Annotated in this window: 79 protein-coding genes and 2 tRNA genes (2 of these 81 only partly in view); 60 read left to right on the top strand and 21 right to left on the bottom strand. The window is 58.7% G+C overall.

What is annotated here, in order from left to right:
* Positions 1-471, top strand: partial view of a hypothetical protein gene (locus BGO89_07615; GenBank protein ID OJX57828.1) — the 3' portion only. The gene continues 27 nt to the left of window position 1, outside the view; 471 of the gene's 498 nt are visible here — the last part of the coding sequence; its start codon lies beyond the left edge, outside the window; the stop codon is at positions 469-471.
* Positions 472-513: 42 nt separating this feature from the next.
* On the opposite strand, the gene BGO89_07610 is transcribed toward BGO89_07615, so the two are convergent.
* Complete coding sequence (locus BGO89_07610) at positions 514-1,059, bottom strand: deaminase (GenBank protein ID OJX57827.1); 546 nt, start codon at positions 1,057-1,059, stop codon at positions 514-516.
* A gap of 909 nt (positions 1,060-1,968) precedes the next feature.
* Here BGO89_07610 and BGO89_07605 point away from each other — a divergent pair.
* From BGO89_07605 to BGO89_07530, 16 genes are read left to right on the top strand one after another with little or no spacing between them, the layout of a single operon-like run.
* The gene (locus BGO89_07605; protein ID OJX57826.1) at positions 1,969-2,610 is read left to right on the top strand and encodes a hypothetical protein; all 642 of its coding nucleotides are present in this window, start codon (positions 1,969-1,971) and stop codon (positions 2,608-2,610) included.
* Entirely contained in the window at positions 2,610-3,620 is a 1,011-nt protein-coding gene (locus BGO89_07600) for a hypothetical protein (protein ID OJX57825.1), read from the top strand. The genes BGO89_07605 and BGO89_07600 overlap by 1 nt, the downstream gene beginning before the upstream one ends.
* 35 nt (positions 3,621-3,655) lie before the next feature.
* A complete protein-coding gene (locus BGO89_07595) occupies positions 3,656-5,095 on the top strand; it encodes a phage tail protein (protein ID OJX57824.1) in 1,440 nt (479 codons plus the stop codon).
* Between the two features lie 54 nt (positions 5,096-5,149).
* Entirely contained in the window at positions 5,150-5,584 is a 435-nt protein-coding gene (locus tag BGO89_07590) for a phage tail protein (GenBank protein OJX57823.1), read from the top strand.
* A 2-nt stretch (positions 5,585-5,586) separates the two neighbouring features.
* Entirely contained in the window at positions 5,587-6,033 is a 447-nt protein-coding gene (locus BGO89_07585) for a glycerol acyltransferase (protein OJX57822.1), read from the top strand.
* A gap of 4 nt (positions 6,034-6,037) precedes the next feature.
* Entirely contained in the window at positions 6,038-6,229 is a 192-nt protein-coding gene (locus tag BGO89_07580) for a hypothetical protein (GenBank protein OJX57821.1), read from the top strand.
* Positions 6,229-6,939, top strand: coding sequence for a hypothetical protein (locus tag BGO89_07575; GenBank protein OJX57820.1), 711 nt, complete (start codon positions 6,229-6,231; stop codon positions 6,937-6,939). Before BGO89_07580 ends, BGO89_07575 begins: the two co-directional genes overlap by 1 nt.
* Positions 6,936-8,702: a type IV secretion protein Rhs gene (locus BGO89_07570; protein ID OJX57819.1), complete on the top strand. Its 1,767-nt coding sequence runs from the start codon at positions 6,936-6,938 to the stop codon at positions 8,700-8,702. Before BGO89_07575 ends, BGO89_07570 begins: the two co-directional genes overlap by 4 nt.
* A gap of 14 nt (positions 8,703-8,716) precedes the next feature.
* On the top strand, positions 8,717-8,986 hold the full coding sequence (locus BGO89_07565) for a hypothetical protein (GenBank protein OJX57818.1): 270 nt from the start codon (positions 8,717-8,719) through the stop codon (positions 8,984-8,986).
* Between the two features lie 7 nt (positions 8,987-8,993).
* Complete coding sequence (locus BGO89_07560; protein OJX57817.1) at positions 8,994-9,437, top strand: hypothetical protein; 444 nt, start codon at positions 8,994-8,996, stop codon at positions 9,435-9,437.
* Between the two features lie 5 nt (positions 9,438-9,442).
* A complete protein-coding gene (locus BGO89_07555) occupies positions 9,443-13,153 on the top strand; it encodes a hypothetical protein (protein OJX57816.1) in 3,711 nt (1,236 codons plus the stop codon).
* Positions 13,150-16,851, top strand: a complete 3,702-nt coding sequence (locus BGO89_07550) for a hypothetical protein (protein ID OJX57815.1) — start codon at positions 13,150-13,152, stop codon at positions 16,849-16,851. Before BGO89_07555 ends, BGO89_07550 begins: the two co-directional genes overlap by 4 nt.
* A 25-nt stretch (positions 16,852-16,876) precedes the next feature.
* Positions 16,877-20,701 (top strand): hypothetical protein, encoded by a 3,825-nt coding sequence (locus BGO89_07545; GenBank protein ID OJX57814.1) that lies wholly within the window; start codon positions 16,877-16,879, stop codon positions 20,699-20,701.
* A 2-nt stretch (positions 20,702-20,703) separates the two neighbouring features.
* Positions 20,704-22,143 (top strand): hypothetical protein, encoded by a 1,440-nt coding sequence (locus tag BGO89_07540; GenBank protein OJX57813.1) that lies wholly within the window; start codon positions 20,704-20,706, stop codon positions 22,141-22,143.
* Positions 22,131-25,595 (top strand): hypothetical protein, encoded by a 3,465-nt coding sequence (locus tag BGO89_07535; protein ID OJX57812.1) that lies wholly within the window; start codon positions 22,131-22,133, stop codon positions 25,593-25,595. Before BGO89_07540 ends, BGO89_07535 begins: the two co-directional genes overlap by 13 nt.
* Positions 25,592-26,917, top strand: coding sequence for an AAA family ATPase (locus BGO89_07530; GenBank protein OJX57811.1), 1,326 nt, complete (start codon positions 25,592-25,594; stop codon positions 26,915-26,917). The genes BGO89_07535 and BGO89_07530 overlap by 4 nt, the downstream gene beginning before the upstream one ends.
* A gap of 21 nt (positions 26,918-26,938) precedes the next feature.
* On the opposite strand, the gene BGO89_07525 is transcribed toward BGO89_07530, so the two are convergent.
* Positions 26,939-28,300 (bottom strand): hypothetical protein, encoded by a 1,362-nt coding sequence (locus BGO89_07525; protein ID OJX57862.1) that lies wholly within the window; start codon positions 28,298-28,300, stop codon positions 26,939-26,941.
* A gap of 416 nt (positions 28,301-28,716) precedes the next feature.
* Here BGO89_07525 and BGO89_07520 point away from each other — a divergent pair, with 416 nt between their 5' ends.
* Positions 28,717-29,388, top strand: a complete 672-nt coding sequence (locus tag BGO89_07520; protein ID OJX57810.1) for a DNA alkylation repair protein — start codon at positions 28,717-28,719, stop codon at positions 29,386-29,388.
* Between the two features lie 86 nt (positions 29,389-29,474).
* Here the strand turns inward: BGO89_07520 and BGO89_07515 are convergent, their stop codons facing one another.
* From BGO89_07515 to BGO89_07505, 3 genes are all read right to left on the bottom strand, one after another.
* Complete coding sequence (locus BGO89_07515; GenBank protein OJX57809.1) at positions 29,475-29,807, bottom strand: protein tyrosine phosphatase; 333 nt, start codon at positions 29,805-29,807, stop codon at positions 29,475-29,477.
* A gap of 36 nt (positions 29,808-29,843) precedes the next feature.
* Positions 29,844-30,320: a DUF1572 domain-containing protein gene (locus BGO89_07510; protein ID OJX57808.1), complete on the bottom strand. Its 477-nt coding sequence runs from the start codon at positions 30,318-30,320 to the stop codon at positions 29,844-29,846.
* A gap of 126 nt (positions 30,321-30,446) precedes the next feature.
* The gene (locus tag BGO89_07505) at positions 30,447-30,980 is read right to left on the bottom strand and encodes a hypothetical protein (protein OJX57807.1); all 534 of its coding nucleotides are present in this window, start codon (positions 30,978-30,980) and stop codon (positions 30,447-30,449) included.
* A gap of 181 nt (positions 30,981-31,161) precedes the next feature.
* On the opposite strand from BGO89_07505, the gene BGO89_07500 reads away from it, so the two are divergent.
* Positions 31,162-31,500 (top strand): hypothetical protein, encoded by a 339-nt coding sequence (locus tag BGO89_07500; protein OJX57806.1) that lies wholly within the window; start codon positions 31,162-31,164, stop codon positions 31,498-31,500.
* Positions 31,501-32,041: 541 nt separating this feature from the next.
* On the opposite strand, the gene BGO89_07495 is transcribed toward BGO89_07500, so the two are convergent.
* Both BGO89_07495 and BGO89_07490 read right to left on the bottom strand, forming a co-directional pair.
* Positions 32,042-32,587, bottom strand: a complete 546-nt coding sequence (locus BGO89_07495; protein OJX57805.1) for a hypothetical protein — start codon at positions 32,585-32,587, stop codon at positions 32,042-32,044.
* On the bottom strand, positions 32,560-33,558 hold the full coding sequence (locus tag BGO89_07490; GenBank protein ID OJX57804.1) for a hypothetical protein: 999 nt from the start codon (positions 33,556-33,558) through the stop codon (positions 32,560-32,562). The genes BGO89_07495 and BGO89_07490 overlap by 28 nt, the downstream gene beginning before the upstream one ends.
* A 290-nt stretch (positions 33,559-33,848) precedes the next feature.
* Here BGO89_07490 and BGO89_07485 point away from each other — a divergent pair, with 290 nt between their 5' ends.
* Both BGO89_07485 and BGO89_07480 read left to right on the top strand, forming a co-directional pair.
* The gene (locus BGO89_07485) at positions 33,849-34,109 is read left to right on the top strand and encodes a hypothetical protein (protein OJX57803.1); all 261 of its coding nucleotides are present in this window, start codon (positions 33,849-33,851) and stop codon (positions 34,107-34,109) included.
* Between the two features lie 18 nt (positions 34,110-34,127).
* A complete protein-coding gene (locus tag BGO89_07480) occupies positions 34,128-35,162 on the top strand; it encodes a hypothetical protein (protein OJX57802.1) in 1,035 nt (344 codons plus the stop codon).
* Positions 35,163-35,344: 182 nt separating this feature from the next.
* Here BGO89_07480 and BGO89_07475 read toward each other — a convergent pair.
* Positions 35,345-35,418 (bottom strand) — tRNA-Arg (locus BGO89_07475).
* Positions 35,419-35,480: 62 nt separating this feature from the next.
* The gene (locus BGO89_07470) at positions 35,481-35,744 is read right to left on the bottom strand and encodes a 30S ribosomal protein S20 (protein ID OJX57801.1); all 264 of its coding nucleotides are present in this window, start codon (positions 35,742-35,744) and stop codon (positions 35,481-35,483) included.
* A gap of 300 nt (positions 35,745-36,044) precedes the next feature.
* Between BGO89_07470 and BGO89_07465 the strand changes: the two genes are divergently transcribed.
* The 23 genes from BGO89_07465 to BGO89_07355 all read left to right on the top strand — a co-directional run bounded on the left by BGO89_07465 (position 36,045) and on the right by BGO89_07355 (position 76,868).
* On the top strand, positions 36,045-36,956 hold the full coding sequence (locus tag BGO89_07465) for an N-acetylmuramic acid 6-phosphate etherase (GenBank protein ID OJX57800.1): 912 nt from the start codon (positions 36,045-36,047) through the stop codon (positions 36,954-36,956).
* Positions 36,957-37,022: 66 nt separating this feature from the next.
* Positions 37,023-37,667 (top strand): hypothetical protein, encoded by a 645-nt coding sequence (locus BGO89_07460; GenBank protein ID OJX57799.1) that lies wholly within the window; start codon positions 37,023-37,025, stop codon positions 37,665-37,667.
* A 56-nt stretch (positions 37,668-37,723) separates the two neighbouring features.
* Positions 37,724-37,807, top strand: a tRNA-Leu gene (locus tag BGO89_07455).
* Between the two features lie 131 nt (positions 37,808-37,938).
* Positions 37,939-41,466: a hypothetical protein gene (locus BGO89_07450; protein OJX57798.1), complete on the top strand. Its 3,528-nt coding sequence runs from the start codon at positions 37,939-37,941 to the stop codon at positions 41,464-41,466.
* 138 nt (positions 41,467-41,604) lie between these two features.
* Positions 41,605-47,031 (top strand): hypothetical protein, encoded by a 5,427-nt coding sequence (locus BGO89_07445; protein ID OJX57797.1) that lies wholly within the window; start codon positions 41,605-41,607, stop codon positions 47,029-47,031.
* Between the two features lie 73 nt (positions 47,032-47,104).
* Positions 47,105-48,757, top strand: a complete 1,653-nt coding sequence (locus tag BGO89_07440) for an apolipoprotein N-acyltransferase (protein ID OJX57796.1) — start codon at positions 47,105-47,107, stop codon at positions 48,755-48,757.
* A 6-nt stretch (positions 48,758-48,763) separates the two neighbouring features.
* Entirely contained in the window at positions 48,764-50,104 is a 1,341-nt protein-coding gene (locus tag BGO89_07435) for a hypothetical protein (GenBank protein ID OJX57795.1), read from the top strand.
* A gap of 1 nt (position 50,105) precedes the next feature.
* Positions 50,106-52,295, top strand: a complete 2,190-nt coding sequence (locus tag BGO89_07430) for a hypothetical protein (protein ID OJX57794.1) — start codon at positions 50,106-50,108, stop codon at positions 52,293-52,295.
* Between the two features lie 6 nt (positions 52,296-52,301).
* Positions 52,302-52,955: a hypothetical protein gene (locus BGO89_07425; protein OJX57793.1), complete on the top strand. Its 654-nt coding sequence runs from the start codon at positions 52,302-52,304 to the stop codon at positions 52,953-52,955.
* Between the two features lie 33 nt (positions 52,956-52,988).
* On the top strand, positions 52,989-53,555 hold the full coding sequence (locus tag BGO89_07420; GenBank protein ID OJX57792.1) for a hypothetical protein: 567 nt from the start codon (positions 52,989-52,991) through the stop codon (positions 53,553-53,555).
* Positions 53,552-54,880 carry a hypothetical protein gene (locus BGO89_07415; GenBank protein ID OJX57791.1) on the top strand — a complete coding sequence of 443 codons (1,329 nt, stop codon included), beginning with the start codon at positions 53,552-53,554 and terminating at the stop codon, positions 54,878-54,880. The genes BGO89_07420 and BGO89_07415 overlap by 4 nt, the downstream gene beginning before the upstream one ends.
* Before the next feature lie 139 nt (positions 54,881-55,019).
* Entirely contained in the window at positions 55,020-56,999 is a 1,980-nt protein-coding gene (locus tag BGO89_07410) for a hypothetical protein (GenBank protein OJX57790.1), read from the top strand.
* Positions 57,000-57,065: 66 nt separating this feature from the next.
* A complete protein-coding gene (locus BGO89_07405) occupies positions 57,066-60,200 on the top strand; it encodes a hypothetical protein (GenBank protein OJX57789.1) in 3,135 nt (1,044 codons plus the stop codon).
* Between the two features lie 119 nt (positions 60,201-60,319).
* A complete protein-coding gene (locus tag BGO89_07400; protein OJX57788.1) occupies positions 60,320-64,495 on the top strand; it encodes a hypothetical protein in 4,176 nt (1,391 codons plus the stop codon).
* 20 nt (positions 64,496-64,515) lie between these two features.
* A complete protein-coding gene (locus tag BGO89_07395) occupies positions 64,516-65,598 on the top strand; it encodes a hypothetical protein (GenBank protein ID OJX57787.1) in 1,083 nt (360 codons plus the stop codon).
* A 78-nt stretch (positions 65,599-65,676) separates the two neighbouring features.
* The gene (locus BGO89_07390) at positions 65,677-67,107 is read left to right on the top strand and encodes a hypothetical protein (protein ID OJX57786.1); all 1,431 of its coding nucleotides are present in this window, start codon (positions 65,677-65,679) and stop codon (positions 67,105-67,107) included.
* Positions 67,107-67,994 (top strand): hypothetical protein, encoded by an 888-nt coding sequence (locus BGO89_07385; protein ID OJX57785.1) that lies wholly within the window; start codon positions 67,107-67,109, stop codon positions 67,992-67,994. Before BGO89_07390 ends, BGO89_07385 begins: the two co-directional genes overlap by 1 nt.
* The gene (locus BGO89_07380) at positions 67,991-69,001 is read left to right on the top strand and encodes a hypothetical protein (protein OJX57784.1); all 1,011 of its coding nucleotides are present in this window, start codon (positions 67,991-67,993) and stop codon (positions 68,999-69,001) included. The genes BGO89_07385 and BGO89_07380 overlap by 4 nt, the downstream gene beginning before the upstream one ends.
* A gap of 50 nt (positions 69,002-69,051) precedes the next feature.
* Positions 69,052-69,837: a hypothetical protein gene (locus BGO89_07375; protein ID OJX57783.1), complete on the top strand. Its 786-nt coding sequence runs from the start codon at positions 69,052-69,054 to the stop codon at positions 69,835-69,837.
* Positions 69,834-71,933, top strand: coding sequence for a hypothetical protein (locus BGO89_07370; GenBank protein OJX57782.1), 2,100 nt, complete (start codon positions 69,834-69,836; stop codon positions 71,931-71,933). Before BGO89_07375 ends, BGO89_07370 begins: the two co-directional genes overlap by 4 nt.
* A 22-nt stretch (positions 71,934-71,955) precedes the next feature.
* Positions 71,956-72,873, top strand: a complete 918-nt coding sequence (locus BGO89_07365; protein OJX57781.1) for a hypothetical protein — start codon at positions 71,956-71,958, stop codon at positions 72,871-72,873.
* Between the two features lie 11 nt (positions 72,874-72,884).
* Positions 72,885-74,726, top strand: a complete 1,842-nt coding sequence (locus BGO89_07360; protein OJX57780.1) for a hypothetical protein — start codon at positions 72,885-72,887, stop codon at positions 74,724-74,726.
* A gap of 3 nt (positions 74,727-74,729) precedes the next feature.
* Positions 74,730-76,868 carry a hypothetical protein gene (locus BGO89_07355; protein ID OJX57779.1) on the top strand — a complete coding sequence of 713 codons (2,139 nt, stop codon included), beginning with the start codon at positions 74,730-74,732 and terminating at the stop codon, positions 76,866-76,868.
* A gap of 6 nt (positions 76,869-76,874) precedes the next feature.
* On the opposite strand, the gene BGO89_07350 is transcribed toward BGO89_07355, so the two are convergent.
* Positions 76,875-77,171 carry a Clp protease ClpS gene (locus tag BGO89_07350; protein OJX57778.1) on the bottom strand — a complete coding sequence of 99 codons (297 nt, stop codon included), beginning with the start codon at positions 77,169-77,171 and terminating at the stop codon, positions 76,875-76,877.
* A 108-nt stretch (positions 77,172-77,279) separates the two neighbouring features.
* On the opposite strand from BGO89_07350, the gene BGO89_07345 reads away from it, so the two are divergent.
* The 7 genes from BGO89_07345 (at position 77,280) to BGO89_07315 (ending at position 87,663) form a co-directional block, all read left to right on the top strand.
* On the top strand, positions 77,280-77,972 hold the full coding sequence (locus BGO89_07345) for a TenA family transcriptional regulator (GenBank protein ID OJX57777.1): 693 nt from the start codon (positions 77,280-77,282) through the stop codon (positions 77,970-77,972).
* 92 nt (positions 77,973-78,064) lie between these two features.
* The gene (locus BGO89_07340; GenBank protein ID OJX57776.1) at positions 78,065-78,973 is read left to right on the top strand and encodes a hypothetical protein; all 909 of its coding nucleotides are present in this window, start codon (positions 78,065-78,067) and stop codon (positions 78,971-78,973) included.
* Between the two features lie 3 nt (positions 78,974-78,976).
* A complete protein-coding gene (locus tag BGO89_07335; GenBank protein ID OJX57775.1) occupies positions 78,977-80,926 on the top strand; it encodes an NADH-quinone oxidoreductase subunit L in 1,950 nt (649 codons plus the stop codon).
* A gap of 40 nt (positions 80,927-80,966) precedes the next feature.
* A complete protein-coding gene (locus tag BGO89_07330) occupies positions 80,967-81,488 on the top strand; it encodes a hypothetical protein (GenBank protein OJX57774.1) in 522 nt (173 codons plus the stop codon).
* Between the two features lie 262 nt (positions 81,489-81,750).
* On the top strand, positions 81,751-83,043 hold the full coding sequence (locus BGO89_07325) for a hypothetical protein (protein OJX57773.1): 1,293 nt from the start codon (positions 81,751-81,753) through the stop codon (positions 83,041-83,043).
* Positions 83,044-84,515: 1,472 nt separating this feature from the next.
* Complete coding sequence (locus BGO89_07320) at positions 84,516-86,435, top strand: hypothetical protein (protein ID OJX57772.1); 1,920 nt, start codon at positions 84,516-84,518, stop codon at positions 86,433-86,435.
* 676 nt (positions 86,436-87,111) lie between these two features.
* A complete protein-coding gene (locus BGO89_07315; protein ID OJX57771.1) occupies positions 87,112-87,663 on the top strand; it encodes a hypothetical protein in 552 nt (183 codons plus the stop codon).
* 1,165 nt (positions 87,664-88,828) lie between these two features.
* On the opposite strand, the gene BGO89_07310 is transcribed toward BGO89_07315, so the two are convergent.
* From BGO89_07310 to BGO89_07300, 3 genes are all read right to left on the bottom strand, one after another.
* A complete protein-coding gene (locus BGO89_07310) occupies positions 88,829-89,800 on the bottom strand; it encodes a hypothetical protein (protein ID OJX57770.1) in 972 nt (323 codons plus the stop codon).
* Positions 89,801-90,024: 224 nt separating this feature from the next.
* Positions 90,025-95,826 (bottom strand): hypothetical protein, encoded by a 5,802-nt coding sequence (locus tag BGO89_07305; GenBank protein OJX57769.1) that lies wholly within the window; start codon positions 95,824-95,826, stop codon positions 90,025-90,027.
* A 14-nt stretch (positions 95,827-95,840) separates the two neighbouring features.
* On the bottom strand, positions 95,841-97,322 hold the full coding sequence (locus BGO89_07300; GenBank protein OJX57768.1) for a hypothetical protein: 1,482 nt from the start codon (positions 97,320-97,322) through the stop codon (positions 95,841-95,843).
* 623 nt (positions 97,323-97,945) lie between these two features.
* Between BGO89_07300 and BGO89_07295 the strand changes: the two genes are divergently transcribed.
* From BGO89_07295 to BGO89_07280, 4 genes are all read left to right on the top strand, one after another.
* Positions 97,946-98,284 carry a hypothetical protein gene (locus tag BGO89_07295; GenBank protein OJX57767.1) on the top strand — a complete coding sequence of 113 codons (339 nt, stop codon included), beginning with the start codon at positions 97,946-97,948 and terminating at the stop codon, positions 98,282-98,284.
* Between the two features lie 332 nt (positions 98,285-98,616).
* A complete protein-coding gene (locus BGO89_07290; GenBank protein ID OJX57766.1) occupies positions 98,617-99,117 on the top strand; it encodes a hypothetical protein in 501 nt (166 codons plus the stop codon).
* Positions 99,114-99,740, top strand: a complete 627-nt coding sequence (locus BGO89_07285; protein OJX57765.1) for a thioredoxin family protein — start codon at positions 99,114-99,116, stop codon at positions 99,738-99,740. The genes BGO89_07290 and BGO89_07285 overlap by 4 nt, the downstream gene beginning before the upstream one ends.
* Before the next feature lie 256 nt (positions 99,741-99,996).
* Positions 99,997-101,751, top strand: a complete 1,755-nt coding sequence (locus BGO89_07280; GenBank protein OJX57764.1) for a 16S rRNA (cytidine(1402)-2'-O)-methyltransferase — start codon at positions 99,997-99,999, stop codon at positions 101,749-101,751.
* Between the two features lie 120 nt (positions 101,752-101,871).
* Here the strand turns inward: BGO89_07280 and BGO89_07275 are convergent, their stop codons facing one another.
* From BGO89_07275 to BGO89_07245, 7 genes are all read right to left on the bottom strand, one after another.
* Positions 101,872-103,104: a diaminopimelate decarboxylase gene (locus BGO89_07275; GenBank protein OJX57763.1), complete on the bottom strand. Its 1,233-nt coding sequence runs from the start codon at positions 103,102-103,104 to the stop codon at positions 101,872-101,874.
* A gap of 49 nt (positions 103,105-103,153) precedes the next feature.
* Positions 103,154-104,713: a hypothetical protein gene (locus BGO89_07270; GenBank protein OJX57762.1), complete on the bottom strand. Its 1,560-nt coding sequence runs from the start codon at positions 104,711-104,713 to the stop codon at positions 103,154-103,156.
* Between the two features lie 15 nt (positions 104,714-104,728).
* Positions 104,729-106,258 carry a hypothetical protein gene (locus tag BGO89_07265; GenBank protein ID OJX57761.1) on the bottom strand — a complete coding sequence of 510 codons (1,530 nt, stop codon included), beginning with the start codon at positions 106,256-106,258 and terminating at the stop codon, positions 104,729-104,731.
* Positions 106,259-106,783: 525 nt separating this feature from the next.
* Positions 106,784-107,149, bottom strand: a complete 366-nt coding sequence (locus BGO89_07260) for a hypothetical protein (protein OJX57760.1) — start codon at positions 107,147-107,149, stop codon at positions 106,784-106,786.
* A complete protein-coding gene (locus BGO89_07255) occupies positions 107,142-107,396 on the bottom strand; it encodes a hypothetical protein (GenBank protein OJX57759.1) in 255 nt (84 codons plus the stop codon). Before BGO89_07255 ends, BGO89_07260 begins: the two co-directional genes overlap by 8 nt.
* 68 nt (positions 107,397-107,464) lie before the next feature.
* Positions 107,465-107,905, bottom strand: coding sequence for a hypothetical protein (locus tag BGO89_07250; protein ID OJX57758.1), 441 nt, complete (start codon positions 107,903-107,905; stop codon positions 107,465-107,467).
* Between the two features lie 58 nt (positions 107,906-107,963).
* Positions 107,964-108,671, bottom strand: coding sequence for a hypothetical protein (locus tag BGO89_07245; GenBank protein OJX57757.1), 708 nt, complete (start codon positions 108,669-108,671; stop codon positions 107,964-107,966).
* A 99-nt stretch (positions 108,672-108,770) separates the two neighbouring features.
* Between BGO89_07245 and BGO89_07240 the strand changes: the two genes are divergently transcribed.
* Positions 108,771-109,421 (top strand): hypothetical protein, encoded by a 651-nt coding sequence (locus tag BGO89_07240; GenBank protein OJX57756.1) that lies wholly within the window; start codon positions 108,771-108,773, stop codon positions 109,419-109,421.
* Here BGO89_07240 and BGO89_07235 read toward each other — a convergent pair.
* Positions 109,418-110,326, bottom strand: coding sequence for a hypothetical protein (locus BGO89_07235; GenBank protein ID OJX57755.1), 909 nt, complete (start codon positions 110,324-110,326; stop codon positions 109,418-109,420). The genes BGO89_07240 and BGO89_07235 overlap by 4 nt on opposite strands.
* 172 nt (positions 110,327-110,498) lie before the next feature.
* On the opposite strand from BGO89_07235, the gene BGO89_07230 reads away from it, so the two are divergent.
* The 4 genes from BGO89_07230 to BGO89_07215 form a co-directional block, all read left to right on the top strand.
* A complete protein-coding gene (locus BGO89_07230) occupies positions 110,499-113,177 on the top strand; it encodes a hypothetical protein (GenBank protein OJX57754.1) in 2,679 nt (892 codons plus the stop codon).
* Positions 113,178-113,251: 74 nt separating this feature from the next.
* Positions 113,252-114,271, top strand: coding sequence for a hypothetical protein (locus tag BGO89_07225; GenBank protein ID OJX57753.1), 1,020 nt, complete (start codon positions 113,252-113,254; stop codon positions 114,269-114,271).
* A gap of 90 nt (positions 114,272-114,361) precedes the next feature.
* Positions 114,362-115,021, top strand: a complete 660-nt coding sequence (locus BGO89_07220) for a hypothetical protein (protein ID OJX57752.1) — start codon at positions 114,362-114,364, stop codon at positions 115,019-115,021.
* A gap of 146 nt (positions 115,022-115,167) precedes the next feature.
* Positions 115,168-115,343, top strand: the 5' end (the start) of a protein-coding gene (locus BGO89_07215) for a carbohydrate porin (GenBank protein OJX57861.1). It continues 1,120 nt past the right edge of the window; the window shows 176 of its 1,296 coding nt (coding positions 1-176); it begins with the start codon at positions 115,168-115,170; its stop codon lies beyond the right edge, outside the window.

Raw genomic sequence — 115,343 nt, 5'->3', positions numbered from 1 at the left:
GCACTCTGCATCGTGCTCGGCACGGTGCAGAGTGCCGACATGCCGTCCGTGCAGCGTCCGGACGGTTCTTCCGTCGACGTCATGCAGCTTTCACGCACGCATCCGGTCGTCGTCGTACGCTACCTCGGATACCGTTGCGAGCATTGTGTCCGCCAGATCCTCCTGCTCAACAAGAACGCGGCGCGGCTGAAGGAGAAAGGCGCCATCGTCGTCGGTATCAGCAACGATCCTCCCTTCCGCAACGTCGAAGCCGAACAGGAACTGAAACTGGATACCGCAACGATACGGCTGGCCAGCGATACGGCCGGTGCGTTCGCCCATTCCATCGGTGCACGTATCGACGAACGGGACGGTACGACGACCGATCTCCATGCGACGATCGTGCTCAGGCAAGGCAGGATCGTCTTCGAGAAGCTCGGTACCACACCGTACATGGACGTCGAGCGTATCCTCAAGGCGCTGGAAGAGTGAAGATCTCCCGACTATCGGAACCGTCGATCCTACGACGGTCGATCAGTCATGGTACCGAACCGAATACCTGAGCTCGGCGAATTCCTGATCGAGCCTCCGTACACTTTCGAGCTTCAGAGGTTTCTCCATGGTTCTGGGGAACAAGGGAGCCCCTTCACCGAGAGTCACCGAAACGAACTGGATGATGAGCTCATCCAGAAGCCGGGCGTCGTAGAACGTTCCCGCAAGTTCTCCTCCGCCGACGATCCAGATGTTCCGCCCCTTCGCTTCGAGGACCATCTGCCGGTGCACAGGGCGAACATCACCACGTACGAACCGTATGTCCGCGTCGGGATAGACAGGAAGATCCCGGTTCGAGAAAACGAATGCGGGGACCTTGTATGGCCACGCGCCGTCGCCGAAACCTTGCATGTTGTCGTACATCCATCGGTAGGTCGTCGATCCCATCGCAAGGGCGCCCACGGTGTCGACGAAGCTCCCGATGTAGTTTCCTCCGGGTTCGCCGAACTGGAACAGCCATTCCAGCGAGTCTTCCTTGTCGGAGATGAAGCCGTCCAGGCTCGATGCAGCGAAGTAGATGGTTTTCATTCCTGCCTTCTATCGACGAGTGATCGTCAGTTGAACATATGACGCATGCATGAGCAAGAAGCTACATGCGTTCCGAGTCCATTCCGTTCGGGGAATGCAATGATACGTCGACGATGACGAAGCCCGGATACGGTCATGCCCGACGGATTCGCGTCCATCGATCGTGACGATGTAGCCATCGTGTCGTGGAACACGGAATTCCGGTCGTGGTACGGCAAAACCTTCTGCGAACATCCCACTGTACATTATGTTCCAGGAAGAAATCCGCGAGTACCATCCAACATATTAGTGGAGTTGATGTTAGCGATGTTTCGCGACAAACCGGGAATTGTGCGGGTCGAATGAAGCCACGAAAAAAGTTTCGATCATGTGAAAAAACCCTTGACGAAACGATGGCGCATTTACGTATAATCGCCCCGTTGTCGAAGGAGTTGACATGTCGAAAGGGTACCTGAGCAATCACCGTCGAAGAAGGTACTTTCTGGACCACGACCTGACATCCAGTGTTATGCCGAGTCGCATTCAGGGGATGAGGACCTGAAATCATCGTACAGTAGCAGTGGTATCGCCGATCGGTGTCGACCGCACGATCGCGACCACGTTCGGGAGCGAATCCTGAAATCATCGTACAGTAGCAGTGGTATCGCCGATCAGTGTTGACCGCCTGATCGTGACCACGTTCGGGAGCGTATCCCGAAGTCATCCTGCGCAGAAGCAATATTCACGATGGATCATCTCACGACAATGATCGCGTTCGCGACCCTTGCCTGAGTATCCGAGCCATTCGATCGAGCCCGACGGATCACCGTAGCGGGAAAGACTCCTTGCGGTCGTTTCACGACCGACGGCGGAGCTGTCCCCGATCGGTATCCGGAATGGATATCCGGCCCACGATCACGGTATGGAATCATGATTTCACACGCATTGACCATAGTGCTGAACGAGATGCGTCGTCACTTCGCATCCGCCTACGGCGTCGCCGAGTCGCCGAGCCCCGTCGCGATGGGTAACCTCGCGGAAGGCTTCGCATCCGGTGGTGGAGGTGCTGGTGTCGCGCGCGACGTCCTGTTGCTATCAATCGTGAATATCAAGGAAGAGAAGACTCTCAAGAACCTACCGAACTATGTACGCAACGATGTCACGTTGAAGGCCGTCTACGAGAACCCGCCCGTCTTCCTGAACTTCATCGTCCTGATGACGGCCACGCACACGACCTATGCGAATGCGCTGCTCGTGCTGTCAAGGGCGCTCCGGTTCTTCCAGGCACGGAACGTCTTCACCCAGGACACGGTGGCTCCTGCCTCCATCACGGCGAACGCCCCGAGCAACGTGCTCGATCAGCTCGCAGAGTTCAAGCTGATCTTCGATCTTTACTCGCCCACGATGGAAGAAGTGAATCACCTGTGGGGAACGCTCGGAGGGAAGCAGTATCCGTTCGCCCTGTACAACCTGCGCATGGTCGACCTGAAGTTCCGTGCCGTCGAAGAAGAACGCGGTCTGATCACGGAAGTGGTCAATGACTTCCACCACAAGAACGGGGGAGTATCCTGATGGCTTCCGAGCGGATCGTCAACGGCTATGTGCGCCTGTTCGAACTTCATCTCCTTCATCACTACTGGCTCGATGAGGGAGCGACGGTCTTCGATGCCATGACGGAGGCAGGACGTCAACGCCTGCTGCTCGGATACGACGTACGGAGGATGCTCGAGCTTCGGCCGACACCCACGACCGTGAAGGTCCTGGACGGAATTCGTGCCGTGTTCAGGGCTAGCGCTCTGGGTGGAGTCGTCGCCGTACCGAAGGATACGATCATTCCCGATGACATGACGTTCGAGTTCACGCTCGTCGTCCGTGGGGCCGACTTCTTCAACTACACGTCATTGACCACGGTCACACAGGCCGTGTACGGTCTCTTCCATCCACCGTCGAAGAGCACCATCCGCTTCAAGGAGAACGTCGCGGTATTCTCGAATCTCACGGGAGTGTCGCGTGGAGCCGGACCGAACAGGAAGCTCTATCTCTCGCGTGAGATACCTGTGCTCGGAGCCCAGGACAAGGTCGAGGCCATCGTCAACATCGGCGGTGCACTCGTCCAGCTCACCGGCGACCAACCGGGAGCCGGCCAGCAGCAGATCGCCGCAATCGCGACCAATGCTCCCGTCTATGCGCATCAGGGTGACGTGCCGTCCATCGCTCCTCCGGCAGGCATCGTCGGTACACCGCCTGCGAAGGGAATCACGTTGTCGGACGATATCGGTGCCGATACGTATGCCGTCGTGCGCATCACTGCCGTGCGTGCAGGCGATGCCGACTACAGTTGCACCAGTGGCGGTCTGCCGAAGGCAGCACATCCCGTCTTCCAGATCCGCTTCAAGAACAGGTCCACCACGTGGCGGACCTTCAGCAGAACAGATCCCGCCGTCCTGATACAGGAAGCAGGGCCGTTCCCGCTGACGCATACGGGTAATGCCACGACGACGCAGAAGCCGTCCACGGGAATCGTGACGTTCGAGAAGAGCGGTAACGCCATCAGCAAGATCGTCTCAAATGTCTATGTCTAATCAACCGTTGCGTTAACCATTCAAGCCAGGGACCTATGGCAACTGCATATAAAACCCCCGGGGTGTACATCGAGGAGATCCCCAAGTTTCCGCCGTCCATCGCACCCGTGGAAACGGCGATTCCGGCCTTCATCGGCTATACACAGAAGGCGATGGAACTCACGACCGGCGATCTCACGCTGAAGCCCACGAGGATCAGCTCGCTCGTCGAATACGAAGCGTTCTTCGGGGGACCGCAGCCCGAGCGGAATATCGACGTCACCGTGACGGAAACGCAGGATGCAGACGGCAACACGACGTCGATGAAGTCCGTGGCTACCATCGCAGAGGCCGATCGCTCGAAGCACATCATGTACTATGCACTGCAGTTGTTCTACGCCAACGGTGGCGGCCCGTGCTACATCGTCTCCGTCGGTGATTACAAGGCGACGTTCGGTGGATCGCTCGTGGAAACCGAACTGCACGATGGTCTCGATGCACTCGAACTGGCCGACGAACCCACGCTGATCGTCTTCCCTGAGGCGCAGAGCCTTGGGATCTCGGACTTCAAGACGCTGCAGGATGCGGCGCTCGCCCAATGTGACGACCTCAAGGATCGCTTCGTCATCATGGATGTACATGGCGACGACGAAGTGCTGTCGGATCCGACGGCCAACCTGATCGATGCCGTCTCCAACTTCCGTACGTCCGGTATCGGTATGAACAACCTCAAGTACGGTGCAGCCTACGCACCCAATATCGAAACGACGCTGGACTTCAGCGTCGACGAAACGGAAATCGACATCACGCATGTGGTGAACGGTTCCGCGAGCGCGTCCGTGAAGCTGGATACGCTCGCCACCACGGCGAACGCCGTCTACGAAAGCGCGCGTGCGGCCATCCGTGACCTGCCGTGCAAGATGCCTCCGAGTTCTGCGATGGCCGGTATCTATGCCGACGTCGACAACGACCGCGGCGTATGGAAGGCTCCCGCCAACGTCAGCGTCAATGCCGTGATCAGGCCTGCGATCCAGTTCTCGAATACGCAGCAGGATCAGATGAACGTCGATTCCACCGCCGGAAAGTCCGTCAACGCCATCCGTGCCTTTACGGGTAAGGGAACCCTGGTATGGGGAGCGAGGACTCTTGCGGGGAACGACAACGAATGGCGCTACGTGAGCGTACGACGGTTCTTCAACTTCGTCGAGGAATCCGTGAAGAAGGCCACGGAGCAGTTCGTGTTCGAACCGAACGATGCCAACACGTGGGTACGCGTACAGGCCATGATCGAGAACTTTCTCACCACGCTGTGGCGCCAGGGCGCACTGCAGGGCGTGAAGCCCGAGCATGCCTTCTACGTCGCAGTCGGCCTCGGCAAGACGATGACCGCCCTGGACATTCTCGAAGGACGGATGATCATCGAGATCGGCATGGCCGCCGTGCGTCCCGCCGAATTCATCATCCTCAAGTTCTCGCACAAGATGGCCGAATCCTGAGAGTCGACGTCCGGTACCTGACACAGAACATACACCATTCCCGATGGAGCAGTCATGGCACAAGAATATCCGTTGCCCCGGTTTCAGTATCAGATCGACTGGGGCGGAGCGAAGCTGAACTTCACCGAAGTGACCGGTATGGATCAGCAGGTGGAAGTGATCGAATATCGTCATAGCGACAGCAAGGACTTCAGCAAGATCAAGATGCCCGGTATGCGGAAGTTCAGCAACATCACGATGAAGCGCGGAAAGTTCGAAGGCGACTTCGATTACAATAACTGGATCGACGAAATCTCGAACGAGCGCGTGAACGGTCGTCGCGACGTCGTGATCCGCCTTCTCAACGAGAAGCACGAGCCCGTGGCCGTATGGAAGGCAGTCCGCTGCTTCCCCACGAAGATCACCGTGCCTGATCTCAAGTCGGATGCCAACGAAGTCGCCATCGAAACCATCGAGATCGCTCACGAAGGTCTGAGTCTCGTTCGCTGATCATGGCATCATCCATCGACTACTATCCGCCGCTGAGCTTCTACTACCGTGTGGAGTTCAGCATCAGCAAGGACAAGAACGACGTCCGGTTCCAGACCGTGTCCGGCCTGTCGGTGGAGTACGACTACGAGAGCTTCAAGGAGGGCGGGGAGAATCGCTTCGAGCACAAGCTCCCCGTCCGTACGAAGTATGCCGACATGGTGCTGAAGCGCGGTATGCTCACCGACTCCGACGTGATCAAGTGGATGCTCGATGCCTTCAGGAACAGGGAGTTCAAGCCTGCAGATCTCACCGTCATTCTCCTCAACGAGAAGGGTGAGCCATTGAAGACGTGGAAGGTAGCCCAGGCCATTCCCAAGAAATGGATCGTCAGCGACCTGAACGCCAACGAGAACTCCGTGGTGATCGAAACGCTCGAGTTGACCTATCGATACTTCACGATCGAGTAACGACATGCCAATCGAAATCCGTGAGCTGCACATCAAGGTTGCCGTGAACGCACCGCAGCAAGGGCAGCAGGCGCCGCAGACGCAGTCTCCTTCCCAGTCTTCGGGACAGGGAGGTCAGGGCGGTGGTCAGGCCGATCTCGTCGCCGAATGCGTCGAACAGGTATTGCAGATCCTACAGAACAAGGCTGAACGCTGATGGCCGCTTCCGGTAAACTGGAGAAGATGCTCATCCTCGCCTTTTCCGATTCGGAGAAGGCGGAGAATGGAGGGCTTGCCGATGCGGACGATTCGTTCGAGGTATTGATCAATCCCGAATCGTATACGCTCGACTACAAGCTCAAGTTCTCCGAAGGAGGGCAGGGACAGGGTACGAGCGGACAGCAGCTCAAGTACGAATACACGGAGCCCGAAGAGATATCGTTCGAATTTCTCTTCGACAACACCGGGATCATCGACGGCAAACCGCGCGATAGCATCGCCGACGATATCAGGAAGTTCAAGCAGGTGCTCATCGAGTATCAGGGCGATGCCCACGAGCCGCGCCACTTCAAGCTCGTATGGGGCGAGAACTCCATCTTCAAGGGCAGGGTCACGGAAGTGAGCCTCACCTACAAGATGTTCAGCCCCGACGGTACGCCGATCCGTGCCACGGCCAAGGTGACGTTCAAGAGCAGTATCGAGGAGCAGAAGCGTGCCGCGCAGGAGAACAGGAGCTCTCCCGACCTGACGCACGTACGCACGGTGAAGGAAGGCGATACGCTTCCCCTGATGTGTCATCGGATCTATGGCGACAGCAGATACTACATGCAGGTCGCCGCAGTGAACGGTATCGACAACTTCCGGGATCTCGTTCCGGGCACGACGGTCTTCTTCCCACCAATCGACAAGACTGCGACGAAGAAGTGAGTGAAGTATCGACCATACCGACTCCGGCAACTCCCGACGTCTGCACCGTGGCCATCCTCGTCGAAGGCCAGGAGATTCCCGGCGAATATCAGGTACAGGCAGTGTCCGTCTCGCTCGAGCTGAACAGGATCCCTTCGGCCACGATCCATCTCAAGGATGGCGAGGCGTCGCAGGGGAAGTTCAAGGCCAGCGATACCGATCTCTTCGTCCCGGGAAAGAAGATCGAGATCCAGCTCGGATACCGGTCGCAGAACGAGTCCGTCTTCAAGGGCATCGTGGTCAAGCACGCCATCAAGATCCGCAAGACGGGAAGTATGCTCATCGTGGAATGCCGTGACGAAAGCATGAAGCTTACGCGTGGAAGGAACAGCCGGTACTTCGTCGACAAGAAGGACTCCGACATCATGCAGGAGATCATCGACCTCCACGGCCTGCAGCATGACGTCGTGACGACCGACGCCGCACTGAAGGAAGTGGTGCAGTACGATGCGACGGACTGGGACTTCATCCTGTGCCGTGCCGAAGCGAACGGCTGCGTCGTGATCACGGAAGGTGGCAAGATCAGGATCGTCCGCCCCGACGTCGCAGGATCGTCCATCGTCACGGTCGGCTTCGGTACCACGGTTCTCGAACTCGACGCCGAGATCGATGCACGCCTGCAGAGCAAAGGCGTGAAGGCCAAGGCGTGGAATGCCACGGATCAGGAAGTCATCGAGACCGAGGCGGCCGAACCGTCGACGACGGAGAACGGCAACCTCGATCCCGATACCCTGGCCGACGTCGTCGGCGGTGATGCGCATGAACTGCGGCACGGAGGGAAGGTCTCCGAGCCCGAGCTCCAGGCATGGGCCGACGGCTATCTGTTGAAGGAGCGTCTTGCCAAGGTCCGCGGCCGTGTGAAGTTCCAGGGACTCGCCACCGTCCTTCCCGGAACGGTGATCGAGGTCACCGGTATCGGCGAACGCTTCGAGGGCAAGATGTACGTGTCGGGTGTCCGCCATTCGGTATCCGACGGCAACTGGGAGACGGACGCGCAGATCGGCTTGAGTACCGCGACGTTCGCGGAGACGTTTCCCGTGAGCGCATTGCCGGCCGCTGGTCTGCTGCCATCCGTACATGGACTGCAGATGGGTGTGGTGACGGCGCTGGAGAACGATCCAGACGGTGAGGACAGGATCAAGGTGCGCATTCCGATGATCAGCGCCTCCGATGAAGGGATATGGGCCCGGCTCTCCACGCTCGATGCAGGGAAGGAACGAGGAACATATTACCGCCCCGAGATCGGCGACGAAGTCGTCGTCGGATTTCTCGACAACGATCCTCGATATCCCGTCGTGCTCGGTATGTGCCACAGCAGTGCGAAGCCGTCACCCGAGCCTGCGAAGGACGACAATCATCTCAAGGGATACGTCAGCCGCGAGAAGATGAAGATGACGTTCGACGACGAGAAGAAGATCGTACGCATCGAAACACCCGCAGGCAACAGGATCGCCTTGACGGAAGAAGACAGCGGCATCGTGATCGAAGACCAGAACGGGAACAGGATCACGATGGACGCGGACGGCATCGTCGTGGAGAGCGTCAAGGACCTCAAGCTCAAGGCCGCGAAGAATGTCGTCGTGGAAGGACTCGACATGGAACTGAAGGCACAGACCGGCTTCAAGGCGTCGGGCAGTGCCAGTGCCGAGATCAGCGGAGCAAGCACGACCATCCAGGGTTCGGCGACGACGGTGATCAAGGGTGGCCTCGTGCAGATCAATTAACGTGAAGGTGAATCATGCCTCCGGCAGCACGTATTACGGACCTGATCGTAAGTCCGGCGACATCCGGCATCCCGACGCCGATCCTGCCACCGGGATGTCCGACGGTATTCATCGCGGGCCTGCCGGCAGCACGCCTCGGTGATACGTGCGGTCCGGATGCCATCATCCTCGGATCGATGACCGTACTGATCGGCGGCATGCCGGCTGCGCGGATGGCAGATCTCACGGCATCGGGTGGAATGATCCTTCCACCATGTGCACCAACCGTCATCATCGGAGGATGAGCCCATCATGAAGCGTCCGTTTCTCGGAAGGGGCTGGACCTTTCCTCCAACGTTCGACAACGCCCTCGCGAGGGTCGAAATGCTCGAGGAAGAAGCCGACGTGACGTCGAGCCTCGAAATACTGCTCGGTACGATGCGCGGTGAACGCATCATGCTGCCGCTCTACGGATGCGGAATGGAAGAGCTCGTCTTCGAAAGTCTCGACACGCGGATCAAGACGTTGATGATCGACAAGATCGAGTCCGCGATCCTCTACCATGAACCCAGAGTACTGGTGGAACGTGTCCAGCTCGACGACAGCAACGAACTGGAAGGCGTCGTTCTGATCTCCGTCACCTACAAGGTGAAGACGACGAACTCGCGCTTCAACTTCGTCTATCCGTTCTACAGACAAGAGGGGACGGACATCAATCTCACGTCCTCCGTCACGCTGTTACCAGACAATCCCTGAATCCCATGCCTCCAGTAGATTCCTGCAACGAGAACATCGATCCGCTCAAGCTCGTACGGAGCGGTACCAATCAGGATCAGCGGCTGATTCCGGCCCTCGATCCTGCCCATGCGCCGGTGAACGAACGTTCCGTCGCACACGGTATGCTGTTCGCGAAGGCGTATGCGGACTACCTGAAGTACTACGATACGATGAACGTTCATGACGGCAACTGGGCTCCGTTCTTCGCCGGCGATCCATCCGTGCTGCTGGCCACGTGTGCCGTTCAGGATACCGAGCACTACAAGGCTGTCGTGCAGGCCGCCTTCGACTATCTGAACGACCTCACCCACGCATCGAACGCCACTGCGATTCGCGAGAACCTGAGCTGGCTGTTCGCCTGCGTAGCGACGCTCGCACGACAGATCGATACGATCCGCGATGGTCTTCCCGCGGACATCGGTCTGAAGGCGAGCCTGCAGAATCTCATCGATGTGCGGCTGGCCCCCGCATTCGCCCGCATGATGGCCTACTACAAGGCGGACGTGGCGCTTCCCGCAGCACAACGGATCATCCTCGATCCGCTGCCCGCTGCGGATGCTGACCATACCATCGCATTACTCGGAGCAACACCGGTAGCGTTCGCCACCGTCTTTGACGAAGGTCTGTCGTCGTACTGGATCACCGACGGATCCGCCGACTGGGCCACCTATCGTACGGCCATCGTGGCCGATGCAAGCGTCTACGGCGATCCGCTCGGATCCGAGTTCGAACGCGCCAATCATGTATCGACGCACAACCTCTTCACGGGAATATTCGACCAGTTCCTGAAGGCCTTGGCGCGGATCGTCGCGGATGCGAAGGATGCGCTGCAGACGACGCTGACGTCCTACGACAAGCACGAACCGCACTATGCCCTGTTCCTGTCCTTCCTGCAATTGCTCGAGCATGCACGGGAATCGGGGAATACGCTGACGGCACGCCATCTCGACTTCTACTATCGCGATATCCTCCAGCTGGCGGAGCATCCTGCACGACCGAGTCATGCCCACGTCCTTCTCGAACCCGCGAAGAACGTCATCCAGCATGAAGTCGAAGCAGGGGTGCGCTTCCGTGCGGGAAAGGATGCGAACGGCAAGGAACTGTTCTTCGCAGGCGACCGGACCCTCGTCGTCAACCAGGCCGTCATCGGCTCGATGAAGAAAATCTATCGCCATGAAGGAGAGCTGTTCGCCGCACCGCTGGCGAATTCCGACGACGGGGTGAAGTCCGAGCTGAAGAGTGCGGACAAGTCATGGCACCCGTTCTTCAACAAGACGTTCACCGATGGCGCGCTCTCGTCCATCGATATGCCGCCCGCTTCCATCTCGTTCGCCGTCGTATCTCATTACCTTCGTCTGGCGGAAGGGCAGCGTACCATCACGGTGACGTTCGACATCGATGGCTTCGGGGGAACGCTCGGCGCCGACTATGCATCGGTGATAGACTGCTCGCTGACGGGTGAGAAGGGATGGTTCGAAGGAAGTCCCGTCAGCTTCATCGCCACGTCGGCGACCACACTCGAGCTCGTGGTTGCCGTTACCGGAGATCAGCCCGCAGTCGTCGATGCCGACGCGAAGGTCCATGCCTTCGACATCGGTTCCGTCTCGCCGGTTCTCATGGTGACGCTCCGGCACACGTTACCGTATCCCTATGGACTGTTCGAGAACGTCAGGATCGGGGCCGTCACAGTGCAGGTCGACGTGGACAGGGTGCGTGCTCTCGCACTGTCCAACGACTTCGGTCCGATCGATGCGACCAAGCCATTCCTGCCGTTCGGGGCCCAGCCCGAAGCTGGCAGTGCATGCATCGTCGGCAGCCCCGAGATATTCTGCAAGCGCGATCTCGTCGCATGCGATCTGCATATCGTATGGAAGAACATTCCTGCCATCAGGTCCGTTGCTTACCGTCCTTCGGAGCAATACTATCCGCAGGCCCAGTACGACTGGTATACGAAGTGGGTACCCGGCGTCAGGGTCCAGGCACTCGTTCAGGGAGCATGGGGCGTGGCAGGTAATCAGACGCTGTTCGACGCCGACAACCTGGTGACGCTCGACATCCTGCCTCCCGTGAACACGTTCAACCCTCTCGACAGTCCGGGTTTCCTGATCGATCCCACGTATGGGGTCGCCACGAGAACCGGCTTCATGAAGCTGTCCTTGCCATGGGGTCTCGGACACGCGGCATTCCGGGATGCCCTGGCCGACTACGTCCTTGCCATCGCGAACGGCGACACGGCGACGAAGCCCGTGCCACCGTATACTCCGGAAGTGGAATCCATGTACGTCTCGTACACGGCCGCACAGACGTTCCGGTGCGATACCGGTGATGCCGATGCCTTCACCGGCCGGACGGGTCGTGTCTATCATCGCACGGACTTCGGCTTCGCCGAACAGCATTCGTATCTGAAGGCGGGCAGTCCCGATCATGACGTCTACCTCTTTCCGCAGTTCCGACATGTCGATGGTGATCAACCGTCGACACACGAAGCGGAGTTCTACATCGGTCTCGACGGCCTGGTACCACCACAGACGGTGGCCATGCTCTTCCAGATCGTGGAGGGAACGGCCAATCCGCGTGCGACCAAACCCCGGCCGCATGTCCACTGGAGCTATCTCTCGAACGATGAATGGTTGCCGCTGCGCGACAACGACGTGGAGGACGGGACGAACGATCTCCTCACGACGGGAATCGTGACGATCGACGTGCCACGTGAAGCGACGTCGGACAACACGGCACTTCCCGCAGGAAAGCACTGGCTGCGTCTTGCCGTCGACGATAACAGCGATGCGGTATGCAAGCTCGTCCTCGTCGCGACGCAGGCGCTGGAAGTGACGTTGACAGACGAGAATACCGACGACGTCTCCGTAACGACCTTGCCGTCGTCTACCATCACGAAGCTCGAGAAACCCGATGCGGCCATCAAGAAGGTGGTGCAACCATCACCGACGTTCGGTGGTGCACCGGCCGAAGCATCGAATGCCTTCTACATGCGTATCAGCGAGCGACTGCGGCACAAGGACAGGGCCATCACGATCTGGGACATCGAGCATCTCGTGCTCCAGGCCTTCCCCGGCATCCACGACGTGAAGTGCCTGAACCACACGCAGTTCGAACCGACGGAGGATGCTACCGGGATATACAGGGAACTCGCACCCGGACACGTCACCGTCATCACGATACCGGATCAGCGCGGCCTCGACGTCGCCAATCCGCTGCAACCGTTCACCAGCCTCGGTGTGATCGACGATGTGAAAGCATACCTCGAGGAGCGCATGACGTGTCATGCGGCGCTCCACGTCTGCAACCCGCAGTTCGAGGAAGTCCGCGTCTCGTTCAAGGTCCGTCTCCACGACGGCTACGATGAAACGTTCTACGTGAACAAGCTCAAGGAGGCCATCACGCGATTCCTGTCGCCGTGGGCCTATTCATCGGTCGTGCATCCGACCTTCGGTGGGCGCATTTACCAGTCCGTTCTCGTCAACTTCGTCGAAGAGCAGGAATACGTCGACTACGTCACCGACTTCCATGTCTTCCACGACATCGGAGGGGTGCAGGGAACGGTCAGCAAGCAGTACGTGGAAGGATCGCGTGCCGTATCCATCCTCGTTTCCGTTCCGGCGAGCAAGCATCAGATCACCGTCATCGATCCCGTGGAAGAAGAATCCCTCCACGAACAATGCGAATGCGAAGAATGAGCCAGAATCCCGTTCTCATACCGAAACAGCCCGAGATGACGGCGGCCGAAGATTACTTCCGACTCCGGAAGGAAGGCATCGGCTACATCGAAGGGATGGCGAGCGAACAATGGACGGACTACAACACGCACGATCCGGGCATCACGACGCTGGAGGCGCTGTGTTATGCCATCACCGATCTCGCCTATCGTACGGGATGGAACATCGAAGACCTGCTCGCAGGATCCGCGGATCAGCCGTTCTTCACGGCACGTGATATCCTGACGATCAATCCTCTGACACCCGACGACTATCGCCGTCTTCTCATCGACATCGAATCCGTGCGCAACGCATGGATCGTCTGCAAGGAATGTTCGTGCGGACAGAAGATCGACGACGTCGCCCCGAAAGGCCTGTACGACGTTCTTCTCGAGCTGGAATCGCATGAGCTCTACGGCGACCTGAACGATCGCAAGATCACCCGCACCTACAACATCGAACTCGACGGCAGATACCAGACACTTACCGTCGAGCTCCGTTTTCCCGAATGGAGCCTGGTAGATCAGGCGGGCTACGATGCCTTCGTCGACGGTGCCGGCGATCCGGCGAACATCACGCTGACGAAGTTCTCGCGGAGCAGTGTGGACAACAACGTCATCGGGAACGAGGAGCTGCGGAAGAACTGGCGGAACGTCTTCTTCATCTCGTATGCGATGGACGTGGACGGTAGTTCCGTCGAGATACGGAATGTCTCCGTCCGCCTCTTCAGCGGGAACGGCGTCAAGAACGCCACGACCGTCTCGGATCTTGCGGATCTGTTCATCGATGCGTCGACGAACGGCTTCGTCGGAACGTACAGGAACAAGCGTCGTGAAGTGAAGGCCAGTGTCGCAGCGGCGGTGTCGAGTCTGCACGGACACCGGAATCTCGACGAGGACTATTGCAGTGTCTCCGTCATCGGCGTGGAGGACATCGCCGCCTGTGCCGACGTCGAGGTAGCGTCCGATGCCGACATCGAGCGCGTGCAGGCCGAGATATGGTTCAGAATCGAACGCTACCTCAATCCCGGCGTTCCATTCCACTCGTTGCAGGAGCTGAGGGATCAGGGCGTCGCCGTCGAGGACATCTTCAACGGCCCCGTTCTCGATAACGGCTTCATACGCGACGAAGACCTGGCCGCATCGGGTCTGAAGACCGTCATCCGTATATCCGACATCATCAATCTTCTGATGGACATCGACGGCGTCGTGGCCATCAGCAACATGCAGCTCACGAAGTACGACGCCCAGGGCAACGTGGTCAAGGGCTCCGCCGATCCTGCATGGAGCGGTGGAATGCCGATCTTCGATCCCAACCGCGTCAGCGCGTCGTGGTTGATGTACGTCACCGAACGTCATCTGCCGAGGCTCTACCATAACCTCTCCAATGTCCATTTCATCAAGAACGGTCTGCCGTTCGATGCACGTCAGGACGAAGCGTACGATACGCTGATGGAGTTGCGTGGCGTAGCCGAACGCTCGAAGATCAGGAATGCGGCGAAGGACCTTCCCATTCCCGAGGGTACGAAGCGGAGTATGGACGACGTCTCACCTGTCCAGTACTCTTTCCCGCTCGTCTATGGTATCGGCCGTCATGGTCTGCCCACGCATGCCTCGACGTTGCGTCGTGCACAGGCGCGGCAGCTCAAGGCCTATCTCATGGTCTTCGAGCAGATTCTCGGAAACTGCTTCGCGCAGATCGCTCACGTGGCGGATCTGTTCGCGTTGAGACCGGATGTCGACAGGACGTATTTCCATCGTCTCCTGAGCGAGTCCGTCATAGCCGGCTACGATGACCTCGTCGACAATCTCACGGACGCCGCCCTGGCCACGATGGTGGAAACGGTACCCGAATTCCATGAGAGGAGGAACAGGTTCCTCGATCATGTCATGGCCAGATTCGGCGAACAGTTCGGAGAATACGCCCTGCTGATGACGAACTGGAAGGGAGAGAGGATAGGGAATCAGCGTCTCATCGAAGACAAGGTCTCCTTCCTCAAGGCCTATCCGGCCATCAGCGGTAAACGGGCCAAGGCCTTCGACTACCGCAAGGAGCCCGCTCTTGCGAGCAACTATCCCGGTATCAGGAAACGTGTGAGTCTGCTGCTCGGCTTTCCGAATCTGAGATTCGAGTGGACGATCGCAGGCACGGATCCAGGACCGTTCATCATCGGTCCCTATCAGCTCGTAGACGGTAATGATGCCGTATGGTTCGAAGGCGACGTGAACGTTTCCGCACCGACGGCGTACGAGGCACAGAAGGCGGCCTACGATGCCCTGCTCGTGCGGATGACCTTGCCCACCGCTTACCAGATACAGGCCGGTGGTGGACAGTATGCGGTCGTGCTCCTGCGTGCCGATGCATCGCAACTCGGAGCGTATCCCGTGGCCTTCGACACGCTCGAGGGGGCACGTGGTCTGGTCGATGAACTGATCGCCTGGGCGAGCAACGAACGCGCCATCGTCGTCGAACATCTCCTCCTGCGTCCGAAGTTTCCGGGCGACGCCCTCTATCCGGACTGCGGCTCGGACGATGCACAGGCGGACTGCGGCTGCGACACATGCAGTGGGCACGATCCGTACTCCTTCCGTCTCACCTTCGTGATGCCCGGCTGGTCGGCCCCATACAACGGGAACATGGATCTCCGTGGCTTCGCCAACAGGACCATCCAGTACGAGACGCCGTCGCATCTGCTTCCCAAGGTATGCTGGGTAGGGAACGACGGCTTCGTCGAGAACGTATGCGATCCGATCGTAGGGCAGCTCGCCGATCTTCTCGAAGAGAAAGGCGTCACGATATCCGGTTCTCGTCCGACCTGCACCGAAGCGAGAGACTGTGCGACCGTCATCTATCTGGCATTCACGAAGACCTTCTCCGAATGGTACGAAGGGAAGACGCTCGACTACATCGATACCGACGTACTCACCACCGCTCTCACGACGATCTTCGATGCCATCGAACCTGAAGAGCTGACGTGCACGACGGATATCGCGCTGATATGGAATCAGATCGAAGCCCTGTTGCTGCCGCACTTCCATTTCATCGCACTCTACGGATGGCAGTTCGAGCGTTTCGAGAATGCATGGGAACTCTGGCTCGATGCCAACGCGCGTATCGACTGGATGGAAGAGCGCCTGCATGACCGTACCGAAGCCATCCTTCTGAACGGTCTGCTCCAGGGGCCACCGTCGGCACTGTGCGAATGCGCCGCTTCCATCGTGGAAGCGTACGGACAGAATTTCCGTGCATGGATGGAGACCAACATCGCGGCAGGACGGGCCTTCACGGACTTCCAGCCCTTCGTCCCTCAACCCGTGGTCCTTTGCTCGGGTATGACCTTCCGTCCGGGCACGGCCACGGCGATAGGGAACATGCTCGCCGAGCGCTACGCCTCGTATGCGGAAGCATCGTACAGACTGTGGGTCGTCCTGCATCTCCTGCACAATCTGCGCAACGTCTATCCGGGTGCGACGCTGCACGACTGCGATGACGGCAGCGATCTCAACCCGGTACGCCTCGGCAGTACCGCCCTCGGAAACTACGTCTCGGGATCGGCGCCCGTCACTCCCGTCGTGAACGCGCCGGTCGTGGAGACTCCCGTCGTGGAGGCCATGAGATCGGCTTCACCTGCGAAGAAGAAGAAACCTCGATCGAAGAACAGAACGCCCAACACGAAGTAGTCGCGTCATGAAACCAACCATCGACATGTATCCGGTCTTCGAGGCCAATCAGGTGTTGACCAACAATCACCTGAATCAGGTATTCAACTATCTCGATGAACAGGAACGTCTCAGCCGCGCGAACCTGATCGGTATCGGCATCGTCTGCGGCCTCGAGATAACGAGGAACGGCAACACGTCCATCCTTCTTTCCAGAGGATGCGGAGTGACCTCCCAGGGATATCTCATCGTCGAACCGGAAGACGTCGAACTGGTATCGTATCGGGCCGACTATACCATACCGCTCGAGTTGAGCTATCCGCCATTCAGGAACAACGGCACGCAGTATCCGCTGTGGGAACTCTTCCCCGTCGGCGAACCGGGCACGCTGACGCTCGCCGGCACGCCCGGCTTCCTGAACGACAAGGTCGTCGTGCTCTTCCTCGAACTGAAGAAGGACGATCTGGGCAATTGCAGTCCGAACAACTGCGACGACAAGGGAGCGGAAGTCACCGCCACGGTGCGCAGGCTGCTGATGCGCAAGCAGGATGCGGCAGCGATGGTGGCCGCGGCGAACGGTCTCGGCGAGGGCCTTACGCAATCCGATCTGACGGCCACGATGCAGGCTCGTCTGAATCTTCCCGACCTGCGGCTGCCGCGGTATGACGTGCCTGCGACCAAGCCGGCGACGTCGCTCGACGTGCTTTCGGCATTCTATCACGTTTTCCAGCAAAGCGGCTTCGTCAGCGATACGCGCTCCGCGTTGTATGCGGCATACCAGGCCTTCCGCCCCCTTCTCGAGGATGAGCATCCGTCCAATCCGTTCACGGGTTTCCAGGCGCGCTACGACTTCCTCGAAAAGGGTCCGACGACCGAAGCGCAGGTGCGCTTCCTCCAGTACTACTACGACCTGTTCGACGATATCGTGAAGGCCTACGACGAATTCCGCTGGAAGGGTGTGGACGTGATGTGCGCATGCTGTCCACCGGAAGGACTCTTCCCGCGACACCTGATCCTCGGCCCGGACTACCGTCATACCTTCCTCGCCTCCGCTGCACTCGGACGGTGCGAGGAGCGCATCGCGGAGCTGAAGGTGCTGTTCGACAAGCTGGTACTGATGGTGTCGAGGTTCACCAATTCACCGACCCTTCCGCAGCAACCGCCGAAGGCGAAGATCGACGGCCAGATCAGGATCACGCCGAGCAAGCTCGCCGACGTACCGTTGTCGGCGAAGGCGATACCGTACTACTACGACTACGATGGACAGCCTCCCATACGCGAGGTATGGAATCCGGATCTGACGAGGTGGAATCGCGCTAACAGGAATCTCGGCTACTGGTCGAGCAACTACACGCCCGTTCCACCATCCTTCGTCCGCAATCCCCTCGGCTTCGACCTCGAACCGTACAACTTCCTCCGCATCGAAGGTCATCTCGGCAAGGACTACAACCAGGTCCTCACGACGCTGCTCTCGCTGAAGGCGAAGAACCGGCTGCCGATCGACGTCATCGCATTGCGTACGGGGCAGTTCGACGAGAACCTGACGGTCGATCTCCGCAAGGAGGAATGCCGGTTCCGTGACCTGGAGACGCTCTACGACGCCTTGCGCGACGAACTGCTGTGTTCGCTCCGGAAGACGATCCGCGGTCTGGCGACTCGCCCGTTCCAGCCGGCCACGACCTTCGTATCGAGACGTGCGAGTACGGCACCACCAGTCACGGAGAAGGTCGACGAAGCTCCGGCCGACGAGTTCAAGCGTCTCTTCGTCACCGAGTCGAACACCTATGGCTCCTTCATCGAGAGACTGATCCGCGAGCAGGGCATCGATCACATCAACGCAGCTGCCGAACGGCCGATGGTGAATGCCGTCGTGAATTCCGTCGGACTTCTCTACAGGTTCGCCCTCCTTCTTCGCCGCGATCTGTTCGACGTGGACTGGGTGAAGTTCGACGAGTTGTACGAGGTCCTCAAGCGATGGAGCGAAGACGTCACGGCCCGTCGCAATCAGACGGATGGAGATACCGACCTGTCATGGCGGGATCTCGATACGGAACTGGCCAACGTCATCTTCGCATGCAGACTCGAAGCGTTCAAGTCGTTGCGTGAAGAGTATGCCGCCCGTGTACGCGAGGTGAAGCAGAAACAGTACTTCAGTCATTTCATCGACAAGAATCCCGGTATCCAGCACAAGGCCGGTGTACCCATCGGTGGCACGTTCATCATCGTCTATCATCAGGCCGACGAGGAAACGGATGGCGGCGGACGCCTCGTTCTCGGCGCCGACAGATTCACCGCCGAAGAAGCCGACCGCACCGTGGAATCCCTTCGCAGGAAGAAGAAGGTCGCCGAGGATCCCGACGTCAGGAAGTTGATGGACGAGATGGCGAGGATGCGCCGCGCCAATCCCGGGGTCTTCGACCGTGGGGATACGAACGTTCGCGACAACAGGATCTTCGAAACGTTCGTCGGCGATCTCGCCGATGGTACGGTCATCGCCGACTTCTTCGTACCCTATCTCTGTTGTTCGGATTGTACGCCGGTCCAGTACGTCCTGCCTTCGACGAAGCCGGAAGAGCCGACGGAACCGCTGGCCTTCACGATCGCACGGACGTGCACTGACGAGAAGAATACCGCCGAGGTCACGATCACGGCGACGGGTGGCGTACCTCCATATCAGGTCATCGTCAATTCCCAGGCTCCCGTACCGCTCACCGGACCCATTCCCATGCCTGCCGGAGTCAACAACGTCGTCGTCGTCGATTCGACGGGCAACCGCACGGCTCCCGCTGCCGAAACCATTCCGGCCCAGTTGACGACAGGACAGTTGCAGTTCGTGGACGATCCGGCGAAAGGTGTCTACGACGTCACCTTCCGCATCACCGGCGGCACGGCGCCCTATACGTCGACGAAGGGCACGGTCACGGGCGACACCTGTACGATCACGACCATCAAGAGCGATGAGGTCGTACCCGTCGATATCACGGATGCACGCGGTTGCAGGACGTCGTTGACGATACAGCATACGGTGGGCAAGGGATGCGACAAGCCCTGCGATGGGCTCGCCGAACGCTGGCGTTATCTCCTCTGGCTGCCCAGACCCGTCGGTAAGGAAACGTTCATCCTGCGAGGTGTGAAGTCCGACGATCTCATCGTCAGGGATGAAACGGGCAAGCAGCAGCCGATTCCGGGAATCCAGGGTATCGTCGACAATCTGTTCAACCCGCAGACGCCGATCGACGAGAACAACTACGACGAGATCATGTCGAAGCTCGCGGGAGAATTCAACGAGGCCATCGCCCGGGTACTCGGCCCGGACGTCTTCATCGTCGGCTACGATCCGAAGGAGGCCGGCATCATCACGTTCGAAAGCTACGTATGCCACGGATTCATGTACCAACTGTCGATGTCCATTCTTTCCAACGACGTCGTGCGCGATGAAGTATGGACCTACAACGACAAGGGAACGTTCATCAGGCATTCTGACGGTGAGATCCAGGAGATACTCCGCTTCGGCAGGGTGGTGATCGACAAGTGCGCCGGCAGGATCGTATCCGAAGCTCCACGCAGCGCCGTCGAGATCGGTATCGAGGAGAGTACGGCCGATCGTATCCTCGTTCCGAAGTACTCGCCTGCCATCGCCGAAGCCAACGCCCGCTTCTCGTGGAGAATGGACGGCAACCTGATGATCGTCTCCAAGGATCCGAAGGCGAAGGTATCGATGAAGATGCAGACCCCGTTCCGTGTACGCCACGTCGCCAACGTGAAGAACGCAGGCTGGGCCTATGTCGAGCAGATCGTCGGTGGAAGGCGACTGGATACGCGTCCCGTCTCGCCGACACGTCCCGTTTCACCGACGCGCAGACCGCGATAACCATGAGCGGTACACATATCATCCAGCGGCAGATACTGCAGATCGACCTGCACGGGACGGAAGCGGATGGTATCGCTCTGCAGCGTCGCCTGTCCTCCAGGTTCCAGGATGATATCGTACGGACGCTTCAGAGTGTATTCGACAGGCATGCACCGGTGGGCGGACATCTCACGATCGATCGTCTCGAACTCGATCTCGGATCGGTAAGCATGGAGACCGTCGAGGCCGAGATCGCCGACGCGTTGACGAAGGAGCTCGACGATGCGTTGCGCCGGCAGACCTTCGACGTCATCGTCGATGCAGGGCATGCCGATCGTCGTGGCGGTACGATGGACACTGGCTTCCATGGAAGGAAGGAGCGTCTGTTCGATGCCTTCCTTCACGTCCTCGAAACGGGAAGGCTGCCCTGGTCCATGCTCCTGCCGGGCGGAGCGACTCTCGAAGGACTCCTCCTGGAAGAACTTGGATCCGGCCCCGACACCACGTCGAACGTATTGCGCCGGGCCATGTTGCTGGTCGCCACATCGCCGATCGCGCGGCGACGCCTGATATGGCAGTTCAGCGAATCCTTCAGATTCATGATGATCGCCGCTACCATGCCGTCGATCCTGATGGACGTCGATACGGTGCTGTCGGTATGGAAACGCAGTGGAGTGGCCGAGCACCTCGTGACTCCGTTCAGGGAAGCCGTCTGGGATACCGTGTTCGTATTCGGTGGTAATCCTCCATCCAGTGGGATCGCGTCCACGCTCGTCACCGGCGCGCTCTCGGTGGTCCGATCGACGGCGCCTTCCGACATCACGCGGGAGATCGTGATCGCAGCCCGTCGTATCTGGCCTTCGATTTCCGACGACGTCGCATCGGCCATCGTTACCGGTGATACGACCTCTCATGACGAGCCGAAGGACATTACCGCATCGATGCCGGAGAGTATCATGATGGCGGATGGCATCTTCGTCGAGAATGCCGGTATCATTCTCCTGCATCCGTTCCTCGCGACGTTCTTCGGAGTCGTCGGCGTTGCCGATGGCGATACGATCGTGCAGCCGTACAAGGCTATCGTCCTTCTGAACCATCTCGCGACGGGTGAGACATTCACGGCAGAACACGATGCCACATTGTTCAAGATCCTGTGCGGTGTTGACGTCGACGCACCCATTCCGTCCGTGGTATCGACCTCGGTGGACGATCTGGCCGAGGCCGACAATCTTCTCCGGGCCGTCATTGGACATTGGGACGCGCTGGGGTCGACGTCCATCGACGGTCTGCGCGAGAGCTTCCTGAAACGCAGTGGTAAACTCGGTATCAGCGACGATGGAGAGTGGCGACTGCAGGTCGAGTGGAAGACCTACGACGTCCTGCTCGACCGGCTGCCCTGGGGTATTGCCCATGTACGGTTACCGTGGATGCAGGCCATGTGCGGAGTGGAGTGGAAGCCATGAAAGCTACCGCGGACAAGGCCCACAGACCGACTACTTCCTCGGCACAACGGGGTGAATCTCCGAAGCCCTTCTTCGCGAAGAAGGAAGGCGGCGATTTCTTCAAGTCCCACGTGCAGACGAAGATGACGGTGAATTCACCGGGCGACAAGTTCGAGAAGGAAGCCGATTCCACGGCCGGTAAGGTCATGAAGATGTCGGACAAGGACGTGCAGAAGGTACAGCGCGCTCCGGCCATGGACGAGAAGGTACAGAAGAAGGAAGAGGACAAGCTCCAGAAGAAGGAGGAAGACAAGCTGCAGCGCGCTCCTGCCGTCGAGGAAAAGGTACAGCGTGCTCCTGCCGTGGATGAGAAGGTACAGAAGAAGGACGAGGACAGGCTCCAGAAGAAAGAGGAAGACAAGCTGCAGCGCGCTCCTGCCATGGATGAGAAGGTGCAGAAGAAGGACGAGGACAGGCTTCAGAAGAAAGAGGAAGAGAAACTCCAGAAAAAGGAAGAAGAGAAGATACAGAAGAAGGAAGGCGGAACTCCATCGGTCGGCAATGCCACGCAGACGTCGATCCGGAACAAGACGACAGGAGGACAGCCGATGTCTTCCGACGTCAGGAGCTTCATGGAGCCGCGCTTCGGTGCGGACTTCGGCAACGTCCGTATCCATGCGGATGCGGAAGCCGCGAGCCTGAGCAATCAGCTCAGTGCACGTGCCTTCACGTATCAGAACCACATCTTCTTCTCACGTGACCAGTATCAACCCGGATCGAGCGACGGCAAGGAGCTTCTCGCTCACGAACTGACGCATACCATCCAGCAGGGGCATGCGATCCAGCGTAGCCCGCAGATAACGACCACGACGACCCCTCCTCCGATTCAACGTCTCGGTATCAGCGACGCACTCGACTACTTCGCCGACGCGGCGTACAACATTCCGGGATACCGGATGCTGACCATCGTCATCGGCTTCAATCCGATCAACATGTCGGCGACGGACAGGAGTGCCGCGAACATCCTGCGTGCGTTGATCGAATTCATGCCCGGTGGACATCTCATCACGCAGGCCCTCGACAATCACGGTGTCTTCAACAAGGCCGGTGAATGGGTCGAACAGCAGATGGCCGCGCTCGGTGATATCGGCAGCAGCATCGGCAATGCCCTCGATGCCTTCCTCGACTCGCTGAGCTGGACGGATATCTTCGATCTCGGGGGTGTGTGGGATCGTGCGAAGCGCATCTTCACCACTCCCGTCGATCAGATCATCGACTTCGCGGGCAACATCGTCTCCGGCATCCTGGCCCTGGTCCGCGAGGCCGTGCTGCGCCCACTCGCCGCTCTCGCAGAAGGAACGGCCGGCTACGATCTGCTCAAGGCCGTGCTCGGACAGGATCCGATCACGGGTGACCCGGTACCGAGGAATGCCGATACCCTGATCGGTGGCTTCATGAAGCTGATCGGCAGGGACGATATCTGGGAGAACATCAAGAAGGGCAATGCCATCGAACGGGCATGGGCCTGGTTCCAGGGGGCGTTGTCGGGACTCATGGGACTCGTGACGTCCATTCCCGGGCGGATCATGGACCTCATCGCATCGCTGACGTGGCAGGACGTCATCACCATCGTCGGCGTCTTCTCCAAGGTCGGCGAGGCCTTCCTGAACATCGCGTCGGACTTCATGAGCTGGGCCGCCCAGCAGGTCCTCGGATTGCTCGAAATCATCTTCACCGTCGTGGCACCCGGCGCCGTACCCTACATCAAGAGAGCGGCAGGGGCATTCAACGCCATCATCGAGAATCCGATCGGCTTCGTGGGCAACCTCGTACGTGCCGGAAAGCTCGGCTTCCAGAGATTCGCTTCGAACATCGGCAATCACCTCAAGACCGCACTCATCAAGTGGCTGACGGGGCCGCTCGGCGACGCCGGTGTCTACATTCCGAAGTCGTTCGATCTGATGGAGATCCTCAAGCTCGTGCTTTCGGTGCTCGGCCTCACGTGGCAGAACATCCGCACGAAGCTGGTCCGGATCATTCCCGAACCGGTCCTCGTCCTGCTCGAGAAGAGTGCGACCATCCTCGTCACGCTCATCAAGGATGGTCCTCTCGCCGCATGGGAGCAGATCAAGGCCGAACTCAACGAACTCAAGGGTATGCTCATCGCCCAGGTCACGCAGATGGTCACGGAAGAGATCGTCAAGGCTGCCGTCACCAAGCTCGTGATGATGCTGAACCCTGCTGGAGCGGTCATCCAGGCCATCATCGCCATCTACAATACCATCACGTTCTTCATCGAGAAGATCAATCAGATCGCTGCCGTCGTAGGTTCCTTCATCGACTCCGTCGCTGCCATCGCCAGTGGTCAGGTCGATGCGGCAGCGGCAAAGGTGGAGCAGACGATGGCGAATACTCTCGTCGTCGTGATCGGCTTCCTCGCCAAGTTCGCCGGCCTCGGTAACATTCCCAACAAGCTCGTCGGCATCGTCCGCAGGATCCGCAAGCCGATCGACAAGGGGCTGGACAGGATCGTGGCATGGCTCGGTACCATCCTGAAGAAGATCGGTGGCGCCATCAAGGCCGGTGCGAAGAAGCTTCTGCAATGGTGGAAGAAGCGGGTGCCCGTGAGTGGCGATGACAAGCCGCATACGCTGACGTTCGAAGGCAACGACAAGAACGCGAAACTCGTCATCCGATCCGCACCGCAGTTACCGTCCGTCTTCCTCGCCGAAGTGGCCGAACGAAGGAAGGTGAAGGCCGCCGATCGTACGGGACCGATAGGAACGGCACAGACGCAGGAGGCGGCGATCGCGGGGGTACAGGGACAGTTGAAGGCATACGACGAGAAGACCACGCCTTCCGATCAGGATGCCAACAAGGCCGATAATCTTGCGAAGGACCTCGACGGCAAACTCGGAACGCTGGCCACGCATCTCGGCACGACGCTGACCGGATGGGGAGCGAAGGACGAGCCCATCAAGGCCTTCTCCGTACCGCGCGGCAGGTTCACCTACGAGATGAAGGCGAGGATCGCGGCGCAGCACAAGGACAAGAGCGATCTCAAGAAGGACTCGAAGGGACGCCTCGTCAACCTGCAGCCCGAGCTGGCACGGCGCCACGTGGTATCGTCGGACGACATGTCGAAACACTACGAGGCCGCACTGGTCAACAAGAAATGGTCGGAAGGAAAGCTGTTGCTCGAACAGCGCGGTTCCACCGGTGAATCGCATACTCCCGTACCGGAGCCGCTCAATCAGGCGAACATCGCTCTCGCGGCGAATACGCGGTATCAGAAGTTCTTCGGCTACACACGCAATCTCTTCATCGGCGACAGCAGGGAGAACAGTTCCATCCAGCAGCACCTCGACGACGGGCATCCCGATATGGCCTCGAATCAGTTGCAGGAACATGTCCGCTTCATCAAACGTGCCTGGGCCATCGATGGCAGCTTCGTGGAGACACCGGTGAGATGATCATGCACTCGACCAATCTCGACATTTCCATCCAGTGGTTGACGGACGTCGTCGGCGTCTGCCTCCGTTCGCAACTGCGGGACGAAGCCGCTGCCGACGTACCGACACCCGACTATACGAACGACGGTTCGGCGTTCGCCCGATTCATCGAGAAGCACAACCCGACCTACGAGGAGATGATCGTCCTCCTCATGGCTCTCGTCCCTCACATCCAGCCGCAGTTCTTCGACAAGCTCATCGCCGAGGTACTGCCCGGTGGCGGGGATTTTCCGGACTTCGGTGGAGTACGTGGAACGAATCATCGCGGCCTGTTGCCTACCGGCGAGACCGTGCTCTACGTTCTCGGAGGCCACGACATCGCGCGCAGGCTGCAGATACAGAGGATGATGAGCGCGGATCACTGGTTCGCGCACAGGCGCCTGCTCTGGCTCGAAACCGTACGCGACGGTGAGCCCGCGATGAGCGGAAGGCTCATTCTCGATGACGAACTCGTCGAACAACTGACGACCGGCATCGTGTCGAAGCCGAGGTTCACCATCGACTTCCCGGCCGAACACATCGAGACGACCATGGAATGGACGGATCTCGTCCTTCATCCCACCACGCTGGTCCATATCCGGGAGATCCAGCACTGGATCGATTACAACGCCACCGTCATGCAGGGATGGGGAATGCGGAAGAAGGTCAAACCCGGCTATCGTGCGTTGTTCTATGGTCCGCCCGGCACGGGGAAGACGCTGACGGCGACGTTGCTCGGCAAGCATACGGGACGGGACGTCTTCAGGATCGATCTGTCGCGCGTGGTCTCGAAGTATATCGGCGAGACGGAGAAGAACCTGTCGAAGCTCTTCGACAAGGCGGAGCACAAGGACTGGATCCTGTTCTTCGACGAAGCCGACGCCCTGTTCGGAAAACGTACCGACATACGTGACGCTCACGACAAGTACGCCAATCAGGAAGTCGCCTATCTGCTGCAACGTATCGAAGGTTACAATGGACTGGTGATCCTCGCCACCAATCAGCGTGCGAACATCGACGACGCCTTCGTACGGAGATTCCAGTCGATCGTCCATTTCCCGATTCCGCGCGCCGAAGAACGATACACGATATGGACGCATACCATGCCGTCGCAGATGGAAATCGCCGCCGACGTGGATTGGCATCACATCGCCCAGCGATACGAGATCAGCGGTGCGTCCATCGTCAACGTGGCACACTATTGCGCACTGGAGGCGCTCGCCGACGATACGCTCAGACTCGACATGCAGCGTCTCGAAACGGCGATCCGACGCGAATTCGTCAAGGAAGGGAAGGTCGTCTGACGATCTTCCCCGCTCGTTCGATCACGTCAGCGGGATGCTCTGGGCGAAGTGGAAGACGTTCCTCGGATCGTACTTCTTCTTGACGGTCTTGAGCCGATCGAGATTCGCGCCGTAGTAGGCATGCTGCCAGTTCGTCTCCGATGGATCGATGAAGTTCTGATAGCACTGGTCGGACGTGAACGGCTGCATGGCGATATGGAAGTCGTCGAGCCAGGCTTCGTTGCGTGCGAGCGTCTGCTGCGAATCCGATGCCAGCCACTCCAGTTCGATGCTCGTGATCATCGCCGCATCGCGATGTACGAAGGCCATCGCGTCGGGCGTCTTTCGCGTGATGGCTCCACCCGTCAGGAAGTATTTCCACGTCGCTGCAACGCCGGTTCCGGGCCATGCGCGAAGATTGTCGAAGATCGTCTGGATACCCGCTGAGGAGATCGCGGCAGGGGCATAGCGCGAGCGTTCGTGAGAGTACTCGGGCGTACCGTCTTCGGACAGGAATTCCTGTCCATCCCAGTAGGAGCGTAGTTCGATCGTCTCGGCGGAAGGAGCGGCGATGGCGTAGACCGATGCGAGCATGGTGCGGACGTCGTCGACAGAACCGATGTATTGTCCGAGCAACGTCACCGCCAGATCGTTGGCCGCACCGTTCCGCTTGGCCGTTACCGCAACCTTGCATCCCATCGATTCCGGTGCCGACATCAGGATGGTCTGCAATGCGGCGAAGATGTCTTCATGCTTCGCCGCCCATGTGATCTGGTAGACGGTGACGGACGTGACGGGGAAGGTCTGGAACGTGAAGGACGTGTGGATGCCGAAGTTGCCGCCGCCGGCGCCGCGGCAGGCCCAGAAAAGATCCTGATTCGTCGTCTCGTTGCATGTGAGGATGCTGCCGTCGGCAGTCACGACCTGCGTCTCCACGAGCTGGTCGCACGTCAATCCCTGGGCGCGCATGTTGAATCCGATGCCCCCGCCGAGTACGAGTCCGGCGACGCCCACTCCCTTGCAGCGGCCGTGGGTTATCGCCACGCTCGGTGCGCGCAGGGCGCTGTAGACGTTCATATTGCGTGCACCGCCCTGCAGCAGGGCTTTGCCCGTCGAACCATCGAACGAGACCTGATTCATCTGCGACACGTCGATCATCAGTCCCGTCGTCGTCGAGAATCCTGCATAGGAATGTCCGCCGGATCGGACGATGAGAGGAACGTCGTTCTTCTGCGACCAGGCCAGACTCGCCTGGACATCGGCGACGCTGGCACATCTCGCGATGCCACCGGGGAGAATGTTCGCATACTGCAATGCCCAGGGAGCGGCAGCTCCGGAATAGCCTGCATTGCCAGGCAACAGCAATGTTCCCTGAAGCTTCGACGCGAGGTCCGACCATGGAATAGCAGGATTGACGGGAGAATCGGAACATCCCGTGAGCCATCCGAACTGTACGAGACCCGCGCCGATGGCCAGGCCTGCACTGCTCTTCAGGAATCTGCGTCGTGACGGAACCATGGTCGCGTCCATATTACCCCGCGAGTCGTTACTTGGTATGATCGTAGCTCAAGATCGTTGGCTGCAAAGGTAATCGTTATCGTGGCCCGTCGGAATAGCCGGTACCCGGTATACGGAGTCGTAGCCTCCGCCGAACCCTTCATCCAGATGGTAGGATCACGACGGTGTACCTGGTTTGACGTGTCGGGGAGAGTTGACTAACTTGATCGGCACTCGATCATCCGTGAGCGGATGTACGCGATCCATCGGATGAGAGAGCATGCGGCTATCGACGAAGATTCCGATGCGAGGAGGACACGATCATGGCGACGACACTCGATGACGTTCTTGCGCAACTGGAAGCGCTCGGTAACGAGAAGGTCCGCGCACGCAACAGGAAGAATGGTGCCGACGACAATCAGTTCGGCGTCGCCATGGGCGACATCCGGAAGGTCGCGGCGAAGATCAGGACCGATCATCGCCTGGCCCTCGATCTCTGGAGAACCGGAAACCTGGATGCACGACTCGTCGCCATCCTTCTGCTCGAACCCGGAACACTGTCCCGCGACGAAATGGACGGTATGGTCCGATCGGCCGATCATCCGCAGATCGCCGACTGGCTGAACTCCTACATCGTCAAGAACCATCCCGACAAGGAAGTCCTTCGCGAGAAGTGGATGCACGATGACGATCCCTGGGCCGCCCGCGCAGGATGGAATCTGACGGCATCGCGTGTGGCGAGAGAACCGGACGGCCTCGATCTGCCGGGGCTGCTGGACCGCATCGAAGCGGAAATGGGGACCGCTCCGTCTCCCACGCAATGGACGATGAATTCCTGTCTCGCCGGAATCGGCATTCATTTCCCGAAGTACCGCAAGCGTGCTCTCGCCATCGGCGAGCGGTTGGGGATCTATCGCGACTATCCCGTCTCGAAAGGCTGCACATCGCCCTTCGCTCCGATCTGGATCAACGAGATGGTGAAGCGGCAGGAATGAGGGCTACGCCAACGTCGCCGATCGCTCCTGTTCCTGGATGCTATCGGGGAAGCGATGGGCCAGAAGATGTTCCGAGGTATCGACTCTTATCGTATCCCGATCAACCGGCTCACCTTCGTATGCAGTAACCGGATCAGCCTCGGGTCCATGTAGTCGTAGTCATCGGGAATATCGAGACAGATCAGCTTCCTGTCTTTCAGATGTGCGCGGAATCTCCTGCGGATGGTGGTGACGTGGTACCGTTCCATCGCGAAGATCATGTCCGCCCACTCGATCAGATCCGGCTCGATCGGCCAGGGAGCATCGCCGTTCGTACCGGCCGATCGTGCCACGATGCCATCATGACCGTCGAACACGGCCTCAGCCGTAGGGCTGCGGAGTCTGTTGGCGCTGCAGACGAAGAGAATGTTCATGACCATCCACGATAGTATAGACGAGATGGAACGATCGTAGTATCAATGGGCATCGATGTTGGGCAGCAACTTCTTGATCAGTGCGATCTGTCCGAGATGATAGTGCGTATGCTCGATGATACCGTGGATGTTCCTGAAGTAGATGCCGTACTTCTCGTCCGCGATGTTCTCCCACAGCATATGCTCGGGCATCGTTTCGATCCACGCTGCGAGGTTCTCGGCATCGCGCCACGACTTGTCCAGGAGCCGTTGCCAGTCTTCCTGTGACGTGATAGGGGGATGGTCGAAGCTGTAGTTGTCGTCGGCATCGAGTGGACCTCCTCGGACCACCTTCAGTACCGCGTCCACGTAGTAGTTCGCATGGTAGGCCAGCGTGGCGATGGTATTGAAGGTGTGGACCTTTGTGATGGCCTGCTCCCATGTCACGTCGGCCAGTTGATCCTTCATGTTCGAGCAGGTCCAGTTCCCTCCGAAATGGATTTCCCTGAAGTGCTTGGCGATGTGTCGGGTCAGCGTCATGACTACCTTTCACTCTTGCAGAAATCGACACGTATCCGACATCCTATCCACTGCCGTGCCGGAATAGGGTGGCCATCGTAGATCATTTCCGGTATCCTTCGCCGATGCCGATGTTGTAGGTCAGACTCAGGTGTACGGATGATGGGAGGCCGCCGCCGGTATGGACGACCGGGATACTGGCACCCAACGTGAAGTCACCATTCCCAGCCACCCGAATCCGGCCTCGGGGAGAATGGATATCATACCGTTACCGTTGAAGTCCGTATAGGCACCGGCGCTGGCCCGGAAGGAGAATATCAGGGCGCTGAGTTCGCAACCTGCCTTCAGCCCGACGATCCAGCCGGGCCGACCATAACCCGCTTCGACGGTAAGACGTGGTCCTATCACCTGCGGACCGACGCTGGAGAGGGGATCGGTATATATCAGGCCACCTTCGATCGTACCGACACCCGAGCTCCCCCATCCCGTTCCTCCAATAGCTACCGTCGGAAAGATCTTCGCTCGCGACGTTCCGTCGTTCGCCCTGAGTACGACGATGGCGACGGACGACAAGAGGAGCGCCATCAGGGCGGATCGAATGTACGTCGTGCGCGTTCCGCCACGATTGTTCGATGGAAGTATCTTTTTCCCATTCCGTACGGATGCGTCCGATCCCTCCATACCCGTGTTTCCTCTGGATGACATGTACTGCTCCACGGTGTGCAATGTAGGATCGTGCCGGGGATTGTTGTCCGGGCTTCCGGTATCCACCGTCTGCCTTCGGCCATGCACGACCGTTCGATCGTGCTATATGGTAGCTTGGGCATGTGTTTCCGGTCCCTGTCGTGAGCCTGACCATCCTATGAAGGATGCATTGTGCATCGCAGCCATCGTCATGATCGCATTGTCCATCGTAGTGGCCACGATCTGGAATTCAGCGCAGGGAACATGCACGGTGGTCAAGGAAGCACGGAATACGGAGGTGGGCAGGAAGGCCGTCCTGTTTCTGGTCCAGGCGCAGGCGACCGTCGCCGATTCGTACCAGGTGCCGGTCATGGACGCGACGGCGTCCATACGGGACGGCGATCGTGGTAATGCATTCGTCGTCGATGGCGACCATGGCCGTACGGTTCTCGATTCGACGGCCATCGATCTTCGGTGGCATGGTGCGGATACGTTGCGGATCGTTTATGACCGGTGATTGATGACGTTCGCGATGAACACGACCGTCGATGGGGTGGCGGTCGTCTACGAGAGGAAGTAGATGGGGAAGGGTACTGCCGTGCTGCCGGGAGGAAGGAAGTATCACTGACACGGAAGTGTCATGATGTTTTATTCGTTCAGATACTTAGTCTTACAACTAAGATAATTGACAATGAACACGATCGCTCGAATCCGAAATGAAGAAGACCGCTTTGACTCCCGAGCAGTTCATGAAGGCCAGCCGGGAGTATTCCTATGCTTCCACCTTCATGCATGAAGCCATCGCCCGCAGGGCGGGGCTGTCGGGTGCCGATCACAAATACCTGGGAATTATTCTTCAGCATGGGCAATTGACGGCCGGCGAGCTATCGAAGTCCGCGGAACAATCGTTGCGGTACGTGCATGTGACCTGCTCACTGGCCTCCTGTTCGGTCTACATGCCTAGGCTCGAGACGATGCAAGTCCGGTATCGTGATTCGCATGTGCCGGCCAGCCCTGTTCGTGGACGCATACGAATGCCACCACGGTATCGATACGGATCATGGCCCGAACAATTCGAAGGATGTGTATACTCCATACTTTGGCATCACTCCGCCAGCCCAGTTCGGAATGTCACGTTGCGGGTCCTCTTCGTACTTGAACTTCTGACATGGCCCACCGCCGGAATTCGTGCAGCTCGTATCGAACGCACAGTCGTCCACTGCGGGAATGTTCGGCGCCTGTGGTGGATAGTACACCGGCGTGCATCGGCAGAATGTCGTGCCGATCGTGATGGTGCCGAATTGCGTGATGAAGTCGCCGCATTGGCAACGCCCTATTTCCGCCGGAGGATTGGTACGCGCTTGCGGGATCGAGCATTTCCGCTGGTTGCGCGGTTGCTTCGGTAGTGCCGAGGCGACCGATGGGATGATGATGGAGAGGAGGACGACGAAGGAAATACGATACTTCACGACCAGGCCCTTTGGATGATATGTCGAATGTTTCGGATACGCTACACGATGGGACCGGATACGCTCTGCGATCGGTCCGCCGCCGATGCCGGCCGGATAGCCCTTCGTCAGTACACCAGGATGTTCCGGGTGCACTGCACGCTCGAGCCGGTGCGCGCGATGACGTAGTAGAGGCCCGGATTCACGGGAACGTCGTAGGTGGTCGTGCCGGATACTACGTTTACCGTGGCGATGAACTGGCCGCCGGACGAGTAGAGATCGAAGTTCGTTATTCCCGACCCTGTAGCGAGAACCGCCCGTATTCGCTTCGGCCCCGATAGCGTCGCTACCGTGAACGTGCATGACGTTGATGTCGGAGAACACTGGTTTGCCTCATCGACGACAGTACAGTAATTGCGCGTTCCCTCGTAGTTCAGGATGATGTTCGAACCTGCATGCACGATGTTGTCCCATCGCGTCCACCGCTTGTTCACCGCACCGGCGGATGATACGTTCACCTGAATGTATACGTCGGTAGGCGGGAATCCCGCAGGCGCTATGAAAACGCAACGGGCCGTCAGCGGAAGCATGGCGTAGAGACAGGGCCGGGTACTGACCGTTGTCGATGAGAAGTGTGCGGAATCGAGCAGTGAGATGCGTGCTCCGGTCGATGCATTCACGAGCTCGACCCACATGGATACTGCATCCGGATTGACCAGCTTCTCGAACGCGAACGTATCGCCGCTGCGATCCTCCCAGTAGATCCGTTTGAACACCGAGAACGTGTCGCCGGCAACGATGCTGATCGTTTTCGATCTGGACAATGCGCTGAGGGCGGTATTGGCGACTTCTGCGGTATCGGTATCAAGATAGTCGGACCAGTTCCAGACCTTGTCCATGCACCAGTTGTCGGCGAACACCCACCGCGAATTCTTGCGGAATTCGCTGACCTTGAAGAAGAAGCGCGTCGAGTCCGTCTGATGCTCGAAATCGAACGATGGCACGAATTCACCTGCCTGACGAATTCCATTACTGGCCACGATACGCAGGGCAGTATCCGCGAGGAACAGTTGCTCGAGAGAATCGCACTGGGCGAATGCGGATAAGGACGTCGAACACAGAATCATCAGACCGATGATTCCTCGAACCATAGTAGGCATATAACCCTCATTCAGTATCTATCTGTAACCCTTGTGACAATCCGAACGTACGAATATCCGAGTGCAGATGCAAGGCGGCTATATGGCGGAGTATTCGTATTTCCGCAGGGCACATTCACAATGACATCATACGACCGAGATGGGCAGAACAGCCAATGGCGCGGGAAAACCGAAGCCGAAGAAGACCGCCTCCAGGAGCAAGTCCGCTTCGAAGAAAAGCGGTAGAGAAGAAGAACATCAAGGAGTATCCTGGCTCCGTGTACAAGCCGGCTGCCTGCAACAGGTTGTATATCGAATTCAAGGGCAGCGCGCCGATCGCAACAGGGCTACCAGCGACGGAAGAGAACAAGGCGATTGCGATCGAAATGCTCTGGATCCTGTGGCGACGAGCCAATGGTCTGGAGCAGGTAGTACAGCCTGTGGCGCATCCAACGCATGTTGCCGCACCCGACGATGTCCTGGCGGAAGAACCACGCAGGACGAAGAAGCCCAAGCGGGTTACCCCTAACGAAGCATAGAAGGAGTACGAGCGGTACTTGAAGGTGCGGAAGCTCGCTTCTACGACGGTAACGGCATATCTCGATGCCTATCTGAAGCTCCGGCCGGTAGAACTGACGCCGGAGGTGATCGAGGAGGCCGTCATGGTGTTCGTCGAGAACTGGACCGGGAAGCGGGGATCGATCAACTCCTACCTCACGAACTACACGACGTATCTGCAGTGGTGCTATGAAAAGAAGTACCTCGATCGTATTCCGAAGCTCTCCCCATACCGGCAAAAGGTTGGGGCGAAGAAAGTTCCTGTCGTCCTCACAGGGCCGGAATGGGTTGCATTGTATGTCGACCTGGCTGAGAAAGCGGAACCCGTAGGTGCCGACGGCAAGGTGAGGACGGAAACGCAGCGCAAAAGCGCGCGGATATTCCTGTTGCTCGTCGAGACGATCTATCACAGCGGGATGAGAATCGGAGAATCCCTACGGTTCGACGACAAATGGATCTATGATCTGGACGGAGTCCGGGCCGTCTGTATTGAGAACAAGGTGGATGCCCAGGCTGAATGGCTACCGATAAGCCGTCGTCTGGACGAGCTGTTCCGCGAGGTCAGGGCCGAGCGTGGATTCCGCTGGCATCCGAAGAGTCTTATAGATTCGTCGCCACTCAAGGACAAGGACGGGAATATCATCGTTGATGCCCTGACGACGAAGCTCTTTCCGTGGAGCGACAAGTCAAAGTCCAACCTGACGAAGCGCCTGAATGCTGCAATGGAGCGCGTCGGGATCAAGGGTAAGAATGGATGGCATACGCTCCGGCGCACGTTCCGGCACAATCTGAAGATGGGAGGCGTGACCCTGGATGACAGCGCGAAGATCCTGCGGCACCGGGATGCGAATCTGACCCGTGAGGTCTACACGGTGTATGAGCAGGCCGCGATGTCGTCTCTCATGGACCAGGCTGACCGGGAAGCTGCCAACCGGAACGAGGCGCTGCTGAGAGAAGCCCTGCGGAACCGGGGAATGGGCGTCCTTCGTGGGGATACTGTTGAGGATGAAGGTGACGGCGACGAGGATGAATAATCGCATCTTCGAGCAGAGCACTTTTCGTCATTTCCTTGAGGGAAATTCAAGGGGAATGCGAGGAAAAAACCGAAAATCGGCGTGAAAAAGTGGCCGTATTCGTGATGTTCCGTGAAGAAGTTAGACGCACCTCAAAAAAGAAAAAACCCTGCAAGTCATTGAGACTAACAGGGTTACTTCTGCGGACCCGTAGGGATTCGAACCCCAAACCTTCTGATCCGTAGTCAGATGCTCTATCCAGTTGAGCTACGGGTCCCTATGAAGCTGTCGATGACATCGTGTGCCGTGTGGTGTGCGGCACACATATCGGGCTTGCCCTTAGCCCTTGGCTTCCATTTTGCGGACGAATGCCGAGAGCGAACTCTTGCGATTGGCAGCGGCATTCTTGTGCAGAACGCCGTGTGCGGTTACGCGATCGAGAACGCTGAAGGCCTTATTGAGAGCGGTCTTGGCTGCATCGAGCGTGGTTGCCGAGCGCACGGCCTTTACCGCTTCGCGCAACATCTTGTTGTTGGCGCGATTGTAGATGCGGCGGCGGCGCGACTGGCGGATCCGCTTGATTGCTGACTTATGATGTGCCATGTTGAGTCAGTGTCGAATTCGTTTTTACAAGGACCGCAAATATACGGGATGGAAAACAAAATCCAAACATCCATTGTCGTTTTCCACGAATTGCGGTGCCGCGCAGGGGGAACCACGGACGGGAGGACGATCGTCGTGTGGCCGTCCGGAAACGGGATTCCACTACCTGCGAGCGGGCCCAATATACCGGTATGGCGGATAACGGAGATCATCCGGTTTCCGTCGTCGGCCTGGAACGGGCGCTGCCACGATCGTTGGCGTCCAGCCGATACTTCATGGAGGGTTCGTACCTTTGTCGTCATGTCCCTGTTCGATCAGCTAGCAGCCCTTTCCACCGAGGGGATACATCCGACCACGCGGGAGATAGACCTTGCATCGTCGCGGGAGATCGTGGAAATGATCAACCGTGAGGATGCCACAGTGGCCGCCGCCGTGGCACTCGAGCTCGATCACGTAGCCGCTGCCGTGGACCATGTAGCCGCTGCCTTCCGGCGCGGGGGACGTCTCATATACGTCGGGGCAGGCACCAGCGGCCGTCTCGGCATCGTCGATGCATCCGAATGTCCACCGACGTATGGAGTATCGCCCGACATGGTGCAGGGAATCATCGCGGGCGGCCCGGGGGCGGTATTCAGGAGCGTGGAAGGCGCCGAGGATTCGGAAGAGGAGGGCGCAGGGGCCTTGCGGGCCATAGACTTGCAGCCGTCCGACGTCGTATGCGGCATCGCCGCCAGCGGCCGCACGCCCTTCGTCGTCGGAGCCGTACGTGCAGCGCACGAGGCCGGATGCAGGACGGTCTTCGTGAGCACGAACGACCGGTCGACGGTGGGGCAATTCGTTCCGTTCGTCGACGTCCTTATATGCCCGCACGTCGGTCCGGAAGTGGTTGCCGGTTCGACGCGTATGAAGAGCGGGACGGCGCAGAAGATGGTGCTGAACATGATCACGACGGCAGCCATGATCCGGATTGGAAAGACCTACGGCAACGTCATGGTCGACCTGCAATTGACGAATCGCAAACTCCAGGAACGTGCCCGACGTATCGTGATGACGATCGCCGGTGTTACCTATGAAGAAGCGGAATCGTTGATCCGCGAGGCCGACGGACACGTGAAGACGGCGCTGATCATGGGACTTCTGCACTGCTCGAAAGACGAGGCCCGGGAGCGTCTTGAGCGGGCCGACGGCTTCGTACGGCGCAGCCTGGAGTAACCCTATAACGACATAGCGACGTAATCGTGTCGCGGCGGTCCGATCAATCAATCCATAAGGGACGAAATGACCTGGTTTTCGGCAGGGATCGACTTCATTCTTCATATCGACAGCTCGTTGCAGTCATTGACGGCAGAGTACGGGCTCTGGACGTATGCCATTCTCTTCCTGATCGTGTTCTGCGAGACGGGCCTCGTCGTTACCCCCTTCCTGCCGGGCGATTCACTCCTGTTCGCCGCAGGTGCGATCTGTGCACTGGGATCGCTCGACGTGACCGCACTGATGGCACTGCTGGTCGTGGCCGCCATCCTGGGCGATTCCGTGAACTATGCCATAGGGGCGCGTATCGGACAGAAGCTCTTCGGGAGTTCGACGTCGAGATGGTTCAACAAGGCCCACCTGGAGCGGACTCATGCCTTCTATGAGAAGCATGGAGGGAAGACGATCATCCTGGCCCGGTTCATGCCGATCATCAGGACGTTCGCCCCGTTCGTGGCCGGTGTAGGGGCCATGACGTACGGCAAGTTCTTTCTCTACAACGTCGTGGGTGCCGTCCTCTGGGTTGTCGGATTCACCCTTCTCGGCTACGGATTCGCATCGGATCCTTTCGTCAAGAAGAACTTCACACTCGTGATCCTGGCCATCATCGTATTGAGCTTCATTCCGGCCGTGGTGGAGGTCATCAGGGCACGGAGAACCAGGACGACATAACGGCGATTCCATTCGTGAACGATATCTGGTGTTCATTTTTCATAATTTCCCGCTTGGCTTGGATGGCGGAACTGGCAGACGCACGGGACTTAAAATCTCGTGTCCTTCGGGACGTGCGGGTTCAAGCCCCGCTCCAAGCACATGTCATCGTATCGCATCTTGCAGTGCGTACACAGGGGAAAAAGGGATGGGGATGTTACTACAGCTTTTCACCAGCTTCGTAGTTCTGATCATGTTTGGGGTATCGGTATCGATACAGGCCCAGCCATTGATGGAACGTGTATCCTTGGATCGGCATGGCATTCGGTTCAATGCCAATCCGAACAGATTGCCGTTCCCGCTAGCGGTACTGAAGCACACGAACACGATGGTGCCCGGGAACGGGGTTGCCGCCGGAGACCTCGATGGTGACGGTCTGGCGGATCTCGTCTTCTCCGGCTTCCGTGGTCTCGGTATCTTCAAGAACAACGGCAACATGTCCTTCCAGGACATCACGAAGCAGGCCGGCATCATCGTCGACAGCAATATCTTCTCCGTCGGCGTCACGCTCGTCGATATCGAAGGAGATGGCGATCTCGATATCTACGTCTGCCGGAACGAACGGCCGAACAGGCTCTACATCAACAACGGCAAAGGGAAGTTCGTCGAACGTGCCCATGCCTACAAACTCGACCTCGTCGCGGAGTGTATCAACAGCGTTTTCTTCGACTACGACCGCGACGGCTATCTCGACTGCTACGTGGTAACGTACTCCAACCATGGTGTCAACAGCAGGATGCTCGAGGGGAAGGGTGATCAGATCGCCAGGGCATCCGAACAGATGCAGCGGGAAATGGCCGTACCTCGCTATGGCACGACGCAGCAGGAACAGCAGGAGCTCGCGGACAGCAAGAGAAAACCGCTGAACCCCATCGAACTGCGACACAAGGGTGCCGCTGACGTCCTCCTGAAGAACAACGGTAACGGAACGTTCCGAGACGTTACCTATCAGGCATGGATATCGGACGAGGCCATGGGCCTGAGTGCCACCGTCGGCGACATCAACCTCGACGGCTGGCCCGACATCTACGTCGCCAACGACTTCAACGTCACCGACCTTATCTACATCAACAACGGTGACGGATCGTTCGCTACCCAACACAGGAAGATGGTGCGCCGCGCTTCCGTCTTCAGCATGGGAAGCGACATCGCCGACTTCAACAACGACGGTCTGCCCGATATCGTCACGACGGACATGCTGCCCAAGAACCATGTACGAAGGATCACGAATTCCGGATCGTCCGGTGATATGTCGATTTACAATCCGACCTATGACTCGTTGCAGATCATGCGCAACATGCTGCAGTTGAACAGGGGCAACAACCAGTTCAGCGATATCGGATACATGACGGGTATCGCCGCTACGGACTGGAGCTGGGCCTGCCTCATGGTGGACCTAGACCTCGACGGACGGAAGGATATCTTCATCGCGAACGGATACACGTCCGATCTCAGTAACCAGGACTACGTCTACAACATCGGCCGTATGTCCGCCGATCAGGATTCGAACGGGCGCTTCCTGACGGAGCCGAACTTCGTGTTCCGGAACAAGGGAGGCATCGCCTTCGAAGACGTCAGCGCTGCCTGGGGCCTTGCAGATACCAGTGCATCCCTCGGTGCGGCATACGTGGACCTGGACAACGACGGCGATCTCGACCTCGTCGTCGGTAACATCGACGACAATCCGTACATCTATCGGAATACCGCCGTCGAACGCAAGCTCGGCCATTATCTGCGCGTCAAACTCGTGGGGACGGGCGGGAACAGCCGTGGCCTCGGCGCCAAGGTGCGTATTACGTACGGGGGCGAGTCGCAGTACCTTGAACAGTATCCGGTACGCGGTTTCCTGTCGACCATGGACGACGTGATGCACTTCGGTACCGGAACGGCAACCGTTCTGGATTCGGTGATCATCCAGTGGCCCGATGGTCGTACGGAGATCCGGCTGCAGGTACCTGCGGACCAGATGCTGACGCTGAATCATCGCGATGCCTCGATTCCGACGCGGGGCATGTTCGCCTTGTCGAAACCCGAAGCTCCGCTCTTCACCGACGTCTCCGGTACGACCGGGCTGGATTATCGCCAGACCGAGAACAAGTTCGACGACTACAAGAAGTACCGGATGATGCCGGTACGCGCCTCGTGGGGCGGCCCCCCGGTCGCCGTCGCCGACGTGAACGGTGACGGTCTGGACGACGTCGTCTTCGGCGGTGCGCGTGGAATCACGACGCAGATATATCTCCAGACCAGGCCGGGCACGTTCACCCAGGCTTCGAAGGCAGGACTGGCCAATGAATTCGGCTCCGAGGACCAGGCCATCGTACTGGTCGACATCGATGGCGACGGCGACCGTGATCTCATCGTGGCGGCCGGTGGCGTCGAGTTCGATCATGAAGACAATGAGATGCTCTCCTTCGTCTACATCAACGACGGAAAGGGGCAGTTCGTGCAGGATCAGTCGGGTCGGCTGCCGAACGTCCGCACGACGGCCGCGACCATCGTGGCGGCGGACTATGACCACGATGGTGCCGTGGACCTGTTCATCGGTGGAGGAGTTGGGGCACAGTATCCATTACCCAGCCGCAGCTACGTGCTCCGTAACAATGGCAAGGGATATTTCCGGGACATCACCGATTCCGTCGCACCCGGGCTGTCGGACGTGGGGATCGTCCGTGCGGCCTTGTGGACCGATGTCGACAACGACAATCACCTCGATCTGCTCGTCGCAGGGGAATGGATGCCCATCACACTCTTCCATAACGACGGTACCGGAACGTTCGTCAACATTACGGGTCAGGCGGGGCTGGACAAGACCATCGGATGGTGGTACAGCGTCAACGGAGCGGACGTCGACAACGACGGCGATATCGACTATGTCCTTGGGAACATTGGCCTGAATAACAGGTACCAAGCTTCGGACGAGCGGCCCATCGAAATATGGGCGGCCGACTTCGACGATAACGGCAGTATCGACCCCTTGATAACCTATTATCCTTTCCCGGAAGACAATAAGCCGTATCTTATGCGCGACCGGGGAAAGATTCTCAGCCAGATGCCGACTCTGAACCGGAGGTTCAATCATTACTACCAGTTCGCGTCGGCACCGCTGGACAAGGTTATCGACAGGGAGGCCCTGGATACGGCATGGCACCGGGCTGCTACCCTGATGAAATCGGCTGTTTTGTTGAACAACGGTAACAAAACATTTACGATCAAGCCATTACCGGACATGGCCCAGATCTCTCCGTTATTGGGAACGGAATTTCTGGACCTCAACGATGACGATAACATCGACCTGGTGACCGTCGGCAACATGTACGGAGCAGAGGAAGATGTCGTTCGCTACGATGCCGGTAAAGGACTCGTGCTGTTGGGTGATGGGAACGGGGAGTTCAGACCGCTTCCGATTCCGGAGGCAGGTTTCGTAAGCCCCTTCGATACGCGGGGTGTCGTTCTGGCGAAGAATGTCGGTGCGTCCGACGTTCCGCTGGTGTTGATCACCGCTGTCAATCAGGGAAAGGCCGAGAGTTTCAAATTGAACAATACGGCCGGTATTCGGGTCATGTCCTTGAATCCCGCTCGCGTGACGCATGCGATGACGGTATTCGAGGATGGCCGGAAAAGAAAGACGGAGGCCTACTGCGGAAGCGGATACAGGGCCCAGTCGTCATGCAATCTGGTCGTTTCGAGTCGGGCACGGCAAGTCATCCTTTACGACAGGGAGAAAATTGTCGAGGACGGAACTGTAACGAAACCGTGACTGCTCTGTTCTTGTAGATCCGCAATACCCGTATATTGCGTGTCTGCACTGGGCACCCCGTGAACTGGGGTTGTGCATGAGCATTCCGGCCTGCTGGTCAACAATGGCAAATTTCATGTTCATTTATCTGGTGGTTGTATGAATCGGCTCTACTCTTGCCTCATGGGAGTGGTGGCGCTGATGGTGTTTGCGGTCGGCACCGCGGACCTGTCGGCCCAATACTGTCGCCCACGCTTGCAGGACGGTTGGTGGGGGAACGGGATCACTCTCTTCCAGTTCAATACGTTCCAGAACTTCAGTGGAACGAGTGACTACAACAGTCAGGATGGATACTTCATCTTTCCTGATCGGAGAATCGACATTCCCCGGAACGTCGAGAACACCTTCCGTATCGAGACCAACGCATGGGGTCCGGGTACCGCAGCCATCTGGCTGGACATGAACCAGGACGGTATTTTCGGACCCGAGGAACGCGTATTCTCGGGCACGTCCTTCAACCAGCTTCTGTGGACCGGCACGATCGTCGTTCCGTGTTCCGCCAACGTCGGTCTGACCCGTCTGCGGGTCATCATGTATACGAATTCGGTCACGGAACCTTCCGATCCCTGCGTATTCCCGCAGCAGGTCGGTGGTGAGTGCGAAGACTATATCGTGGACATCGTCGGTGACTACACGGGCAGCTTCCCGAGCGAGGTCAGCGACGCACAGTCGATTCTCGCCAAGGGTAACCTGTACGACGGATCGTCCCCCGCACTTCCGAAGCCGTCGGTCACGCTTCGCGTAGGCCAACCCAATCAGTCGTTCAACATCCAGTACCGCCTCATCGGTCCGCTACCCCTGACGGATACCGTCTATCGTGCCGATTTCTCGGCCGTCGGTCCGTCCGGTGGTTCGTTCCCGCAGTTCGTGACGTTCGAAGTTCCGGGTGCTACGGGCCCGCTCGCGTCCGTCGGCGGTATCCTCAATACGATTCCTGCCGTCGGTGGTGAGTACACGATGTACTCCCGTCTGGTGGGAACGAACAGCGCCTGCGTCGCCGAGTATCGCCAGGCCTTCACCATCGCCGCCGATCGCGATCTTTCGGTACGTCAGATCCGATCGCCGCAGGACAATTCGGCTCCGAAGAACTTCCGCTATCCCAATACGACGCCCATTCCGGTGGAAGCCATCTTCCAGAACGTCGGTCTCACGCGGATCGAATCGTTCCGTGGTATCGCCAAGCTCTGGAATCCGAACGGTACGCTCGTATATACGGATACGGTCGTCGTCAACGAGCCCCTCAATGCGCGTGCCCGTCTGACGCAGATGTTCAAGAACTTCACGGCGACGGGTGCCGTCGGCCACACGGTCGGTGTCTATACGGCACAGGTCTGCGGTGAGCTGATCGACCCCACGCCGGACATGACGCCGTTCAACGACTGCGCTCCTCGCCCTGGCTTCCCGACCTGGAAGTTCGAAGTCGCCTATAACGACGAACCGGGTGTCAACAGCGTCAGCGTTCCGACGTCGACGCAGCGCCTCATCGCCAACCGCCCGTTCCGTCCCGAAGCCATCTTCGAGAACAACGGTATCCAGGATCTCTCGAACGTTCCCGTTCGTCTGATCATCACGAAGATGCCCGGTGGCGTTCCGGTCTACAATCAGCAAGGTATCATCCAGGACATCGCTTCCGGACAGTTCAACAAGTCGATCTATACCTTCCCGGCATTCACACCGACCGAAGGTGGCGACTATCGCTTCTGCTTCCGTGTCGAGTATCCTGGCGATCCGGTCGAAACGAACAACGAGATCTGCGTTACGCGTACGGTCATCGGCAACCTGAGCGGTATCTATACCATCGGCGTTTCGAAGCCCGGCCCGCGCAACTACACCACGATCGATGCCGCACTCGACGATCTCTACCTCAAGGGCGTCAGCGGTCCGGTAACGTTCGAATTCACGGATGCAACGTATAACGTCACGCGCGTCGGCATCTCGATTCCGGCCATCGATCTTTCGTCGAGGATCGTCGGTGTCAGCGCCGTCAACACGCTTACCTTCAAGCCCAGCCTGGATCGTTCGCTCACGCGTGGCGCCGTCACGATCAACATGACGACGGAAAGCGGCGTCGGTATCCTGCTCGGTCAGAACGTCGCTCCTGCCAATCCCAACGCCCTCCAGCGTCAGCTCTACTTCTCGAACCAGGTCAACGCCAACTCGGCGGGATACATCACGATCGACGGTGGTTCGCAGCGCTCCATCCGCCTTGCGGTTCGCAAGACGACGGTCAGCGCCTTCCCGTCGCCGTTCATGTCGGCCGTCTATCTGTCCTCTGGTTCGTCGAACATCCAGATCCGCAATCTGCTGATCGAGCACCAGACGGGTGTCGTTCCGTCCTACGCCTCGTCGCTGCCGGTCGTGCAGTACAACGGCGGCTCGCAGCAGTTCCGTTTCGATCCCAACACGCGTAACAATACCATCAGCTACACGGCCGGTATCACGCAACGTGACACGATCAACCCGGATAACCTCGGCAACCTGGATACGCTCATCAACCAGAACAACAAGTTCATCGGAAACGAAATCAACGGCTTCGGCTACGGTATCGCTTCGATGGGTATGGGCGCCCTCATCAAGGCCGGTGTGAACGAATTCCGCCCGTACTACAACTCGGGCACGGAAATCACCGGCAACCTGATCTACAACGTCCGTCGTGCCGGTATCTTCGTCGGATACGAAGACGGCGTGAAGATCACGAACAACCGCATCTATAATGTAGGTGTCGCCGCTACGGGTGGCACGGAAGCCGACGTCGCCGGTATCATCGCCGGTGGTGAGACGCGCTACAACAACATTGATCTCTGGATCTCCGGTAACGAGATCAGCGGCGTGCGCGGCACGAATTCGAGCCGTGGTATCGTCGTCGAGCAGGCCGTCAACGACTTCCAGTCCATCCTCCAGGCCGGTGGTACGGTCGTCTTCCCGAACCGCCCCGAGCACACCATGGTCGTCAGTAATGCGATCTGGGGCATCTCGCGCAGCACGACGGGTGGCGACATGGCCGGTGTTCACCTCCTGACGCGTCGCGCCACGGCGGGTGATCGGGTGACGCCATTCAGCACGGTCTACTTCACGCGCCAGGACACGGTTGCCAACAACACGATCGTCATCCCCAACGATAACATCGTAGGTACGGGCGCCATCGCCGGTGTCGCATCGCAGCACGGTAACGGTACGGCCATCCTCAACAACGCCATCGCACTGCAAGGGGCTTCGAACGCCGCTTCCTATTCGCACGCCGTCATCTTCTACGAAGGCACGCTCTTCCGTGGTGGCAGCATGAATACGGACTATCTCCCGGCATCGGCTCCGGCAGCCCTGGTCTCGAACCGCAATGCCTTCAACGCTCCGAATGCAAGCGTCGCACGCTTCATCGAGATCTCGCATACCAGCGAACTCATCTCGTCCGGATCGCAGGATGAATTCAAGAACATCAGGCAGTGGCGTTCGTGGACGAAGCAGGATATCAACTCCGTTCTCGGAGACTTCCTCGCCGAACACGAATACCAGGGCGTAGCTCCGAACCAGAAGCTCCGCGTGAAGATCACGCCGCAGCCGCCGCTCGGTTCGATCCTGAACAATCGTGGCGAACGCATCGCCAGCATCACGACGGATATCGACGGTACGCCTCGCGGTGAAGCCGGCCTCGGCTACGACATCGGCGCCGATGAATTCAACGGTCGCCTCTACGTGAGCGATATCGAAGTGGTGGACATCCTGAGCCCGACGGCTTACCGCCGTACGACGGGTGCCACGAGCGATGCCGAATACATCATGACGAAGGCTCCGATCGACGTCACGGCACGCCTCCGCAACAACGGTGCTCTCGCCCAGACGAACGTGAGCGTCCGCGTCCGCGTCTTCCTCGAAACGGTCGCCTCGAACAACGCCCAGCTCGCAACGCCGGCCTTCGGCACGACGCCGGTCGTGGAACGCACGATCAAGGTCGACCTGAATTCGAACGAATTCAAGAACCTGAGCTTCGGCATTCCGAACTGGACTCCGCAGACGTACTTCGGTCTCACGGGATATACCGTTCCCACGCGCTTCAGCACGATGTCCGCGAACGTGACGCCGCGCTACATGGTCGAAGTCACGACGCAGTCGGACGAGTTCAACCCCAACAACACGCAAACGAAGACGCTCCGCTTCTACCTGCGCAAGTCGCAGATGGAAATCATCGTCTCCTCGCGCGGAACCACGTCCGATATCCTTGCGGGTACGCCGGCACAGAACGACATCGCCGGTCACCTCAACTCGGACAGTCTCGTGAAGGCCCTCGGTGATCTCGGCTTCGTGAACAACCCCGCTGCCAACCTGTATGCATACGACGTCTTCGAACGTAATGCATGGGAAGACCGCGCAGTCGACTACACGCTCTACCGCACGATGTTCTGGTCGCATGACCTTGCACCGCTGACGCGTACGGAACGTGACGACATCCGCAACTTCGTCAACGCCGGTCGCCCCGGTCAGAAGAAGAACCTCGCCATGGGTTCGCAAGTGCCGCCGCGTGCGCACATCGGACTTACGGTGAACAACGATGAAGTCTTCGTACGCCGCGTTCTGCGTGCCCAGTACCAGGCTCCTGGTGCACCGGCATCGCCGAACTACAACCTCAAGCGCATCATCGGCCAGGCCAATGCCCGCAACACCGAGGAAACGATCGTTCGTACCGGCTTCACCAACGATGCCGAGCCGAATCCGGCCCTCATCAGGATCTACTCCGATGCCCAGACGTCGGGTCTTGCCAACATGGCATACTCGTACAAGAAGGGTGATCGCACGACGGTGGACTCGATCATGGGTTCGTCGGTCGCAGGCCTGAACCTGAACAGCGTCTATCTCGGCGTCGACTGGCGTCACTATGCACGCCCGGCCGTCCGCACGGGTCTCGAGCGTGTCCTCCGTGGCATCATCGACTTCTTCGAGAGCAACGGTGGTACGGTTGTACCGGTCGAACTGGTGGCCTTCGATGCCAAGGCTCGTGGTCATAACGTCGACGTCTTCTGGGCTACGGCTTCGGAAGAGAACAGCGCCTACTTCGTCGTCGAGCGTGCTTCGGTATCGCCCGCAGGCAACAGCGCCTACAGCGTCGTCAGCACGAACCCCGCCGCCGGTAACTCGACGGGTCGCCGCGATTACCGCGTCGTCGACGAAAACGTCGCCGCAGGTACGTATGCGTACCGTCTGACGAGCGTCGACAAGGATGGCTCGCGCATGCAGACGTCGGACGTACAGGTGACGATCGCCGACGAAGCCAATGCACTGTGGCTGGGTGACGTCACGCCGAACCCGGTCGCATCCACGGCTACGGTATCGTACAACCTCGTCTCCGAAGGAAACGTCGAACTCGTGCTCTACGATGCAAGTGGTGCACAAGTCATGACGATGGCGAACGTGCCCACGGGCGCAGGTCGTCATGAGGTCAATCTGTCGGTCGAGAACCTGCCTGCAGGTTCCTACCGCCTGGTGCTTCGCTCCAACGGTGTCATGGCAACGAAGAACGTAACGGTCGTCAAGTAACAGATCGTCACACGACACATGCGGAACCGCTCCTGTGCCTCCGGCGCAGGAGCGGTTCCTATTTTTGCACAGCATGAACCGTCCCCTGATTCTCGCCTTGCTCACCGGAGCGCTGCTCGGTGCGGCCTTCCCGCCCTCGCCGTTCGGTGCGCTCGCCTTCGTCGCCTTCGTTCCGCTCCTGCTGCTATGGCGTGATCATGCGGAGCGGCTCTCACGCCCGAAGCTCTTCGGCCTGCTCTATCTCACGTTCTTCATCTACCACGGCATCGCCAACTGGTGGGTGAGCTCGTGGCAGGACGCGGCGGATCCCTACCTGTTCGCCAGCGGAATCGCCCTGTGGATAGCCCATCCGGTCTTCCTTTCGCTACCATGGTATATCCTCGCGTCCGTGCAGCGATTGTGGGGACGTGGTGCGATGCTCACCCTGGCGCCGCTGCTCGTGGCTGGGTGCGAATGGATACATGGCCAGACGGATGCTTCGTATCCATGGCTCTCGATCGGCTACGACATGATCATGTCCGGCCCCTACGCCCAGCTTGCAGACATCGTCGGAGTGTACGGACTGGGCTTCCTGATCCTCGTCACGAACGTCCTCATCGTCGCCGTGATCTCGGTGTGGCAGAATCCTGCGAAGCGCTGGCAGTTCATGTCGGCCCTGGCTGCACTGCACGTTCTCTGGGCCGGATACGGCCTGGTGGCACTGGGCGGCTCGGAAGACGTCGTCGTGGAATCCGATCCTGAGCGGCTGACGGTTGCCCTGGTGCAGCCCAACATCGATCCATGGGACAAGTGGTCGTCGGCGGGCGACCAGATCACGATCCACCGCCGTCTCGTGGACTCGGCCAGGGCAGGGAAGAAGGGCTGGGCGGACGTCGTGATATGGAGCGAGACGGCCATACCGTCCACGATCCGTACTCCTGCGAACAGGGCTGACTACGACGAACTTCGCAGATGGATCGATACGTCCGGAGTGGCTCTGGTGACCGGTTTCGCCGATCTCGTCACCTACGAGCCCGGGCAGGCCCCGCCATCGGCCCGGAAATCGGCGCTCGACCCTACGCTCCGGTACGATGCCTTCAACGCCGCCATGGTCCTGCAGAAGGGACAGACAGTGGTGCCCGTCCATCACAAGACCATGCTGACCCCGTTCGCGGAGCGGCTACCCTTCGCGGACCAGCTCACCTTCGCCATGTCGTGGGTGGAATGGGGCGTCGGAATCTCGGCCTGGGGGAAGGGGAGGACGCGGATACCGCTTCCCATCACCATCAGGCACGGCAGTACCGTGTCGAACATCAGGCTCGGCATGATCGTCTGCATCGAGTCGATCTATCCGGAAGTGGCCCGGGATCTCGTCAACGAGGGGGCCGACGTCCTCTGCGTGATCACCAACGACGCCTGGTTCAACGGAACGCCGGGTCCGGAGCAGCACTTCGTCATCAGCCGTATGCGGGCCATCGAACAGCGGCGGTGGCTGCTGCGGTGCGCCAACTCGGGGATGACGGGCATCATAGCCCCCAGCGGGCGTCCGAGCGTGCGTATCCCCGCCCAGGCGCGGGCCATCGCCGTCGGTAGTGCCGAGCCTCTGTCGTCACGGACGGTCTATGCCGTCGTCGGCGACGTCGTTCCCATCATCGGGGCCGTCTCGGCGCTCCTGGCATTTCTCCTCACAAGATTTCCGCGCCTTCTTCGTAAACTGCCTATTCATTCCAATTCGAATCAAGGATAACCCTTCATGACCACATCGTTCCGTGCGGTGCGTGGGCTTGCCCTGGCGTTCGTGACAGCCGTTTCGGCCGTTGCCGCCCAGGCGCAGTACAAGCCGCTGCAATTCAAGGAATACGACCTGGCCAACGGACTCCACGTGATCCTTCACGAGGACCATTCGGCACCGGTCGTTTCGACCGTCCTGCACTATCGTGTCGGTTCCCGCGACGAAGATCCCAGGCGTACGGGCTTCGCCCATTTCTTCGAACACCTCATGTTCGAAGCTACCGACAAGATCGAGCGCGGCTCCATCGACAAGATGATCAATGGTGCGGGTGGCGAACTGAATGCCTTCACGTCGCAGGATCAGACGGTCTATCATTTCGACGTTCCGTCGAATCAGGTCCGTCTCGCACTCTGGATCGAAGCCCAGCGCATGCGCAAGCTCCACGTGAACGACATCGGTGTGGAAACGCAGCGCGGCGTGGTCAAGGAAGAGCGGAAGAACCGCTACGACAATGCACCCTACGGTGGCTGGATGGAGAAGATGTTCGCGACGCTGTTCGCAGGAACGTCCTATTCCTGGGCCCCCATCGGTGCTCCCGAGCACATCAACAATGCCACCATCGCCGAATTCAAGGCCTTCTACGATCAGTATTATCAGCCGAACAATGCGGTACTCGTCGTGAGCGGCGATTTCGACGAAGCTACGGTCCGTGAAACCATCCAGTCCTACTTCGGCGGCTATCCCAAGGCACCGGAACCGAAGCGTCCTGCCGTGTCCGGACTCCAGTCGATGAACGGTGAAGTGCGTGAGACGATCAACGATGCCAAGGCCCAGTTGCCCGCCATCTTCATCGGCTATCGCGGTGTAGGTATGAAGGAAGACGACGCCTATGCCACGGAACTCCTCAGCACGATCATGTCCCAGGGCGAAAGCTCGCGACTCTACCGCGCGGTCGTCGACAGCGAGCAGGTCGCCGTGCAGGTGAGCCTCGGCAATCTCGCACGCGACAACGGCGGTATGGCCTACATCGTCGGTATCGCCGGTCCGGGCAAGGATATCGGCGCCGTCGAGAAGAGCATCGACCGTGAACTCCAGCGTGTGATCGCCAACGGTGTATCGGATGAAGACCTGTCCAAGGCGAAGAACATCACCGAAGCCCAGTTCATCGGTCAGCGCGTGGGTGTCCACGACAAGGCACTGGCCCTTGCCGACTACTACCGCTTCTACGGCGACACCAAGCTCATCAACGAAGAACTGGCCAAGTACCTCAAGGTCACCAAGGCCGACATCCAGCGCGTCGCGAAGCGCATTTTCGACACGAAGAATCGTACCGTCATCACGTATCTCCCGGTGAAAGGATAACATGACCATGATCACACGTCTGCTCCTGTTGGTCGTGTGCGTGGCCATGGCCGCCGCACAACCAGGACTGGCCCAGAAGGGCAAGAAGCCTGCAAAGAAGTCCACGACGTCCGCCAAGGCGAAGCCCGCGGCAACGTCTGCCCAGGACGCCCAGGCACAACCCGGTAACGATCGTCCGAATCTGGACAACCAGCCGTCTCCGCTCGAAGCGACGGCGTTCACGTTCCCGCACTACGAAGAATTCACGCTGCCCAACGGTCTGCACGTCTTCGTCGTCGAAAATCACGAGCAACCCATCCTCACCGTCAATCTCGCCATGCGTGGCGGCGATGCCTACGATCCCGCTTCGAAGGAAGGCGTGGCGGCAGTCATGGGGGACCTTCTCAGCAAGGGCACGAAGAGCCGCAGTGCGGCCCAGATCGCCACGGCCCTCGATGGCGTCGGTGCTTCGCTCCGTATCCAGTCCGCCGGCGAGTCGATGACGATGTCCGGCTCGGCGCTGAAGAAGCATGCGAATCTTCTGCTGTCCATCCTCAGCGAGGAACTTCGCGAGCCTACGTTCCCCGAAGAGGAACTTGAGAAGCTGCGTCAGCAGATGATCGCCAACATCGCCTACGAGCGCTCCAAGCCACTCGAAGTGGCCCAGGCCCTCGCACGCAAGGTCGTCTACGGATCCGAGAATCCGCTGGCCCGGAAGCAGTCCGAGGAAAGCGTCAAGAACATCACGCGTGCCGACGTGGTAGCCTTCCACAGCAACTTCGTGCGCCCGAACAACGCGTCCGTCGCCTTCGTCGGTGACGTCTCCGTCAAGGAAGTCCGCGAGTGGCTGTCGAAGCATTTCGGTGCATGGGAGAAGGGTACCATTCCGACGGTGAACATGCCCGACATCAAGCCTCTTCCGGCAGGTGTCTACTTCATTCCGCGCAAGGGTTCCGTCCAGAGCTCCGTGATCCTGAGCGCGCCGGCTCCTGCCGTGCGCGATCCCAAATTCGACGCTCTCAACGTCACGTGCAGCTACATCGGTTCGGGCTTCGGCAGCCTGTTCTTCAATACTCTCCGTGAAACGTACTCCTACACGTACTCTCCCTTCGGGTTCGTATCGCGTGGCCGTCGTTACAACCGTATCGCCCTCGGTGCGGAAGTGCGGACGTCGGTGACGGACAGCGCCATCATCGTCATGATGCGCGAGATCCGCCGTCTCGTGAGCGAAGGACCGGATCACGAGGCACTCCAGCGCCGCGTGACCTTCGAAGCCGGGCAGTATCGCATGAGCCTCGAAAGCGCCGGTACGGTAGCGGCCCTGCTGCAGAACGCATGGCTGAACGAAGTGCCGCTGTCGGCCGTGAGCAACTATGCCGAACGCCTCGAGAACGTATCGGTGGCCGACGTACAGAATGCGGCCTCGCGCTATCTCAACATGCTCGACCTTCGTGTCGTCGTCGTCGGCGATCCGTCGGTGCGCGAGAAGCTCGAACAGTTCGGTCAGATCTCCGACTATACCGTCGACGTGGTGCCCGCGAAGCAGGGCGCAGCCATGGAACCCGTATCGATGTCGGTTGACGAACTCGTCGGCAAGTACACGGAAGCCATCGGTGGCGAACGCGTCAAGACCGTGCAGTCGCTGACCGTCAAGAGCGAGTCCGAAATGATGATGCAGGGCAACAAGATGGCGGGTATCATCCTCCGCACGCTCAAGGCACCGGGCAAGGAATACTCGAAGATCGACATGAAGGTGATGACGCAGGAGCAATGGGTGGACGGCAAGAGTGCATGGATCGCGCTCATGAACGGTCCTGCAGCCCAGGCCGACGAAGCGGAAGTTCGCCAGCTGTTGCTCGATGCCTACATCTTCCCCGTGCTCGAGTGGAAGAATCTCAAGTACAAGGTAACGGTCGTCGGCAAGCAGGATGGCCAGATCGTCGTCGAAGCCACGGCTCCGACCGATCGCGCAGAAAAGTATTTCTTCGATGCATCGACGTTCCTGCTTTCGCGTGTGGAGAAGGACATGCCGACGGAGCAGGGCCCCATCACGATCGTCGAACGCTACGAGAACTACGAAGCCGTCGATGGCGTGAAGTTCCCGGCCCTGACGAAGATCTCCAATCCCGTCTACAGCATCACGATGAAGAACGTCTATGGCGTCAACGTTCCTGTGGACGACGCGACGTTCGTACCATCGACGGGCAAGTAGCGGACGATGCAGATCACGATAGCATTACGCGCCATGTGGCATGCCCTTGTGGCCCCATGGCGCGTTTCCGAAGCGAATGAAGCACGGCCGGTGGCACTCTTTGCCGTGGCCGTGCTTTTCGTTGCCGTACTTGCCACGACGATGACGCTGGCCGAGATGGGCAACGTGCCCCAGCAGCACGTCGAAGGGAACGTCGACCTGTCGAGTCCGCAGCGCCACGTCACCGCAGCGCTGGGCTTCCTGCTCATGATCACGACCGTACAGATCCTGTCGCTGTCCGGACTCTTTCTCGTCCTGTGCCGTTTCCTCACGGACGAGAGCTATACCTTCGGACGGACGCTCATCGCCGTATCGGCGGCCTCCGTCATCAAGGTCATCGGTATCGGAGTGGATACCATCCTTCACGTCGTATTCCACACGACGCGGGCGGGCATGAATGCCGGCGTCCTCGTCGATCCGGCCAGCCATCCCATCCTCTATCCCGTACTCGTCCAGGTCGATCTATTCGACTGCTGGCGTTACATTGTCATCGGAATAGCCCTTACCACGGGGGCGGGTCTGCACCACAGGTTCGGATATGTGGTGGGCCTCATCGTATGGATCGTCGCAGTCCTGCTACTCGCAGGCGCGGCTCTGGTCAACGGTATCCTGACATTGTAACCTTTTTCGGGTGGGGATTGTCATCCGAGCGTCGTGCTACCCAGCAATCATCATAGCGCCCGGTCGATCAGCGACGAAGAGCTCGCCCTGATCCTCGCTGCCTTCCGAAGCGGGGATCGTGATGCCTTCCGTTCGCTCTACGATCAGTTCCACAGCAAGATCTACCGGTTCTGCAGGCGCATGACGAATGACGACGCGTTGGCCAAGGACGCTTTTCAGGAAACCTTCATCCGTATGTACGAACATCGCAGGGAACTGCGTGGCGACAACGTGCGCTCGTGGCTGTTCTCCATAGCCCGACGCACCTGCCTCAATCTGCTGCGCACGCGCAGGGCGAGCCACGAACCCTTCGATGAGACGTTCCATGCCCATCCCGACGTCGTGGATCACGATGTCATCCTCAAGGAACGTATCGAGCAGGCGCTGACGCATCTGCCCATCGCCCTGAGAGAGGCGCTCGTACTTCGTGAATATGAAGGCCATTCCTACCAGGAAATCGCCGATATCGTCGGTATCGATCTTTCACTGGCCAAGGTCCGCGTCTATCGCGCACGACTGATGATGCGCAAACTACTGGCTCCGGTACTCAACGAACGATGATCCTGGATCACCTCATATCGAAATATCTCGACGGCGAGCTCAGTCCCGAGGAAGACTCGGAACTCCGCAGGCTCATTGCCGCCGATCCACTGGCCAAGGAAGCGTTCGACGCCGCTGTGCTCGTCCATATCGCCATGCGATGCGAGGACGACGCCATTGCCGATACTCCCGGTGACGTAGCCGAGGAAGTGTACGACAACATTCTGGCTCATATCGACGATGACGAGGACCGTCATAAGGCCCTGCCCGTCGCCATCGATCCCGCCGCACGTGCATCCCGCCGCCGGGTTCTGTCGCTCGTCGCCGCCGTACTCATGCTCGTCGTTCCCGTCGGCCACGACTGGTTCACGACGGGTGGAGATCAGGCCGTCCTCCTTCCCGAACTTCCTGCCCTGAACGCGTTCGATGAAGCCGGTCATGCAGCGACGACCGTTTCCCGCATCCGGACGGTACGCACGAGGATGGATGTGCAGAACGACGAGTCGACGGACGATGCCTTCGTCATGTCCGTCGTGAACGGTGACTCCGATATGGATGGCGCCGCCGCGGAACGACGCATGGCGGAAGCCGATGCCGATGATTCCGGCAGGGCCATACCCCTGAGCGTATGGTTCGGCGGACGTACTCCGGACGTATCGTCGACGGATCGTGACGACGCGTCGGTGGTCGATCCACGTGCCGCCTGTGCGACGTGCGGTCCGGCCAAGGTTGCCGTGGCCGAAGCCGACTATCCCATGGAAGTGCTGCTTGCGACGTTGTACACGCAGGGCATGACGACGTCGCTGCCATCGGCCTCGAACGTTCGATCGATCTCGCAAAGTCTCGGATATGCCGTCGCGCCGTCGAGCGTGTTCGGTCTCGAAGTCGGTTCCACGTCCTATGACGTGGAGCGCTCCCATGAGGGAAGCGTACGTATCGGCGGGACGCCCGAAGGTCCTGCCCGTGCTGCTGCGCCTCCTCGTGAGGATGGCGGAATCATGAAGCTCCTGCCTGGTGACTCACCTGTCGGAACGTATTTTCGTCAGACGTCGGTTTCGATGAATTCGGAACAGATGGTATGGGGTGCTGCCTTCCTGCAGCAATCGATCATGAATGCCGGTGGCCTTGCCGTACAGGGACGTGCGGCTCTCGGTGCCGGTGAAGATGGCATGCTGGCTTACGGCCGGATACAGGGCGAATACAAGTTGTATCGTTCGGTATCATTGACGGTGGGTGCGGAAGCGCGCTACGTTCCGTTCCGTACCAATGCCATCGGCGGCGTCAGTACATCAAGTTCGTATGGTGCGATCTACTCGCTGTTGTACGGTGTGCAGATACGTCTGTAAGCCGTTCCGAAGCCATTGTGAAGAACTTGTTATATTGCGCGGCTTAAGACGGGGACATCTCTGGAATCTATACATAGGGACAACTATGGGACGTTTCTCTACGCTGTTTGTACATATCGGTATCGCGTCGGGCCTCGTAATGGGTGCGACGGATGCCGGTGCACAGCAACCCCTTTCCGTGCAAGCAAAAACCTTGCCGGTTCCGCGCCAATCCGTTGGCACGAACGGTACGGTCGTGCTCAAGACGGTGCCATTCCAGCAATCCGTCGAACGCCTTCCGGGTACGACGTCGCAGATCACGTCTCCGATGTCGATGCCGAAGGTTCTCGCACCTGTTGCACAGGCCAACGTGCCTGGTGTCCAGGTAGGCTATACGTTCTACGACTTCCAGACCAACGGCGCGATGCCCAACCGGATTTCCTTCTATCGTGAAGGCGCCGAGTCCTACGCTCAGATGCTCTGGATGGCTTCCAAGGATCCGTCGCGCGATGCCACGAGCCGCGCACCCGGCTACAACAACGGCCGTGGGGGACACTACATCTTCATGGAAGTCTCCGATCCCGACAATCCGACGCTTGGACTCCCCGAATTCAAGAAGATCGACCAGGACCGTACGGGCTGGCCTTCCCTGATCCAGTTCAAGGATGGTTCCGCAGCGACGCCGTCCCACGCCCCCATCAAGTTCTGGCGCAACGGCGCCGTGGGCGACGACAACTTCTTCCCCCTCGACGTGACGGTCGATGCCGACTCGGCATTCTGGCCGCGTGCCGCCATCGATGGACAGGAGAATGTCCATCTCATCTACAACCGCCGGTTCACGGGCAGCAACGCCAATCAGGTCGCGTACCGCCGTTCGACCGATGCCGGTGATTCGTGGGATCAGGAAATGCTGCTCACCGGTGCCAACGCGGTAAATCCTCCTTCCGGTGGAACGCTGCGTGACGGCAGTGGCGGTGACACGTATGCCATCGCCGCCCGTGACAATACGGTCGTCGTGGCCTACATCGATGCAGGTCTCAACATCATCTCGCGCAAGTCCACGGACAATGGCCAGACGTGGAACGACAACCGTCTGGTCTTCACCGGACAGCATACGTTCATCGACTCGGTCGAGACGGGCAACAACGAGATCCGCGTATGGTCCGACACCGTCGTCGGACCGACCTCCCACCTCGACGTCATGATCGACTCGGAAGGCCGCGCGCACTACATCATCGGCGAGACGCTGACGTACGTCATCCAGACGGGACCGAAGGAACCGTCGACGTCCAATCCCCGCAGCGGAACCATCTACGAAGTCGACGATGCGCGACTGATGGCCGGTCTCGGTCTGCTCTACTACCGTGAAGGTGATTCCACCCTCACACGCATGGGTGCCGCAGGTGGTGCCGAGCCGTGGAACGGTCAGGGCGTCATCATCAGCCGTCGTCCGTATACCGGCCCCAGCCGCTATGCGCAGATGGGCATGGATGCAGAGGACAACATCTACGTGACGTATGCCGCTCCCAAGAACGGCGACGTCGTCAGCATGGAAGTCGACACGACGACGCGCACGACGGTCGACGTCGACACGCTGACGACCGTCGATGGTCTCTATGGCCACGTCTACGTCACGCACAAGCTGAAGAACTACGATACGTGGTCGACGCCGGTGAACATCACGCCCGACGGCGTCAATGCGAACTTCCCCACGATGTGCGATGTCGTCAACGACCGCATGTATATCGGTTACTCGGTCAACACCCTGCCGGGCGATCGCGTGACGAACGTCGAACTTGCGGTGGACACCGCCAAGGTCTACTTCTATCCGATGAAGACGTCGGATCTGAACGTCATCAGCAGTGTGCAGAACGAACGCACGTTCGATGCGGCGATCACGCTCAGCCCCAATCCGGCGAACGAAGTCGCACATCTTTCCATCAGGAACGTAACCAACGGCGCGATTACCGTGTCCGTCGTTACAGCGCTGGGTGAGACGATCATGCAGTCGATGAATCCAGCAGGAACGGGAGATTGGACGGTCTCCATTCCGACGAGCACACTGGCAACCGGGACGTATTACTGCCTCATCGAGCAGAATGGTGTGCGCACGACGCGTACGCTGTCAGTGGTTCGCTAAACACAAACGAGATTATTTGTTGTCATGACGTTTCCTCATGGGAGTACATTCATGTTGCGTAGGTACTTGATCGTCGTGATCGCCATGGCCATGTCGGCTGCGACCGCAGTGGCGGGCATCACTGGCATCCTGACGGGTAAGGTAACAGGCCAGGATAAGAAACCGGTGTCCGGCGCTACGGTTCGGGTGTTGGGAACGACACGCGGTGGCATCACGAAAGGTGATGGTAATTACAACATCGTCAACATCGTTGCCGGTACGTACGATATCCGTATCACGGCAATCGGCTACGATACGGCCCTCAAGCGCGTAAGCATCTCGGCCGATCAGACCGTGACGCTGAACATCGTGCTTGCCCAGGGCGGCATCCAGACGAAGGTCGTCGACGTCAGTGCCGAAAAGGAAATGGTCAGCACGACCGACATCGGAACGAGCCGGGCCATCAAGGGGTCGGACCTCGTCAAGCTCGGTATCGACAATACGGCGGCGGCCCTCGGTCGTGTTGCCGGCGTCCAGGTATCGGGCAACGGTTTCAATATCCGTGGCTCGCGTACGACGGAAACACAGGTACTCGTCGACGGTCTTACCGTGACGGACCAGTTCACGGGCGGTCTCGGTAACTCGGGCGCCACGGTTTCGGCGGCGATGCCCAGCCCTCTCGCCACGGAAGAAGTCCAGGCACAGACCGGCGGCTTCGGTGCCGAATATGGTAACGCCATCGGTGGTGTCGTGAACACGGTCGTCAAGACCGGTAAGATCGACCGCTTCGAAGGTATCCTCCGCTGGAGGAAGGACGTTCCCTTCCTGTTCGGCAAGGCCAACAACGGTATCCAGGCCGGATCTCCCCTTGAGGACGTCGTCGATGCTACGCTCGGTGGCCCGCTCGGAATCGGCCGTTCGACGTTCTTCGTCTCCGTCCGTAACACCTTCCAGAACAACCGGAACTTCGGTCTCCAGGTAATGGACCCGATCGGCAACAATCTCGGTATGATGCCGAACAACCGCACGTGGTCCCGCAATATCACGGGTCGTTTGAAGTTCCAGTTCAACAACGACATCTTCCTCCTCGTCGGTGGTATGTACGGTCTGGTGAACGGTGAGCGTACCGACTGGGCATGGCTCTATGCCAACGACCAGGGCTACAAGGTCGACATGAACGGCCGCGCGATCCTCGGAGCCGACGGTCTGCCCCAGTACAACGGTGTTCCCACGCGGAACGCCAAGCTGATCGCCGTACAGGAATTCAGCAACAACGCCTTCGCACAGATCAACCACACGCTCGGCGAGAACACGTTCTACGAACTGCGTGTATCGTTCAACGGCAAGATCACCGAAACCGGCAAGCGCAAGACCGGTGATGCACCCGGCCTCTTCAGCGGCTTCGATCTCTACTATCCCGAAGACAACATGTCGTTCGCGGATACTGTCTATACGCAAGGACCCAACAAGATCGTCGACGCCTACGACTACCTCCGTACGCAGCGTTATTCCGACGATGGTCTCGCCCTGCTCGAAGTCACGGCACCCAATCCCATCACGGGGTACGTCGAGGGTATCGGCGACTTCCAGTCCACGGCCAACCCCTACGGTCTGCTCGGCTACTTCGCCGCACGCGGTAACGAAGGTGGCGTCGACTTCCGTAATGCACGCTTCTGGCAGGTGGACGGAAGCATCACGCATAACCTCCTGACGGGTGACACGCGTCACACGTTCAAGGCCGGTTTCGAACTCCGTCTCTTGCGCCTGTCGCGCCACTACAATGCCAATCCGTGGGATGGCTCGCCGTTCTATGACGTCTACGGCGCCGATTACGGCGGCAACATCTACGCCGAAATCAATCCGAACGATCCGCAGTCCGAAGCGGCCAAGCTCGCGAGCGAGAAGCCCTATACGCCTACCACGGCCAGCTTCTTCGTGCAGGACCAGATCCAGTTCAAGGGTCTCGTCTTCACGCCCGGTCTGCGTGTGGACTACATGAATTCGGACGCCATGTATCGTACGTCATACGACATCTTCTATCCCTTCGGCAGCCCCACCGGCTTCGCGAGCACGAAGGCCAAGCTCTATCTCAGCCCGCGTATCACGGTGACCTATCCTGTCAGCGATGACGGTCGCAAGACCCTCAACCTGTCGTACGGTATCTACTACCAGGCCCCGCCGTGGTCCGACTACTACGACTCCTTCAACGCCTTCCAGCTTCGCGGCAGCCAGGTTCTCGGTAACCCGAACATGGAAATGCAGCGTACGAACCAGTATCAGATCGCCTACAATCATCAGTTCAACGATGACATCGCGATCACGGCTACGGGATACTACAAGGACATCTACAATCAGGCCGGTCTCGCCTACGTGCGGATCGTTCCGATTCCGTTCTATCAGCGTATCCTGGCCGACTACGGTTCGTCCCGCGGTCTCGAGCTCACGCTCCAGAAGCGCATGACCAACAACTGGTCGTTCAACCTCAACTACACCCTCGCCCAGGCGACGGGTACGGCCAACAACTCGGCCGTCGCCGTCGGTCTCGATCCGGCTACGGGTCAGCCTGCCTATCCGGTTACGGACTTCCCGCTGGACTACGACCGTCGTCATCGCGTCAACGGTGCCATCAGCCTCGAATGGGGTCGTGATGAAGGTCCCACGATCGGTGGCATTGCCTTCCTCGAACACGTGACGTTCACGCTCTCCGGTTTCTGGCAGACGGGTCTGCCCTACACACCGGTCGACTATCGTGGTCAAGCGACGGGGCAGATCAACTCCGGCCGCTTCCCGGCGAACTGGAACTCGGAACTTCGTCTCGTACGGAACATCCCCCTCGGTGACGTCATCGGTGGCAACACGTCCGTCGACATCTTCGTCGATGCGACGAACCTCTTCAACTTCACCGACGCCATCCGCTACTACACGCGTACGGGCAGCCCGGACTACGACGGCTTCGCTCTCAACCGTGTGCCCGGGGACTTCCCGGCAGCAGCCTACTACAAGACGGGTGACAAGAGCCGCAAGGAAACGGTCGCTCCGTCGCAGTACGATCGTGTCGGTCGCCGCCTCTACAACGAGCGCATCGACTATAACAGCGATGGCATCGTAACGCAGGATGAAACGTATCGCGGTTATCAGGAATACGTGCAGACGGTCGTCGCCCAGCAGGGTAACTACCAGTTCCCGCGCCAGGTCTATTTCGGCGTGACGTTCCGATTCTGATCCGCAGCAACACGACCATGAAACAGAGAACAAAACATTTCTTCGAGGTACATATGAACCACCGGTGGTACAGGTCTCTGGTAGCCGTGCTTCTTGTGGCGCTGGTCGCTGTCGGAGCTATGGACGCTCGGACAAAGGATACGCTCAAGGGCAAGAACCAGGGCGACCAGATACAGCGTGACCCGACCGGGCCATTCGACCAGCAGCTCAATGTCGTGTCGAACTTCGAGTTCTATACGACGAATTACGGGATCTTCGGCTTCGACGTGCGAAACGGTCGTGGCGGTGGTCTGTGGCCGCGGGGCAGTCAGAACCAGTACCTGTTCGCAACCGGTGCATGGTTCGCCGCCCTCAAGCGTCAGCCGAACAGCGATGCCTACCGCAAGCGCGTGATGGTCACGTACAATCCCAACAGCGGTAATTCCTGGATGGCACCCGGTACCATCGAGGACGGCAAGGAGATCAAGCGTGACGCCGACGGCGTCAGCAAGTACCGTACGTACTTCTCCACGGACTTCAACGCCAGCGACGGTACGCCCTTCCTGGCCGGTTCCCCCAACTGGCCGGTATGGGACTCCGATCCCAACGATACGCTGCGTTACCAGAACTACTACGGTAAGTACATCGGCGATATCACGGCACGGAACAAGGCAACCTATTCCAAGGGCCCAGCCTTCATTTCCGAAGAAGACATCTTCGCCGTCTACAAGGACACCGACCTGAGCCTGTACGAGGGCGGTACCGCCAAGCGCCAGGCAGAAGGCTATCCCCTCGGCTTCCAGATCGAACAGACGATCTATTCGTGGGGCTTCGGTGACTATCGCGACATGGTCTTCCTGAAGTACATGTTCATCCACCCGGAGAGCTTCAAGGATACGCTCTTCCAGTGCTGGATGGGTGGTCTGCTCGACGTCGACATCACGCTGAGCACGAACTTCCAGCGCGGTGCCGCGAACGACAAGGCCAAGTTCTACGATACGGACACGACGCTCAATCTTGCCATCCAATGGACGAACGGCGATCAGGGCGAAGCCAACCAGGGCTTCGGCTATCTCGGCTTCAACTTCCTCGAAAGCCCTGCCGTCGATGCCGATGGTTTCCTCCGCAAGGACAAGCGCCAGTTCCCGGTATCGGAGCAGCTCGGTATGCGTACGTTCCGTAACTGGCCGATCGCAGAAGACCCGCTCGAAAACGAAGACCGCTACAACTTCATGGCTGCGGCCATCCGTGACGGTGAGCGTCCCGCCGGCGACATCCGTCTGCTCATGGCTACGGGACCGTTCAACGTCCGCCCCGGTGATTCGGCACGTATCGTGATCGGCATCATCCTCGGTGAAACGGCGACGGGCAAGGATGCAACGGGCACGGAAGCCGACATGGTCGAGCTGATCCGTAAGGTCCGCTTCGCACAGTTCGTCTACGACAATCAATTCCGCGCACCCCGCGCTCCGGACTATTCCATCATCAAGGGTGTGAATGCCGGCGGATCGATGGCCACCGTACCCGCACAGGGATGGTTGCCGCTGAACAACGCCATGGTCATCCAGTGGGACTCGACGTCGGAAATGTCCATCGATACGCTCGAGCGTGGTCTGGACTTCTTCGGCTATCGTATCTATCGCGCTCGTCGTACCGATCTCGATTCGTTCAACGTCGATGACATCACCTCGCGTCGTCTCGGACCGCTCGGCTGGAAGCAGATCGGCCGTTACGAAATGCTGAGCCCGTTCATCAAGTCCGACGTCAGCATCCCGAACAACGGAATCAACATCGACGAGTTCACGCTCGCCGATCCCATCCGTCGTACCGATCGCAAGTTCCTGGTCTCACGGAACATATCGTTCGCCGGTCCGTGGGGAGCCTACTTCTCTGATCTGTTGAGCCGCCGTCCCTCCACCTATCAACTGGTGGTAGGAGCGAACAACATGATCGACGTGTCGCGCTTCGACAAGCTCGACTCCATCCGCTTCACGTACTTTACGACGCAGTTCGACTCGCTGCCCGACGTCAACCGCGGCGGAGCGACGGGTCCGGCATGGTTCGGTCTGGATTCGCTGCAGTCCAAGCGTGCACACGACAGCCTCATCAAGCTCATCCTCGCACGTCGTATCAAGATGGCTCCGTTCCTGTTCAAGGATACGGTCATGACACCCACCGGACCCGACCAGTTCGATACGCGTATCGTCCTGCGTCCGTGGGAAGAGACCAACGAAGTCCGTCGCGGCGTCATCGCCAGCTACATGCGGTCGATCACCAACGGTCGTACATTCTACGATCAAGGCGATGACAACGGCGACGGTCGTGTACTCTATTCGCCGAATCCGAACAACAGCGAGAAGCTGATCAACAACGTCGACTACTACTATGCCATCCGTGCGTACGACGAAGGCGACTATCTGCTTCCGACGCCTCCGAAGCTCAATACCAGGGCCATCGGTCTGCCGAACGTGGTCAAGACCACGCCTCTGGCATCGCGTCCCGGCGACAAGCCGAACGTGACCATCCTCATCGATTCCGCCAATGGCGCGCGCCTCGGCGGTATCTACAACATCCGCCTGCTCATCCAGGACGAGCAACGCTTCAACCAGATCTTCGGTGGCCGATCCATCGAGCTCGAGTTCTATCGTGCATGGTTCGGTCTCGACCGTGACAACAACCCGTCCACGCCGAACTCGAACGGTCTGTACGCCCTCGTCGTCTTCATGCGCGACTCGGCCACGAAGCAGCTCATCAGCAACTGGTTCACGGCACTGCCGCCCGAACTCTGTCCGGCCGGTCAGGTCTTCAGCAATACCGGTGGCGCTCCTGGATACTTCACGGAGAACACGTATACGTGGGTGGATGGCGATACCCTCCGCTACGATACGGCCAACACGGTCCCCCCGCGTATCGATACGGTGGACTTCGGTCTGCCGGAGAATCGCGAGAAGCTCATCCGCTACGGTAACTTCTATACCAACGCATCGTGCTTCAACGCTGCCCAGTATGCACTCGGTACGGTAGGCCTCGCCTTCGATTACGCCATCCAGCAATGGGGTGGTATCTATCGCACGCAGGACAGCGTGTCGCTCATCCAGGGACCGCAGAACGTCTACATCGGCCCCGGCCGTGCACAGGCGGCGCGATATTCGCAGAGTGCGGACAATCCGCCACCGGCGTACTTCCAACTTCCGTTCCCGGGCTTCCAGGGAATGTGGGATGCCAGCTACAACAACGGTCCTGGCATCTACGAAGTCGAATTCCTTCCGGGCGGTACGGAGAACGTCACGACGGGCTTCATCCTCGACGCAGGCGGCAGCGACGCCGGCAAGCAGTCCATCATGACCTTCAACAACGTCGAGTGGCTCGACATGAAGGTGCGCAACCTCATCGAATTCGATCGTGAGGAAGACAAGAACGGTGCGGTCACGACGCACAAGGTCAGCTATCCCTTCGACTACAAGAAGGTCGACCAGGCCGTTCCGACGCAACAGGTCGATCTCGCGAACTATCCCAAGCCGTCGGCTCTTCGTCCGGACGAGTTCTCGGTAGGCGCCTATGGCTTCCGTAACTCGCAGAACGGGGACAACACGGCAAGCCGTCGTCGGCTCTTCGCCGCCGACTCCAACAGTGGACGTCCGATCGCTTCGCCCGGTCGTTACTATCGTTCGCGTGTCCTGTCCACGACGGGCCGGGATACGCTGGACTTCCTGCACGTCATCTCGACGGGCGGTGCACAGTTCGTGATCGACTATTCCTGGAAGGGTCGTCGTTCCGGTACGGGACAGGCCGTCATTCCGGGTACGCCGGCACCACCTGCCGCGTATCCTACGGAAGACTTCAAGGCCGGCGACAAGGTGCGCTTCTTCACGCTCGGTGGAGCTCTCGGCTTCCCGTACGACTACACGAAGGTCTACGCACACGTCGCGCAGTACGATCCGGGTGCACGGAACCAGAACTACACCGATGCCCAGCTCGAGCAGGTTCAGGTCGTCCCCAATCCGTACTACATCACGCACGAGGGCATGCGCTCGCCGTATGAAGGCAAGATCTACTTCACGCGCCTGCCGCGTAAGGCCACGATCAGCATCTATACGACGGCCGGTGACCTTATCCGCAAGTTCGAACACGATGAGGCCACCAGCGAAAGCCCGGACCGCATGGGTATGGACGTGTGGAATCTCATGACGAGAAACAATCAACGCGTTGCCAGCCAGATGCTGGTTGCCAAGATCGAAACACCGGAAGGCGCCAGCGTCATCCGCAAGTTCTCGATCGTAGTGGGCCCGGCACGCATCATCGGTGATTCCGAGTAAGGACCTAACGGAGAACCCCCATGAAGTATCACGTACAAAAGATGATGCGCGGAACCTTGCTTGCTCTGCTGATCGCTGCCGCACCCGTGGCAGCATCCGCCCAGCTTATCAGTGTGACGTCCGGAGAATTCACGAAGGTGGGTCTTGCCGGTGGTCAATTCCTCAAGATTCCGGTCGGCGCCCGCGCCACCGGTATGGCTGGTGCCTATAGCGGTATCTCGAACGACGTCACGTCGTTGTTCTGGAATCCCGCCGGTATCGCAGACGTCAAGAACTGGGCTGCCGACATGAACCATACCTTCTGGTTCGCCGGTATGAGCCACAGCTTCGCTGCCGTCGTGCTGCCGATCTCGGAGAAGTATCGTGGAGCCGTGAGCTTCACGTCCTTCAACTCCGGAGACATCAAGATCACGACGACGGATCAGCCGGATGGTACGGGTGGCGTGTACAACGTCAGCGATATCGCCATCGGCTTCTCCTTCGCCGGATATCTGACGGATCAGTTTTCCTTCGGCGTTACGGCCAAGTACGTTCAGCACGGTTTCACGAACATGTCGGCATCGGGCTTCGTCTTCGACATCGGAACGAAGTACAACACCGGCTACAAGGGAATCATGCTCGGCTTCTCCGTCAACAGTCTCGGAACGCAGCAGTCCTATGACGGTCCCGAAGTCGGACGTCAGAACCGTCCGATCGGTGGTATCGCCACCAGCCCTCTCGACATGCGTATCCAGACGTCGTCCTTCAACATTCCGCTCTCGTTCCGTGCAGGTCTCGGAGTGGACATGTTCAACGGCGTGCTGTCCGAGCATCCGGAAGTCGAAGGCGACGGCACTGTCACGCACCAATGGCTGGTCGCGGGCGATTTCGAGACCTTCTCGGACGTTTCGGAGCAGTTCGCACTAGGTACAGAATACACGTTCCGTGAATTCGTCAGTATCCGCGGTGGCTATCGCTTCGGTCAGGATCAGTTCGGTCTGGCCGGTGGCGTCGGCCTCAAGTACGTCGGCGGAGATTTCGAAGGTTCGATCGACTATTCGATCAATCCGTCTCGCAGCCTCGGCCTCGTGAACCGACTCGGTATCTCGCTGCGCTTCAACTAAGCGCCGTTCAACGATCATCACGAATGCCGTCGGTCATGCCTGACCGGCGGCATTTCTTGTTCTCAGGGATTCCCAATCATGAAGATCGCATCCGCATACCGGCTTTTCGCCATCGTGGCCATTCTGGTAACCGTCGGCATCGAAGGCTCCGCAAAGGAGCTGGATCTCGTGTGCGACGTCCTACAGTTCCGAGCCCAGGAACGGCAGGTACGACTAGAGTTCCACTATTCCTTCCCCGACACGGCTCTTCGCTACGTACCGGGACAGTCGACCTTCGTCGGTGGCCTGCACTTCAGGCTCATGCTGAAGACGACGCAGGGCGATACCATGTCCAGGGAATGGCTCGTGTCACCCACGTCGTCCACACCACGCTTCGAGCACAGCTTCTACTATACGGGAGTGCAGTCGTTCGATGTCAAGCCCGGACAGTACCTGGCCGAGCTCACGGCCTACGATATCAACGATGCTTCCACGGCGCGCAATTCCACCTTCCCGGTCATCGTGCGTCCCTATACCGACAAGGTCGACGTCAGTGACCTCATGTTCACCACGCGCAGTACGGGCAAGAACGATCTCGACCCCCGGTTCATGAGGAACGGCGTGGAGGCCATGCCCAATCCGCGTCACGAATGCATCGGTACGGATCCCACCATTTCCCTGTACAGCGAGATCTACAACACGAAGACGAACAAGCTCGATTCCTTCGTCGTCGTCTACGAAGTGCTGGATAACGTCCGCCGCGAAATGATGACGAACTACGTACGGCAGCAGGGACTGGGCGATGCCCTCGTGGAGCGGGTGGACATCCCGGCCAGTGCCATCCATAGCGGTGTATACCTGCTGCGCATGAGTGTGAAGTCCATGGACCTCGTCACGACCTATGCCATGGCGGAAGAGCGGTTCTACGTCCTCAATCCCGAGCTTCCTCCGCAGGGCTCGGTGATGCTGACCGAGGACGAGCAGTTCCAGGCTTCGGAATGGGCCGTACTGGAAGGGGAGCGGCTCAAGCTCCAGCTCGATCTCTCGAACGTGATCGCTACACCTGCCGAGCGCATCACGCTGGAAGGCTGTATCGACGAACGTGCGAAGCAGAAGTACCTCTACCGCTTCTGGCGCATGCGCGATCCCGATCCCACCACGCCCGACAACGAACGTCTCGACGATTTCCGCAAGGCCTACCAGCGGGCCCAGGCCTTCTACAGCAATCCGACGTTCAAGGACGGATGGCGGACGGATCGCGGACGAATCCTTCTGCGTTACGGCATTCCCACGCAGATCGAGCAGTTCGTGCTCACGCAGGACACGAAGCCCTATGAAGTATGGTTCTATCAAGGACTGCAGGGTGGTGTCTCCTTCTACTTCGTCGACTGGCAGTTGACGCAGAACCACCGTCTCGTGCACTCGACCTATATCGGCGAAGTGCGTGACGAGAACTGGTTCAACCGGTATGCCAAGGCCTTCAGCCCCGATCCCAATCCTACCGAATCGCTGCGCCCCAGCACGCGTTGATGGGAAGCTTTTCCGATCGTATCGTCACGGGCGGACTGCTTGCACTCGGAGCCCTGAGCAGAGCCGCATCCATCCGCCGGCGCATCGGCATCGGCCGTGCCATGGGCGATGCGATGATGAAGCTGGATGGACGGCGACTGAACATCACGACGACGAACGTCGAACGGGCCTTTCCGTCGATGGCCTCCGGAGAGATCCGGTCCATCGTTCGCGAATCGTACCATAACCTCGGCATCACGCTGGCCGAACTGCTCGCGATTCCCTCGATGAGTGCCGGCGATATCCGCAGACATATGGTCATTCCCGGTATCGAGGCCCTGCGCGCCCGTGCGGAACGACGTGAGCCGAGCGTCCTCGTATCGGGTCATTACGGGAACTGGGAACTGCTCGCTATGGCGGGTGCCCTCCATGCCGATACGGCCTTCACCATCGTCGTCCATCCGCAGAAGAACCGCTTCGCCGATGACCTGCTCAATTCCTACCGAACGAAGTTCGGCAACCGCCTCGTGTCGATGAGCAATGCTGCCCGTACCCTCGTCAAGGTTCTCGACGAAGGTGGTTCGGTGGCCTTCCTGGCCGACCAGCACGCGAATCCCCAGCGTGATGCATGGATCCCGTTCTTCGGACGTCCGACACCGACCTACGAGGCTCCGGCCGCACTCGCTCTCCGATACGGTGCGCAGATGTATACGGCGTTCCCGGTACGACAGGCCGACGGCGGGTACGTCGCTCCGTTCGAAGCTATCCGTATGGACGATATCCCCAACGATCGCGAGGGAGTGCGTATCCTGACGGAACGTCACGTCAAGGCTCTCGAGGATGCTGTCAGGGCACATCCGGGAATGTGGTCGTGGCAGCATCGGCGATGGAGGGAGGACGATGTATGACCGTTCTCGTCGTGCAAACGGCCTTCCTCGGTGACGTCCTGCTCTCGCTTCCACTGCTGAGTGCCCTTGGACACGCGTTTCCGGGCGTGCGCAGGGTCCTCGTGACCACTCCGCAGGCCGCTGCCGTCGTCGACGGTCTTCCGCATGCGGAGGACGTCGTCGTGTTCGACAAGCGCGGACGTCATCGTGGCGCTGCGGCGCGGCGCGCCTTGTCCGCCGAGCTGCGCGATATGAAACCCGACTGGGTCCTCGTTCCTCACAAGAGCTTCCGCACGGCGATGCTCGTGAAGCCCGTCGGTGCGCCGCGTCTGGTGACGTTCGACGATGCGTCGGCACGGCGCTATGCTACCGACCGCATCGTCTATCCGTGGCCGCTGCACGATGCGGACCGGCAGCTCGCCCTGCTTCGTCCCATGCTGCCCGACGATGTATGGACGAAGGAACGCGTCGGCAGTCTGGATATCTGTACCGAGGAAGATCGGCAGTTCGTTCGCTCGGTCCTCGATGCGGAAGGCATCGGCCAGGACTACGTCGTCGTCGCTCCCGGAACCGTATGGCCTACGAAGCAATGGCCGCTGGAGCATGTCCGCATGTTCGTCGGAGATCTGCGTCGGAGCGGACGGCAGGTCGTCATCGTCGGCGATGCATCGCTGGCGGGCAGCATCGGAACGGGTGACGGAGTCGTGGATCTGTGCGGACGTACGACGCTGCGTCAGGCCGCCGCCGCCATTCGTGGAGCCAGGGCGGTCGTGGCCAACGACAGTGCGCCGATACACATCGCCTCGCTCCAGGGCGTGCCCGTTCTGGCCCTGTTCGGTCCGACCGTCCCCGAATTCGGCTTCGCACCGTACGGAAAACGTGCACAAGTCGTGCAACGTGCCGATCTTGCATGTCGGCCGTGCAGTCCGCACGGTTCACGGCAATGTCCGATCGGTACGCACGAGTGTCTTGCAGGCATCCGGCCCGATACGGTCGGCCGAGCTCTCGATGAACTATTAACGAAGTAAGAAGATCGGAATACACTATGAAACGTCCGTCACGGCCAGCACAGAAGGGTGTGGCGAAGAAGCAGACCGCGAAGCAGTCCGGTCCGCGCCGCACCAGGGCGAAGGAAGATGTGGCGCCAGACGTGCCCGTACGACTCAACAGGGCCATCGCCGACGCCGGTGTCGCATCGCGTCGTCATGCCGACGAACTGATCCGGGATGGACGCGTTCGCGTCAACGGCAAGGTCGTGACCGAGCTCGGTACGAAGGTCGGCATCCATGATATCGTCGACGTCAACGGCGAGCCCATCACGAGGTACAAGCATCTCACGTACGTCATCCTCAACAAACCGAAGGATGCCATCACGACGTCGAGCGACGAGAAGGGGCGTGCCACCGTATTCGACATCGTGCGTATCAAGCAGAGGCTGTTCACGGTAGGGCGGCTGGACCGCAATACGACGGGTGTGCTGCTGCTCACCAACGATGGCGATCTTGCCAACCGCCTCATGCATCCGCGTTACGAGATTCCGCGCGTCTATCGTGCGCGCCTGGATCAGCCGCTGCGTCCGGAGCATGCGCGGAAGATCGCCCACGGCATCGAGCTCGAAGACGGTCCTACTGCTCCGTGCGAAGTCGTGATCGATCCCGACGATCACTATAACGTCATGCTCCAGATCCATGAAGGACGCAATCGCGAAGTACGCCGGATCTTCGAGGCAATGGGATACGAAGTCAAGCGTCTCGACCGCAAGTCCTATGCATTCCTGACGACGCGCGGTCTGAACCGTGGCGAGTATCGTCATCTCACCCGTGAAGAGGTGGAAGAACTGAAACGTCTGGTCAAACTCGCGTGAATTTTCTCAATCCGTTCGTTCTGCTGGGTCTGGCTGCCGCCGGGATACCGTTGCTGTTGCATCTGCTGAATCTGCGCAAGCTGCGTACGATCGAGTTCAGTTCGCTCCGGTTCCTCCTCGAGCTGCAGCAGACGCGCGTACGCAAGCTGAAGCTGCAACAGATCCTGTTGCTGATCCTGCGGACGCTCATCGTCGTGTTCGCCGTGCTGGCCTTCGCGCGCCCGACCGTGCAGAGCAACCTTCCGTTACTCGGTTCGGAAGCCCATGCGAGTGTCGTCATCCTCGTGGACAATTCGGCGAGCATGGAGGCTGCCGACCAGCAGGGGCAGCGGTTCCGTCAAGCCCAGGCGGCGGCACGGAGTATCGTGACGGGACTGAAGGACGGGGACGAAGTGGCGGTGATACCGCTGGCTTCCTTCGACCATGGCAGGGCCATTTCCTTCACGCGCACCTTCGCGGCGGCGAAGGATCAGATCGACCGCATGAGACTGGCCGACGGAAAGGCCGACATGCCATCGACGATGCGCCTTATTCGGCCGCTTCTCGACGATGCCCTGCATCCGCACCGCGAAGTCTACGTCGTGAGCGACGCGCAGTCGAGTCTGGTGCTGCGGGACGGGCCGGACAGTTCGGCCATCCTGGACCGCGATGCGTCCGTCTTCCTGGTGAGGATCGGCAAGGGCACGGCTGCGCTGGAGCAGAATATCTCCATCGACTCCATGCGTGTGCTCACGCAACTGTTCCAGCCCGACAAACCCGTGGAAGTGGAAGCCTGGCTCCGGAACGGCAGTGACAAGGACGCTTCGGCCATCATGGTGTCGATGGCCTTCGATGGCGTGCGCGTCGCACAGCGCGCTCTCGACCTCCCGGCGGGTGGAACACGATCCATCGTACTGTCGGCTCCGCCGCAGCGCAGGGGACTGATCGCCGTGTCGATGGAACTGGACAACGATGCTATCGATCGTGACAATGTGCGATATGCCGGAATTCATGTCCCGGATCGCGCACGCGTGGCCCTGGTAGGGAACCTTCCGTTCGCGAAGGTCGCACTCCAGCTCCCGGGTCTTGGGGCATCCGCTCCGGAGGTCACGGCCTTCGTCCGGGCATCCGAAGCAGCAGCCACCGGTTCTGCGTTCGACGTCATCATGATCGATGGCGGTGTCGTGACGTCGGGCGACGTCGCGATACTTCGGCAGTATGTCGACAACGGCGGTAGCCTCGTGCTGTTCGCTGCCGACGGCGATGCTCCGGCCTCACTCGCTTCGGCATTCGGGCTCTCATTGTCCGGTCTGACCGAGTCGCCCAAGGACGATCCGTGGCAGCTTACGCACGTCGAACGTGCCCACCCGCTGTTCCAGGGCGTATTCAAGGGCGGGAGCGGTGATGTGCGTCAGGTCGAAAGCCCGCGCATCCGACGTCTTCGTCCCGCCAGCGGCGGCTTCGATCTCCTTCGTACGGGTGGCGGCAGCCTCCTCACGGAGATATCCTCGGGCAATGGTCGTGTGATCTACTGCGGCGTCGGCGACGATCCGTCCTGGGGCACGTTCCCGGTGACGGGATTGTTCCCTACGGTCCTCGTCCGCAGCGTGTCCTATCTCGTGGCGCCACGGGACAAGGGCGTGGAGGCCCGCCCGGGTGAACCCGTCACGGTACCCGTACCGCCCAGGCTGTCGGGCAGGGATCGTTTCCTGCTGGTCGATGCCACGGGAGCGGCAACCGAACTGTTGCCTGCACGTCTGCCGTCGGGACCGGTGCTTGCAATACCCGCCCAGTATCGGGCAGGTGTCGTGAAGGTCGTGACCCCGGATTCCGCGGCCGTCATGACGGTGAGCGTGAATGCGCCGACGGATGAATCGATGTTGACGTATCTTCCCGACGAAGCATGGAAGAAGGAAACGGCAGCGATGGTATCCGTTCCGGATCATGTGACGGTACTGGATGCATCGCGCGATATGATGAGCGAGATACAACGTGCACGGACGGGATCCGAGCTCTGGCCGCTATGCATCGTGCTGGCATTGGCATGTGCACTGGCCGAAATGGCCGTTTCGCGATACGGCGTCGGCGAAGAGCGCCCGGTTCCGGCAACTCCATGATAGCCAGTGATATCGAATAGCGATGACGAGCCCATCCACACATCCCGAGATCGAACGACTGCGCGAGCAATGTGCCCGGTACAGGGCCTCGCTGCGTGAAGTCGCCGAGGAATGGCACAGGCTGTCGGCCATCGAGAGGCCCCGACTGCTCGCCATCTACGACCGGCATTTCGGGGACCTCGAGAAGGAGCGGCAGAAGCTCGCCCTCGAAGGTGCGGAGATATTCCGTCGTGTGGAATTGCTGAGCATCAAGGTCGCACGTGGCGAACGCATCACGCCGGACATCGTGCAGATGGTGAACTTGATCGTGGACAAGGAATATGCACGTCTGCGCCAGCGCATGAAGGAGGCCTTCGACATGACGGCCTACGAACGCGACAAGGCCACGTCGGAACGTGGAGACGATGCCGAGGATGGAGAGCTGGTGAAAATGTACCGTACGCTGGCCAAACGTCTCCATCCCGATGCCGTCGGCGATCAACCCGAACTGTCCGGTGTATGGCAGCGTGTACAGGATGCCTACAGGGACAAGAACATCCGGCAGTTGCAGAGCATCGTCGATCTGTTGAATGCGGACGATGCGGCGGCCGGTGAGATGGAAGGCTGGGACCTCGAGCGGTTGTCGCGTGAAGCCGAGCGTCTCGACGCGCGTCTCCGGATGGAGCGTCGGAAGCTCGACAGGTTGCGTGGCCAGGAGCCGTTCATCCTGGCACAGGATCTGGAGAACGAGAACTGGTGTACCTGGCATCGTCGGGATATCGAGCAGTCGATCGCGGCCAAGCGCAGGGAGATCGAGGAGCACCGCATGCGCTATCGTGAGATGACCGGCAACGATGCTCCGGGATCGATGGCCGGTGCATCGACGACGCAGAACGGAAACGATGAGCAACAGAAATTTGAACGCGACTTCATGGAGAAGACGTACTTCGGGTCGCGCTGAAAGGAATCTCGATGTATTCGATAGAACAGCGTGACGAGCAGCTCGTAAGCACCACGGCGGACATCGTCTATGAACTGTCGTTCGATCGTGCCGCACAGCACCTCGTCGGTGTCTCCATGCGCGTCACGAACGTGAAGGGAAGTACGCTTACGTGCGTGATGCCATCGTGGGCGCCGGGCAGTTACAAGATCCGCGACTACGCAGGCTATCAGGGGAACGTCCGCGCCTGGCGTATCGTCGACGGCAAACGCGAACCCGCCGTCTCGCGCTGGCGGGACAAGGCGTCGCTGGAGATCACGACCGGCGGTGCATCGGAAATCCATCTCGACTACGTCGTCTACGGTCTGGAACGTACCGTCCGTACGAACCACATCAACCGCTGGCATGCTTTCCTGATGCCGGTGGCGACGCTCATGTACGTCGAAGGGCGTACGGAGGAAATCCATCACGTCCTGCTCAAACACGACACGAATCGCTGGCCCAATGTATCGACGCAGTTGTCGCCCGTCTATCCCGGTGGCACGCCGGGGCCGGGCCTTCTGCTCGGAGCGCTGAACTACGACATTCTTGCGGATTCGCCGATCGAGATCGGTGACCATGTCGTCCGCAAGTTCACCGCAGCCGGTGCGGAACACGAGCTGGCGCTGGTCGGACCGTATTCGCTCGACGACAGGTGGCTCACGGAGCAACTGAAGATCATCGTCGATACCGAGGCGAAGTTGTTCGGCGGAGTGCCGTACGACCGCTACGTCTTCATCGTCCAGGCCTATCCCGGAGCGGGTGGCGGCCTCGAGCACACGCGGTCGTCGGTCAATGCCGTCGATCCGTCCGCGCTGCTCGACAAGACCAAGGGAATCGACCTCCTCTCCCTGCTGTGTCACGAATACTTCCATCTCTGGAATGTCAAGCGCATCCGTCCGGTCGAGCTCGGCCCCTTCGACTATCGTCACGAGGCATACACACCCATGCTGTGGCTGGCCGAGGGGATGACTTCCTACTACGACGACCTGCTCACCTATCGCTGCGGCTTCACGACGGAAACGGAGTATATCGCCCAGCTCGGCCGCGATCACGTGTCCAGGCTCATGCGTGTACCCGGCCGCCGTCAGATGTCCGTCCGCGACAGCTCCCTTCTCGCATGGCTCAAGCTCTACATGCAGAGTCCGGACGCGAACAACCGTTTCCCGTCCTACTATCTGAAGGGTGGCGTCATCTTCCTGCTGCTCGATATCTACATCATCGACCATACGGACGGCAAGAAGAGGCTGGATGACGGACTGCGTACGCTCTGGGCCAACTACCAGGCGAGTCCGGACAAGGGTCTCACCGAGGCCGACTGTATCGCCCTTCTCGAGCGGGGAACGGGAGTGCAGTTGCGGGAACTGCTCATGACCTGGCTCGACGGTACGGACGAATTGCCCTACGACGAAATCCTCGGCGCCGTCGGGATGCGCCTGTCCATCGAGGACAAGCGTGCGGAGGCAATAACCTTCGGCGAGAATCGTACCTTCGCTTCGGTACCTGTGACACTGTTTTGCGGGTGGAGCTGCCGCGAGGAAGGCGGTCGCATCGTGGTGAAGGCCGTGGAAGACGGGTCGCCTGCGGCGCAGGCGGGCATCGGCATCGACGACGAAATCATCGCCGTTCACGGCAAACGCGTCACGTCCGTTACCCAGCTCGACCAGTACGTCGCCGAACCAGGTGGAGGTGCGGTCCAGATCACGGCACAGTGCGATGGCCGCATCTATGCCACGACCCTCGATCCCGACTATCAGAAGGTCTACAAACTCGTCGACGTCGCCACACCGTCCGAACGTCAGAAAACCATACGCCGCACCTGGCTCGCGAAGTGATCCGTGAACATCCGTCCTACCATCCTGCCCGTTTCCGTCCTGCTGCTCGCCCTGACTGTGGCGGGTTGTTCGTGGTACGATAACCAGACGACGTTCTTCAACACCTACTACAACGCCAAGCGGATCATGGGAGAGGTCGAGGATGAATTCCTCTTCCAGGACGAGAACAAGCGTGTCAAGCCCCGGGTGCTGGTGCCGCCGATCGAAGGCGTGGATACCAAGACGGAGAACAACAACAGCGGGCCGCCCGTTTTCCTGAGGACCTTCATCATCGAACGGGCGAAACTCCAGCCCGTGGCCACGAAGGTCGACTCCATCCTCATCAAGGGGTCGAAGATCCTGGCAAACCATCCCAAGTCGAACTATGTCGAAGGCACGCTCTTCCTGATGGCCAAGAGCTACTTCTATCGTCAGGAATGGCTGCCCTCGCAACAGAAGTGCATCGAACTCATCGAGCGGTACTCGGAGGGAGATTATTCGCCGGATGCCCACCTCATGCTCGCCAAGAACTACCTGATCCAGCGCAAGATGTCGCAGGGCCGTACGATGCTGTCGAAGACCGTCGACGTCGCCTGGTTCAAGGACCGCTACGACATCCTGAGCGAAGCCTACAGGCTCCAGGCCGAATTGTCGCTCGAGGAAGGGGACGTGGACAAGGCCGTGCAGCCCTACAAGCAGGCCATTGCCCAGAGCGAGGACAGCGAGCAGCGCGCTCGCTGGCAGGTAGACGTCGCATCGCTCTATTATCGTCTCGGCAAGTACGACATGGCCGAACGGGCCTTCGCCAAGGTCTTCACCTACATACCGGATCCGCTGGCCGAATTCGAGTCCCTGCTGTATCGGGCGGCGTCGCTGGCACGTCTCGGACGGTATCAGGAAGCGGAGCGGATCTTCATGGACCTCGAGCAGAACCGGAACTTCGACGAATGGTCGTCATATCTGGCTGCCGAACGCATGGCCATGGACCGCCTCCAGAAGGGCAACATCAACGATCCGTCCGTCATCGCCCAGGAGCGGAAGGCGGACACGGCCTTCATCGGCCGGCCGGAGCTGATGGCCCAGGCCTTCCAGAAGGGGATGGAACTCTACAAGCAGAGCAAGTACGAAGACGCACTGAAGTATTTCGCCAAGGCCAAGGTCGTCCGGACTCCCGTGTATGACGTCGCCAACAAGTACTTCACGCTTATCAAGCAGTGGGAAGAGCAGCATCGGAAGATCAATCAACTGGCTCTGGTGACCAACGAGCGAGCCGAGTTCATGGACACCATACGACGCAACAGGTCGAAGGAAGTGTTCTCGCTGGGGCGCGTCCACGAGCAGATGGGTAACGTCGACTCCGCCCTGGCATACTACCGTATGGCGGCCGACAGCACGACTGCCGATGATCAGGAGCGGGCACGGTATCTCTTCTCCGAAGCCCGTATCGTGCGGCAGAAGGATCCCGAAACCGCCGATTCGCTTCTCGAAGTCATGGCCGAAAAGTACCCGAAGTCCGAATTCGCCCGCCAGGCGCAGACGAATCTCGGCTATACGGCCGACGTCGTCATCGACGATGCGGCTGAACTCTACCGCAGTGGCAACAGCTTCCGGCTCGTCAAGGACTATGCCTATGCCTCGCGTCAGTACAGGAATCTCGTCCAGCAGTTCCCCAAGAGCGATTTCGCACCCAAGGCACTGTACGCGCTGGGATGGATGTACGAGAAGGACATAGGTGACAAGGACAGTGCCCTGTATTACTACGGGATGCTCGTCGAGAGCTATCCCAGGTCCGAGTACGCCCGGGAAATCCGTCCGAGTCTCGAATTCGCCCTCGCCAAGCGCAATGGGGTCGAGGTGAGCGATTCGCTGCTTCTGCGCGATCTCGACAAGGAACTCTACGACAAGGCCAAGGCCGGCGAGCTCGATCCTCTGCAGCAGATGATCAAGAACAACCAGAATGCCCTGCAGGTCACCGGACCCAACGGAGCCTTGCCCAACATTCCGGGGCTCACGCCTCCGGGAGCCGATGGCAAGCCCGCGTCCGTGAACGATATGCTCCAGAGGCAGATGAAGGGGCTCCAGCAGGGGGCATTGCCGGGTACCATGCCCGGTATGCAGAAGGACAGCACCGGTAACCAGCAGCCACCGGTCAGAAAGCCGTAGCGACGCTTAGCACTCGAGCTGGGTATGGAGGGATATCTCTTCCAGGACCGAGCTCACGCGCAGGCAGTCGCCCATGTCGCCTTCGAAGACGATGGACTTGCCGTGGTGATGCACTTCGTAGGTGCAGGCTTCCGCATGATCGTAGCTGCAACTCGTGGCCCTGATGATCTGCTCGATGACCTCGTCGAACGTGTGCCAGTCGTCGTTGTAGAGGACGACGCGCGTCGGTAGGGCGATTTCGACCACTTCGTCATGCGAAGGATCGCCCTGTTCGAAAGGGAGAAAAGGAACGTCCGTGGACATGTTGCCTGTTCGAGCTGTTGTGTTGAATTCCTGTGGTTGGCAAAATTACGAAATCCGCTATCTTTGGCTTCCTTGCGTATCAATCAATCCTCATCAGAGGTTACGTCCATGACAACAGAAGAATTCCTCGCCCGGCTGGACGAGATCGTTACCGAACGCCACATGCTGCAGCACCCGTTCTACATCATGTGGAACGAAGGTCAACTGACGGTCGACATGCTCCGTGAGTATGCAAGGGAATACTACCATCAGGTCCATGCGTTCCCGACGTACGTCAGCGCGACGCATGCGAACTGTGACGATATGGAAATCCGCCAGATGCTCCTCGAGAACCTCATCGAAGAAGAGCACGGTGCCAACAACCACCCCGAACTCTGGCTGCGCTTCGCCGAATCCCTCGGCGTCTCGCGCGAAGAGATCAAGCAGCGCCGCTTCCTGCCCCATACGCGCGCCTCGGTGAGCATCCTCAAGGAACTCGCCCGCCGCAACAACCCGGCGGAAGGCCTGGCTGCCCTCTATGCCTACGAATCGCAGATCCCGGAAATCTCGACGACGAAGATCGCCGGACTGAAGAAGTGGTACGACCTCGATACGCCCAACGCCCTGGAATTCTTCGCCGTGCACGAACATGCCGACGAAATCCACCGCACGGTGACGCGCGAGGCCCTGGTGCATATGTGCCAGTCCGACGAACAGAAGCAGGCTGCCCTCGATGCGGCCCGCGAAGCTGCCGATGCCTTCAACCTCCTGCTGGACGGTGTCTACAACACCTGGTGCACGGAGAAGGCCGCCCTCAACTGAGCCTGACGCAGTCCGACGTTTTGCGGCGGAAGCCGGTAGTGATACCGGCTTCCGTTTTGTATTTTTACGCCCCTTATCAGGCTCCCTAACGCATGTGTCGTTTTGTCGCATACATAGGGCCGCCGATCCTGGCCGATGACCTGCTCTACAAGCCCAGGTTCTCGCTGGTGACGGCCCAAAGTGTGAATGCCGGAGAAATGTCCGTTGCCGTCAATGGCGACGGCTTCGGCATAGGGTGGTATGCGCCCGAACTCGACAACGAACCATGCGTCTTCAGAAGCATCAAGCCCTCGTGGAGTGATCATAACCTGAAGAACCTGGCGAGGAAGATCTATTCGCCGTGCATCTTCGCCCATATCCGGGCCGCATCTCCCGGCCTCACGGTCGAAGAGGTGAACTCCCATCCGTTCTCGTGCGGACAGTTGATGTTCATGCACAACGGAGTGCTCGGCGGATACAAGCAGATACGTCGTGCCCTGCTCCGCGGGCTCAATGACACTGCATACGATGCCATTCAGGGATCGACGGACTCGGAACACATGTTCGGTCTGTTCCTCAATCACATCGCCAACCCGCTGGGAAGCGTGACGTGCGAGGAAATGGTCCATGCGATGATGAAGATGTTCGAGGATCTGGATGCGCTGCTCATCGAAGCCGGTGTGCGGCAGCATTCGTACCTCAACCTCGCCGTCACCAACGGTACGTCGTTGGTGGCGGTACGGTATACGACGAATCCCAACGTGCAACCGGCCTCGCTGTACTACATGTTCGGCAAGGAATACCACTGCCGGGGTGACGTCTGTATGATGGAGCCGACGTTCGGACGGCCGAGTGCCATCGTCGTGGCATCGGAGCCGTTCACGGCACGGCGTTCGGACTGGATGAAGGTGGAGCGTAATGGAATGATGGTCGTCGATGAAACGATGCGCATCAAGTTCCATCACGTACAAATGGAAATGGAAAAAATGGAATTCGAACCTATTGCACCGGAGATCGGATAAGGCATGAACTACGCAGCGCTGATCCCACTGTTCCCGTTGGTCGGTTTTCTGATAACGGGATTGTTCGGCAAGAAACTCAAGAGCGAAAAACTCGTCGGCACGATCGCGAGCGCAGCCATCCTGGCCAGCTTCGCCATCGCCGTCTCGGTCTTCATGGGGCTGATGGCACGCCCGGCCGAAGAACGCTCCGTCGTCGTTCCGATCTATTCGTGGATCGCCACGGGTAGCTTCTCGGTCGACATCGCCTATCAGTTCGACCAGCTCTCCATCCTGTTCACGCTGATCATCACCGGTATCGGCTTCCTCATCCACGTGTATTCCATCGGATACATGCACGGAGACAAGAGCTTCCCGCGATTCTTCGCATACCTGAACCTCTTCGTCTTCATGATGTTGAACCTCGTGCTGAGCAGCAACTTCCTGCTGACCTTCCTCGGTTGGGAAGGCGTGGGCCTGGCCTCCTATCTGCTCATCGGCTTCTGGTACGACCGGAAGTTCGACGGTACGAACATCACCTGGACCGGCGATGCGGCCAAAAAGGCGTTCATCGTGAACCGTATCGGCGACTTCGGCGTGCTGATCGCCATGTTCATGCTGTTCAATCTCTTCGGCACGCTCGACTATTCGACCATCAACGCGATGGCCCCCCAGCGCTTCGTCGTAGGCGATACGGCTGTGACGATCATCACGCTCCTGCTCTTCCTCGGATGTACCGGTAAGTCCGCACAGATTCCGCTCGGCGTGTGGCTGCCCGACGCCATGGCAGGTCCGACTCCCGTCTCCGCCCTCATCCACGCCGCAACGATGGTGACGTCGGGTATCTTCCTCATCGCCCGTACGAACGTGCTCTTCGCCCTGTCGCCCACGACGATGACGGTCGTCACGATCATCGGTATCGCAACGGCCCTGATCGCCGGTACGATCGGCATCGTGCAGAACGACATCAAGAAGGTCCTGGCCTATTCCACGGTGTCCCAGCTCGGCTTCATGTTCGTGGCACTCGGCGTAGGTGCCTTCACCGCAGGCGTGTTCCACGTGATGACGCACGCCTTCTTCAAGGCCCTGCTCTTCCTCGGTTCCGGTTCCGTCATCCACGGTATGCACGAGGAACAGGACATCCAGAAGATGGGCGGCCTGAAGAAGTACATGCCGGTGACGTACAAGACCTTTCTCATCGGCACGCTCGCCATCTCCGGTATCTTCCCCTTGTCGGGCTTCTTCTCGAAGGACGAGATCCTCTGGTTCGCATGGCTCAACGGCAGCCCGCTCCTGTGGGGTATCGGCGCAGTGGCGGCCTTCTGTACGGCATTCTACATGTGGCGTCTGACGACGCTGACGTTCCATGGTGAAGAACGCTTCGACCATCATCACGTCCATCCGCACGAATCGCCTGCATCGATGACGGTGCCGCTGATCATCCTCGCGGTACTCTCGGCCGTGGGAGGCTTCCTCGGCATCCCCCACGTCTTCCATATGCCCAACCTCCTCGAAGGCTGGCTGGAGCCGATCTTCGCCAAGGCGATGGCCATCCTGCCCCAGCATCACGGCGAACACACGACGCTCGAATTCACGCTCATGGCGGTTTCCACCGTCATCGCCGTCAGCGGTATCCTGCTGGCGCGCAACATCTACAAGAACGGTACGGACGTGGCCGCGTCCATCGCATCCCGATTCTCGGGTCTGCACAAACTGCTCTGGAACAAGTATTGGGTCGACGAAATCTATCAGATGGCCATCGTCAGCCCGATCTTCATGATCTCCCGTGATTTCCTGTGGAAGGTCGTCGACGTCATCCTGATCGATGGCCTCATCAACGGTTCCGCACGTGCCGTAGGTGCGGGTGGCAACATCCTGCGTCGTATGCAGTCCGGTGTAGCACAGAACTACGCCCTCCTCATGATGCTCGGCATCATCGTGCTGATCGCCATCGCCGTCATGCCGATGCTCCGCTGACGTACTGAACGGAATCACCATCTACAATCTGGAGTCTGGAATGAAGAACGTCTTGGTTACGCTCGGTCTGGTCGTGGCATTGTTCGCAACGGCATGCAAGTCGGACAGCAGCGACAACAACAATCCGACGAGCCCGCAGACGAGCGCCACGAACAGCTTCACGGCCAATGGAGGCGGATACAGCAACACCGTCTTCAAGGGCTTCAACGTCGACTCGGCCGGTATCGCGACCGTCGAAGGATCCGATGGCCTCGTCGTCTTCTCCGGTCTTACGGGCAAGAACAACGAATCCTTCGTTCTGACGCTGATGGTCAAGGACGTCAAGCCCGGTTCGTACACGGTCAACGCGACGGAAGGTAACGCCATGAGCCTCACGATCGCCAACTCCGGTTCTTCCGCGGTGTCCTACTTCGGCGTATCGGGTACGATCACGATCACGGAGTGGGGAGCTATCGGCAGCAACTGCAAGGGTACGTTCACAGGACAGCTCACCGCGCCGCCCAGCCTGACCATGAACATCACCGATGGCAAGTTCAACGTGAAGCACATCGCGACGAACTGAGACGGAACATCGATAGAACGATTCAGGGAACGCCATCCTCCGGATGGCGTTCTTCGTTTCCAGTGTGGACTAAGAGATTGATATTCCATGATTCCTTATGATATTCCGTGATCGTATAACTATATGTTTCTTTAAGTAGTTACCAAGAATCATGTGTTCATTTCGGTTCAATTCTGATTAATAGGGATCAGATTTTCTGTCAGTGTTTTTGCCAGTATATTGGGCCATACAGTTTCACGCCCATCTACCTATAGGTTCTGCGATGAACATTACTTTCTATCTCGACAAGCCCTCAGCAGAGCAAACAACGCTGATGGCCGACGTTACCTTCGGTGGCGAACGGCCCCGCTTCAGTACAGGTCTTTCTCTTATCCCCGCATACTGGAATCATGACAAGCAACAGATACGTGCCGCCGATCCATTGCGCGTTGCCCATCAGCAGCGGCTGGACAGAATTGAAGCCATCGCCAAGGAAGTGTATGAACAGATGGACCTTGAAGCGGTTGGAAGAATTACTACCGAGGCGGATGCGAAGGAGTTCAAGAGACGTGTCAAGGCACGTATCAAGCCGGGTGCAACAGCATCAGCGGCGGGAGCTACGCCGGACCTTATGGGGTACTACGACGAGTTCGTTCGAACCTATACGATTACGACCAGTACCGGGAAAGTGACAATACGGCGACCATCGGATAATACAATTCGTGCCTATGAAAATACTGGCAAAGTTCTACGACAGTATGCTAGTGAACACGGCATGACTCTAACCTTCGATGCCATTGATATGAACTTCTATCGTGGGTTCATGCACTGGATGGTAACGAAGCGGAATTTTCTCGACAGTTCCGCAGGCAATAATATCAAGTGCCTCAAAGTCTTCATGAAGTGGGCGATGGATGACGAGCGGAAGCTCCACTCGAACATTGCCTTCATGAAATTCTACCGGGCAATGTCGGATGAGAATGAGCAAGGGGTTGCCCTGACATTACAGGAGCTACGACTTCTCCGCGATGCCGACCTATCCAGTATCGAGCGTTTGCAGAAGACTCGTGATACGTATCTACTCCAGACGTTCACGGCACTTCGATACAGCGATCTGGAACTGTTGGAGCCCATGAACTACGACTTCAAGAACAAATTCGTTGTCTCGCCAATTAAGAAGACGGGGTCCAAGAATGTCATTATTCCCATGATTCAACCCTGTGAAGACCTTCTTAAGGCACTCCCGTCGCTTCAGATTGAGTTCTATTGCAATTGGCACCAGAATCGGCACCTTAAGGAACTTGGGCAAATGCTTGGTATTGATGCACCCGTCATTGTCTGTAAACATCAAGGTGGCAAGCGCATCGAGACGGTCGTCCCGAAATGGCAACTGCTTACGACACATTCGGCCCGGCGAACCTTTACGACCATAAGTATCGAGGAATTTGGCCTTCCGGAACAGGTCGTATTTCGCGTCACCGGACACAAACCAACGAACAGGGTAGCAGCCCGATACTTCAAAGGAACGAGGGAAGGCATTAAGACCGCCGTCTGTAATGCGTGGGCAGCATTCTAAGGCAACAATTGGACGCCAAAGGCCCCCGGACCGAGTGGTTCGGGGGCCTTTGTTGTTTTCGGGGTGCATTTCGCGCCGCATATGACCCCCTTTCGGGTCATGCCATGCAGAAACGAGGGCAGTTCGGGGCACACGAGGGCGCAAGAGGACGCCGTAGGGCACAGGAGGGCGTGACAGGGCAAATGCGGCCCTTGAGCCCAACGGAAGTGCCTCATTTTTGGGGTAAGCCATCTGACCTATTCACCAAGACTGCACAGAAACTGCACAAGAAATGATGATCTATGACAATCTAAGCTGATCTATGTACATCTATCCGCACGAAATGACACCACGTGACACCTCATGAACTGGTTCAGAATGAATAATTAGTAGACAACGTGTTGTTGACGCTTTTGTGCGCACAAGTTTGCGCACAACTATGTACGCATACTTGCGCGCATACTTGCTACGCCGCTTGGATACTTGCCATTCTCAGAGTTAATATATTCGATGACCTCTTGACCGGAGTGATTCGGTGCCGTAGGTTTGTGTGTATGCCTATGACACTAGACGATCATTTTTGACGTCATCGGCATAATTCACGCCGTGGGGAATGTTGACAACGAACGTACCGCTCATTCTTTTGCAGAAGTATGAATGGGTTTGACCTGCCCATCGAACGCTGACGTACTTCTCTTCTGACAAGACTCGATTCGCGCACTGACTTTCAACAGTGCTATTGCTCCACATACGGTCGGGAGGACTTCCATGTCCATCGATACCACCATCTCAACCCTGATCCAAGGGGTAACCCTACAGGATATTCGCAGCGTCATGCGCGAAGAAATAGAACGTGCGCTTGACGCGCGTGGCTATGGCTCTCCGCAGAAGAAGGACGCGGAGGCCCCTGAATTACTCACGAGACGGGAGGCCGCCAAGTATCTCCGTATCTCCGTCCCTTCCCTTCAGCGTCGTATCCGGGACAAGCACATTGCCTGCGTTCGCATGGGTGCGCGTGTCTTGTTCCGTAAGGGAGACCTTGACGCCTGCCTTCAGTGTAACGCCGATGGGGGTGCAAGCGGTCCTCGGCTACGATTACGTGCTGCACCGCGTACGTCCAGACGCCGCAGCGATAGACCAACGTCGAGGACAGGCCGATGAGGAAGGAAACGAAACGGCATCGCTTCGGACCGAAGCAGCAATGTCCATGCGGCAAATCGCGGAGCTATTGCCCCCTTCTCGATTCACCGGGTGGTGGCGGCAAGTGTCATAGCAGTAAATGTGGTCAGAAATTCTTCCCGCCACAGGAGTCCTTTTCACCGTCACGGACCACCGAACGAAGCCAAGAACGACGTCCGGCCTATCGCGGTTCATACGCCCCTTCCTACATCCACCATACCAGCGCAGCGGACGTTCGTCCGGACATGGATGCCGCTGCATGGGAACACGACCCCTTCACATCCGATACTGATATGACTTCATCCTCTACTACCTTGAATGGCGCATGGCGGGAACATTTCTACCATGACGAGAACAGCAACCTTCTCTACCGCGTCCGCCTCTGGAAGCACAAGAACGGTAAGAAGACCCTTGCCGAGCGATGGAACGGCACAACCTTCGCCGCGACGATGGAGGGCCTTGACCCTGTTCTCTACCGTCTGCCGGGCCTCTTGCAGGGCATTCAGGACGGCAAGCACGTCTTCATCGTCGAAGGAGAGAAAGACGCCGATACGCTTACTGCCTTGGGCCTCGTCGCGACGACGGCAACCTATGGCGCGTGTAAATGGCCGAAGGACCATTCCAGATTCTTTGATGGGGCTGACGTCCTTATCATTCCCGATCTGGACGACGTTGGACGGAAACATGCAGGGATCGTCAAGGACTCCCTTCTGGAGAACGGCTCACCGGCATCTCTCCGGATACTGAACCTGCACGACCTCGACGCCACACTTCCGGAGAAGTCCGACGTTACCGACTATCTGGAACGAGGCGGCGACATTGATACGCTTCTTGCCTACGCAGAGACACTACCCGACGTCGTGTCATACGAGGAAGGGACGTCCGAGACCGAACGTCATCCCGTCGTCCCCAGTGGCATCTACGACCATCTGCCGGAGCCGCTTTCAGGTATCGTGCAGGGCATCGACGATATGGAAGAGCGGTCCACCCTGCTTCTTTCCTGTATCGTGGTGTTCTCGGCAGTGCTGCCTAACGTCTTCTTCCGCTATGGCCGGTACGTCCTCAATGCCCCGCTGTATCTGTTCATCGTCGGCCCGGCGGGGAGCGGCAAGGGGATCGCACGCTACGCGCCCGAACTCGCACAGGTCATCGAGGAACGTCTCGCACGTATCCATGAAGCGAACATGACCCGCTACAATCGGGAAATGGAGGAATACCGCAGGACCGTGCAAAAGCCACCCAGGGGTGTGAAAGGACCCACCACACCACGCAGCGACATGCCCGTGATGCCGGAACGTCGATGCCTTATGGCTCCCGCCGATTCGACGGCACCATCCATCAACCTTCTTCTTGCGGCCAACGGGAGTATCCTCATATCGGACTCCGAAGCTGATACGCTGGCAACGGCCCTTAACAGCGACCACGGCGACCTGTCGCCCACGCTTCGCAAGGCCTTCTCCCATGAGCAGATATCGATCAGTCGTATGCAGGACCGACGCTTTGTCACCTGCGCGCGGCCACGCCTTACGGTCCTTCTTTCCGGCACTCCGAAGCAACTCCTACCTCTCCTCAGAAGCACGGAAAACGGACTCACGTCCCGGTTTCTGTTCCACCTCGTCCGGGGCAAGGATGCCTTCCTCGATCCCTTCGCGAATCACGAGCATGACCTACAAGACACCATCCGCACTGTGGCCCCGGACGTGGACGCCTTGTATGAATTCCTGACATCGTTGCCGGAGAATGCCATAGAGTTCAGACTTACGGAAGAACAGCAGCAGGAATTCAAGATGAGGTATGGCCGCTGGAAGGGTCTTCATGTCGATGAGCATGGAAACATGGTGGGAGCAATTCACCGCCTCGCCGTCAGCGAAATGCGGATTGCCATGATTCTGACGGTCCTACGGCATTGGCAGGCGGAACGCACGGGGATGCCGCGCCTTCTCATTTGCTCGGAAGAGGACTACCGTACGGCATCGGCCCTCAGCGGCTACTTCCTGCAAACGGCGTCAGCGGTTACGGGCTACCTGCCGCGGCAGGTGAATCCGGCTCTTTCGGGACACCGCAGCAGCACGACCGAATGGTATGCGGCCCTGCCCGATCTGGTGTCCACACGCGAAGCGATCGTCCTGGGTGAGCAATACGGGGCCTCGAAGCGGACCGTGGAACGGGCCTTGAAGAATACACTCCTGTTTGAGCGGGATGGCCGAGGCCAATACCGGAAGGCACCCCCGTGAGCATCGGACGCACGGGGTGACGTTACAGAAAATGCCTGTGGCGGTTTGGCGGAAGTGGCGGTTTCCGGGAGAGACCCCAATCCAATGACGTATATACAGAAGTGGTTGTGGCGGTTTGGCGGAAGTGGCGGTTTCTGGGATGGTCCCCAATCCAATGACGCATACAGAAGTGGCTGTGGCGGTTTGGCGGAAGTGGCGGTTTCGTGGCGGGTATTGGGTGGATAGCAGGAATGTCGAAATCAGTGGTTTCTATGGTCTTTTCGCGTGAAAATGGCCTGTTTTTACTCGAAATGGATGCTTTTTGCCGGTTTTCGCGCTCATTCACGGTTCCCGGTCGTTCCGCTATGAAACCGCCACTTCCGCCAAACCGCCACTGGTATTTTCTGTAGCAACACCTATCTCATAGAGCCATCATGTTTGCGGCCAAACCGCCACTTCCGCCAAACCGCCACAGGTACTTTCTACAACAACGATTCGTTCACTATGACGAGGACCTTGCCGCATATCAGTTCCACCATACCCCACCTTCCACGGGGGACAGTACCGCGTTCGCCATATCCGACGCGCGTCGCCGAAGGGGGCCTTCGGCGAGCCTTCCCAACACTATTCCGCCTACCACAGCGGAGAACCTTGTTCACTTCTTTCAGGAACACCTACGATGAGAACTGTTCACACCATGACCGCAGACGAGCTGCGCGAAACGCTCCGTGCTGCCGGATACACACAGGCCGACTATGCTGACCAGCTTGGCCGCTCGGAGTCGTTCGTCAGCAATCTCGTCCGTGGACGTACGCCCGTCCAGCTACGGTACATCCACAGTCTTCGGGAAATGATGGGAAGCGACGTCTTCGATGCCGCTTACCGAAGCGCTCGCCGCTGTATCATGAAGGGCGAGTGCGACCGCGCGGCGGCGCGTCTATCCCGTCGCCTTTCGGGTGGCGTGCGCGTCCGGGTCCTGCTCGGTGGCCAGGACGGATTGGCTGATGGCGACGAGGAAGAGGAACCGAAGTCGAGACGCCCGCGTTCGCTGCACGAGATCGTTACCGCACGGTCAGAAGGCGAATGGGACGAGGATGACAACCTGCAGGATGACGACGACCGGGACGATTCGGATGACGACGAGGATGACGGCGATCCTGACGATAGCTATGAGTATGACGAAGATGGCGACGACGAGGACGACGACGGCGATTCGGATGATGCCGACGATGATGAGTACGAAGCGTGACAGGCGTCTAGTCGAATACTCCCACAGACATATGGCCGCTTCGCACCCGCGAGGCGGCCATTCCTGTATCCGGAATGGGGTCCTCCGGATCGTTGCAATGGGAAAAATGGTGTGTTCTGTCACTATAGAGGCAGTATCACGGACCATCTCGGTATCATCCGTGATCATCGTGGACTATCTGCGCTCACAACACAGTCAATATGCAGCGATTCTCCGCGAACCAACGCGATCAGGAGGGAAAGACCTGCCACAATCCTGCACAAACACGAACACTATCGCACAATATCGCTTACTATCGATCACATTTCGCTTACGAATGACCCGGCGAAGGATCACGAGAAGTCACTATTCAATCCAAAACCGCCATTCTCGTGTATGAGGACGCCTGTTTCGTGAAGGATACCCGGTTAGTGCCTTCGCAGGTCTTCACAAGCGCGCGAACAATGGATGAAATGGCCTCAAATGTGCCCTATGACGTCTCGATCAAGGGCATGTGCGTGCCGTGAGAGGTGTTTTCGGTCTTCATTTCCCGCCACGGACGGAATAGGTGAGCGGTTTTCTTGCATTCGAGCGAGATGTCCATGCCCGGCATTCGGTCCAAGCAACACGTAGGTAAGGTCTACGGGCCAGATAGTTCAGCTTTGGCCGTGTAGATGGCGGGGTATTTCCTGCATGACAGGTGTGCCGCTGCACGAATACCTGACGCCCACGGACAGGCTTAGCGCAGAACAACAATAACAAACCCACATGCGACCCACATGTGGGTTGGGTGAAATAGGCTATTCCTGCCCATGACATACATGTCCCGGAAAATGATGGGAGCAGCCTGACGGTAGTAGATGCGTAGATGAAGATACTACGTCTCTGGCATCATGTGAACGACGATCATCGGGTGATCGCCGATGCCCGGCTGTATGATGGGTAGCCCCGGCTTGGATGATCATAAGACCGCGCGCGCGTCTAGCGTACAGGATGGCCCGGCCATACGCACTATCCCCATACAGAAAACCCGCGTGGCAGTGCCATGCGGGTTTCTGCGATCAGGGCTGCTCTGTACGCGCGCACGCGTCCGCCGAGTGCGGTGGCGGGATGGAAGCTGTGAAAGGGGAGTGTCGCAGACAGGTGGTCTGAAGCAAATACCAGAGCAAGTCCGCTGGCGACCAGCCTATTCCTTCAACAGGATCACGCATTTGACACTGATGTCTTTCTCGGATGGTACGTGCGGTCCAACAACGATCGATTCCGAAGTATAGGGGCGCGTATCCGTCCAGTTATGCCTCGATGAATAGGTGACGTGGTAGAGGCATCGATTAGCAATGCTGTCAGTCATGGAGAGGACCAGTTTTCCTGTCGTTACCGTATCCCATTCGGGGAGACGGTGTACGATGATTCCGGAACTGTTTCCTCCTGTTGGTTCAGATGACCCATTGCTTACCGACAGCCATTCGACCGTATTCCGTACGGTATCCATCATCAACATTCCGCGTGTGGTGATCCCGTATGGAAGCCCGTGATCGTTGAAGTCATAGAGATACTCGAAGGATGAATCGGTTGTCGTCCATGACGTGGGCATGGCTGGTTCAGGTCTATTTGCGATACCGGACCATGCTCCGAATGAGTACGATCTGGATGTAGTATCACGTCCTCCATTACTGCCAGAATAGTACCGCACAAGAGGTGCGGACGCTGTTAGAACGACGGTATGGATCCGATGCCACCATGGAAGCAGGTCCATCACGACGGATACATTCGTATCGGTCGCTGGAACGGGAAGGACGACGGTCGTTGGCGCATATCCGTCTCGCCATGCCGTCAATGTGACCATTGGTGTGCCCATGATCATGCCGTCGGTCTTGTCTTGTCTATGCTTTGCTGCCGGCGTGGGGACGACATAGACGAGACCGTAGTCCCTGTGCCATCGCATTCCGGATGCGCATGGGGCCTGCTCGATACGGGCCACGAAACGACCACGGACGTCATAGAGATCAGCGGTCTCCATCGATGCCGATAGGCCGCTCGAAGGAAGCACCGATGTCATGGTGGGAAGCACGAGGACCGAATCCTTCGTCGTATATCGCACGTGGAGGTCCGGACATTCGACGTGAATCGAATCAGCAGTGAGCAGCTTCCCATCCATACTACGAACACAGGTGACGGCAATCTCGGCTGCCGTCATTGTATGCCCGCCTAGAGCAATACAAACGAGGAACAGGATACCCTTCATGATTCTGCCTCCATGATCATGTCTACGATCAGGTATTCGAAATGGTCAGTGATACAGGTATCAATCCATGCTGTTCTATTGATGTGTGGAGCCTACCCAACATCGGAAGGCCCCACAATCAACATACGACGTATCGTTTACTTCACGACGGTGAACTTGCCCGTTCCGATGGTCACAGGCAGTACCCCACCATCCATCCTGACCCGTACGCTGTAGACGCCGGACGGCAGGCCCACGACGTCCACGGCCTCATGGGATGCCACGGTAGTCGTCATGACGACATTGCCGAGTGCGCCTACGATGTCCATCGTGAGGGTACGACCTTGGATGCCGGATGACGCTGGGCCGCCCACGATGATCGTTACCCGCTCACGGGCTGGATTCGGATAGATATGCAGTCCTTCCGTCGTAGCGTCGGTCCCGCGCATGGCGTTGAGGTCGATGATACGAGCGGCTTCGGCGGTCTTGCCGAAGGACTCCTTCTCCGGCGTGATGTCGAGGTCTTCCCGGAAGATGCCGCCGTCCCCGGTGTACTTCATCCGGAGACGATAGATCTTCTCGTCGCCACCTGTGAGGTAGAAGAGCGACCGTGCCGGTGCATCGGGCTTGCGCTGGTCGGCTTCGGCAAGACCCATACGGACGCTACGCATACTCCGGAAGTCCGTCATTGTCCTTCCACCCACGAGTGGTACGTCAGGCTGCACTTCCTCGATGGACACGTCCACGTTTCCACGCATTCCGCCCGTGGCGACGAGCTTCATTTCATCCACGTCACCTACGGTGAAGGATTCCGTGACAAGGTCCGTGACGGGCTTCGTCATCGACGCCATTTGCCAGGCATAGTCCATGCTGCCGCCATACCCGTTCGGCATGACGTCGTCATAGACAGGCCGGAAGGAGAGCGTCCGGCCGTCCGCCAGCACGGCGCGGGCCGTGAGTTTCCTGCCCTGCACTTCGACACCACCGGAAACGACGGGCTCTTCTTCCTGGGCGTCCGTCACCTTGTAGAACTGCTCGGCCGAGGCGACGAGCTTCGGGGCGTTGTCGTTCGTGTATTGGAGGATTCTTCGTACCGATTGGATGCCGATGGGCGTGTCTTCCCGTTGCCGCATGGCAAGGTGTGGCCACGGTCCGGGTGCCCGGAGATAGTCCACGTCGAGAAGTACTGTCGGCGGCGCGGGGACGCCCGGCATTCTCCGCACCATGATCTGCTGTCCCCGGATATTCGGGAACTGCCGATGTCCGGTCCAGTAGCTGGCGTAGCTGTACTGCTTCTGCGCATACAGATCGGAGAAGTTCGGAGTGTCGAGGACGCTGTAGTTCACGATCACGGCCGAGTCCGAAATGTTGCCCCTCACGATATGGAGACTGTCGCCGTAGGTGATGAGGCTGTCATCCACGACACCTTGCCACGTGAGCGAGTCCATACGCACGCTGCCATTGGTGATGACAGGATGGAAGAGACTGTTGCCCAGTGAGTAGGTCGTATTTGTCCACCAGTAGTGGAGTTCATCCAGCCCGAAGCCTTGCATGTCGATGAGGTGATTGTACTTGATCCTGTTGCGGGTCTCCCACGGACTGTATTCCGACCACGCCACGGTTTCGTGGTTGTAGCGGTAGAGTCCGTTCGGCGAACCGTCCGTGTCCCGAATGAACATCGACATGGTGTCGCGTTGCAGGGACCGGAGAACGACGGGTGTCTCGGCCTCGTCTTCCGGCAAGGCCCCGCCGATGACGGCGATGGAATTGGGTCCGTCGCCGGGAATGGTCGGCGGCCGTCCGGGAGCGTAGGACATCGGCGCGAACAGCGGCAGCATCCGGCCGATGGCCATGCCGAGACCCGGAACGAGACGTGTGTAGCGGATATGGCGGTTCATGGTGCCTTCTTCCCATACGAGCGTGGCATCGGTCCTGCCCTGGGCGATGTTCGAGTAGACGTTCAGGGACGGATACCGGGGCGCACCACCGTCGATCATGATGGTATCGATGATGTCGTCGTGGGCATAGTGCCATGTGATGGTCGGCGTAGGAATGGCGGTGATGGCGTTGGCCGCCGGGAACCAGTCGAGACCAGTGCTTTTCGTTCCTGCGCCGATACCGGCACCGACGGCAGACCACGCATAGTACATGCGTCCCTCGGCCGACGCATTGATGACGGGCGTACCCCACCGGGCAAGGGACTTCAGGGTATCCATACCGCCGTCATGCGGGCCACCCTTGCCGATGATGACGAGCGACTTGCCATTGGCATCGAGAAGCGCGGGATTCAGGACAGGGTTGTCGAGAAACGCATTCTCGACGATATGGGCGAAGTTGAACTTGAACCCTGTCGGTATCCACTCGTCTTCGCATGTGTAAACGATGTGGACCTTCGGTCTGTTGGGGACGACTTCACGCACGACGATGCTCGGGAAGCCGCACGAGCAATCCTTCTGCGGATTCGTCATGGGCGGCACGTTCGCGAGGTAGGCCACGGGGTTGACGTCGTAGTAGAGCGTCCGGTTCAGGCCGTCCGTATTCTGCACGCTCGATGTCGTGAGGCGACTGAGGCGGATGGGCGTCTCCCAATCGAGGCCGGAGACGAGCGGAAGACTATCACGGTGATAGGCTTTCGACCGCTGATAGTAGACCGTCCACGGTCCCGTGCGCATGGGATCGGTGTCCCGGCGATGGAAGACCGCGTGGTAGCGAATGCTGTCCGTATAGCCACTGAAGTCGGCCTTGGGAATCCGGTAGGCGACCATCTTGTTCTGCGTCGAAAAGGCGAGGTATCCAGTATTCGTCGTGTCGATGGCCTGAAGGCGTTTGATCCGGAAGAACCGTACGTCGCCGGGGCGGAGGTCGAGCGCGAGATTCGACTTGCCGTTCACGATGGTGTCGAGCGTGAGCGCTCCGTCGTAGGCTGGACGCAGCTCACGTACATGCAGAAGGTAGGGCTTCGTCACGTCAACGGTGTAGTTGAGGGGAAGCGTGATCCGCCGGGCACCCACCTGCTGGTACCGGAGGTCCGGACGACTGCCGCGCGTCAGCGTGTCGTGTTCATAGGAGGTAATGAACTGGACTGAGTCCGGCATGGCGTTGTTGAAGAGGAACGGCGACGTTCTTCTGTTCGTGATACTGATGATACAGTCTTCGTCCGAAGCGCCTGTTTCAGCCGTGTCGAGAAGGACGATGTCATAGAGCCGTTCGGCTTCCGGTTCCGTTTCGAGGCGAAGCGTCGTATCGGCGTTCGATGTCCGCGCCCACCGCTGCATCCCCACGACACCTGAATAGGCGGTAACCCACTGGCGAAGACGCGTCGTATCGCCGCCGATGAGGGTGCGGTAGCCGTGGCCGTACCATCCGACGGGTCTGGACTTCATGAAGAGTTCGGCGTTGGAGATGTCCGTGCTACGCTTGAAGCGCGTCACGGTGTCGGTGACGAGATCGTGCCACCACTTCGTTTCCCACCGTACGGACAGGCGTCCTGCGTAGACCTTCTTCGTGACGTCGCCGGGTATGATTCGGTCCAGACGCATTTCCGATGCAAGCGTCGTAAACGGTGTCCAGTCGTTGATATTAATGCGCTCACCCACCGTGTAGTAGTCTCCGCCGATATGCTCGGAGAGCAGGAGGTCTTCCGGGGTGACGCTGCTCGTCGTATCCATGACGAAGGACGTCGGATCCTCGGTGACATAGCCGGGGAAGTAGGAATCCGAAATGATGTTCTCACTACCATACTTGTCCGGTGAACGCACGGAATCCGGATGCGGGATGAGATAGTCGGGGCTGTCCTGATACTTCCATTTATCGTACATGAAGCCGCGTGTGCCGAGATTCAGGGCTGTCCCGTGTCCGAGGCGTACGGACTCGCCAATGAGAGGCTGGAAGTTGTTGTACCGGACGTATGCCCGGCCGCTCGAATCATACCCGAACTTGGGATCGATATGGTAGAAGAAGTTCATCCAGAAGTTCTTGCGCTTGCCGAAGTAGTAGGCGGCATTCTGGTACATGTTCACGTAGACGGAATGCTCCTGCATGGCAGCGGGGCCGACCTGGGACATGTTCGAGTGCATCATGTCTTCGTAGGCCGTAAGGCTCGTGAAGTCGAAGGGCGTCGTCGGGAAGGGCAGGGCAAGCTGCGCCCATGTACCCGTCGTCTTGGTAGAAATGTCCGTCTCGAATCGGCGATAGGGGGCATTGTCTCCGGTCCAGAGGAAGCCCGATTTGATGCTCATGATGGGCGATGGCACGGGCATGGTCGCCGTCCGAATCTCTTCGCCCACACTACCGCGCGATATGTAGGGCGCGGATGTTGCCCGTGTCGGCTGCGTGAGACCTGCCGTCCACGGGAACTTCGTCGGGAACCCCTGCATCTTCTGCCGGCCGTACTCCGTGACGGTGTTCCCGACCGCGAAGCGGCTTCCGATGTATCCCGTTTCGGACGTGAGACGTCTGTCAAGGAATTCGGCTTTGTAGCGCATACCCAGAAGCTGGTCCATCTCGAACTCGTCGTTCGTGTAGAAGGCAAGAACGCGGGTATGGCGACCGATGCGGCTTCGGAGTGTGTCGATCTGGATTTTGATTCTGACCCTGTGATCCTCGAACTTCGAGGCCCAGAGACTATCATGATAGCCGGAGGTGGCGCGTTTGGTGATGGGGGTGAGAAGCGATGCCGAGCGGATGGCGACGGCGGAATTGCCGTGATACCATACCGTGATACCGAGGGAGTCGATAGCACGGTAGCGTTTGTTGGCAGGTGCTGACGTACCGACTATTCCCAATGTCGAGTCATGTTCGAAGAAGGCCGGATAGTCGGTGACGCCGCTCTTCAGCATGTGGGGGCGACGCGTTGGTGCGCCAAAGAGGTCGTCCATGATCGTATCCGTTCTGAACTCTGCGACGATGGTAACGTCGGGGCCGCCGGGATCGCTGTGCCTCGGCAGCATGCGGCGCGTGATGACGATGGAGTCCGTAAAGCCCGCCGGCGCACGGGTCTTCATCTCCAGACCACGGCCACGTGGAAGCGCGAAGGTACTGTCCTTCGTATTCCACGGCACAAGGGTGAAGGGCATCTTGAAGCGATCTGAACGGAAGTTTGGATTCGTATCCTGCTGATCTTTCCAGCGCAGTTGATACGGGACGGTGATGGACACCACGGGCTGATCATCAAGAATCGTATCCGTGGCGTCCGTACGGCGAAGATTGACGACAAGCTGAAGCCTGCGGCCGTCGGTCGAATCCTCATAGTAGGTATACGACCATGTGCCGCCTGTGTTCGTGCTGTCCTTGGCGAACTTGAAGCCGAGGTAGTTCTCCCACTTCACCTTCGCGCGGACGCGGTCGTCGTAGTACCACATGCGCATGAGATTCCTCGGCTCGACGGAATCCAGAACGCGCACAGGATTCGAGGGCATTCCCGCAGGGTCAAGTTTGAAGCGGCGGTAGTTCACGTCACTCGGCGACGATGGTACCGTGCCATGATGCCGGGCTCCGAAGGATAGCGGCCATGCGTCGGCGTCACGCGCCTGCCAGTCCCGGTTATCGATACCGGGATTCTCGGCAGGCTCCCACCGCATTCCATACCAGTTGACGCGGAAGATTTCGCCGATCCACCCTTCCGTCGTGTGCATGAGGGGCGCGGCCCATACGACATAGTTCGTGTCCTTGTAGCCCTTGCCGAGTTTGTAGAGTTCCTTTTCGTTGAGGTGCAGGTAGCCCCAGTTCCCACCCGTTACGTTCATCTTGAAGGCCGTGTTGATCTTGTCCAATGCAGCCCCGCCCCACTGATGACCAAGGGCAAAGGTCGGTACGCTTGCGGAGAAGACGTCGCTGTTCCAGTAGTTCGGTTTGTACGACTGAAGCGGCGCGGGAATGATGGTGTTCTGTGCGGTGAGCGTGCTGGCGATACATACAAATGCGGCGGCCAGCACCATGATGGTGCGTGTAGTGTTCTTCATGACGGATGCTCCCGTTACCGAATGAGGTTGATGGTGTGGAGAGCGTCGCCCATGCGAACGCGCAGGTAATAGGCTCCGCGCGGGTACGTGCGAAGCAGGGGGGCTAGATCGATGCGGCTCATGCCTGCCGGATATTGCTGCTGCGTAAGCAGGACGGCTTCGCGCCCTTCGATGCCCACGATATGAGCGGATACGGAGGCTGGTTGCACCAGCGAGAGTTCCAAGACGTCGCCTGTCATGCGGGCAGACGACATGATCTTTGGAGGAACGGGATCGTCGTCAACGGAAACGGCGGGGTCAAGCGTATAGAGAGCGACAACACCATTGTCTACAGGGCCGCCTGTCATGACAAGGTCCGGTACGCCGTCACCTGTCTGGTCATTGATGGCCGTCATGCCTTCCAATCCCTGTAGTCCCGATCCCTTTACAATCCATCGTGCGAACGGCTGGCGGAGATTGTTGGCGTAGAAGAAAAGACCGTTGATGCGAACGACGGGGTGGTCCGTGCCGAGGCTATAGCCAAGGTCATGTGCTATCGGACCAGCGTCTTTTGGTATTACCTGCTCGACCGAGATGAATTTCCCATTCGTGATGTCGAATCGCTCCAGCACCCACGGTCCTGTCGTACTGAGACGATGGAACATGACAAGCCAGTCCTTCTTCGCAAGCGTGTCTGCGACCGACGCGCTGAATCCCAACGGATCGTCGTCGAGCGACGTGCAAGGGCCGTGCAGAGAGTCACGCTTGACAGCGCGGAACTGCACCCGACCATCCTGCCGGAAGATGTCCATGTCGTAGATGACCAGCCATGTCGATAAGTCATTATCGTTTCGCTCGTGCTGGACGACGCGCCATTTCCCGGTGGCCGAGCGGAAGAAAGCTTGGGCGTAGCGGTTGTCCCTACTACCGAATCTGTCGATGGGAAAGACCCGCGCACAGCCCTTGCCGGACTGCGGGCCGCCCATGATGATACGGCATGTCTTGTTATCGCCGGCAATGTCCGCAACGACGTCGAGGAAGCCGTCTCCATCAACGTCGGCACTGTAGGCGGCATTTAGAAGAGTATTTGCCCCTCCCCAACAATCTGCGCCGATGGTATCGATGGGGACCATTTGCGTGATGTCTCCGGTTCCCTCACACCGAAAGGTGATACCATTATGATTGATGTACTCATGAGGCGGAATACCATCGTAATCAATCGGCTTGGCATACAGTGCTGGCCAGGCTCCCACGGATATTGTCGTATCCAGTTTCGGGCGGGTCTTCCAGAACGCGCCCCGTTTTGTCGAAGCAATGAGCAAGATGTCACTGCCTTCTTGTCCGCAGAAGTTCGGAAAGAACGTGGGTGCGCCCATCGAGCCGCCAAAGACATTCTTCCACACAACAGTCATCGTACGCGTCTGCGACGTGTCGATGGGCTCTTGTCCCCATGCGGGGAATGACGACAGGGCCAGAAGCCCCGCGCACACCCCAGTGGATACTATCGTAGTCAACATTCGCATGTCTACTCCCAATCTACAGTATTGATGGAAATATCCGCAGGGTAACCCGTTGCAGGCTCCCTGCCACCGAATTGCTTCGTTCTCCCCGGTGCATGTCCGGCATGGTGTGGCCAGACGGTACGCCGCTCATCCCTAGCGATTCATGCCATGTATGTACTATCGGTGGCTACGACCGTGAGCGGTACGGGCGCAACCTAGCACATGACCAGCTATGCGTCACCTTAGCAGAACCTTGACTGGTACGACGCCGAACCAGTCTACGTACGCGGTTCACCCTGTGATGCTGAGAACCTTGCTTGGGGACAGACGCAGGTACGGAGTGCGCTGAAGGAAGCGGGAGATGTCAGTGGTTGTATGTGCCCCATAACGCCCCGTGCGGGTGAGGTTCCGATGTCTTGTGATTGGTCCGCACGGGGTGAAAGGGGATAGTGGGGTAGGGGTAGTGTAGATTGCGGCAGACTGAGCCATTCAACAACGACGATCAATTCATGGTCGAGCATGGTAAATCCTCGCTCGCTGTTGCTGTATATTGTGGTCTCGTCTGGACATAGCTTCGCCATGCTGCAAAAGATTTGCAGAAATCGAAACCTGATTGCATACCTGCAATATAGTTGCAAGTGTGCAACTATGGCGCAAGATATAAGAACCGGGGAAGTAAATGCAAGGACTTTTTGATGTCGAGTAAAATTCCCCTGAAGCTGAGGATGTTTCTTGAAGTAGCCTATGGTGGCCAAGTCAAGGATATGGCTGATGCTTTGAAAGTAAGCAAGTCAACGGTCTATCGGTGGCTGGATGGCAAGGACATCAGCACGACCTTTCTTTCCGACTTGTTGGAATTGGGGCTGGATATATCGTGGCTGGTGGACAGGAACGACTTCGACATGTCTCGAATGCTCGCCGACAATGATAGTGGTCGCCGTCTACGGGAAGAACATTTCGATAGACTGAAGAAATAGTGCAGGTGTCGAGAAGCGCGAAGGGGCAGTGTGCCGGAACAGACGTACTAGTGTAATACGCTCGTTCTCTGTATCTAGGGTATGATATGGAAATTCGCAATCATGGGCAGGTCATTATTTGATTTGTCGTAGTGCCCCGGTTGGTATATTGGCCCAATCAACGAAAAATATTTTTCTGTCAGTAAAATTGTCGGGAAAACCGAGTCATTTTTCGGTAACACATTGTTTCTATACAACATACAGAGATTTTCCAATTTCCAGTGTGGGAACACACAATATCGTGCGACGACGAGCCGTCATCGTACGGTCGATCACGACCATCAAGGGACAACATGAGCCGTATTCCATCGCTGATTGTCGTGCTGGTCCTCTGTCATATCGTCGCCGTGCGTGCATCCGTACCGGCGATATCGCTGTCGCAGCTCGAGGACCGGATCGAGGCAGCCGGGGACACGACGCTCGTCATCAATTTCTGGGCGACGTGGTGCAAGCCGTGCGTAGCCGAGCTCCCGCACTTCGACAAGGTCAGCAGGAGCATGGAGGCCGACGGGGCGAAGGTCAAGGTCATTCTCGTCAGCCTTGACAGCCCGAAGGATCTGGGGAACAAGGTAGAGCCCTTCGTGGTACGCCGTGGACTGCATCCCGACGTCGTCCTGCTCAACGAGGCCAAGGCCCATCTGTGGATCGACAGGGTCGATCCATCATGGAGCGGCGCCATTCCGGCCACACTCATCGTGAACCATGCGGCGGGCAAGCGCGCCTTCCACGAGCGTGAGTTCACCTACAAGGAATTGCAACAGACCATTCAGTCATTTCAGAAGGGACTTCGATGAAGATGTTCGCATCCATGCTGCTCGGCGTCATGATGTCGCTGGTGATGTCCGTACCATCGGCGACGGCCGCCGATCTGCCCGATGGAGTCAAGGTAGGAGACCAGGCTCCGGACTTCCTGCTCAAGAATGTCGACGGCAGGATGGTCGGCCCGCGTTCGTTTCTCGAAGCGAAGGGACTGATCGTCGTCTTCACCTGCAACCACTGTCCGTATTCGGTGAAGTACGAAGACCGCATCATCGACCTGCACAAGAAGTACGCTGCCAAGGGCTATCCCGTCGTCGCCATCAATCCCAACGATCCCAAGGTCTCTCCGGAGGATTCCTTCGAGAAGATGAAGGTGCGTGCGGAAGAGAAGAGCTTTCCGTTCCCGTACGTGTTCGACGAGTCGCAGCAGACGGCACTCAAGTACGGTGCACGCCGTACGCCGCACGTCTTCGTGCTGAACCGTGTACGCACGGGATGGGCCGTCGAATACATCGGAGCGATCGATGACAATCCCGACGATGCTGCCGCTGCGGGAGACAAGTTCGTGGAAGCTGCCGTCGACGCCCTGCTGGCAGGGAAGAGCCCGGCGATGAATTCCACCAAGGCCATCGGCTGCACCATCAAGTGGAAGAAATAATAGAATACGAAGCACGGATCTTCGTCGTGATATCGGATGCCTCACCCTCGGGGCATCCGATTTTTTCTTGCAGGTGGTGCCGGCTCTCTTCGTATCTTTGGTGAACAGTTGCGCCGGTAAGGTTTCTCTCGATCGCAGGGATGCTGAGTCCTGAACCAGCATCCGACGGATACCGGCGATATACCCTCCTGCAAGAATCAACAATGTCGGGCCTGGATCCCAGGCCGGATCCCTCCAAAAGGGACATCGTCACTATATGACTGCGAGCGGAACGCTCCTCATCGTATCCACTCCGATCGGGAATGCGGACGACATCACCCTACGTGCGATCAAAGCTCTGGGCGCGGCCGATACCGTCGTGTGTGAAGAGGAAAAGGAAGGCCAGCGCCTCCTGAGGACGCTGGATCTCGAAAAACCATTACTGCTGCTGAACGAACACTCGAACGACGATGCCATCGACGACGTCGTCGCCGAACTTCGTGAAGGCCGGCAGGTCGCCCTCATCAGTGATGCCGGTACGCCGCTGCTGGCCGATCCGGGACACAGCCTCGTTCGTAGATGTCTGCAGGAAGGAATCGGTATCGAAGTCGTCCCCGGTGCGTCGAGTATCCTCACCGCAATCGTACGCAGCGGCTTCGATACGGCATCGTTCCTCTTCGCAGGATTCGTACGGCGCGGCGAGGAAGAACGGATCGAGGATCTCAGGGCATTGTCAGCAGAACCCAGGACCGTCATCCTGCTCGAAGCCCCGTACAGACTACGGCAGCTTCTGTCTTCGGCGGCGGTCGTGATGCCGGAGCGCCCGACCTACGTCGGCTGCAACCTTACCATGCCGTCGGAATCGCATCATTACGGTACGGCCGCGGCACTGGCCGAAAAGTTCACGGAAAAGACATTCAAGGGCGAGTTCGTGGTCTGCTTTCAGGGCACTGCGGCCGCCGCACAACAACATACCAATATCGCTATGCCTCAACAAAAAGGCCGCCCGCGCAAGGACAACAAGCAGGGACGGCGTCGTGACGCCCGGAACGATTCCCGGCAGCCTCTCACGAACGAATCAAGGCCGATCAACGGCCGGCCGGCCCGACCGACCAAACCGGAAATGGATGATGACGGTTATCCCTACGTAGCTCCCTCGTCCTACGACCCGCGTACCGGCTTCGGTGGCGGACCTTCACAGTATGACCAGTCGCCCAACCGTCCGCACCGGCAGGAAGGCCGTTCCCGACAGGGTGACGGACGCCGCGGTGCACAACAGGGCGGAGGCCCTGCTCAGGGAAAAAGGAATGGATACGAAGGCGGTGGCCGCAACGGTGGTCCCGGAAGTCGTCAACAGGGTGAGCGCAGCAACCGCGGAGACCGTCCGCAACGAGGCCGCCCGCCACAGGATTACGGACGTGACAGTCGCGATAACCGCGACAACAGGGATGGCCGGAGTGCCGACCGGAATGGCCGTCCGCAGGGCGGAGGACGCCCCCAGCAGAACAAGGGACGTACCCAGGCCGGAGCTGGAGTCAGTGGCGGACGTCAGGGCGGCAAGGCCGCATCGACAGGCCGCCCGCAGGGTAGTGCAGGGGGAAGCCGTCGCCCGCAAGGCGGACCAGGACCGGGACGCTCCCAGTCCGCAGGCCGCCCGCAAGGACCTGGTGGTCGCCAGCAGAAGAATGCACGTCCGCAGCAACGCGGCGCCAATCGTCCGTACAATCCGCAGTTCGACCCCAACTACGATCCGCAGTATGCTTCGGGATATCCCGACGACCGTAGTGGACGTGGCAACCGTGCCGGTGGACGCAGCTATGGCGGCGGCCGCGCGGCAGGTGGTCCAGCCAAGCGAAGCCGTGCCGCCGGTAACGGAGGTTTCCCGCCGGTAAAGAAGCGTGCAGTGGCGGACGAACGACGTACGAAGGTCTATACGTCCGAGATGTTCATCAAGTCCGATTTCACCGAACAGAAGAAGCCTACCGAACGGAAGATGCGCAGCCGTCGCAAGCGCCCTGAGTCCGAAGATTGATCGCTGCTCCCTCCTGCCGATCCATTGCCGGATCGGAACAGGAATGGGAGACGATCGAACGTATTTCCGGCCGACCCCGGCCGTGAGGGCCTTCTTCGATGATCGACTTCTGCCGCAACGTCAGGGCAGAACGTCGATCTGCGTCCGCAACTGATCATCCAGCGTTTCACGGCGTCTGATCAGCGATGCCTTGCCTTCGTGTACCATCACTTCCGCAGGCCTGCAGCGCGAGTTGTAGTTGGATGACATCATGTAGCCATAGGCACCGGCATTCCTGAATGCGAGAATGTCGCCTTCGCGAACTTCATTGAGTTTACGATCCCATCCGAACGTATCGGTTTCGCAGATATAGCCCACGACAGTGTAGATACGTGGTGTGCCTTCGGGATTGCTGACGTTCACGATATGATGGTAGGAGTTGTAGAGCGTCGGACGCAGCAGGTGGTTGAGACCCGAATCGACGCCGGCGAATACCGTCGCCGTCGTCTGCTTGATCACGTTCACGGACACCAGGAACGTACCTGCCTCGCTCACCAGGAACTTGCCCGGCTCGAACCATACTTCCACGGGTGTGCTGCGCGTTTGGTTGAACGCTGCGATGCGGGCCGTGAGCTTCCTGCCGAGATCCTCGATATCCGTCGAGATGTCGTCGGGCTTGTACGGTACCTTGAAGCCGCTGCCGAAGTCGAGGAACTCGAGATTCGGAAACGACTCCGCGATATCGAGCAGGAGTTCCGCACCCTGCAGGAAGACGTCGGCATCGAGGATGTCGCTGCCCGTATGCATATGCAGGCCGTTGACGCGGATGCCGTTCGATGCCACGATGCGCTGGACGTGACGCATCTGATAGATCGAGATGCCGAACTTGGAATCGATGTGACCGGTGGAGATGCGCTCGTTGCCCCCGGCCATGATATGCGGATTCACACGGATGCATACCGGGATACGGTCGCCGTATTCATGACCGAACTGCTCGAGTACGCCGATGGTGTCGATGTTGATGTGGACGCCGAGATCGGCGGCCCGGCGTAGTTCCTCGAACGAAACACAGTTGGGGGTATAGAGGATCTCGTCGGGACTGAAGCCTGCATGGAGACCCAGCTCGACTTCCTGGATCGAAACCGTGTCGAGACCTGCACCGAGAGATTTTATGAACTTCAGGATGTTGACGTTGGTCAGCGCTTTGCAGGCGTACTGGATCCTTACGTCGATGCCGGAGAAGGCCGACGTCAGCCTGTGGTATTGCCGTGCGATGATGGCCGTGTCATACACGTAGACGGGAAGGCCGGCCATACCGCAGATGTCGGAGACCGGAATTCCACCGATCTCGTATTGTCCATTCACGAGGTTCATAAAACGACAGGTGCATTGAAGGGGAAAAGACAAAGTTAATCAGGAAGGGTCATCGGCGGATGATCAGTCGACCTGCGAGTGCCATGCCAGCCGTGCTCACGAGCACGACGTATGCGCCCTGCGGAATCCTGCTCACGTCCCATGTGCATGTTCCGTTCGCCAGGACGGCAGGGCCGGACGAGATCAGACGGCCATCCAGTGCGGAGATGCGTACGTCGGCATCGGCCGATTCCGGTAGCCCGCCGATACGTATCCGCAATGTCTCCAGCGCCGGATTCGGATGGAGCTGCAGTTCGGGTGCCGGCGTCTCGCGCTGTACCTTGATGGGGATCGGTTCGGTGAAGGCATGCCGGAACAGGGGAAGTTGCTGGAAGTAGCGCGGAAGGATATGATTCTCGACCTCGGTGCTCGGTACGCAGAACCACTGTGCGAGGATGGAGGCGTAGATCTGGCGGAAATCGACGTTCCATTTGAGATTGCCGTCGGCGTCGAGATCGCGTACCGATGGGGCCGTGCCGTAGAGTCCACCCCGTACGCCACCCCCGATGAGGAAGGTCGGTGCCGCCGTTCCATGATCGGTACCCGATCCCGTAGGCTCCACGCGACGCCCGAATTCACTGATGGGCATGATGCAGACGCGCTCGTCCTGACCGGACGCCTCCATTTCGCGCTGGAAGGCGAGGACGTTCGTGAACAGTTCGTCGAGCTGTTGGGCATGGACGCGCTGCTGGTCGTGATGCGTATCGAACTGGCCAGCATGGATGATGTAGACCTGCGTCCCGAGGCCCGATCTGATCAGACGAGCCGTGAGTGCGAGTGCGCGTCCGAGATAGCCGTCACCCCGATAGTAGGTATCGACGAGATTGCCCGGAACGTTCTGCAACGCACGGTCGATGGTGCCATGGAACGATGAGCCATGACGCAGGAGTTTCTCTATGGTCGCTTCCAGACGATCCGCCTGCGTTCCGTCGCCGATGCGTATTCCCGCATCGCGTGGAATGCGTGTGCGGTCGTTGTACGGGAAGGCCATGGTGTGATGCCGTCCCTCCGCGAGACGACCGACGACCGATCCGAACTCGATCGCATAGGGTGCATCGGGCAGCGTGACGGGGAAGTCGGGATATCGCCGTTCGAGGAATCGGCCGATGAAGCCGCTGTCGTCGAACACGTCCGCATCGCTGGCCGACAACCAGATGTCGTTGCCCCGGAAGTGCGACAGGTTCATGTCGGGATAGCCGACGCCCTGGACGATGGCGACCTTGCCCTCGAGGTAGAGATCGAGCATCGGACCGAGCGCAGGATGGAAGCGATGATCGTTGTTGCCGGGTATGGGCAATGCCGCCTCGGCAGGAATGGAGAGGTCGTACCGGGACGTTCGGTGTCGGACTCGATAGTATTCATCGTCGTATACGGGGATGATCGTATTCAGCCCGTCGTTGCCGCCGAACATGCGCAGGATGACGAGGATACGATCGCAGTCCCGATCCGGTGTCGTGATATGGCCGAGGCGGCCATCGGAGAAGGCCAGTGCCGAAACGGTGCCGTTCATGAGTCCGGGCAGGGCCAGGCCTGTGGCCGCCATGTGCCTGAGGAAGGTTCTGCGATGCATGACGATGTATCCGGATTAGTGCAATTGATATCTGGGTGAACCGAGAGCGGTGGCGAATCCGAGACGGAGCCTTCGATCCGTCGTCGGATCATCCTGTGCCGCGTACCATTCCGGTGATGAAGCGCCCTGAAGGAATGCGAAACGCAGCGCATCGCATACGTGAGGATCGACGGTATCGAGGAAGAACGAAGCGGTGGCGCGGACGAGGGCTTCGAGGTCCGATGGATCGGCAAGAGATGAGGCAAGTGCATAGGCGTCGTAGGTATAGACATATCTCCCGCCTGCATAGTCCTTGAACTCGACTTCTCCGAGGGCGATACGCCGGCAGAGGTCGATGCGCGTCGGAACGGATGCGGCGCTGAGCCATGCCATACCACCGGCCCAGCCGGATACGTTCGGCGGGTCGTACATGAGATGCCCCATGGACGATAGCCGATCGAGCAGATCGTTCTCGCTCCGTCCGTCGGCGTCGTCCAGATCGGTGATATAGGTCGTGCGTATCGTGCGCAGCGTACCGACGAGCAGATGGATCGGTGATCGGACCAGTCCCATCCTGTATCCGGGTGCGTAGAATTCACCGCTTCGGAAGAGCGTGCGCATCGTCGACCCGATCGACCAGCCGCTGTCGATCAGGTGCTGTGCGAGCGCGTCCACCAGCCGTTCGTCCGGCGATGCGGTGAGGAATTCGGCCAGAATCCTTCTGCAGATATGCCGTGCCACGTGCGTGGGGCGTTCGGTGAAGAGCATGGATACGACGTCGTGGCCGTTCCATGGACCGGTCCTGCCGAAGACGGCCTTGTGCCGATAGTCCCAATGGTCCTTGCGCCATACGGTGTTCCGCTTCCTGTAGAGCGTCCTCACACCATTGCCGTTATCCTTCCAGTACTCGTCCAGCCTCCATCCGCTGAAGGCCCGTGCGGCTTCGGCGACGTCGCCCTGCGTATAGGCGGGTGAGATATCCGATGGAATGCCGAGCGTCTGCAGTTCGAAGAGCTCGCGTGCGTGGTTCTCGTTCACGCCGTCGAACCAGTCATGCCATTCGTTGCGGATACCGTCCAGATAGATCTGCATCGCCGTGCCGTGCGTGATGCCGTCGACCATGGCGCGGAGATCGCCGAGGCAGTTGTCGCGCATGAAGAGGTTCTGATCGAGGACATGCTCGGCGTAGTGCGCACCGTTCATCGACGTCGTGAACAGCATATGCCAGAACAGGACCATGCGTTCCTGTATGGATGTACCTTCGGACAGCATCGTTCTGATCCACCATCGTCGGACATCCCCGTAGCGAAGATTCTTCTCCCTGAAGTATGCATGCCATTCGGGAGCGTCGATCGGTGATACTCCGCTGACGACGTCGTCATGCGTGAGGTGACGATAGCCATCGAAGTCGATCGACAGTGGGTTCAGGATATGGTCGATGGCGTCGTCGAACGGCATCGACGCGAGAACGGCGATCTCTTCGGGTCGTACGCCGATCGATATCCGGCGCAGAAGATGCGCTGCACGGCGGTGATCCCATTGCCCGTGTGGGAGTGATTCAAGCATATGATCGCCTGAATGTATGAGTGATATGCTATTCTACACATCGGCGAGGTGGTGGCCACCTTGACGGAACCTTGATGATGGCGATACGGATATGCCCGAAATCCTTATCGCGACCTGCCTCGTGTCGTATCCATGTACTCATCGTCGACGATGAAGAGCGACAGAATGAATGCGGATGGCGCCGTTCGGCGCACGTGGAATGTCTGCCCTGGACCCTTGTCAGGCCTGATCGTATCTGGGATTCCAGCGATAGGAGGAATGGAATCGATACATGCATGACATGGCTGCCTGTGCCGGAGTTACACGAGTCGACGTATGTGATGTATGGTCTTGATGTATATGCCATGCGACGATGGCCGTAATACCTGTGCGACATTCGGTCGTCGGCGAACCTTTATCCGACCTTGATCGATCGGAACGGAACCGCATTCGTCGATATGTGATTGATGAGGGCGTCGGTGAGAGACGATGCCGGTCGGCGGAATGGTCGATACCTGACGGATACGCTGCGTACGCGGGAAAGACTCAGCCCCTGTCTTCGCGATAGTCCCGATACCGTTCGATCTCGGTAGCCAGGCGTTTGATCACGAAGCCTACGATCATCGTATCGTCGAGGTATCCGATGAGGGGGATGAAGTCGGGTGTGGCGTCGGTGGGAAGCACGAAGTAGACGAGGGCGGCAAGGATCATGCCGCGCGTCGCCCATGTCATGTGGAACTGCTTGTCGCCCAACATGCGGAACAGCAGACGGACGTTCTTCAGCAGCGAGCCGAAGGCATGGAGATGGGTGATGTTGGCGCGAATCTTTCGCGAGGCCGCGGAAAGGATGCGTGCCTCGTCGTCGGGACGGATCTTCCTCGAAAGGCGATCTATCGTGGCCGCCTTATTCACCGGATGGCGGGCCCGAGCTGAGGATGGCATAGGGAACGACGACGCAGAATCCGATGACGAGTACCACCGGTGCGACCGCGACGGCCAGCGGAGAATCCCAGTTACCGCCCATGCCGGTCGACAGCAGCAGGAAGCCCACGATGATGACGGCGACGCCGGCACCGAGCAGGATGAACTGGCGCTTGTTCCAGGGGAAGTTCCACGTTGTCTTCGACTTAGCGGCGGTGCGCAAGGGCTGTTTTGCCATGACTGGACCAGGACTTTGGAGTTGATCGTACGTTCCGGAGCTCAATCTACGAAGATTTCGGGGCCTGCTTATTGTCCCCGGGCCGTCAGGAAGGTCGTCAGACTTTCGCCGGGCAGCAGGCCGAATTTCTTCCGCAGACGTTCGCGATGTTTCTCGATGCTGCGTACGGAACAATGGAAGATGTCGGCGATGTCCTTCGATGAAAGGGGCAATCGCAGGAAGGCGCACAGCCGCATCTCGGCCACCGTAATGGTCGGGAAGTCCTTGGCGAGATCGGAAAGGAACGTTCCATGCATGGCCGCGAACACGTGTTCGAATTCCCTGCGTGTTTCCGTATCGTCCAGCAACGTATCGATGCTGCTGGAAAGCGTCGATACCTGTCCTGCATCGGTCGGATCCAGACGGGGATGAAGATGGTCCAGCGTCTCGCGTATCCGATGGAGCATCGACGTATACTGGACCTCGCGTAGAAGCAACGCCTGTACTTGCTGCATATGATCGGTATTCATGATGCGAAACTGCGCAGCGCGGACAACGGTGTCCTATGACTTTTGTCAGGCTGCCTGCTTATTGTGCAAGATTGGCCGTCTGGATCAGGGATCTGAGGTTCTTGATCCTGATGTTGCGGCCCGCCGTTTCGATGACTTGATCGTGCTTCAGTTCGCTCAACATGCGGATGACGCTTTCCGGTGCCGTACCTACGATATCCGCGATCTCCTCGCGTGTCAACTGGATGCGGATGGTTTCCCCGTCGTCGTCTGTACCGAACGTTTCCCTGAGTACCAGCAGTGCTTCCGCTACGCGCTCGCGAACGGTCTTCTGGGCGAGTTCAACGACACGTCGTTCGGTATCGTCGAGCTCGTGCGAGATGGCCTGCATGAATCGCAATGCAAGATGCGTGTTCTCACGAATCAGGTTGAAGATAAGTTCCCGTGGTATGAAGCATACCGACGACGACTCGACGGCCGTGGCATTGATCGTATACGGCTCGCCCGTGATGAGCGAAGCATAGCCGATCTGTTCACCGGGACCTGCGAAACGAAGGATCTGCTCCCTCCCGTCATGTCCGGTACGGGATACCTTCACATGACCATGATGGATGCAATACAAGCCACGTGCGAACTCGTCCTGCCTGAATACCGTCACTCCCCGCTCGTACCGATGACAGGCTTTGCTGGAACTCACTTCGGCCGTTTCCAGAACGGTGAGTGCAGCGAAGGTCGAATGCACTCTCGATCCGCAGGACTCGCACGTCGATATCGTATGAGATTCCATAAATCCAAAATTACTACGTATAAACTACGTGTGCCAACCTACGGAGAAGTGTGATAATGCCGTACTACGGCATTAGTACGGTAGTCGTAGTTTTGTGACATGAAACCTACGCTCCTCTATCTTCAGGACACCCTCTGCGGCTGGTGTTATGGCTTCGGACCCGTCATGCAACGGGTGCAGGATATATGGTCGGATCGTGTCGACATCCAGGTGATGGCCGGAGGCATGGTCGTAGGTGAACGGGTGGGTACGGTGGGAGACAGGGTGGAGGTCCTGAGGGACGCATACCGGCGTATCGAGGAATCGACCGGTGCCGTATTCGGCACGGCTTACGTGGGCGGCGTGCTCGAAGAAGGGACCGCCATTCTGGATTCCGTGCCCGGAGCGAAGGCGCTGATGACGTTCAAGACGTTCGATCCCGAACGGGCGGTCGACTTCGCCCATCGGTTGCAACAGGCCATCTATCGCGACGGTATGAGCATCGTCGACGACGGGACGTTCGCCGCGCTCGCCGAAGAATACGGTCTCGATGTCGACGAATTCCTGACCACCCTGCATGACGAGCAGATCGCCGTAATGGTCGACGAAGAATTCGCCTTCGTATCGTCGATGGGGATCTCGGGGTTCCCGACGGTCATCCTCATCAAGGATGACCAGGCCATGATCCTTGCCGAAGGATATGCGACGTATGAAGAGATGGAGTTCAGGCTCGACCTGGCACTCAAGGCCTTCGATCAGAGCAGGAACTAGGGCGTCGCAGCCGCGATGGTAAGGACCAGCGTGTTGTCATCCGGCAGTCGTAGATTGGCGATGGCCGTCTCACCCTTGTACCACACGCGTCCTCCCTCGGGCGTCGTATCTCCTGCGCCGTACATGCGATTCATCTTGATCGATATGGCGTCGGTGATGGCGAAGCGCTGATCCTCGTTCTCGAACTCCATGGTGAATTCGCAGGCATGGATGAAGCCCTGGTCGTTGACGAGCAGGACACCACCCGTGGAATTCACGTTCCAGAATATTCCCTTGCCGATGTAGATCGCGTCGTCTTCGGTGGAAGTGATCAGTCCGCCATTGTTCCTCACGGCCTTCTCGGCATCGGCTCTTGTCGACATGGGTTCGACGCCATAGGGGAAACGGACCTTCTTGTCCTCTTCCGCTTCGGCCGCTGCCGCCGAGTCGTTGGCGAGCTTGAACAGGGAAACGACGAGTTGCTTCTCGTCGTCACCGACGCCGATGCTTGCTGGTGCTTCGTTACCGGCCCACCACGTATAGGAATAGTCGTTGTTCTTCTCCGGTGCACCGAAGGCCGTGGTCAGTTCACCGACGAGGCCCTCCACCGTCTGGGCATCGCGCTTGATGTTGCCGGTGATCTTGTACAGGACGTCGGTTCGCTCCACTGCACTCGACGCGTCGAGCAGGATGGTGACGCGTTCGCAGATCCTTCCGTAGACCGTTCGCGGTCCGACGACGATGTTCGTCGGTGACGATGACTGGACCTTGATCTCCTGGTCTTCGAGCAGACCGAGAACCTTCTCCGACGTCATGCCGGGCTTGAGGTTCAACGGCCAGGCCCCAGGTTTCCCTTGTGCCATGAGGGGAGAAGCAATCGAACACAGGATGAGAACGGCCAGTGCATAACGGATCGCCGGCGCCATGGATTGAATCTCCGTGAATGAACGTGCCAACATACGAAAATGAGCGACCCTGCCGGGCCGGAAAACCCGTATCTGTAACGATGACGGGTCATATGGCTTTACATCGATAGACCGGCATATTGCGGTGTCTCGCCGGTGGATGCGAGACGAAGAATCATGTACAAGCTCCATCATGAAGCATGTCCTTGCGACGATCCTCCTGATCCTTTCGACCTGTACGCTGCAGGCGCAACCGGATATCGACCTCCTCGAGAGCGGGAGCGAAGGAGTGGACTTCTGGATCGCCATCCCTCCGAACGAAATGGTCGAGTATCCGAAGACGGCCCTGCAGATCTATATCGCGTCGCGGTACGAGACGGAGGTGCGTATCTACGATATGCGGACCAAACGTACCCTGCTGCGAACGGTCCAGGCCGGCGGTACCCTTACGCTTGCCGACGAGGACGGCAGTACGAACTGGGGCTGGGAACTGCGGAACGCCGAAACCGTGGAGAACGGTGGTATACGGATCACGGCCGAACGCCCGATCGTCGTCTACGTCCTGAATTCGAAAGGATATTCTACCGACGGTTATCTGGCCAGGCCGGTACATACGTGGGGAACCGACCACGTCGTTACCGCATTCTACGACTTCAGGGAACTACAGCCCTGGGCGGGTGGCTTCGTCATCGTCGCGTCGCAGGATGGTACCGATGTCGAAATCGATCTGCGTGGCACGGGTGGTGAACTGGGCGGCAGAACGTCGACCGGGCGTGCGATCAACAAAGGACAGACGCTCGGTGTCGCGATGAAGAAGGGACAGACCTATATGGTCCACGGCAATGCCACGACGAAGGGGGCCTTCGACCTTACAGGGACCAGGATCAGATCCAACAAGCCTGTCTGCCTCATCAACTTCCACATGCGGACGGCCGTTCCGAGCGAGCTCGTGAACGGAAACGGACGGAACCATCTCGTCGAGTGGGGTGTTCCCGTTTCGTCGTGGGGCAAGCGCTACGTATCCGTACCGTTCGCACGTACGAGTACACCGAAGGGCGGACGGGGAGACTATTTCCGTGTCGTGGCTTCGCAGGGGCATACGACGACCATCGTGCGATGGTATGACGTGATCACGAAGGTGCAGACCGGAATCGATACGTTGTATCTTCTGAAGGCCGGAGACTTCGTCGATATCAGGAAAAGCGACAAACCCGTGCAGTTGATCGATGGCATCTCGGTCTGGGAAGCCGATGCACCGATCCAGGTACTGCAGTATTCCTGTTCGGCATCGTTCGACGGGGATGCGTTCCTCGATCCCTTCATGATCGCACTCGTGCCCGAAGAGCAGTTCGTGTCGTCGGCCTTGTTCCAGACTCCGATGCTGTCCGATTTCACGAATCACTTCCTCACCTTCGTCGTCAAGGTGAAGGGAGATTCCGCGAACCGTCAGGCCCATCTCCGTTCGATCCGCATCAATGGAGTACCCCTGTGGAATCATGCGGACCTGTTCCCGCAACAGATGGCCAACACCGCCATTCCGGGAACGGATTTCTACTGCTTCCGGCTCAAGGTGAAGCCCGGATCGTATACCGTCCATGGTAACGACAGCATCGACGTCGGAGGATACATCTACGGCTACGGTGAACTGAATGCCTACGGCTGGCCGATGGGCGGGGCGGAACGCCGCACTGACGTCGACGATATCGTGCCGCCGTCGATCGAAGCGGTGGAGACCGGCACCGGATGGGACGTCAGCGTACAGGACGTCGGAGCGGGCCTGGCCTTCATCGGCAGACCCGTCTCCGATAGTACTACCACGACGTCGATCGTCGGTGACCATGGTATCTACGGAATGACGGAGCAACATATGAAGGCGACGTTCTCCGTACGATGGCGTGATCCGGAAGCGCCGGACTCGATGTCGCTCGAAGCGAGAGACTGGGCCGGCAACAGGAGAGTCGTGAAACTGGTACCGAAGGTCGTTTCGCCGCTCGGTTCGGAATCCGTCGACTTCGGGATCGTATATCCGCTGATGCATCCGACGACGAGGATGGAACTGCACAATCCGACCGATATACCCATGATCGTCAGCGACGTTCATTTCGCCCGTGGAGGAATATTCGGGACGACGCTGACGAAGATGACGTTAGCAGGAAACGGGTCCGCTCACTTCGACATCATGTGCGGTTCCGGCCCCAGGCGGAATGGGGTCTCGACCGATACCCTGCTCGTTCGCATACGTGGAACGGTATTCCCGATCGTCGTCACCGCCGACTTCGTATCTCCCGCTCCGATGTATTCCGGTACGATGTCAGGAACGTACTTCGTGAACGAACGCAAATGCGCACAGGTACAGATCGCCAATACGGGTACGGGAAATCTGATCGTCACATCTCTCGACGGCCTTGCCGATCCGTTCGCCTTGCCGTTCGCGCAGATCGACGCGCTTCCCTATGAGATCCGTCCAGGCGAAGCCAGAACCATCGAGTACTGCGTCGCATCTGCGATGGAAGGAACGTTCCGGGATACGATCGTGTGTGCCGTTAACCTCGAGGAGTCCATCCGCATACCTCTCGAAGCTGCGGTATTCAGGACGGTGTCGATTCCGGACGCAGAGGCTATCGCTTCCCATGGAAGTCGTATCGTCGGAACCGTCATCCCGTCCTCGATACTGCCTGCCGGGATGGAAACGGCGACGTTGATGGACGTTACGGGGCGTACCGTGAGGGAATGGCGGTACGACGCAGGGTATGTGAACGACGGCAGCCGACCGGACGCCCTGTACGTCGGTGACGTTGCACCTTCCTGCTATGTTCTGCAGATTCGCAGCGGACGGAATCGTATGACGATGCCGATCATCGTCGGCCGATAGTATATCCTCGACAGGTTCCTGTAACGGAACGATACGACCATACGCCTTGCTTGCGGATACTCACGGAGGCAACGATGAAACGAAGCGACTTCCTGAAGGGATTGGGTCTGGCCGGAATCGGATCGGTCATACCATGGAGACCCACCGTGATCCATGCCACACCACCGAAGCCGCCCGGTGTGGACTGTATCCTGATTCCGAACGAGACGGCAGGACCGTATCCGCTCGATCTGAGTTCGGATGCGTCGAAGTTCAGACAGGACGTCACGGAAGGCAGGCCGGGCGTACCGCTCACGCTCGCATTGACCGTCGTGAACGTCAATCTCGGTTGTGCTCCGATCGCCAATGCCCGCGTGGATATCTGGCATTGCGACAAGGATGGCGTGTATTCGGGATATGTCCAGCCGGGCTCGAATACCGTAGGTCAGACCTTCATGCGCGGGATCCAGTTGACCGATGCGAACGGACGCGTGGAGTTCAGGACGATCTATCCGGGATGGTACAATGGACGTATCACGCACATCCATTTCCAGGTCTTCCTCAGCTCCGTCCTGAGCGCCACATCCCAGATGGCGTTCCCGGATGCCCTCAACGACGAAGTCTATACGACGCCCCTGTATGCCGGGCGTGGGAAGAATACGTCCGTCGTCAACAATGCGGCCGATATGGTCTTCGCCTCGCCACCGGGCGATCTTCAGTACGAGATGCTCGGCATCACTCCGAATACGACGACCGGTGGCTACAACGGATCGATGACGATCGGCATCGATGGTCCGACGACGGGACTTGCCGAGCTCGAACCGGAAACCGGAGGTCAGTTCGTGTTGCGGCAGAACTACCCAAATCCTGTGACGGAGCATACGACGTTCGCGTTCTCTCTACTTCGTACGTCGCATGTACGACTGACCATCCACGATCTGTCGGGAAGGAGCGTCGCTACGCTCCTCGATGCACGACTCGATGAAGGCCGGCATGCTGTCGAATGGGACCGATCCGGCGACATGCGTATCGCCAGTGGAACCTACGTCTATCAGCTCGAAGTGGAGAACGCATCGGGCCGGTTTACGCAAGTGAAGACGTTGACGGTACTATAGCATATTTCAGTATGAGGAGCAGTATCGGTATACTACTGTACTGATATGGCTCACTATCATCCTATTCCGTCAGACTACCGAGAAATCACCATGAAGCAACTGACGTTGTTCGAGATACTTGCTGCGATCATTCCGGGGGCACTCGTGATAGTAGGCATGGTCTATCAGTACGATTATCTGGTTGTGATAGAAAAACCTGGATCCATGACCATAGGAGATTTGACCGTCCTGACGATGGCTGCACTCACGTTAGGAATGGTCCTTCAAGGACCGGCGCGGTTCCTGAAAGATTGGCTCGCTGACAAGATATTACCGGTGCGTTTCACGTTATACACACCTTCTCCCGAACTTCTTTCGTCGGCGCAACAGGAAAGAGTCAAGAAGATTCTTGAGTCCCGATATGGTATACCGCGAAATGCGGATGGAAGGGATCGGGAACAACAGGTAGTCATCAAGATGGGATATAAGGAGGCAGTTGTTGCCCTCCGTACAGATGGACATTCGGAGCGGTTCGAGAGATTGACGGTGTATCAGAGTATGTATCGAGGGCTCTCATGTGCCTGTTCAGTGCTCATCCTTCTCGGGATCTTTGCCCCAATGGCTCAGCCGTCGAAGATTTGGATGCTGGCGGGGTTGCTGGTGGCGATACTATCCATTCTCATGCGGATGCTTCAATCGGAGCGTACACGGATGACGGAACTGTTCCTGCAGTTGCTGGTTCTGGAATCAGCAGGTAAGAAGAGCACGTGAGAGGACATGCTCTCAGCGAATTCTAACGAACGGTAGTGAGCTGCGGCGGAGCCGCTCAGGCTATATTTGCCCGCCCTCGCCAAGGCCATCAGTATCGTTCCGCATCGGCTATCGTCATGTTCGCTCGCTATCGCCTTCCCATCGCGATCCTCGTCCTGTTCCTGTGGACAGCCACGTCGTCGTATGGACAGACTTCCGGGCAGGAGACATGGAAGGCCGGATTCCAGACGACGTACATCTGGCAGGGGAAGGCAGGATTCCCGGCACGATATTCCGGGACGAACAGTCTGACGCCGGACCCTGAACCGAGTTATTCGCTGAC

Origin of the sequence: Candidatus Kapaibacterium thiocyanatum (assembly GCA_001899175.1) — a bacterium.
Taxonomy (GTDB): Bacteria; Bacteroidota; Ignavibacteria; order Kapaibacteriales; family Kapaibacteriaceae; genus Kapaibacterium; species Kapaibacterium thiocyanatum.
Note: the sequence above shows the minus strand (reverse complement) of the source record. Positions and strands in the feature narration are given on the sequence as shown.

Coding starts and splice junctions, on each gene's coding strand:
- BGO89_07610 (OJX57827.1), bottom strand. CDS start 1,059: ATGAAAACCATCTACTTCGCTGCATCGAGCCTGGACGGCTTCATCTCC.
- BGO89_07605 (OJX57826.1), top strand. CDS start 1,969: ATGATTTCACACGCATTGACCATAGTGCTGAACGAGATGCGTCGTCAC.
- BGO89_07600 (OJX57825.1), top strand. CDS start 2,610: ATGGCTTCCGAGCGGATCGTCAACGGCTATGTGCGCCTGTTCGAACTT.
- BGO89_07595 (OJX57824.1), top strand. CDS start 3,656: ATGGCAACTGCATATAAAACCCCCGGGGTGTACATCGAGGAGATCCCC.
- BGO89_07590 (OJX57823.1), top strand. CDS start 5,150: ATGGCACAAGAATATCCGTTGCCCCGGTTTCAGTATCAGATCGACTGG.
- BGO89_07585 (OJX57822.1), top strand. CDS start 5,587: ATGGCATCATCCATCGACTACTATCCGCCGCTGAGCTTCTACTACCGT.
- BGO89_07580 (OJX57821.1), top strand. CDS start 6,038: ATGCCAATCGAAATCCGTGAGCTGCACATCAAGGTTGCCGTGAACGCA.
- BGO89_07575 (OJX57820.1), top strand. CDS start 6,229: ATGGCCGCTTCCGGTAAACTGGAGAAGATGCTCATCCTCGCCTTTTCC.
- BGO89_07565 (OJX57818.1), top strand. CDS start 8,717: ATGCCTCCGGCAGCACGTATTACGGACCTGATCGTAAGTCCGGCGACA.
- BGO89_07560 (OJX57817.1), top strand. CDS start 8,994: ATGAAGCGTCCGTTTCTCGGAAGGGGCTGGACCTTTCCTCCAACGTTC.
- BGO89_07555 (OJX57816.1), top strand. CDS start 9,443: ATGCCTCCAGTAGATTCCTGCAACGAGAACATCGATCCGCTCAAGCTC.
- BGO89_07550 (OJX57815.1), top strand. CDS start 13,150: ATGAGCCAGAATCCCGTTCTCATACCGAAACAGCCCGAGATGACGGCG.
- BGO89_07545 (OJX57814.1), top strand. CDS start 16,877: ATGTATCCGGTCTTCGAGGCCAATCAGGTGTTGACCAACAATCACCTG.
- BGO89_07540 (OJX57813.1), top strand. CDS start 20,704: ATGAGCGGTACACATATCATCCAGCGGCAGATACTGCAGATCGACCTG.
- BGO89_07530 (OJX57811.1), top strand. CDS start 25,592: ATGATCATGCACTCGACCAATCTCGACATTTCCATCCAGTGGTTGACG.
- BGO89_07520 (OJX57810.1), top strand. CDS start 28,717: ATGGCGACGACACTCGATGACGTTCTTGCGCAACTGGAAGCGCTCGGT.
- BGO89_07515 (OJX57809.1), bottom strand. CDS start 29,807: ATGGTCATGAACATTCTCTTCGTCTGCAGCGCCAACAGACTCCGCAGC.
- BGO89_07510 (OJX57808.1), bottom strand. CDS start 30,320: ATGACGCTGACCCGACACATCGCCAAGCACTTCAGGGAAATCCATTTC.
- BGO89_07505 (OJX57807.1), bottom strand. CDS start 30,980: ATGGAGGGATCGGACGCATCCGTACGGAATGGGAAAAAGATACTTCCA.
- BGO89_07500 (OJX57806.1), top strand. CDS start 31,162: ATGAAGGATGCATTGTGCATCGCAGCCATCGTCATGATCGCATTGTCC.
- BGO89_07490 (OJX57804.1), bottom strand. CDS start 33,558: ATGATTCTGTGTTCGACGTCCTTATCCGCATTCGCCCAGTGCGATTCT.
- BGO89_07470 (OJX57801.1), bottom strand. CDS start 35,744: ATGGCACATCATAAGTCAGCAATCAAGCGGATCCGCCAGTCGCGCCGC.
- BGO89_07465 (OJX57800.1), top strand. CDS start 36,045: ATGTCCCTGTTCGATCAGCTAGCAGCCCTTTCCACCGAGGGGATACAT.
- BGO89_07460 (OJX57799.1), top strand. CDS start 37,023: ATGACCTGGTTTTCGGCAGGGATCGACTTCATTCTTCATATCGACAGC.
- BGO89_07450 (OJX57798.1), top strand. CDS start 37,939: ATGGAACGTGTATCCTTGGATCGGCATGGCATTCGGTTCAATGCCAAT.
- BGO89_07445 (OJX57797.1), top strand. CDS start 41,605: ATGAATCGGCTCTACTCTTGCCTCATGGGAGTGGTGGCGCTGATGGTG.
- BGO89_07440 (OJX57796.1), top strand. CDS start 47,105: ATGAACCGTCCCCTGATTCTCGCCTTGCTCACCGGAGCGCTGCTCGGT.
- BGO89_07435 (OJX57795.1), top strand. CDS start 48,764: ATGACCACATCGTTCCGTGCGGTGCGTGGGCTTGCCCTGGCGTTCGTG.
- BGO89_07430 (OJX57794.1), top strand. CDS start 50,106: ATGACCATGATCACACGTCTGCTCCTGTTGGTCGTGTGCGTGGCCATG.
- BGO89_07425 (OJX57793.1), top strand. CDS start 52,302: ATGCAGATCACGATAGCATTACGCGCCATGTGGCATGCCCTTGTGGCC.
- BGO89_07415 (OJX57791.1), top strand. CDS start 53,552: ATGATCCTGGATCACCTCATATCGAAATATCTCGACGGCGAGCTCAGT.
- BGO89_07410 (OJX57790.1), top strand. CDS start 55,020: ATGGGTGCGACGGATGCCGGTGCACAGCAACCCCTTTCCGTGCAAGCA.
- BGO89_07400 (OJX57788.1), top strand. CDS start 60,320: ATGGACGCTCGGACAAAGGATACGCTCAAGGGCAAGAACCAGGGCGAC.
- BGO89_07395 (OJX57787.1), top strand. CDS start 64,516: ATGAAGTATCACGTACAAAAGATGATGCGCGGAACCTTGCTTGCTCTG.
- BGO89_07390 (OJX57786.1), top strand. CDS start 65,677: ATGAAGATCGCATCCGCATACCGGCTTTTCGCCATCGTGGCCATTCTG.
- BGO89_07385 (OJX57785.1), top strand. CDS start 67,107: ATGGGAAGCTTTTCCGATCGTATCGTCACGGGCGGACTGCTTGCACTC.
- BGO89_07380 (OJX57784.1), top strand. CDS start 67,991: ATGACCGTTCTCGTCGTGCAAACGGCCTTCCTCGGTGACGTCCTGCTC.
- BGO89_07365 (OJX57781.1), top strand. CDS start 71,956: ATGACGAGCCCATCCACACATCCCGAGATCGAACGACTGCGCGAGCAA.
- BGO89_07360 (OJX57780.1), top strand. CDS start 72,885: ATGTATTCGATAGAACAGCGTGACGAGCAGCTCGTAAGCACCACGGCG.
- BGO89_07350 (OJX57778.1), bottom strand. CDS start 77,171: ATGTCCACGGACGTTCCTTTTCTCCCTTTCGAACAGGGCGATCCTTCG.
- BGO89_07345 (OJX57777.1), top strand. CDS start 77,280: ATGACAACAGAAGAATTCCTCGCCCGGCTGGACGAGATCGTTACCGAA.
- BGO89_07340 (OJX57776.1), top strand. CDS start 78,065: ATGTGTCGTTTTGTCGCATACATAGGGCCGCCGATCCTGGCCGATGAC.
- BGO89_07335 (OJX57775.1), top strand. CDS start 78,977: ATGAACTACGCAGCGCTGATCCCACTGTTCCCGTTGGTCGGTTTTCTG.
- BGO89_07330 (OJX57774.1), top strand. CDS start 80,967: ATGAAGAACGTCTTGGTTACGCTCGGTCTGGTCGTGGCATTGTTCGCA.
- BGO89_07325 (OJX57773.1), top strand. CDS start 81,751: ATGAACATTACTTTCTATCTCGACAAGCCCTCAGCAGAGCAAACAACG.
- BGO89_07315 (OJX57771.1), top strand. CDS start 87,112: ATGACCGCAGACGAGCTGCGCGAAACGCTCCGTGCTGCCGGATACACA.
- BGO89_07310 (OJX57770.1), bottom strand. CDS start 89,800: ATGGATGGGAAGCTGCTCACTGCTGATTCGATTCACGTCGAATGTCCG.
- BGO89_07305 (OJX57769.1), bottom strand. CDS start 95,826: ATGAAGAACACTACACGCACCATCATGGTGCTGGCCGCCGCATTTGTA.
- BGO89_07300 (OJX57768.1), bottom strand. CDS start 97,322: ATGTTGACTACGATAGTATCCACTGGGGTGTGCGCGGGGCTTCTGGCC.
- BGO89_07290 (OJX57766.1), top strand. CDS start 98,617: ATGAGCCGTATTCCATCGCTGATTGTCGTGCTGGTCCTCTGTCATATC.
- BGO89_07285 (OJX57765.1), top strand. CDS start 99,114: ATGAAGATGTTCGCATCCATGCTGCTCGGCGTCATGATGTCGCTGGTG.
- BGO89_07280 (OJX57764.1), top strand. CDS start 99,997: ATGACTGCGAGCGGAACGCTCCTCATCGTATCCACTCCGATCGGGAAT.
- BGO89_07275 (OJX57763.1), bottom strand. CDS start 103,104: ATGAACCTCGTGAATGGACAATACGAGATCGGTGGAATTCCGGTCTCC.
- BGO89_07270 (OJX57762.1), bottom strand. CDS start 104,713: ATGCATCGCAGAACCTTCCTCAGGCACATGGCGGCCACAGGCCTGGCC.
- BGO89_07265 (OJX57761.1), bottom strand. CDS start 106,258: ATGCTTGAATCACTCCCACACGGGCAATGGGATCACCGCCGTGCAGCG.
- BGO89_07255 (OJX57759.1), bottom strand. CDS start 107,396: ATGGCAAAACAGCCCTTGCGCACCGCCGCTAAGTCGAAGACAACGTGG.
- BGO89_07250 (OJX57758.1), bottom strand. CDS start 107,905: ATGAATACCGATCATATGCAGCAAGTACAGGCGTTGCTTCTACGCGAG.
- BGO89_07245 (OJX57757.1), bottom strand. CDS start 108,671: ATGGAATCTCATACGATATCGACGTGCGAGTCCTGCGGATCGAGAGTG.
- BGO89_07240 (OJX57756.1), top strand. CDS start 108,771: ATGAAACCTACGCTCCTCTATCTTCAGGACACCCTCTGCGGCTGGTGT.
- BGO89_07235 (OJX57755.1), bottom strand. CDS start 110,326: ATGGCGCCGGCGATCCGTTATGCACTGGCCGTTCTCATCCTGTGTTCG.
- BGO89_07230 (OJX57754.1), top strand. CDS start 110,499: ATGAAGCATGTCCTTGCGACGATCCTCCTGATCCTTTCGACCTGTACG.
- BGO89_07225 (OJX57753.1), top strand. CDS start 113,252: ATGAAACGAAGCGACTTCCTGAAGGGATTGGGTCTGGCCGGAATCGGA.
- BGO89_07220 (OJX57752.1), top strand. CDS start 114,362: ATGAAGCAACTGACGTTGTTCGAGATACTTGCTGCGATCATTCCGGGG.